A 115,343-nucleotide genomic window follows, 5' to 3' on the forward strand; every position below is an offset into this window, starting at 1 on the left:
ATGATGATTTGACGTCATCCCCACCTTCCTCCGGTTTGTCACCGGCAGTCTTGCTAGAGTGCCCAACTGAATGATGGCAACTAACAATAAGGGTTGCGCTCGTTGCGGGACTTAACCCAACATCTCACGACACGAGCTGACGACAACCATGCACCACCTGTCACTTTGCCCCCGAAGGGGAAGCTCTATCTCTAGAGTGGTCAAAGGATGTCAAGACCTGGTAAGGTTCTTCGCGTTGCTTCGAATTAAACCACATGCTCCACCGCTTGTGCGGGCCCCCGTCAATTCCTTTGAGTTTCAACCTTGCGGTCGTACTCCCCAGGCGGAGTGCTTAATGCGTTAGCTACAGCACTGAAGGGCGGAAACCCTCCAACACTTAGCACTCATCGTTTACGGCGTGGACTACCAGGGTATCTAATCCTGTTTGCTCCCCACGCTTTCGAGCCTCAGCGTCAGTTACAGACCAGAGAGCCGCCTTCGCCACTGGTGTTCCTCCATATATCTACGCATTTCACCGCTACACATGGAATTCCACTCTCCTCTTCTGCACTCAAGTCTCCCAGTTTCCAATGACCCTCCCCGGTTGAGCCGGGGGCTTTCACATCAGACTTAAGAAACCGCCTGCGCTCGCTTTACGCCCAATAAATCCGGACAACGCTTGCCACCTACGTATTACCGCGGCTGCTGGCACGTAGTTAGCCGTGGCTTTCTGGTTAGATACCGTCAAGGGATGAACAGTTACTCTCATCCTTGTTCTTCTCTAACAACAGAGTTTTACGATCCGAAAACCTTCTTCACTCACGCGGCGTTGCTCGGTCAGACTTTCGTCCATTGCCGAAGATTCCCTACTGCTGCCTCCCGTAGGAGTTTGGGCCGTGTCTCAGTCCCAATGTGGCCGATCACCCTCTCAGGTCGGCTATGCATCGTGGCCTTGGTGAGCCGTTACCTCACCAACTAGCTAATGCACCGCGGGTCCATCCATCAGCGACACCCGAAAGCGCCTTTCAAATCAAAACCATGCGGTTTCGATTGTTATACGGTATTAGCACCTGTTTCCAAGTGTTATCCCCTTCTGATGGGCAGGTTACCCACGTGTTACTCACCCGTTCGCCACTCTTCTTTTCCCGGTGGAGCAAGCTCCGGTGGAAAAAGAAGCGTACGACTTGCATGTATTAGGCACGCCGCCAGCGTTCGTCCTGAGCCAGGATCAAACTCTCATAAAAAGTTCGAACAATCTTACGATTGTTAAGCTCAATTTGTTTGCTAGCATATTGCTTGCTTGTTAAAAATGTTTGTTGTCTTGAATTGAATCAAGACGCCCTACACATTTGGTTTGTCTTACTTTGTTCAGTTTTCAAAGGTCTAATCTTTTTGTTTCAACAACTCTTTAATCTTATCAGATTCAGAAGAGAATGTCAACAATTTCTTTGTTTATTTTTTCTAAATGTCTTTATCGCTCATTAGCAGCGACTTGATTATCATACCATTTCGATCGTTATTTGTCAATAACTTTTTTGAAGTTTTTTTCGATAAAATCAAGCTTTATAAGCTTTCTCACCTAAGCGACTTCGTTATTATAACATGATATCAAAAGTGCGTCAACACTATTTTTTATAATTTTTAGCGACACCTTAAAGGAATCATTTAGAACAAATAATAATATAGCAATCTCTTTATAAAATTGCAATAGAAAATTTCCTATTTTTCTTTATTATTTTTAAAGACGAATATTAAAGTGTTTTTATTGTTTTTTGTTCACCTAAAAGCTATTTACGATTTATCAACGAATGTTATTCTATTTTATTGTTCGCTAAATTTCTTATCTGCTTGTATTTGGCTTCTTCTTTCTTAATGTATAATATAAAAAAACAAGCAAAGCACATGCTTTACTTGTCTTCTGTTTTTGCGATAGGAATAAAAATTCTAAAGATAGTCCCTTGCCCAACTACGCTTTCTGCTAAGATACGACCCTTATAGTTTTCAACCAATTGTTTTGCGATAGACAATCCCAGACCATTTCCGCCCTTCGTTCTAGCCCTCGCTTTATCCACACGATAAAAACGATTGAAGATCTTATTAAGGTCTTCTTTGGGTATTCCTTCACCAAAGTCCTGTATAGCAATCTCAAATTCATTCAGAGTAGAAGAAATAGAGATATGGACTTCTTTTCGTGTAGTTGAATATTTTACTGCGTTATCCAATATAATAATGATTAATTGCTCAAAGTGATTACGATAAATTTGCAGGGTCACTTCTTTTGTCAAATCATCATCTAAAGTAATCACATAGTCTGGGTATAATATCTTGAAATTATTATAAACTTGATAGGTGACTTCTTTTCCTTTAGTTGTTTCATTTGCATAATGGACATCTACTTGTTCTGCTCTTGATAAGTCTAGCATCTCTTGAACTAAGCTTTTCATGCGGCTGATTTCTTGCATGCTGGCGCTTAACGATTCTTCCAATATCTCAGGATCATCTTTCCCCCAACGATTTAGCAAACTAAGATGCCCTTCAATGATTGCTACAGGAGTTCTTAATTCATGAGAGACGTCTTCCACGAACTGCTCTTGTTGTTCGATATACAAACGCATGCGGTCAAGCATCTCATTGAATATTTCAGCTAAATCTGCCAATTCATCATTCGTGTCGATTTCAGGCATGTGGATATCTGATTGCGGATCTTTACGTATAGTATCCATTGTATCTCTGAGTACCTTTAGTGGTTTCAAGAAGTAAGAAGATAAAAAGAAACCTAAAATACTACTTAAAATCAAAGAAACGACTTCTAAAACAATAAGAGTCAATAATAGCTTATTTCGGATATCATAGAAAGAAGATAATTCATAGAAGCTTTGCGCATAACCGATCTTTTCTCTTGTACCTTTAGAATATATAGGCTGTATAGATAAAAAACCAGTTTTCCCTTCTAGTGTAACAATCGTTGGCACTTTACGTGTTGTTTGGATCAAGTTTCGACTGTTTTCGTGAGTTTTGAAAATCAAGTTCTCATCTAAATCATACACATAAAGATCCATCGAAGGCTGCCCTAGCTCAGCTATAAAGGAATCAATCTTCATTAAATTTCCTTCGACCAGTGAAGTATGATCTATGACCTCATCTCCGTCATTTGTTGCTTTCGTCAGATTACGATACGTATTCACTAATGTCAGTTCTTCATCCGAGTTAGCCAAACGAGAGGCTACTTCTGAAATCGTACGTTCTACATTGTTTCTTTCTTTTGCAACAATCAGGTTGATAGATGATTTATAGGTAATGACCGCAAAAATTGTAAATACGACGAATATGAAGAAAGAACTCGCAAAGGCCCACTTGATTGTCAAGGAGGGCCCTTTCAGTTCTCTTTTTTCCGATTTTTTCGGCTTTATCACGAGCGCATCACATAACCTGTTCCGCGGACAGTTTGGATATAGCTTTCCTCCCCTGGAACGTCAATTTTATTGCGAAGATAACGAATATATACATCCACTACGTTTGTTTCAACTTCCGTTTCGTATCCCCATACTTTATTTAGCAAAACATCACGTGCTAATACCACGTTCACGTTTTCCATTAAAGTAAGTAGCAATTCGTATTCTCTTTTTGTTAGTTCAATTACTTCGTTTCCGCGACGTACGACACGGTTTTCTTTTTCGATAGTCAAATCACGATAAGTAATAGTGGTTTGTTTTGCCACATTTTTGTCACCTTCAATATCGATTCGACGCAACAATGCTCGAAGGCGTGCTAATAGTTCTTCGATAGCAAATGGTTTGACGATGTAGTCATCTGCTCCATGGTCAAGTCCTGATACACGATCGATTACAGAATCTCTTGCAGTCATCATAATAATTGGTGTATTTTTGACTTGGCGTACGCGTCTGCAGACTTCTAAACCGTTCAATTCTGGAAGCATCAGGTCCAATAATATGGCATCCCACTCATTATTTAATGCCGCATCTAAACCAGTACGACCGTTGTAATGGACTTCTGCGTTATACCCTTCATGCTTCAACTCTAGCTCGACAAATCGAGCTAAGTTCTTTTCATCTTCAATGATTAGAATATTACTCATTTATTATTTTATCCTTTCTATCTACTGGCTTTTTAAAAACTCTATCATTATACCGATAATCTGCTTAAAAATCTATAGTCATTTTATCATGAATAGCAGTTTTAAAAAAGAGCTGAAGTCTACTCATAACAATTGACTTCAGCTCTTTCGTCCTCTTTTTATTTTCTCATTTCCTAACAGCCGAAAGACTATTATTCTTCATGGTACCATGAGTAATGGAAGATTCCTTCTTTGTCGACACGTTCATATGTGTGTGCGCCAAAGTAATCGCGTTGGGCTTGGATTATATTTGCAGGCAGACGTTCTGCTCTGTATGAATCGAAGTAAGCGATGGCTGATGAGAAAGTTGGTACAGGTACGCCAGCTTGGACAGCCAAGGCAACGACGTCTCGGACTGATTGCTGATATTTTTTCGTGATTTCAACGAAATAATCATCTAGCAATAAATTTTCGATCTCAGGATTTTTGTCATAAGCATCCGTGATTTTTTGCAAGAATCGAGCTCGGATGATACATCCAGCACGCCAGATTTTTGCGATTTCGCCAAATGGCAAATCCCAATCAAATTCTTTTGAAGCGACACGTAATTGAGCAAATCCTTGAGCATAACTCATGATTTTACTGAAATACAACGCTTCTCGGATTTTTTCGACCAATTCTTTTTTGTCTCCTGTGAACTCAAAATCGTTCGTACGAGACAAAATTTTACTTGCTTGTACGCGTTCTTCTTTATAAGCAGAAATGTAACGGGCAAATACAGATTCAGTAATCAATGGAAGTGGCACGCCTAAGTCAAGCGCACTTTGGCTTGTCCATTTACCTGTTCCTTTATTTCCAGCTGCATCAAGGATCACATCTACGACTGGTTTACCTGTTCCTTCATCGTCTTTTCGAGTCAGGATGTCAGCTGTGATTTCGATCAGGTAGCTGTCTAATTCGCCTTGATTCCATTCTTTAAAGATATCAGCCATTTCTTCTACTGAAAGGTCTAAAATATTCTTCATCAAGTCATAAGATTCAGCAATCAGCTGCATATCTCCATACTCAATACCGTTGTGTACCATTTTCACATAGTGTCCGGCTCCGTTTGGGCCAATATAGGTAACACATGGTGCTCCGTCTTCTGCTTTTGCAGAAATTTGCTCTAAGATTGGTGCAACTAGCTCATACGCTTCTTTTTGTCCACCAGGCATGATTGAAGGTCCTTTTAAAGCTCCTTCTTCACCACCGGAAACGCCTGTACCGATAAAGTTAATACCAGAGTTGGCTAATTCTTCATTACGACGCATCGTATCTTTAAAGAATGTATTTCCTCCGTCAATCAGAATATCGCCTTTATCAAGGTGAGGAAGCAACTCTTGGATTGTTGCATCTGTTGCCGGTCCTGCTTTGACCATCAGAAGAATCCGACGTGGTTTTTCGATTGATTCTACAAATTCTTCGATTGTGTACGTTGCTTTGAAATTTTTATCTGGGTGTTCTTCTACTACAGCGGTTGTTTTAGCCCCTGTACGGTTGAATAAGGCCACTGAATAGCCGCGGCTTTCTATATTCAAGGCTAGATTTTTACCCATAACGGCCATACCGACAACGCCGATTTGTTGTTTTGACATATGAACTCCTCCTACATACGGGATTTCTCCCTAATCTCTTACATTATAGCTTAACACGGCTACATTGCAAACTAAAGAACAACATATTTTTTATTTATCGCTTATAAAAAAATAAACCTCAAGGCTCCATGGTTAGCCTTGAGGTTTTACATTTTCTAATTAAAATGTATTAAGCTTCTTTTGACATTACGTCCTTACCATCATAGTAACCACAATTTGCACATACGTGATGGCTTTTTTTCATTTCACCACAGTTTGGACATTCGTTTAATCCTTTGATTGTCAACTTGTAGTGTGTACGACGTTTTGCTTTTTTAGCTTTTGATGTTCTTCTAGCTGGTACTGCCATTTTGCTACACCTCCTTGTAAAGTCTTGCACCTATAATAGATACAATATATTCCAATCTTACTTGTTATCTGAACTTTTTGATTCAGAATCAAAAAGTTCAGATAGTTTTGCAAGACGAGGATCAATTTTATTCTCGGCTTCTTCCATTTTTCTGCGTTGGTATTCTTCTTCGGAAACAACTTCCCAATCATTGCCTTTTGGAAGTTCTGTTGCTGCTTCCTCTTCTTTTGTCAATACCCGCATCGGAATCGCCAATAAGATGTTGTCTTCAATTGACTCTGCTAAATTCAATAACGGACCTTCAATCAGCAAAATCTCATCTGCAGACATTTGCTCATTTCTGCTTTGGAATTGTTCTTCTGTCATGAATACTTCGTCTACAGAAAAGTCCATCGGCAGTTCAACAGGTTCTAGCGAACGTGTTGAAGGAACTGTCAAAGTCGTCTGCACAGTGTAATGAACGATATAGCCTTTCTTATCAACTGAGACCAAACCTTCGACTTCCACTGGCGCAACATCAAGTATTAAATTGTCTCGCTTCATGAGAGCGGCTTTCAAGTCGAGCGTCTCATGAAAAGTTAACGGTGTCTCCTGGTATTTTCTCAATTCCAATAAAGACCATTTCATTTTTCATCACTCCTAAGCAACAAAAGCAATTATACAGGGCAAAAACCATGTTGTCAATGAAATTTTCTTGACACCTTGCAGTTCATAAAAAAACAGAAATATCTTTAACAGAAAGCCTCTGTTTGCTATCATCTTCAGAATCATTTACAATAATCATTATTCTATCAAAGGAGCGGATGATCTTTATGAACACGAAAGATATTGAATACTATGTCCAAATCGTCAAACAAAAAAACTTTACGAAAGTTGCTAATTATTTCCGTGTGAGCCAACCTACTATTACATATGCATTACAACGTCTTGAAAAAGAGTTTGACGCCATACTTATCACAAGAGATCGTTCGCATCACGAATTAATCGTCACACCTTCTGGAAAGCAGCTGTTTCTCCATGCACAAACTATTCTCCAAGAGATTTCTACTGCAAGGGCTGAAATCACTCAGTTACAAAAGAAAAAGCTGCGTTTTGGCATGCCGCCTATTATCGGCAATGAGTACTTTCCAAAACTGTCAGGTTACTTTATCAAGCATGAATTGATGAATCAGATTGAAATCACCGATGGAGGCTCTCGGGACTTATATGGAATGATCCGTCAAGGGAGGATCGATTTAGCCGTATTAGGCTCAACACAGCCAATCGTAGATCAATATTTAGAAACAGAATTACTTTTGGATAAACGTTTCATGATCGTCGTTCCGCCTACTCACCCTCTTGCCCAGCAGAAGGCGGTCTCTTTCAAAGATATATCAGATGAACAGTTTGTGTTATTGAACGAACATTATGTCCACCCAGCAGCATTCACTAAACTTTCTAAACAAACACATACTCAACCAAAAGTTGTTTATCAAAGCAATGATTTGACGATTTTAAAGAGTATGATCCGTGAAAATGTTGGTATCGGTTTTTTGGCAGAGATTGCTGTCCATCCTGAAGATCATTTAGTTTGCCTCCCACTTTCAGACGAAGTTCAGCCTCGCTTCTTGATTTCATTGGCAAAACGAACACAACAGCTTGTCACACCGCTTCAAGAACAAGTAGTCCAGGTCATCCATGAATTCGTTTCAGCACAAAAAAACAGCTCTTCATAAATGAAGAGCTGTTTTTATTTTGTATTAAGCTTAAATTAGATAGCTGTTGTTTCGCCACGGTAAACGATGCCGCGACGTGAATCAACAGTAATCAATTCGCCATCAGTAATTGTTGTTGTTGCGCCTTTAGCACCAACGATTACAGGAATATCTTGTGCAATTCCTACAACTGCAGCGTGAGAAGTCAATCCGCCTTCTTCAACGATAACAGCAGCTGCTTTTTCGATTGCAGGCATGTATTCTTTGTCAGTTGATGGTACAACTAGAACCATTCCGTCTTTTGCTTTTTTTACAGCTTCTTCAGCAGATGAAGCAATAACTGCATTTGCAACGACAGATTTTTGTCCAACGCCTTGAGCTTCTAATAATTTAGAACCAATCATTTGAATTTTCATCACGTTAGTTGTTCCGCGTTCGCCAACTGGTACACCAGCAGTGATCAAGATTAAATCGCCTTCTGATGCGAAACCTAATTCAACAGCTTTTTTAGCTGCTAGTTCAAACATTTCATCAGTTGTTGATGGTTTTTCAGCAACTGTTGGGTAAACACCCCAGTTTAACATCAAACCGCGTTTTGTGCGTTCGTCAAAAGTAACAGCCAAGATATCTGCATCTGGGCGATATTTTGAAATCATTTTTGCAGTGTAGCCTGATTCAGTTGCAGCAACGATTGTTTTGACGCCTAGATTTTTTGCAGCACGAGCTACAGATAAACCGATTGTTTCAGTTACATCTGTTTTATCGAATTCGTTCAATTGGAATGTACCTAATTCTGATAATGCATTTTCAGCTTCTTGGTCGATACGTGCCATTGTTGAAACAGCTTCAACTGGGTAGTCTCCGTTTGCAGATTCACCAGATAACATTGTTGCATCTGTTCCGTCAAATACAGCATTGGCAACGTCAGAAGCTTCCGCACGTGTTGGACGTGGGTTTTCTTGCATTGATTCTAACATTTGTGTAGCAGTGATAACTGGGATACCAGCAGCGTTACATTTTTTGATGATACGTTTTTGAACCATTGGTACTAGTTCAGCTGGGATTTCCACACCCATATCTCCACGGGCAATCATAACACCATCAGAAACTTTGATGATTTCGTCAATGTTGTCGATACCTTCTTGAGATTCGATTTTAGGGAAGATTTGAACATGAGTCATGTCTTTTTCTTCTAAAATTTCGCGAATATCTAGAACGTCTTGTGCTTTACGTACAAAACTTGCAGCGATAAAGTCGATATCGTTGTCTAAACCAAAACGAATATCGTCAGCATCTTTTGGAGTAATACCTGGCAAACTGATAGAAACGCCTGGTGCATTTACCCCTTTACGTGATCCTAGCATACCTGCATTTTTAACTTCTACGACTAATTCACGGTTTGCTTCGTCTTTTTCAATGATTTCCATGTCGATCAAGCCATCATCGAATAAAACGTGTCCGCCTACGTGAACATCGTCAAATAATCCTGGGTAAGTAACCGCGATTTTTTCTTTTGAACCTACATGTTCAGGATCCATAGAGATGCGTGTTTGATCTCCTACTTCAAATTTGATGTATCCTGCACGACCAAAATCAGCTTCTGTTGTGCCTTGAACAGTTGTACGGATTTCAGCTCCTTTTGTATCTAAAAGAATACCGACATCTTTTCCTGTCTTTTTAACTGCTTCACGGACCATAGTCATACGTGATAATTGTTCTTCATGGTCACCATGAGAAAAGTTAAAGCGGAAGACATTTGCCCCAGATTCAATCAATTGAGAAATAATTTCTACTGAGTTACTTGCTGGTCCTAATGTACTAACGATTTTGGTTTTTTTCATTTAAAAAACTCTCCCATTCAATTTTGTTTATTTAAAGCTGTACACAGCTTAAATAGCTTGGTTTCTTTCACTCTTAAAATGAAAGTGAATTATTTAGATCATATAATGATAAGTCTGGTTTATGCTTGTTGTTTTCTAGTGTATCAATGATGTCAGCTGCAACGATTTCGTTGTCATGGATACCGACACATAATCCACCTTTTCCTTCTTGAAGCAATTCGACAGCGTAAGCACCGAATTTACTTGCTAAGACGCGGTCGCGTGCGCTTGGTGCTCCACCACGGACAACGTGTCCCAAGATAGATACACGTGTATGATAGTCGCCAAATTCTGAAAGTTTTTCAGCGAATTCATTTCCGCCCATTACACCTTCAGCCAAGATGATCAAGCAATGTTTCTTCCCACGATCACGGCCTTCTTGGATTTTTTTAGCAACTGAAGCCATATCAAAATCATGTTCTGGGATGATGATTTCATCTGCTCCGCCAGCTACACCTGACCATAAAGCGATGTCACCTGCATTGCGTCCCATTACTTCGATAACGAATGTACGAACATGAGAAGTCGCTGTGTCACGAATACGGTCAATTGATTCTAGCACTGTATTGATTGCTGTATCAAAACCGATCGTGAAGTCAGTACCAGGAATATCATTATCGATTGTTCCAGGAATACCTACTGCTGGGAATCCACGTTTTGTCAAAGCCATTGCGCCATGATAAGAACCGTCTCCTCCGATAACCACTAGACCTTCGATCCCGAATTTTTTCAATTGTTCGATTCCTTTTAATTGACCTTCTTCAGTTGCAAATTCTGGATAACGTGCAGAATACAAGAATGTACCACCACGTTGGATCTTGTCACCTACATCTGCCACATCAAGACGACGAATATCTCCAGCAACTAAACCGGCAAACCCATAATTGATCCCGTATACTTCCAGTCCTTCGTAAATACCTTTACGAACAACGGCACGAACAGCTGCATTCATTCCAGGTGCGTCTCCGCCACTGGTCAAAATTCCGATGCGTTTCATAATAAACATTCACCTCATTAAAATACTTTATCCTAAGTATAACTTAGGTTTACAACCATTTTTGCGTTAACCACGACTAACATTCTAACATTATTTTTCTCGCTTGTCTTGATTTACGGATAAAAAAATGAAAAAAAATGAAAGCAAGTAGTATTTTTTACCGTAAGTTATTTGAAAACCACATTATCTTCGCCAAGTAGAGAAACAAGTTGCCCCTTTATACTCTTGCTGTCATCCACCCAATAAGCATCTGACAGAACAACTTTTCGTTGTGTTTTTTCGTGGTACATAATTACTGGAATATATCCTGGGTGTTTCTGAAAAATCCCTTGTAATTGTTTCATTATCTCAGGGTCTTCCCGTTCTTCTGTAATACGCAAATAGCACGTTTGTGAAGGATACTGTGTTTCTAACTGACGAGGATCAGCAAAGCTTTCTCCAATCAATTGTAGTTCCTGGTTATATTTGCTGATTTCGCTACGCCCTTGAACAAAGATCACTTGATCAACTGCAAACAGGTTACGATATTTTCGATAAAGAGTTGGAAAAACCGTGACAGAAATTTCTCCGCTACTATCGGTTCCTTCCACGAAGGCCATCAGTTCGCCTTTTTTTGTCCGAATCTCTCTAACTTCCTTTATCATCAATAGTAAATTGACTGGTTGATTAGGAACGATATCTGTAATCAGCTGAACCTGTTTAGCTAAACGAAGCCGGTCAAACCCTTCTGCAGGATGCCCTGACAAATAAACACCTAAGTATTCCTCTTCCAGCTTCAGTCGTTCTTCTAGTGTATAGTCAGCAACTTCTTCTTCTTTTAATGCCATGATTCCTAGCAAATCTAGACTGCCACCACTGTAAACGATATTTTGGATTTTTCCTTCGAGATCAAGCATCAATTGTTTCCTGTTAGGAGATAATTCATCAAAAACGCCTACTGCTGTCAGTGATTGCAGTAACTCTAATTTCAGCCACCGCTTATCGATCCGTATGAGGAATTGATCTACTGACTTGAACGGGCCATTTTGTTTTCTTTCATTCAATACATCTTCTACAAAATCACGTCGGATGCTTTTTATCGCTGTCAGCCCGAATCTGATTTCTTCCTTATTGACCAACTCAAAACTATAATTGCTTTGATTGATGGATGGTGAAGAAAGTTTGAGTTTATTTTTACGTGCTTCTGCAATATATTCTTTCAATTTCGTTGTGTTATGCCGAACAGAATTCATTAGACTAGTGAAGAAAGCCCCTGGATGATGAGCCTTTAGATATGCCATTTGGAATCCCACGAAGGAATAAGCAAATGCATGCGACCGATTGAATCCATAGTTTGCAAATTTTTCAATATATTCATATACAGTCACTGCTGTTTTTTCCGAATATCCTTGTTGTAATGCTCCTGATACAAAATGCGACTTTTCTTCATCTAATACGTCTTTTTTCTTTTTACTAACTGCCCGCCTCAAAATATCTGACTGTCCTAATGTAAATCCAGCCATAGTCGAGGCGATCTGCATGATTTGTTCCTGATAGACAATCACCCCGTATGTGTTTTTCAAAATCGGGATCAGTGAATCATCGGGGTAGCGAATGGCTTCTTTTCCTTTTTTTCTGGCAATGAAGGTATCGATATTTTGCATAGGACCTGGACGATACAACGCATTGACCGCGGCAATATCTTCGATGTTTTCTGGTTCTAATCTTCGTAAAACGTTTCGAATACCAGCAGATTCAAATTGAAATACTCCTGAAGTTTCGCCTCGTTGAAATAAGAGTAGCGTTTTTGCATCATTTAATGGAATCTCTTTTAATCGGATTTCCTGCCCTTCTACTCGCTTAACAGCCTTTAAAGTAAAATCAATAATCGATAAATTGCGTAGTCCTAGAAAGTCCATTTTCAAAAGACCGATGGCTTCTACCTCATTCATCGTATACTGGGTCAGAAAAGCTTCATCAGAACCGCGTTGGAGCGGTACCAATTCAAGTAGATTCCTATCGCTGATAACTACCCCTGCTGCGTGAGTCGAAACGTGTCTTGGCAATCCTTCTAAAATCACTGCGGTTTTGAATAAAAGTTGGTTTTTTTCGCTTGCCTGAACTAATTCTACTAGTTGACGCGATGTTTTGTAGGCTTGGGTCAATGTGATTTTCAGCTGGTTTGGTATTGCTTTTGACCAGCGGTTTGCTTCACTTTGTGACAGACCAAACACTCTAGCCGCATCTCTAAGAACCATTTTTGCAGCCATTGTACCAAATGTCGCGATTTGCGCCATGTGATATTGTCCATACTTTTCTCGAACATAATTCAATACTTCCTCACGTCGGTTGTCAGGAATATCCAAATCAATATCCGGCATCGTAAAACGTTCAGGATTTAAAAATCGTTCGAATAGCAAGTCATACTCTAATGGATCCACATCTGTGATTTCTAACACATAGGCTACTAATGAACCAGCAGCAGAACCACGGCCTGCACCGGTAACGATTTTATTTCTATGAGCAAAAGCCATTACATCCCATACGATCAGGAAATAATCATCGAATCCCATTTGATGGATGACAGATAACTCATAGTCCAAACGTTCTCGGTACTCCTTTGTATAATCAACGATCCGATGTTCCACTTGCGAGTAGCATAGCTCTCTTAAATATTCTCCAGCTTGTTTTCCTTGAGGGACGGGATAATGCGGGAGTAATTTCTGATGAAACTGAAATTCAAATGAAATCGATTCGGCCAAGCGCTGAGCACCTATTACAGCTTGGGAAAGACCCGCTTCTTCGAATCGTTTGATCATTTCTTGTTCTGAAAGCAGGTAACCATTTGCCGGTGGTAAAGGTGCAGATAAACTTTCTAAAGGCATCTGACTTCCCTCTTTGATATGCTTCATCACTTCAAGCGCAAAAAGGTCTTCTTGCTGTAAACTAGCGATCGGATGCAATGCACAAAGCGGATAATTTTCTTTTGTCACATACTGATACCATTCAGGCAATTGATCAGGCGTGTTTTCTGACAAGCCGATATAAAAATCTTTAGTAAAAACATTTTCAAGCAAAAACTGCCAATGACTGAAAAAATGTTCCTCTTTATTGAAAGCCTCAGAAACAGAATGATTTGCCGGAACGACAAACACTAGATGGTCGGTTTCTATCATATCATCAAGTGCCATTTTTTCTTGGATCATTTTTCGACTGGAAAGTTTCATCAGCTGCTGATAACCTGTCTCATCTTTTGCGTACGCAAGCAAACCATAATTTTTTTCTTCATAAGTATAACTAAGATGTAATCCAATGATTGGCTGTATTCCTTCTTCTACACAAATACGATAGAATTCAGGTGCACCGTATAAGACATCTTTATCCGTTATGGCTAATGAAGTGTAGCCTTGTTTTTTTGCTTCTTGTACATATTCTCGAATACGGATCGTACTTTGTAAAAGAGAATAAGAAGTAATTGTATAAAGTTGTGGGAAAAACATCTTGCATTCCGCCTTTTTTTTCGTTAAAATTCACTAGCGTTAAAAGGTCTGATCCTTTTACTTTCATTAAATAACAAGTGCTGAAGTTCATTGTTCTACTTCATTTGCTTGCTTCTAGTCTGTAGGAATGAGTTCTTTCACAAGCACTCGAATTTTATTGAGATTTAGTCTCGTTTCTTTACATTCAAAGAAAATCTGGTAAAATTAAGATAGAAAAGAGGTGTTCTTTATGCGATATATCGTTACATTATTCTGGGCTGTCGTTCTAGGTCAAGTAGTCGGTTATATTGGTGCTGCATTAACAAGCGGAACATATGATTTTACTTTGACAACAATCATTTCATTAATTGCGGGTGTCATTATCCTTTTGATTGGTGCAGTTGCGCCAAGAAAAGAAACCTCTGCCCATTCGTAAAAAACCAGCCAAGAGCTTGAGATATCTCAAGCTCTTTTTTGTTTCCAATTATCACCACTATTATAATCTACTGCGAAGAACTTTACGAAAATTGAATAGAGAAAGAAGAATATTTGACAGGACGAATAAACTTGTCACAATAAAAACAGCACTGTAATTATAAGCATGCGCAACTGTCGACCCCAGCATGGGTCCTAGAACCTGTCCAAAGTTACTGAACATCTGATTATAGCTATAGATTCGGCTGACCCCTTCTTGTGGCGTGATCTTACTGATCAGTGTATTGACAGAAGGCATCAAAGCACCAGTTGAAAAGCCTAAAATAAAACGAAGTATACCTAATTGGAGTGGTGTCGTGACAAACGCCATGGGCAAATAACAGCAAAATGATAAGATGAGTCCTCCAATTAAAACTTTTTGATTCCCAATCTTATCCCCTAGTTTTCCTAGTTTTGGTGAAGAAAAGACTGCGGAAACACCAGCTATCGACACAATCAAGCCGCTGACAAACAGGATATTTTCTGTACTTCCGCTCAATTCACGAATATATAAGGTCAAAATAGGGCTGATCGTAGTGATCCCTATCTGTAAAATCAAGGTCGTGATGAAGAGACCAATCAAAATAGAGAGATGATCCATTTTTGAAAAAATTTCTTTGGTGCTTATCAGATCTTTTTTCTCGATTGGATGGAAATCTTCTTTGACTAAGAAGATGGTCAGCACCGTTGTGATCATCAACAAAGCCCCTGTGATCAAGAATACATTTTCCATACCAAACCACTGAGCCAATGCACCGCCCATTGAAGGTCCGATCAGATTCCCCGCAATCGCTCCGGTGGATAATGTTCCTAATGCCCATCCGCTCTTTTCTCTAGGCGCTTGTGAAGCGATCATTGCTGTTGCATTTGGAATATACCCAGACAAAATCCCGTTCCAAAAACGCATGATCAAAAGCCAATACGCGTTCGGCACAAAAGCTAAAGAACCCATCGTCAACGTCATCCCAGCTGCTGCACGGATCATCATGAGTTTTCGGCCTTTTCGATCAGCTAGATTTCCCCAGATTGGTGCAACCACGGCAGATGCAAAAGCAGTAACAGAGATTGCTAATCCCGAAAACAATTCGATTTGATCTTTTGGTGTTCCTAATTGCTCAACATAAACTGGTATGAATGGCATAACTAAACTAATACTTGCACCAGTGAAAAAACAGCCAATCCACGCAATCACTAAATTTTTTCTCCAATTAATCTCCATCTATCATCCCTCTTTCGTCTCTTTTATCATACCTATTTTCGAATAAACAAGCAACGATCTCGCTAGTAAAAAGAGAAAAATCCCGCAAAGATCATTTTATATGTAACGTTCTTTTTATGTAAAACAAAAAGAGACCAGAACAAATGCTGTTCCAATCCCTTCTCTTTATTTAAATCGTTGCTAGAATGATGAAGTTGATGATGAATAAAATATCAACAATCCACAAAGCAACAGAAACTTCATTGAATTTTCCTTTGATTACTTTGACAATTGTATAGAAAATAAATCCTGCTGCAATCCCATAGGAAATGCTATAGCACAATCCCATAAAGATCGATGCAAAGAAGGCTGGTAAAGCTTCTTCCATATCTAGCCATTTGATGTCTGCAAAAGAAGCCATCATCATTACTCCGACCAAAATCAGTGCTGGCGCAGTTGCTTGATTTGGTACAATGGCGATCAGCGGGGAGAACAGACTACTTAATGCGAATAGCACTGCCACTACTACTGAAGTCAAACCAGTACGTCCACCGGCTCCGATTCCAGCTGCAGATTCGACATAAGTTGTTGTATTTGATGTACCAAAGATAGCACCTACGGAAGTAGCGATTGCATCGGCAAATAGCGCTTTATCCATTTTTGTTTTGAACCCGCGACCATCTTCCAATGCGATCTCGTCCTCTTTTGAGAAAATACCTGTGCGGCGTCCTGTACCGATAAATGTTCCAATCGTATCAAATGTATCAGATAAACTGAATGCGATGATCGTCATCAATACTTGAGGGATCTTGGAAGAATCACTGAATAAAGATTGCATTCCTTCAGAACCAAATGCTGCACCGAACGTTGTTCCTAATTCTTTAAATGAATTGCCTAACGAATTCGTTTGCCAATCAATGGAACTTAAATCAACAACACCCATAAAAATCCCAAGGACTGTGGTCGCTACGATACCGATAAGAATAGCACCACGGACGTTTTTTACAACTAAAATGGCTGTCAGTACCAGACCAATCACGGCTAACAAGATAGGTGCGTTGTCAAAGTTGGCTAACGCGGGAACGATTCCGCCATTTATCGTAACATTTGTTGCTTTTCCACCTTCAACGACAGAACTCGAAATAGCAGATTGGTCTGCTGAAAAAGATAAGAATCCTGCATTTTTGATCCCAACATACGCAACGAAAATACCGATCCCGCCACCAATCGCATGTTGAAGACTTTCAGGAATCGCCCGAATGATCATCTTTCGGATATTTGTAACAGTAATAAAAATATTGATTAATCCGCAAATAAAAACCATTGCCAAGGCTTGTTGCCAAGAATAGCCAAGCCCGAAAACGACCGTAAAAGTGAAAAATGCGTTCAATCCCATACCAGGTGCCTGAGCATATGGGACATTCGCGAACAATCCCATGACTAGCGTACCAATGATTGATGCAATGATTGTGGCTAGAAATACTGCTTGGAACGGCATACCTGATGCTGATAAAATCGTCGGATTTACGAATAAGATATAACTCATGGCAAAGAATGTCGTTACTCCCGCCATTATTTCAGTTGATACATTTGTATTGTTTTTCTTTAAACCGAAAAACTTTTCCATAAAAAGTTCCACTCCCTGAATTTTTTTCTGATGGAAAACTATAATAATAAAAAATATGCAAAATATGGCAAATCCATCGAACAATTTCAAATTATATAGGCGTTTCATTCGTTTTTCAACGTTTTTTTAACAAAAAAACCGAAAACAATACTTAATGTTCGTGTTTAGCTCGTATTCGTTCATTTACATAGCCATAACTGTATTTTTTGTTAGGAATAACTGATTGCTCTTGTTAATTACCTAAAATATGCTAGACTAAAACAAATGCTAGTTGAGGAAGGAAGGACCTTTATTGAATAAAAAATTAATTGCCATCGATCTGGACGGAACGACCCTCAATCAAGATTCGATGATTACCTCTAAAACAAAAGAGACCCTGAAAAAAGCAATCAATGCTGGTCATCATGTCAGTATCGCTACTGGACGCCCATTTCGAATGAGCCATCAATTTTACCAACAATTAGAGTTAACAACACCAATGGTTAATTTTAACGGCGCATTGGTGCATATCCCTAATCAACATTGGGATGGCGAAAGAGAAACGTTGATTAATCGTGAAATTGCTTTTGAAATCTTATCGCAAAAAAAACAGTTGAATCTAGACTTTATCGCTGCTGAAAATCGGGATACTTTTTTTATCGACAGCTTTGACTTCTTTGATGAAAAAATTTTTGCTTCTTCACGTCCTGGAGAAAAAAACTTGCTTTCTCCTAAAAATCTGACGACAAATCCTACATCTTTGCTTGTCCGAACAGACAAGCGTTTTGCAGAAGCTGTATCTGCTGAATTAACACGTCAATTTGGCAGTTATGTGGATGTTCGTACATGGGGCGGTCCCACGGCGATCTTAGAGATTGTTTCAAAAGGAATCCAAAAAGCAAAAGGTGTGCAAGAGATTGCTAACTACCTATCGATCGATCAACAAGACGTGATTGCTTTTGGTGATGAGCATAACGATTTGGAACTGCTGGATTATGCAGGCTGGGGAGTGGCTATGGCTAATGGTACTGATCAGCTCAAAGGCATCGCAAATGATGTCACTCCTTTGAGTAATCAAGAAGACGGTTTAGCTGTTTATCTGGAAAAATTACTTAAACTACAATAGAGAATTAGATTCCACAAAAAAAGGTTGTGACAATTTTTGTCACAACCTTTTTTGCTGAGTAAACGGTGCTCAATCAGCTGTCCTTCGGTATTAGCTCAAAAACGGCAAAATATGAGAAGCTATTTTTCCGTTTTGTTTCTCTAATACTCAGGTCAGGGCGCTGATTTCACAACCTCTTCCTTAAACGGTGCTCACAAGCCAGTTTCTCGGTATGAAGCCAAATTTAAGCAAAAATGTGAGAAGCTATTTTCACAAAATTTTTCTTCATACTCGAAACTAAGCAGCTTTTTCACGACCTCTTTTTTATTTTGCCATGAACATATCATAATACGCGTCCATTATTTCTTTAGCAATCGTCAAGTTCATGTGGTCTTGTTCATCTAATAAGTTCGGCAAGACGACACTGATCGCGATTTCCGGATTGTCTGTTGGTCCGTATGCCACGATATTACTATTGACTGTCGTAATATCTGGGTGACCTTCCGCAACCGTTTCTGCAGTCCCTGTTTTTGCAGAAAGGTCCATTTTCGCACTGGCTAATGGTTTGGCTGTTGTGTAAGGGTCGGTACCATGAACAACCTGATGGAACCCTTCACGGAGGATTGCCATATTTTCTGCAGATATATTGACCGTATTTTCTACTGTCGTGCCCATTTCTTTTTTCACTTCACCCAAATTCCCATTTTCGTCATTGCCATAGATTGCTTTGACTAGGTGAGGCTGTACTCGTTTCCCGCCATTAGCGACTGTTGAAGCATATTGAGCTAATTGGATCGGTGTATATGTGTCAAACTGTCCAAATGCTAAATCGGTAAAGTTACCTGGAGTATACCATTCTTTGCCATTATCCGCATTGAACTTCTTCATATACTCAACAGAGCGTGAGATCCCAGGAGATTCATTCGGCAAATCGATCCCAGTCGTTGTACCAAGACCAAACTCTTTGAAAGAGTCTCTCAATTGTTGATAAGCTTTAGCTTCTTCATCTAAACTAGGTAGTCCCATTCCAGGAGTATAGTCTAGCCCTAGCATCTTTAATGCCACTTTGATCATATACGTATTGGAAGACAATTCCAATGCTTTGACTGCATCAAGAGCAACTTGTCCGTTTCGGTTAAAGACAGAGCTTTTTTCTGAAGCACCTTGTAGACGAATCGGTTCATCAATCAACACTTGATTCCCGCTGATCGCGTTACTTGCCCAACCTGCTGTCAAAGTACCAGCCTTGACTACAGACCCTGGAGCAAAGGCGCTAGTGATCGTGCCCAAAGCATTCTCGGTGATTTCCTTGGAACCTTGCTCATGACTGAAACCAGTCATTGCTAACACTTCTCCTGTCTGAGGATTCATGGCTACTGCATAAGCACCAGGCGAGTACTGTGCTTTACCGTTGTTGATCAATGTTTGATAATTTCTTTTTAGGATTTCTTCTACTTTTGATTGGAATTCTGCATTCATCGATAACATTAAATTAGAACCTTTTTCCCCAGAGAAGATTTCTTTTTGATTCGAAACATTTCCTTCATTGTCAAGGGAGACTTCATATTGGGTTTTGGTTCCTTGCAGGACATCTTCATATTGTTTTTCCAAATAACTTTGTCCCACACGGTCATTCCGAGAATACCCTTTTGCTAAATACTTCTCTGCTTCATCTGCTGGAAGACCTTGTTTTTCAGTCGTCACACTGCCAAGAATACTTTTTAGTGAACTTGCTGCGTTATATTCGCGTGTCCAGTCTGTGCCTGTCGAAACTCCTGGAAGCTCAGAAGCGCGTTCCGCCACAACAGCTAATTCTTGGTCAGTAACACCAGAGTTCTTGATATAGACCGTGTTTAATTCATAGGCACTGTTCATCCGTTTAAAGATGGTAGCGATCTTTAATTGCTCCTCGTTCAAGTTGATCTCATCATCTGTTACTTTATTGACCATCGCACTGTATTGTTCGCTGTTTCCTAATTGCTTTTCTTTTGCCGAAAGTCTTTTTGTGGCTTCCTTCAAATGTTCCGGATCAGCCAGCCAAAAATCTTTTTTATCTCTATCTGTCAGATTTTCATCTGCCGGCACATCAATCAGCGAGTTCAGCTTCGTTGCGATTTCAAGTAGGTCTTTAGCCGTCACTTGTGTGCCCCTCGTATAAGTGATTGCCTGATTCGCTTTATTTGTGACTAACGCTTTTCCTGTGGAATCGTAGATCATTCCGCGAGGGGTACTTTCTTGGACTGTAATCGTAGAAGTAGATTTCACTCGCGCTTCCATCTCTTCACCATTCACGATCTGCAAATAGCCCAATCTAGCAATCAACGCAACAAATAACGTAAATATAATGAAAAAAAGAAAATTTAAGCGAAAAGGAACATGCGACCGACGAAACGTTTTGTTTTTAGGCTCTTGTGCCCCTTTTCTTATTTTTTCTATCCAAGAAGTATTTACTATTTTTTTCATAAAATCTTTCATCATTTCCTATCCTTCCGCCTATTTACATTCATGCTTCATTGTACCCAAAAACTTCTTAATAAAAAAGAAAAAATGAGCGGAGCAAGAAATTCTTTACCTAATTTCAAGATAAAATCAACTTTTTGTTTCACAGCAATCATCTGAAGTTGCATATCCAACTATTTTTTTCATTAAAAACTAAACTTATTTTTGAAAATTATGCTTTCTAAAGTCGTGAAACACTTCAATAGAACATTTCTTTGTGGAAAACTATAAGTTGTTATTCTAAAAAAACTTGTATCAAAAACAGTAAGGTAAGTTTAGTTTTTTATTTTGAATCCATAAAATAGTCTTGGATTGCTTCTCTTGTTTTTTTCACTTTTTCACTAAGTGATTCGTTTTTAGCCATATAAAAATAAAAAATGATATCAATCGTAGCGAATTGGGCCAAAAGTGAATTGGTTGCCGCACTTCGATTGGTGATTTCTTTTGGTCTTGATGTTTGTACGAGTACATCGGCTATCTTGCTAAGTGGGTTATTTCCAAATTGCGTCAACGCAATGATTTCGATATTCATATTTTTTGCTAGCTCAGCTAATGCAACTACATCTGCGCTTCTCCCTGAGTTCGAAACAAGCCAAAGTACTTTCTTCTTCTCATTGCTGACAAGTTGTGGGAGCAAGACATGGATATCTCTTTCAAAAATGATTGGCTTACCGACACGAGACCATTTTTGCAGAATGTCTTCTACCACTAAAGAAGAGGCACCAACACCATATAAAAAAACAGACTCAGCCGATTCCAAACATTCTACGACTTTTTGGATCGTTTCTTCTTCCAGAATATCTACTGTTTCTTTTATCGCTACTTGCGCATTATTTCCAAGTTTGTTTTTGATAGAATAAAAGGACTCATTTGCTTCGATATCGCTAAATCCTTCATCGATTCCAGTCTGTAGTTCTGTTGAAATCGTGATTTTGAAGTCCGTTAAACTTTGAAACCCGATTTTTTTTGAAAAACGTACAACTGTCGGCGCACTCAAACCTGAAGCTTCCGCTAATTCATTAGCTGTCATTGTGGGAACCTTCTCAATATTTCCAATAATGTAGTTGGCCAACTTTTTTTCTGCTGAAGAATAATCTTCCATCATACTTTCAATACGACTAATTACGCTCATAAGTTCCTCCATCCTTTTAATAATCGTCTATGTAAGTATACCATATCAGTCCCTTGTTAACGGTCGTGTACTGGATAAAAAAACAAAAAAACAATCCGCACAATAGGATATCTTACTCCATCAATCCCACAAATTCTATTGACCATCTGTGGGATTGTGGAATATCTGTTCTCTATTGTTTGGATTGTTTTTTATTTAGTGCTTTTTTATAGGCAGCTTATCTATTTGTTTTCTCTGCTGTAATTTTTGACTTCTGCTTCCATAGCATCAATAAAGATATTCAAATCTTCTACAGCTGTTTCTTTACTTCCGTAACGACGTACATTCACTGTTGCATCTTCCAATTCTTTGTCACCGACAACTAATTGGTAAGGAATTTTTTGTGTTTGAGAGGCACGAATCTTATAGCCCATTTTTTCATTGCGGTCATCGACTTCTACACGTAAACCTTTCATTTGCAAGCGTTCTTTGATTTCATAAGCATAATCGCCATGTGCATCAACAGAAACAGGGATGATTGTCGCTTGTATTGGTGCTAGCCATGTTGGAAAAGCACCTTTGTATACTTCTGTCAAATAGGCGACAAAACGTTCCATCGTAGAAACGATTCCGCGGTGGATAACTACTGGACGATGCGTATTTTCCCCATCTTCTCCAACATATGTCAAATCAAAGCGTTCCGGCAATAAGAAGTCTAATTGTATAGTTGACAATGTTTCTTCTGTCCCAAGAGCTGTTTTGACTTGGACATCTAATTTTGGTCCGTAAAAGGCTGCTTCACCTTCTGCTTCAAAGTAATCTAGCTCTAATTCATCCATAGCAGCTTTCAGCATTGCTTGGGCTTTTTCCCACATTGCATCATCATCAAAATATTTATCTGTATTGTTTGGATCGCGGTAGCTTAAGCGGAAACGATAATCTGTAATATTGAAGTCAGCATATACCGCGACCATCAATTCAAGCGTACGTTTAAATTCATCTTTGATTTGGTCAGGACGAACAAATGTATGACCATCGTTCAACGTCATTTCTCGTACACGTTGTAAACCTGACAAAGCACCTGATTTTTCATAGCGGTGCATCATTCCTAATTCAGCGATACGAATTGGTAATTCACGGTAAGAATGGATGGCGTTTTTGTAGACCATCATGTGATGAGGGCAGTTCATTGGACGAAGAACAAGCATTTCGCCATCTCCCATATCCATTGGCGGGAACATGTCTTCTTGATAATGATCCCAGTGTCCAGATGTTTTGTACAACTCAACATCTCCCATGATCGGTGTATACACATGTTGGTAACCTAGACTAACTTCTTTGTCTACGATATAACGTTCGATCGTGCGTCGGATTGTTGCCCCTTTTGGAAGCCAGAATGGCAAACCAGAACCAACTTCTGGAGAAACCATAAACAAGTCAAGTTCTTTTCCTAGTTTACGATGGTCTCTTTCTTTTGCTTCTTCACGCAGACGGATATATTCTTTCAAAGCTTTTTTATCAAAAAAGGCTGTTCCGTAAACTCGTTGCATCATTTGATTGTTTGAGTTTCCACGCCAGTAAGCACCTGCCACTGATAATAATTTGAATACTTGTATACGACCAGTAGACGGAACATGTGGTCCACGGCACAAATCGATGAATTCACCTTGTTGATAGGCAGTAATCACTTCTTCTTCTGGCAATTCACTAATCAGTTCTACTTTGTATGGGTCACTTGCAAAAATTTCTAATGCTTCTTGTTTTGAAAGAACACGGCGTTCGATTGGCAGATTTTCTTTGACGATTTTCATCATCTCTGCTTCGATTGCGGGAAGATCTTCTGCAGTTACTTGATTTTGTCCATTGTCTGTATCATAGTAAAATCCTGAATCAATAGCTGGTCCAACACCAAAGTGGATATTTGGATAGAGACGGCGCATTGCTTGAGCCATCAAATGAGCTGCTGAATGTCGGACTAATCCAAGTGCATCTTCATGGTCTGGTGTGATGATCTCAATACTTGCATCTTCCTCGATTGGACGAGTCAAATCAACAAGTTTGCCGTTCACTTTACCAGCTAAAGCTTTTTTTGCTAAGCTTTTTGAAATACTTTCAGCGATTGCCAATGTTGTTGTACCAGCCTCAAATTCTTTGACTGCACCATCTGGAAAAGTAATTTTTATCATAATAGTTTCCTCCTTGAAATGTTTTGATTGATCAGATCATCAAGCTGAAAAACAAAAAATCCTAGCATCTCTTGAAAAGAGATACTAGGACGAAAAGTTCGTGGTTCCACCTAATGTTCAAACGCACATGCGTTCCTCAAACGTTGTAACGGTCCGACCGCCCTTGCTTCAACAAGGGTTTCGAAAGTGGTCATCCTTTGGTTTTCTCCTGGAAAAGTTTCAGCCTAGCTTTTCCTCTCTTATCGAAGACTCTCAAATTCAGTTGGCTTTCTCATCAATCAATTATGTGTTTATTTAACCACTAATAAATAGAAAAATCAAGTGTGAAACCAAACTTATTTTTTCCATTCCCCATTTACACCGTATGTTCCTTTTTTCATCTCGTTGATGATGACATGGATGTGTTCTTTTGGTGCTTGCGTGTTTTTATGAACAGCTTCCGTGATATCTTTCATCATATTTTCTAACTGTTCCGGACTGCGACCTTCTACTAATTCGACATGTACGAATGGCATAATGTTTTCTCCTCTTTCTGATCGTTCTTTTTTCAACTCGATTCTATCATACTATGTTTGTCTTGGGTACTGAATCCGGAAAAATGACTGGGTCTTTTTTTGCTCTCAGCGCACTCAGGATAGAGACCGTGTCCACGACTTCTTGCAAAACAGCTCCGAATAACGCAGGAATCAGACCCGTACTTGCTATTAACATCAAAAAAATACAAATAAAGATGCCAATCAGTACAGATTGTTTCGCTATTCTCATCGTATCTTTTGAGATCACTACTGCTTTTGCTACACGCAAAAGATCATCTTTCAAGATGACCGCATCTGCACTTTCACTAGCAGCTGTAGAACCATGAGCGCCCATTGCAATGCCGATATCTGCAGCAGCAAGTGCTGGTGCATCATTCACACCGTCTCCTATCATCGCCACAGGTCGTTGATCTTTAGGGATACGTTCTAAAATAGTCAATTTGTCTTGAGGCAAGCAATGAGCATGTACAGAATCTAATTTGACTTCCTCTGCAATCGCTTGAGCAATGGCTGATCCATCTCCGGTAATCATCATCAAATTTTTCACACCAAGATTTCTTAGCTCTTTGATTGTCTTTGCTGCTTCTGAGCGAATCTGATCCGAAAATAGGATGGTTCCTGCAAAGGATTGATCAATGGCTACATAGATTGCTGTTTCAGAAGTTTCGATTTCTTCCACTGAAACAAAAGAAGCACGTCCAATCTTTACGTCATGATTATTGACTATTGCTTGGATTCCTTGACCTGTCACTTCTTTCAGCTGACTAACAGGATACAGTTGGCTGTTTTTCACGTTGTTCACCAACGAACGAGCTAAGATATGGCTAGATTCCTGTTCTGCACTTGCTGCATACATAAGTAGCTCTTCTTTTTTCATTCCATTGACTGGTTGAATCGCCTCTACTTCTAATATTCCTTTGGTAAGCGTTCCTGTTTTATCAAAAGCAATCGTTTTTGTACGTGCGAGCTTTTCAATTGTTGTTCCAGTTTTAACAACAATCCCGTTTTTACTTGAACGGCTCATCCCGGCAACTAAAGCGATTGGCGCAGCTAAAATCAATGGACAAGGCGATGCTACGACCAATACTTCTGCAAAACGCAAAGGATCTTTTGAGAACCACCAAGAAATACCGCCAATCAAATATGCGATCAATGTAAAGGGAACCGCATAACGATCAGCTAAACGGACGAATCGGGCAGGTTTTTCTTTTGATTCTTCGACTAATTTAATGATCATTTGATATTGGCTGTCTGCGGCACGTTTTTCAGCAATCATTTGGATTGATCCGTCTCCATTTAAAGACCCAGACATGATCTGATCTCCAGGTTTCTTTGTTTCTGGACGAGACTCTCCTGTCAAAGAAGATTCATCGACTGATGATTCTCCTTTGATCACTCGACCGTCAGCAGGTACAAGCTCGCCAGACTTGACTAGCAGCTGATCCTCCACATTTATTTCATCAATTACTATATCCTGCCATCTTCCCTCTTTGAAACGATGGGCGATTCTTGGGGTGTTGTCTAATAAAGATTGCAATTCTTTACCTGCTCGTTTATTCGCGTAATCTTCTAGACTATCTCCACCCGTAAGCATGATCAATATCATCAAACTAGCCCAATATTCTTTGACGGCTAATGTTGCAAGGATTGCGGTAATCGCTAATATATCTACACCATATCTTCCTGAACGCAATGTTTTGATCATTTCCAAAAACATCAAGAAGGCGAGAATCCCTCCAGTAAATGCAACAATCATAAAAGCAAGTCCCGGCTGATGGAAAACAAATTCACTTAACAAAGCTACTCCGCCAATAAATAAAGTAAGTAAAAATTTTTTAAAATGTGTCATAGTTTCTTCTCCTCTTTTTTGTGACTTAGAGGTTAGTCATCCATCTTCAATTGCCTCTCTTTCTCTTAAGCATAGTCCTTGCTTAACACTTTTTAAAACAATAGGCCTTAATTGAAAACAACTATCACTATCAGCGTTTCCAATAGTCGCCAGTCCTACAAACGAATCTATCGAATAAAGAGGACTTTTTTCGATTCATCCGTTAAAAAGTACCTTTTTTCGAAAAACTGTGCTATACTTTTAATTCGTTATTTACGGCGGAAGGAGCAAACATGTGATGAATGAGAAACAACTAGAACAAACGCACGTGGATGAAACGATCGAACTAATCCAGATCGAACAAAATATGCTGGATACAAAACAACGAGAATTGACTCAGGAAATGAATCATTCGACAAAAGACACAGCTAATCACAAGATTCGAGCTGGTTCCAATGAAGCTTTTTATGAATCTGCTGTTGAATATCGCCAACATGAGCAAGAATTGCTTTTAAAATATCATACTCTTGAGGCGCAGCAAAAACGCCTACAAACGTTGTCTGTTATGAAAGACAGTCCTTACTTTGCCCGTATCGATTTTAAAGAAGACCGTGAAACAGAAACATTGTATCTAGGTATCGCTTCTTTAAGAGATCTAGCAGAAGAAACAATCGTTATTGACTGGCGCGCACCAATTGCCAACCTTTATTATGAAGGTGAGATTGGTCCCGCATTTTATGAAACTGAAACAGATAGAATAAATGTCGATCTGCAGTTGAAACGACAATTTAAAATCCAAGAAGGACGTATTTTATCTATGGTAGATACGTCGGAAGTAATCAACGATGACTTTTTGCTAGAGATATTGGATGAAGCATCAAGCAACCATATGAAAAATATTGTCTCTACGATACAAAAAGCACAAAATGCAATCATTCGGGACACAACAAGTAAAGTGATGCTGATTGAAGGAATCGCCGGAAGCGGAAAAACGTCTGCTCTGCTTCAACGTATTGCTTTTCTGTTGTATCATAATCGCAAATGGCTAGAGGCAGAAAACGTGCTTCTATTTTCACCAAACCATTTGTTTTCTGATTATATCTCGACTGTATTGCCTTCATTAGGTGAAAGCGGTGTGCCTACACAAACATTCAAAAATTATATTTCACAGCTGTTGCCAGAGTTTTCTTTATTAGACGAACAGCAACAGGAAAGTGGTTTTTTGCTAGGCGAAAAAGATCCGATACAAGTGATGAAAAGCGGATTGACCTTAGTGGATCAGATTGATCGCTATATCCAAAGCATCACAAGCTACGGTCCCTTGTTCCGTGATATGAAAATAAATGGCCGTACGATCCTATCGAAGGAATCGATTCGCCAATGGTATAAAGAAACAAATGAACAACTTCCCTTGCACCACAGACTCTCTCTGTTACAAACGAAACTACTGAAAAAATTAGGCGGTCTGCAAAAAGATGAAACACGTCAGCAATGGGTCAAAGATCTCGCGGAAGAGCAGCTCCAAGAACTATACGCAACAGATCCTAATCTTGAATATACAGAACAAAAGGAGCGTTCCTTACGTAGAAAACTGGCTAACCAAATCGTACGTAAACGATTCCGTCGAATTCATCGAGGAATCATGAATTATCAATTTGTCAATATAACGAAACAATATCTTCACTTTTTACAAACTGTGCCACTTTCTCTTCTGACACGACATAAAATCAGCGAGACCAGATGGCAAGAACATTTAGCAACTATTCGTACACATTTGCGTCAAAGAGAGTTGCCTCAAGAGGATGCTGTCCTATTCTTTTTACTGATGCGCCGAACGTATCCGGTGACAGTCACACACAAAGCTCGCTATATCTTTATTGATGAAATGCAGGATTTCGCACCATCACAAGTGGCATTGTTGCAAGCCTTGTTCCCAAAAGCAAATTTGACTTTCTGTGGAGATTTAAATCAAAATGTCTTTGGAAATGAAACGATCGTGGGATCATTGGAAAAACTTTTCGTGGACCGTGAAGTTACCCGTTTCCAATTAACAACAAGCTATCGCTCCACAAAAGAAATCACTGATTTTGCTAATCATTTTATTGCAAAAGAACATCAAGTAGAGACTACAGCAAGAAAAGGCGATTTGCCTTTACTCATCCAAGGGACAACTGATGATGTCAAACTGAATTGGTTAGCAGATACCATTCGAACGACTCAGGGAAAAGCCCGGTATTGGCGTACAGCAATCATTGCTAAAACCCAAGAAGAATACGAGGCTCTTTATGCTCAACTGCCAGATGAGTTGAAACAACAAGTCCAGCTGATTTTAAATGAGAGTGACTTTATGAAGCGTTCTATTATTTTACTTCCGGCCTTTTTAGCAAAAGGTCTGGAGTTTGACCGAGTTTTCTTGTGGGATGTAGATGCAGATCATTTTTCTTCTCAGCAAGACAAATTGATCCTTTACACCATGTGTACACGTGCGATGCATGAATTGACACTTTTTACCTCCAATAATCAAAGTCCTTTGTTAAACAATATGGATATTTCATCTTATGAGAAAAAAGTATTGTAACTAAAAAGACAACTGCTATCGTTAATGTTAGCAGTTGTCTTTTTAGTTACAGTAATAATTGCAGAAAAAGTAATTTCATCATTTAAGGTCATTTATTCTATATATAAATCCAAATCTGTTTCAGGATATTTTAATTTGACAAGCGAAATAATCATTTTCAGTTCTTCCATGTTTTCTGGATATTCTGGGTCAAATACCTTGCTATGACGTCCAATACCGCCATTGTCGATCAATCGGTAAATTCGGTTCCATTCAATGAACTGATCGATTGATTGGAAATTGCTGATTGGATAACCCCCACAATCCAAAATCTCTGATACACGAAATGCTAGGTATGCACTATCGACCACTTTATTTTTTTTCGTATCTATCTTCTCATTTCTTTCGATGAGAATTTTTTCAGGATGATGCTTTAAGCTCCACTCCAATAGTAGAAAGAAAGCCTCCATCCGATACTCTTCTTCAAATAACCGAAAGGCTGAATCAGAACGACGAAAAAGCAGCGGAATCAAATATTTTTGTCTATAAATCAGCATTGGTGCGCGGTCCACCATACACTCTAAATAACGGTTCAGATACCCTGTACCGACATAGTTTCCTAATCGATAGCCTTCAACGCCGAATCTTGCGTATTTTTGCGCTAATTTTGAACAATCAGTTACGTTCACTGCTAACTCTTCTACTTTGCGGTAACCGCTTAAGATACGTTCAAAAGGTTCTAAAGTGATTTTTGCTTCCATATTCTTCCCCGTCCATCTTCCACATACTTCATATCATTTCATATGATACTTATGCTCTCATCATACCACAGGTTGAATTAGAATAGAAAATAAATCACACAAAAAAACAAGACAATCTATTAGTGAGATTGTCCTGCTTTTTGAAAAAGACTGAATGCTTTTCGTTAAAACTGATTGCTTAGTCTTCTAATGCCACATTATGGAACACATGCTGTACATCTTCTAGATCTTCTAGCGCATCAATCATTTTTTCAAATGTTTCTTGGTCTTCTGAAGATAATGTAACTTCGGTTTGAGGAATCATTTGGATCTCAGCAATTGAAAAATCAGTGATTCCTTTTTCTTTTAATGCTTCTTGGATACTATGGAAATCCGCTACTTCACCGTAAACGATGATTTGTCCATCTTCTTCCATCACATCACGAACGTCGATGTCTTTTTCCATTAGATATTCAAGGATCTCATCAGCGTCTTCTCCTGCAAATGCAAAGATTGCTGTATTATCAAACATATAAGAAACCGCTCCAGAAACACCCATGTTCCCGCCATTTTTCCCAAATGCTGCTCGTACGTCTGCTGCTGTTCGATTCACATTGTTTGTCAATGTATCAACAATCACCATTGAGCCGCTTGGTCCAAATCCTTCATAACGTAATTCAGAGTATGTTTCATCTCCTGCACCTTTTGCTTTTTCGATTGCTCGGTCAATAATATGTTTTGGTACATTATAAGTTTTAGCGCGATCAATGACGAAACGTAGTTTTTGGTTTGCATGCGGATCAGGATCACCTGATTTTGCTGCCGCGTAGATTTCAATCCCAAATTTTGCATAAATCCGGCTATTATTAGCATCTTTAGCAGTTTTCTTTGCTACGATATTTGCCCATTTACGTCCCATATTTTCACTTCGCTTTCTGATTTGATAGTTTCATAACGCAAAAACGTCCTGTTCCATTATACTTGTGAATCACGATTCTGTGAAGCTTTTTTTCTTTCTTCCTTCATTCTTCTCATTTTCAGTCAAAGGTCTATACTTGGATTGGGATTTGTCCGAAATTCTGTTCTGGAATATTGCCTCCCAATTGATAGATTTGATCACTTCTAACTAACAGTTCCGCTTCTTGTGCCTCTTTTTTTCCGATTCGGGAATAAATAGAAATCTCTTTTTTTTCTTTTAAGAATCTTCTTCCAACATCGGTAAATCCAAGTAGTCGAAGATAGTTTTTATTTTGTTGGCTAGGAATCTCTTGCTTTTTGATATTCAGCAAGACATAACAAGATAATCGTTGGATCCGCGTCCATGTATATCTCTTTGTTTTTACTTTTGACACAAAATCTGCAAAACCGTTAGCTGTTGCTGCTGCTGTCTTCATGCGAGTTTCTATTCCTTCGGTCATCTGATAGATATCTGTCAATTCCATCAAAGTAGAAGATAACAACCGATAACGCAAATACGGCCAATAGGATTCCCAAGTCTGTAACGAACAAGTGGAAAGATCTTCTTCTGTCTGAAATGGCACAAGTCCAGCGATCCTTTTTCCTTCTTCTAACGCATGACGAATGGCTGTTGCACTGGCTATTGTTTGATCTGTGATTCTTTTTTCATGATAGCCTGCACTTTTACGCTGGATCGGATGTAACTCCATAGGGTGGATATACTTAGCATTTTCTTTTGCATAACTTAATCCTAAAATATGATTGGGTGAAGAAAAATCAAGCGCAATATCGGGATACAGACTGCGAAAAACTGCAGTCATTTTTTGCGGATAATTATACGTTTGATCAGACAGTTCTTGAAAAGACTCTTCTATCTTATCTTGATTCTGTTGAACAAATCGGCCGAAACTACTATAGTCAAACAAGGTCTCTTCTTCTGTTCCAAAACACAAACTGTCACAGTCCAATGCTTGCAAGATTTTCACTGCACCTTTAGCGAAATAATCAGCTGACTGAACCGCCCATTCGACAGGAAGCTCTACTACTAAATCCACACCATTTTGCAAAGCTTCATTCGCACGATGCCATTTATCGATGATAGCTGGTTCGCCTCGTTGCAAAAAATTCCCACTCATTACAGCAATGACGACCTCTGCTCCTGTTGTTTTTCGTGCCATTTCAGCATGATAGCGATGTCCATTGTGAAATGGATTGTACTCTACGATAATCCCGCAGCTTTTCATGTACGTCCTCCTTCATAGTTTATCGATAAAAAAACACTAGAGACAAGTAAGGAAAAGTCAAAAATCAGAAAAAATACCCGAACTATATAAACTATTCTCGCAAACACAATACTTCTGCGACGAAAAGCTGCACCGCAAGAGCAATGCCTATATCGTTCGGATATATAATTTATGTTGAAGATTTATTCTTTTCTTGTTAACTCGAGCAGGCAAAATTGCTAGTCTTTGTATGCTACGAAGAACCAGCGCTTTGATTTCTCTGATGCTGCTTCGTCTGTAAAATCAGAAAATGCTTCGACTTTCGAAAACCCACTGTTTTCTAGCATTCTTAAATAACTTTCCAATGGATAGGTACGCTCTTCATGTAGTTCATCTTCACGGATAAATCGCCCAGATCCTTCTGGTTCCTCAACAAAAAAAGTCAGAAAATGTTCGATGCTGTATTTCTCACTTCCTGGATAGCTATCCCACAAAAAAGCAAAATTATCCCCTTGATAATGATAGCTATATTCTGGAAAAACCTCGTCTACTTGATAGGTGGAGTGCACGTCAAATAAAAATCGGCCATTTTCTTCTAACGTTTGATAGACTTCATCAAAAACTTGCTGTACCTCTTGTCTATTTTTCATGTAGCACAACGAATCAGAAAAACAAGTAATTGCTTGATATTGACCGATTTCTGATAAATCGAGCATATTGCCTTCTACAAATTGAATCGATGCGTCTTCTTCATATGCTCGCTGGCTTGCGATCATCAACATCTCTTCTGAAAGGTCTAACCCTGTCACTTCATATCCATCTTTTGCAAAGGCAACCGCTAATGCTCCAGTACCGCACGCCAGTTCCAAAATATTTTTTGTGTCTTCTTGCAAATGACGTTTCGAAAAAGCTAACCACTGCTGGTAAAGCGTTTCGTCCATCACTTCATCGTAAATGAAAGCAAATGTTTCATAAGCCATGTTAATCCAACCATTCATTAAGATCAACTAACGGCGCATCTGACCATAGTTTTTCCAAATTATAGAAGCTTCGTTCTGGCGCATGGAAAACATGTACGATCAAATCTCCAAGGTCGATCAATACCCATTTTCCGCCTTCTTTTCCTTCAATACGTTTTACTTCATATTTGTTTTCTTCTTCTTTATCAATGATTTCTTCTGTAATTGCGTTGATTTGACGTTCACTATTTGCTGAACAGATCATGAAATAATCTGCTAACAAGGAAACATTTCGAACGTCTAAAGCGATAATGTCTTCTGCCCGTTTTGAATCTGCTGCTTTAACCGCAATTTTTAATTGTTCTTTACTATCTATGATGATTTCCTCCTAATATTGAGTGGCTTATTTTTTTGCTACCCAGTAATTATATGTTTCGATTGTTTTTGGATAAATCTGTTGTTCTTGTGCAAGTAAATGGGATAGCGTATGTTTTGTTTCAAATGCTACTGCTTCATCTAGATCAACCCATGCAATTGTCCGTGCATCTTGCACCCCAGGAAAATCCCGACCTGGTTCAATATAGTCTGCTACATAAATGATTTTGTCCAGGAGACTCATTTTAGCAGCGCCAGTCGTATGCACTCGAATCGCGTGAAGAATCTCTGAATCAGTGATTCCTAATTCCCGCTCTACAAACGAAGCACCAACAAGACCATGCCAGATAGCATTATTATAATTCAATAATTCTGGATCAAAACCGTCTCTTACGATCACCATTTTGAACTCCTCATCTGGTCGCTCTTTCGCATAATCGTGTGTCAATGCAGCGATACTAGCTTTTTCAGGAGAAGCACCGTATTTTTTGGCAAGAGCAACAGCTGTTTCTTCTACTCCAAGCACGTGCTTGAAGCGTTGTTCGCTCATTCTCATCTGTATTTTTTGCATCAGGTTTTCTCTAGAATAAGCAGTATATTCATTACTATAGTCCATCTTCATACAACCCTTCATTTTGGATATAATCAATTACTTTATCTGGAACAAGATAGCGGATAGAACAGCCTTCTTTGATCTTTTGACGTATTTTTGTGGAACTGATGTCGATTTCAGGTACATCTACCCAAATCACAGGATATGGCGTATCTGTTGTGTAACCTGGTCGACGTATGCCCACAAAATTGACCATCGAAGTCAACTCATCAATTTTATACCATTTTGGCAAATATTCTACCATATCCCCGCCAATAATAAAGTAATAATCTGTATCCGGATTGTTTTGTGTCAATTCCTTCATCGTATCATAGGTGTAGCTTTTCCCACCACGAGCTAATTCAATCGTTTCAATCTGCAAAAAAGGGTTGTCTTCCACCGCTAATTCCAACATGTTGAGTCGGTGTTTTGCATCAATCGTCTCTTTCTCATCAACATGAGGCGGCTGATAAGAAGGCATTAAAAATACGCGGTCAAGACCTAAATTCCGACCAGCTTGTTCAGCCATCACTAAATGAGCAAGGTGAACGGGATTGAACGTTCCGCCTAGGATCCCTACTTGCTTTTTCTTCTCTAAGAATTGAGGCATTTCTTTAGGAAATAGTTGTGAATGAACAAATGTCTTAGCTTGCGTATTCATCATGGTCACTCCTTATATTGCTTTTACTTCATTTGATAACCTTTGATACTTTTCTTTTGTAGAAGGTTTGTATAATACGATCACTCGTCCAATGATTTGGACGATTTCACAGTCGATTTCTTTTTCTAATACTTGAGCTGCTTCTTCTGCAACCTCATCTGTATTTTGAAGTAGAGATACTTTGATCAGTTCTCTTTTTTCTAAAGCTTCTTCAATTTGAACGATCATTGCTGAATTAATTCCACCTTTACCGATTTGAAAAATCGGCTGAAGATGATGCGCTTTGCTACGTAAAAAACGCTTTTGTTTTCCTCTTAAACTCATAATTTTCCTTCTTCCTTAAATCAATGCTTTGCGTTTCAATACATCTACACCCTTTGGCGCCCAGCCCGCAATTACTGCTGGCGCTGTTACAGTGATCCAGCCTAGACCGGCAAAAACGATGTCTGTTTTTTCTTTCACAGAAAACTCAAAACGAACAAGCTCCGGAAATGCCTCGACTTCATCAGGACGAGGAGGCTGTAATAATCCACCTACATGTTTTTGATAAAATTCGTCTGCTTTTTCCAGTTTCGTTCGATGAATATTTACATCATTTGACACATAAGCAATAAATGAAGCACGATTGCCGCTGATAAAATCAAATCTTGCAAGTCCGCCCAAGAAAAGTGTTTGCCCTTCATTCAGCTGATAAACTTTAGGTTTGATTTCTTTTAACGGGGCAATGATCCGCAAATCTTTTTTACCTAAGTAGTGCGCCATTTGATGACGATGGATGATCCCCGGTGTATCAATCAAAAAATGTCCATCATCTAAAGGAATCTCGATTTTATCCAAGGTCGTTCCGGGAAACTGTGAGGTTGTGATCACATCTTGTACTCCCGCTGTATTTTTGATGATTTGATTGATAAGCGTTGATTTCCCTACGTTTGTTACTCCGACGATATAGACATCCCGTCCATCGCGGTATTCTTCAATTTTTTCTAATAGTTCCGCCATCTCATGAGATTTCTTAGCACTAGTTAGTAATACATCTACTGGACGAATCCCTGCTTCGTGAGCACGTTCCTTCATCCATTGTGTTAGTTTAGGTTTTTTCAATGATTTCGGTAATATATCCACTTTGTTTCCCACTAAAAGTACTGGATTATCACCGACAAAACGGTGTAGTCCTGGAATCAGTGAACCATTGAAGTCAAAAATATCCACCACATTGACAATCAATGCATCTTTTTGCCCTAATTCATTCAGTAAGCGTAAAAAGTCGTCATCCGTCAATGAGACATCTTGGATCTCATTATAATGGCGTAATCTGAAACAACGCTGACAATAGACTTCTCCGGAAGCTAACCCTTTTTCCAAAGCCGTTTGCGGCGTGTATCCTAATTCACCGGGTTTGCTTGTTTGTATAACGGCACCGCAGCCGATACATTGTAATTCTTCTGTCATTCGATTCCACCTCGCCAGCCCATATCAGGGTATTTTGCTAATAGATAGGCCATAATTCTTTTTTCCCAAAAACGATTAAATTGTGTCTTCCAACTATCTGTTGCGATAATGGGTTTTACAAGGATGCTACGTATCCCTGCACGATTGGCTCCACGTATATCAGTCATGATCTGATCGCCTACCATTACTATCTCATCATCTGCTAAATCCAATTGTTTCTTTGCTATGTTGATCCCTCTTGCTAAAGGTTTCATTGCTCGTGCAACATACAAAAGATCAAATTTTTCAATCGCTCGCGCGACACGTTTTGAATTATTGTTTGAAACAACAACAACAGGGATTCCTGCATTTTTCATTTCTAAAATCCAAGTAAGCAACTCTTCTGTTCCATCTGGATTATTCCATGCAATCAACGTATTGTCTAAATCTGTCAATACTGCTTTGATGCCTAGATTCTTTAATTGGGCAGGTGTAATCTGATAGATGGCTTCTACCATCCATGTTGGTTTGTAATTTGAAAACATGTTGTCTCCTCATCTGCAAAAAATGAAGGAGCACATAAAGTACTCCTCAACCCCGTATTATACTGCATATCAGCAAAAAAAACTACCTCTATACTCGTTCCTCTTTCAGAAAAAGCATTTCTTTACAAAATGACCAAAAATAAAGATTGATCACAGAAAAATTTAGAAACAAAAAACAACTAAGCGAGCAAGAATCATTCTTTACTCTTTGCTTAGTTGTTAAACACCTAATATTGTCGGAACCTCTTGTATCGTTTTTCCAGTAGTTCATGCTGGTCGAATCGAACAAGTTCCGTCAATTTTTCAATCAACGCTTTTTTCATGATGTGAGCGACTTTTTGCCGTGGCAACTGCTCGCCGTTGAACGTTTCAGGAATCACTCGATCCACGATCCCTAGCTCACGTAGTTCTGGTGCAGTAATTTTCATCAACTCGGCTGCTTCTGCAGCGCGACTGCCGTCTTTCCACAAAATCGAAGCAAACCCTTCTGGGGAAAGCACAGCATAGATCGTTTCTTCTAACATCCAGACTTCATCCGCTAAACCTAGAGCAAGGGCACCGCCACTTCCACCTTCACCAATGATAACGGCGATGATTGGTACTTTTAAATCAGACATTTCGAGCAGATTTTTGGCAATTGCTTCTCCCTCGCCACGCTCTTCTGCTCCTATACCGCAATAGGCACCTGCTGTATTGATCAATGTAATCACCGGTCTATTAAACTTTTCAGCTTGCTTCATCAGTCGTAAAGCTTTGCGATAGCCTTCAGGATGAGGAGAACCAAAATTTCTGCGGATATTTTCCTGCAGATCCCTTCCTTTTTGAATACCTATCACTGTTACCGGTTTGCCATCTAATCGAGCGATGCCACCAACAATCGCTTCGTCATCTGCAAATAAACGGTCACCATGGCATTCCTCAAAAGAATCGAAGATCTCTTCAAAAAAGTCCAAGCTAGTCCATCGTTCTTTAGCTCTTGCTAACTGAACGACATCATGTGCTGTTTTATCCACGATCTATCCATCCTTTCTGTGTATGCAATTCAAGAAGCGTATGGATTTTCTGCTTCAATTCCATGCGGGGAACAATCTGATCGACGAAACCATGAGACAATAAGAATTCGGCCTTTTGGAAATCTTCTGGAAGTTCCTGCTTGATCGTCTGTTCGATGACACGTCTTCCAGCAAAACCAATCAAGCTTTGGGGTTCTGCTAAAATGATATCACCTTCCATTGCAAAACTGGCAGTTACTCCTCCGGTCGTCGGGTCTGTCAAAACAGTTAGATAAAAAAGACCTTCATTACTGTGCCGTTTGACAGCAGCAGAGATTTTCGCCATCTGCATCAGAGAAAAGATGCCTTCTTGCATCCGAGCGCCTCCTGAAGCCGTGAACAAAACGACTGGAAGTTTTTCCTTTGTTGCTCGTTCGAATAACCTAGTGATTTTTTCTCCAACAATCGTGCCCATACTTCCCATGATAAAATTGGGATCCATCACTCCAATAATGAAGGGGATTCCCTGAATGGTTGCTTTACCAGTGAGGACTGCTTCATGAAGCCCCGTTTTATCTTGCATTTTTTTTATTTTTTCCGTATATTCGGGAAATGCTAGCGGATCTTCGGTTACAAGATCCGTATCCCATTCTTCAAAACTTTTTTCATCAATGATCAAAGCTAGACGCTGCCATGCACCGATACGAAAAGCGTATCCGCAATGGGGGCATACTTTTTCTTCACCGATGTCTTTCGTATAAAGGATATGTTTGCAATTTGGACACTTCGCCCACATGTTATCGGGAACAGATGGCGAGTTAGCAGGTTTGCTCTCTCTATTAGGATTGATCCGAATATATTTCTTTTTCTTAAACAGAGCCATCTATGCGCCTCCTATCTCCGTTTCTGGTGTCCAATTCGGTAAAAATTCTTCTTGTAAAAATGCTGTGCTGTAATCACCTGCTATTACTGCTGGATGACTAATCAAATCCATCTGAAATTCTGCGTTCGTAATGATCCCTTCTGTGATAAATTCACTTAAGGCTCGCTGCATCTTCATCAATGCTTCAAAACGTGTATTTCCATGGACAATAATTTTCGCAATCATTGAATCATAATATGGCGGGATCGTATAGCCTGGATAAACCGCACTGTCTACCCGCAACCCCATCCCACCTGCTGGAAGTAGCAAGTTTTGGATTTTCCCTGGTGAAGGAGCAAAATGAAAAGCGGGATTTTCTGCATTGATTCGGCACTCAATGGCGTGTCCTTGGAATACTACTTCTTCTTGACGCACATTCAAAGGCTCACCGGCTGCTATCTCCACCTGTTTTTTTACTAAATCGATCCCTGTGACCATTTCTGTTACGGGATGTTCCACTTGGATTCGAGTATTCATCTCCATGAAATAAAAATCGCCTTCTTCATCCATCAGAAACTCGATTGTTCCGGCATTTTCATAATTGACTGCTTTAGCTGCTCGAACAGCAGCGTCTCCTAGTGCTTCTCTTTTTGATTGTGAAATCACTACAGAAGGAGATTCTTCCAGTACTTTTTGATTATTACGTTGCAAAGAACAATCTCGTTCTCCTAAATGAATGACATTGCCAAAATGATCACCTAAAATCTGAACTTCTATATGGCGAGCAGGATAAATGATTTTTTCCAAATACATATCATCATTTCCAAATGCCGCTGCTGCTTCTTGCTGAGCTGAAGAAAAATGCTGTGGAAGTTCTTCTTTTGATTGAACTTTTCGAATGCCTTTCCCGCCACCGCCTGCAGCTGCTTTCAGCATCACTGGATAGCCGATCCTGTCTGCTATTTCCAATGCTTCTTCTACAGTAGATAATACACCAGTACTTCCTGGGATGACCGGGACATTTGCTTCTTGCATCAATTGACGCGCATTGATTTTATTCCCCATTGCATCAATTGTTGCGCTTTTAGGACCAATAAATGTGATATTGCACTCTTCACACATGGAGGCAAACCGGCTATTTTCAGATAAAAATCCAAAACCTGGATGAATTGCTTCAGCTTTTGTTACGATTGCAGCGCTCAGTACTTCTTGAACATTCAGATATGAATCAACCGCTTTTGCCGGACCAATACAGATTGCTTCATCTGCTAGCTGTGTATGAAGTGCTTCGGCATCTGCCTCTGAATATATCGCTACGGTTTGGATCCCTAATTCGCGGCATGCACGAATGATACGTACAGCGATTTCGCCACGGTTAGCTATCAAGACTTTAGAAAACATATTTCACCTATCCAATCATAAAGGTTAATTCCGCTTCGGCTACTTTTTTACCGTCAACCTTAGCGATTCCTTTGCCTATTCCGGCTGAGGCTTTCACTTTCAATATCTCAACTTCAAGATATAAGGTATCGCCCGGTGTAACTTTCTTACGGAATTTTGCTTTGTCCAATCCGCCGAAGTAAGCCGTTTTACCCTTGAACTGTTCAAGAGAAAGTAATGCGACTGCTCCTGCTTGCGCCATTGCTTCAACAATCAGTACCCCTGGCATAACAGGCTCTTCTGGAAAATGTCCTTGAAAAAAGGGCTCGTTGATCGTTACATTTTTCTTAGCAATGATCCGTTCTCCTTCAACCATCTCTTCCACTCGATCAATCAAAAGCATTGGATAACGATGCGGAATAATTTCTTTGATTTCTTGTATGTTCATTTATTTCCCTCTTTCCTGCTTTGCTTATTTTGGCTGGATCCTAAAGAGTGGCTGCCCATATTCAACAACTGACTCGTTCTCTACAAGGATTTCTGTGATTACTCCGTCGGCCTCACTAGTTATCTCATTCATTAGTTTCATCGCTTCAATAATGCAGATAACTTCTCCTTTGGCAACTTGATCACCTACTTTTTTGAAAGCTGGTTTGTCTGGTGCCGGTTGCAAATAAACGATTCCCACGATTGGCGAAACAACCTCGATTCCATCAAATACTACCGATTCTTTTTCCTTCGTTGGTTCTGGAACAGTTGTTGCTTGTTCAGGCATGGCGTTAACCGGCTCCGAAACTGGCACCGTTTCGTTTGTTTGAACCATATTCATGCCTCGGCTTGTTTTATTTTTATTCATGTACAATTCAAATTGACCTTCACGCAAGTCAAATTCCGTTAGCGAAGATTGATCAAATTGACTAACTAATTCTCTAATTTCATTGATATCCAAAATTATTCCTCCCAGCGTTTCATACAAAGAACCGCATTATGTCCGCCAAACCCTAATGAATTGCTCATTGCATAAGTAAAGCTTGCAGGTTTGCTTTCGTTTTTGACAACTGTCAAATCAATCTCAGGATCTTGTTTTTCTACATTGATCGTAGGTGGGATAAATTGATGTTCCAATGCCATCAGAGTGGCCAATGCTTCGATCCCGCCGGCTGCTCCCAATAAATGTCCAGTCATTGATTTCGTACTGCTGACATAAGTATCTCTGAAATTTTCACCTAGTGCGAGTTGGATTGCTTTTGCTTCTGCCTGGTCATTAGCTGGCGTACTCGTTCCGTGCGCATTGATATATCCAACTTGCTCCGGCTGTATACCAGCTTCTTCCATCGCAAGCTTCATTGCTTTAGACGCACCAGAACCATCTGGAGTAGGGGCTGTCATATGGTAAGCATCACAATTTGCACCGTATCCAACGATTTCTCCATAGATTTTGGCACCGCGAGCTTGTGCATGCTCTAAAGATTCAAGAACTAGAACACCTGCTCCTTCACCCATCACAAAACCATTTCGATTTTCATCAAACGGGATCGAACCACGATTAGGATCAGTTGATTCCGAAAGTGCAGTTAAAGCTGCAAATCCAGCAATCCCCATCTCACAGATTGTTGCTTCTGTTCCTCCAGCAAGAATGACATCTGAATAGCCATGTTTGATGTTACGGAATGCTTCACCGATTGAATTCGTTCCGCTAGCACAAGCTGTTACGATAGCTGTACAGATACCTTTTGCGCCTACTCGCAAAGCAATATTTCCAGCTGCCATGTTGGCAATCGCCATTGGCACGAACATTGGAGAAACTCGTTTTGCGCCTTTTTCATGCAGACGGATAACTTGATTTTCGATTGTCGGAAGACCACCGATTCCTGATCCGATAATGACACCAAATCGGTCTTGATTCATTTTTTCTTTATCTAAACCGCTTATCTCCATTGCTTCTAAAGCAGCGTAGATCCCATAGATCGAAAACATATCCATTCGTTTGCTATCTTTTTTAATAAAATATTTATCGTAAGGGAAATCTTTGACTTCACCCGCTAAGGTGATCCCTGTTTCTGAAGCATCAAATTTAGTGATCGGTGCGATGCCATTCGTACCTTCTTTCAAGCTATTCAAAAAGCTGTCTGCGTCATTTCCAATAGGTGAAGTGACTCCATAGCCAGTAATTACCACTCGATTCATTTATTTGCTCTCCTTTTCTTATCCGTGCATGACCAATCCGCCATCGACATTGATGACTTGGCCGGTGATATATGGATTTTGTGCTAAGAAAACTGCTGTTTGTGCAACATCTTCTACTTGTCCGAAACGTTGCATTGGAATTTGCTTTTCCGCTTGCTCCTTGACTTTATCTGCTAAAACTTCCGTCATATCAGTTGTGATGAATCCTGGTGCAATGGCGTTGCATGTGATACCTCTAGTCGCAGCTTCTCGTGCAACCGATTTTGTCAATCCTACGACACCAGCTTTGCTAGCTGCATAATTTGCTTGTCCGATATTTCCAATCAATCCAGATACACTAGAGAGATTGATGATGGCCCCTTCTCGCTGCTTCATCATTTTTTTCAAAACGTGTTGCGTCATATTGAAGGTACCGATCAAATTGATATCCAGACATTTTTTGAAATCTTCTGCATCCATCCGCATCACAAGTTTGTCATTTGTGATTCCGGCATTGTTTACTAAGATATGGATCGATCCAAGCTTTTCTTCTGCTTCTTTGATCATTTGTCCTGCTTTCTCATAATCAGAGATATCGCCGGAAACTCCTACGCATTTTACACCGAATGCTTCAATTTCTTCTATCTTTTCTTTTGGAATCTCTCCGCGCCCATTCAAAATAATATTTGCTCCAGCTTTTGCAAAAGCTAATGCCATCGCTTTGCCAATTCCTCTTGTACTACCTGTAATAAATACATTTTTCCCTTTTACATCCATAACCTTCCTCCTTATAATTTTGCTATTGTTTCATCAAATGTCTGCTTATTCTCAACACGCAGAACTGGTATCGTTTTATCAATTTTTTTCATAAATCCGCTTAATACTTTTCCGGGACCGACTTCAATGACTCGCTCGATGCCGATTGTTTTTAATTTATGGATACTCTCGTAGAAACGAACAGGTTGCATGACTTGCTGTTCAAGTAGTCCCGCTATCGTCTCTTTCTTCATTATTTCCGTTGTTGTGTTGCTGATGACTGGAAAAGAAGGGTCAGAAAATTGAATATGACTTAGATCCTTCGCCAGTTTTTTTGATGCTGGTGCTAAAATAGCTGTATGGAAAGGTCCACTGACATTTAGTGGGATCATCCTTTTGATTCCTTTTTCTTTTAAGAGCAAAACAGCTTCATCTACGGCTTTTTCTTCGCCACCGATCACGATCTGCTGAGGTGTATTGTAATTAGCAGGAGACACGATGCCGTACTTGCTTGCTTCATGACAGCTTTCCTCAATCGTCTCAATCGGTGCATTCATTACTGCGACCATTTTTCCGCTTCCAGCTGGGGCAGCTTCCGTCATATAAGCGCCTCTCTTCGCTACTAGTGCAACGGCTTCAGTGAAGGATAACGCATCACTGGCTACTAATGCCGAATATTCTCCTAAACTCAGTCCTAAAGCTGCAGCTGGGACGATTCCATGCTCCTTCAATAAGCGATAATACGCAATGCTGACTGTTAGAATAGCTGGCTGTGTATATTGTGTCTGATCCAAACGTTCATTTTCTGAAAAGCAGAGGTCGGCCATATCGTAGCCGAGAATCTCACTTGCTTCATCAAATGTCTGCTTTACAATGGTTTCTTCATATAAATCTTTTCCCATACCTTGATATTGTGCACCTTGGCCACTAAATAAGAATGCTGTTTTCATGTTTTTCTCCAATATATCCAGAATATATGTTTGATTCTTCTTATTCAAAAAGGCCGAGACATCCCTATTTCAGGAAATGTCCCAGCCCCCAACCTAATTTTAATGATTATGCAGTTTGTTTTTCTACGTAAGTCACTAAATCTTGAACCGTTTTGATTCCGTCTTCTGTTTCGATTTTTACATCAAATTCATCTTCAATTTCATTGATGATTTGGAATAAATCCAAGCTGTCAGCTTCTAAGTCTTCTTGGATGTCAGTAGTCAATTTGATTTCTTCAGTTTCTTTTCCTAATTCTTCTGCAATGATTTCTTGAATTTTTTCGAATACCATAATAATATATTCCTCCGATATTGTTTGCTTTTTTATTTTTATAATTTAACAGTTTACAGCTCCATGAGAATACTTCCCCACGTTAAACCTCCGCCATAGCCTGTAAATATTACTTTCTGTTGTTTTCCCAAGGTGATCTTTCCGCTAGAAACTGCTTCATCCAATAAAATAGGGATACTTGCAGCAGAGGTATTCCCGTACTTATCCATATTGGTCAGGAATTTTTCTTGCGGCATCTTTACTTTTCGGGCGATTTTCTCAATGATCCTGAGATTTGCCTGATGCAAAAGCAGATAATCAACTGGCATGTCTTTCATGACTTCTTGGATATTGTTTGCAACATCTCGAACGGCGAAATCAAAAATATCTCTGCCGGTCATTCGCAAATAATACGAACCTTCTGAATCTTCTGAATAGAACGGGTTTTTATTTTGCTGGTAGCCAGCAGTCAGTGAGGTACTTCTGGTACCATCAGTTGCTAATTTTTCTTTCAGCAATTTTTTTTGTGGGTTTGCTTCTAAGAGAACCCCACCTGCTCCATCACCAAATAATACAGCAGTCGTGCGATCAGACCAATCGATTAGTTTAGACAGTGTTTCACCGCCAATTACCAATCCTTTAGTCGAACCGCAGCGGATCATTTTGTCAGCCATGCTTAACGCATAAACAAATCCTGAACATGCCGCGCTGATATCGAAAGCAATAGCATTAGCTGCTCCCAATTTCCCTTGTACTTGTGCTGCTACAGATGGTGTCGTGTAATCGGGCGACATTGTTGCTACTAAGATAAAATCCAAATCTTCAGGGTTCAGATTTTTTTGTTTCATCAATTTTTCCGCCACTAAGAGGCATAAATCAGATGTCTCCTGATTTGTTACACATCTTCGTTCACGAATACCCGTTCTTGACGAAATCCATTCATCCGAGGTGTCCATCATCTTGGAAAGATCATTATTCGTAATGATCTTTTCAGGAAGGACGCTGGCTGTTGCAGTAATCATTCCAAATTGTTCCATTAAATATCCTCACTTATAGTCTTGCAAGAAGTCATGCAAGTTTTTCAGTGCATCCAGCAAGGCATGCTGTTCTTCCGTAGCCATTCCTTCTAAGATGTTCTTGACCATTTCACGATGAAAATGCTGATGGACCCGAAACAGTAACTTTCCTTTTTTCGTTAGTCCCAACTTTACAACACGACGGTCATCTTCACTGCGGATACGTTCGACATAGCCTTTTTTTACTAACTTGTTAATAGCAGTGGTCAAGGTCCCAACAGTAATTGATAGTTCTTTGGCTACTTCTGAAGTTGTTTTTTTCTTGTACATCCCGATTGCCTCGATCGTGTGCATCTCTGTGATTGACAGATCTTTGAATTGAGATTTTTTCAACTCAGACTCTTCGATTGTCAAAATATCATTGAAGACACTAACAAGATAATCATTTACTGTTTTTAAATCTGGTTCCATGTTCCACCGTCCACTAATTAGTTTGATTATCAAATCTTTTGATGTTCAAACTATATCTTAACTTTTTTCAAAATGCAACCGTAAAAGTTCATTTTTTTGCTATATGAGTTTATTTTAAGATTTTACTCATTTAAAAAAACTGATAAATCAGCATTTTTTATTTATTTTATTAGAAAAACTATTGCACTGACATATTTTGATTATCAAAGTATTTCTTGTTGATAGAATGATCCAATTCCCTAAAACTTGTCCATTATTTCAAAATTTGTTATAGTCTTTTTATTCAAAGCGTGAAAGGAGACCCTATGTTAAAAGAAAAAATAAAAAATCTCCCCATGCTGCCGGGTGTCTATCTTATGAAAAACCAAGAAGGGATGGTCATCTATGTTGGTAAAGCAAAACGGCTCAAAAATAGAGTAAGCAGCTATTTTCATCAGAATAAGCAGCATTCAAAAAAAGTATTACGTATGATTCATCATATAACAGATTTTGATTTCGTCGTAGTAGATACAGAATTAGATGCTTTGTTGCTTGAGTGTCAACTAATCCAACATTACCGTCCTTTTTATAACCGACAAATGAATTATTTCAGTAACTACAATTATGTACATATTTCCAATAAGGGATTTGTATTAACAGATACTCCTACGGCTCGAACATACGGTCCGTTTCGTCTCTATAAAAAAATGCCGTCTATTTTGCGTATAATGGAAGAAACGTATCAAATGCCTTGGCTGTCTGAAATCAGCTTATTAGCTTTGCGAGTCCAGCTTCCTGACTTACAGGAAATGACTTTTGAACAGAAAAAGAAGGAGATCCAAGGATTGTTTCAGGGACGCAATAAAAAGCTACTGACTTACTTGAAAAAGAGACAACAACATTTCATCTATCAACTGAATTTCGAAAAAGCTGGAATGCTTCAAAAAGATATCGAATTAGTTACTTATTTCATCAGACGGATCCAAGAACAAAAGCAGTTTTTAAGAACACCATCCCTCACATTCAGTATGCCACTGGCAGCGGATGAAAGTCAGAAAAAGCACTACCTTATTTGTTACGGACAGCTTGCAGAAACAATAATTGCTTCTGGGGACAATCCACCTGACTTTTATTATGAAAAAAAAGAAGCTCATTTATCTTTGAAACGCCAATTATCAAAAGAAGAAATCGATCCTGTACAAATTCTGATTAGTTACCGCAAAAAATTAGAAAAGGAACAGATCGAAATGGAACAATTAAACAAAAAAGAAGCTGAAAAGCAACTAAATTAGCTGCTTCTCGGCTTCTTTTAGGCATCTTCAACTTCAAATGTCAATTATCCTAAAATTTATTGGATTAAGTCATAGATTTCCATCGCTACGATATCGATATTATCGAATTCGTATTGCTGATGAGTATCTGTTTCAGTTAATTCAAACGTATCGGTCGCTTTATCATAAGTTACTGTACACTTTTCTACGCCTTCTTTTTCAAAACGGCGAACTTGCAGTTCATTATCTGCTGACTCGACCATAGCCTCCAGTCGTTTTATGATTGCGACTAATTGTGAATGTGTCATCGGAGGTCCTCCTTTTCTTATTTCTGTTATATTGTATCAAAAGCATAGCCTACTTGCATTGATTTTCTCTAAAAAAACTCGTTTTTTATGATTTTTTTTCTGGTATTTTCCCTTCAGGCCACCAAAGTTTGATCAAAGCTTGTGTTCCGTCATTCTCAAAACCTTTATCTGCCAACTCTTCGTATAGTTTCAACGCTTGGATGGTTGCTGGCAAGACAAGGTTCATTTTTTCTGCTTCTTCTAATGCAATCTTTAAATCTTTGATAAAATGTTTGACAAAAAAACCAGGCGTGTAATCTTCTTTCAAGATACGTGGGGAATAATTACTTAAAGACCAGTTAGCTGCACTTCCTCCTGAAAGTGTCTCAATCACTTTCTCTAAATCGAGACCGTTTTTTTGTGCGTAGACAAGCATTTCCGTCATTCCTGTCATCGTGCCTGCAATCATGATTTGATTGGCCATTTTCGTATGCTGACCTTTCCCAGCAGAGCCATGCAATGTAAATGTCGTACCAAATTCCTTGAATAAAGGAAGTACTTGATCATAGACCGATTCTTCTCCGCCCACCATGATCGTCAGTGTGCCATTCTTTGCTCCTAAGTCACCGCCTGACACCGGTGCATCTAATGCATCTGCACCTTTTTCTTTTGCTGTTTTTGCAATTTTTTCTGCCAGAGTTGGTGTACTTGTAGTCAAATCAACTAAAATACGTCCTGAGACATCTGCAGAAAAAATCCCCGATCCTCCATAGTAGATTTCTTCTACATCTTTAGGATAACCTACCATTGTAAACAGAATATTGCTTTGTTCTGCTACAGCCTTTGGTGTATCCGCCCAGACAGCTCCTTCTGTTACTAAAGAATCAGCTTTTGCTTTTGTCCGATTATAAACAGCGACTTCGTGACCTGCTTCTAGTAGATGGCGTACAACAGCACTTCCCATGACGCCTGTTCCGATAAAACCCAGTTTCATTCTTTCGACCTCCTAAAAATCAAAAATCCTTGCTTCTATGCTAGTATACGCTAGAAACAAGGATTTTTTTATAAAAAATGTTTGAATTTTATCTTTTAAATGAATTTAATTTGATTTTGATTCGTTCAATCGAATCTTCTTCTTCTTTTCTTCGCATCTCTTCTTCATGGTAAACAACCATATCTTGATAAAATTCGATCATGGCTTCGCCGAAATGAGTAGACGAAATATCATAAAGTTTGGCTTCTAAAACCTTTGGATCTCTAGGGACTTCACTGGAAATATAATCAATAAGTGCGGGTGCAAAGTCTTCGTCGGTTTCAAAAGTTTTCCCTAATGAAGGATGATCGAACAATCGGTTCAAATAAGCATTTCCTTCTACGACACAAGGCGTGCCAGCTGCCATCGCTTCGGTATAAGTAAGCCCTTGTGTCTCTGAAGTAGAAGCACTGACAAAATAATCTGCCGCTTTATAATAAAGGGCTACATCATTATTATCCACTTCTCCTGTAAACTGCACAAATTCTTCTAACTGCAGTTCGGAAATCAATTCCTCTAACTCTTCTACATAAGGACCTTTTCCTACAATAACTAATCTGGCATTAGGGTAAGCCGAGATAACCTGAGGAAATCCGTTAACCAATGCTTGGATATTTTTCTCATAAGAAATCCTGCTTAAAGAAAGAATCATCAGATGATTTTCCTGAAGTCCTAATGACTCCCTTAACTTGTTGATATCCTCCTGAGTGATATCAGAACGTTTGAATTTCTCAATGTCGATACCAGTAGGAATCACACGAAGCGGTGCTACTACGCCATAGCTACGTAATGTATCAATAACACGTTCACTTGGACAGACTACACCTGTCGTATGATTGGCAAATAATCTGGATAAGTATTTTACATGGGATTGCCTGATCACTTTTCCTTTACCGATATAATGAAGGTAATCCTCATACATCGTATGGTAAGTATGGATCAGGGGTATTTTCAACTTCTTAGCTACCATCTTCCCTAGTATTCCTGCTCCGAATTCTGTATGGGTATGGATCAGATCTAATTCTAGTTCTTTGGCAACCAAATAAGCATACCACATGCCTCTAACAACAACTCTTCGATCCTTGAAAGAAATAAACGGTACACTTGGCATTCGAATCACATCTTTTTCCAACTTGTCCGCATTAGGATCGGTTGTCGTAAAGATATAGACTTCATGCCCATGTTTTTCTAATTCTTGTTTTAATGTTTTGATCGATGTAGCCACTCCGCTGACTTGCGGAAAGTAGGTATCGGTAAAAAAGCCGATTTTCATGTTTTTCGCCTCCAAACTAGTCCTTTGTCTGATGTACTTTTTTTAATTTGCTAGAGACTTTTTCATTCAGCACACTTTCATATACGTTTTTAAGTTCTTCACCGATTTTATTGATACTTCGTTCTTTTGCTGTTTGATAACCGGCTTGTGTCAAACTCGGTAGCTCTTCATTGGTAATCTGTTGAATCAGTTGGATAAACGCTTCGTTTGTCTTCCCCATATAGCAGTTCTTGCTATCTTCTAACCAGCCATTATACACTGGAATATCTCGAACAAGTACATTTTGCTTGCTTGCTAAAGCTTCTAAAACAACGATTCCTTCCGTCTCTTCATAAGAAGGAAAAAAGAATAGATCTGCACCTGAATATGCTCCTTCGATGATTTCCCCTCGTATATATCCAGGAAACAGAACATTCTCAGGATGGTCTTCTTTTACAATTTTCCGGATGTTTCGAGGAATCGAGTACATCGGAACATGACCAAACCAAATGAATGTATAGTCGGGCATCTTCTTAGCAATTTCTACGAAATCAATGATTCCTTTACGTTCGAAAAACAAACCGACACAAATGATTACTTTTTGATCCGGAGATAGTTTGAAATACTCTCTGAACTTTTGTTCTTTCATTGGATCAGGGCGATATTTCTCTAGGTCGATCCCATTGGAAATAGCTTGAATCGGTACACGGATACCATAGCTTTCCAACAACTGTTTTGAATAAGGTGTTGGTGTGATCAAATAGTCCGCTTTTTGGTACAATCCTACCAGATATTTTTTTACAATAGGAGAAAGCTGGTTCGATCCGATAAAGGAATTTCGGAAATCTTCCTCTGTTGAATGCGCATGATAGACAACTTTTTTACCTTCTCTTCTGGCTTTATTGACCATATTATGACTATTGATTCCGTATGTATTGATGTGCAGGATGTCATAATCATCTTTGTCGTCTAGTGTATAAGAGATACCGACTTCCGTCAGAGCACGTTTTTGATGATCAAGCGCACGTCCGATTCCAGATTTTGCAAGCATCTTTTCACTTTCAAAATATAATAATACCTTCACCTTACGTCCCCCTTCATTTATATAGTATAACATAGCCTCCAAACTGTCACTCAAACTTAAGCCCTATTTTTGTCTAATCTTGCTGACAAAAACGTTTTCTTAAAAAAGAACAGAAAACAAAAAAGCTGGCGTAGCTCTTTTACAAGCTACACCAGTTTTTGATACGTTGTTTATTTTACATATTCATGAACAAGTTCAACGACTTCTTCCATCGTATCGCATTCTTTCAATGCACGATCAGCAAGTTCAGCCATTTTCGCTGTGTCCAAGCGTTTCATTAAACTACGTGTTTTAAGAATAGATGTCGCGCTCATTGAGAACTCATCTAGACCCATACCTACTAGCAACGGAACAGCGGTTTGATCTCCAGCCATTTCTCCACACATACCTGCCCATTTTCCTTCAGCGTGTGCTGCATCAATTACATTTTTGATTAAACGTAAGATTGATGGGTTATATGGTTGGTACAAGTAAGAAACACGTTCATTCATACGGTCTGCTGCCATTGTGTATTGAATCAAATCGTTCGTACCTACGGAGAAGAAATCCACTTCTTTTGCAAACTTGTCTGCTAAGACTGCTGCTGCTGGAATCTCAATCATGATGCCGACTTGGATTGTATCAGATACTTCCTTGCCTTCACTAATCAATTTTTGTTTTTCTTCTTCAAAGATCGCTTTTGCTGCGCGGAATTCTTTGAGCGTAGCTACCATAGGGAACATGATACGTAAGTTACCATGAACAGATGCACGAAGTAATGCACGCATTTGTGTGCGGAACATTTCGTCGCCTTGTTCAGATAGACTGATACGTAATGCACGATATCCTAAGAATGGATTCATTTCATGAGGTAATTGCAGATATGGTAGTTCTTTATCCCCGCCGATGTCCATTGTACGAACAACAACTGGTTTTCCTTCCATACCTTCTAATACAGCTTTGTAAGCTTCGTATTGGTCATCTTCTGTTGGGAAGTCCGGAGAATCCATATATAGGAATTCAGTACGGTACAGACCAACTGCTTCTCCACCATTGTTATGAACACCAACTAGATCTTTTGGTGTTCCGATGTTTGCAGCTAATTCAAAATGCTTGCCGTCAGCTGTGACAGTTTCTGCATTTTTTAGTTTTTCCCATTCTGCTTTTTGTGCTGCGTAATCCGCACCTGCTTTTTCAAATTCAGCTTTTTGTTCCTCTGTAGGATCGATGATCACATCGCCTTCGATCCCGTTAACAGCCAACATATCGCCTTCTTTGACTTTAGCAGTGATTTCTTTTGTCCCAACGATCGCTGGGATTTCTAAAGAACGTGCCATGATAGCAGAATGTGAAGTACGTCCACCAATGTCTGTTACAAACGCTTTTACAAAATTGCGATCTAATTGTGCTGTATCACTTGGAGTCAAGTCATGTGCAACAACGACCACTTCTTCGTTGATCATTGATGGATTTGGTAAAGTAACGCCTAATAAGTGTGCTAAAATACGTTTAGCAACGTCACGAATATCTGCAGCACGCTCTTGCATGTAAGCATTGTCTTCCATTGCTTCGAACATACCGATATACATATCCGTTACTTCTTTTAGCGCTGATTCAGCATTTACGCTGTTGTCTTTAATATTTTGCTTGATTTGACCTACCATTTCTGGATCTGAAAGAACCATCAAATGGGCATCAAATACTTGCGCTTCTGCTTCACCTAAGCTTTGCGCTGCTTTTTCACGAATTTGCTGCAATTCTTCAGTAGATTTAGCTAATGCAGCATCCAAACGAGCTTCTTCAGCCGCAGTATCTTCTACTGTTGCCTTACTGAATGTTAAATCCGGTTGAACTAGCAGGTAAGCTTTTGCAACGGCTACACCGTCACTAGCGGCAATCCCTTTTAGCATTTCAACCATTATTCAGATAAGCCTTCTTTCTTCATTGTTTCAACGATTGCTGCCATTGCGTCAGCTTCGTCAGCACCTTCTGCAGTGATAGTAACATCAGAACCTTGACCTACACCTAAAGACATAACGCCCATGATTGATTTCAAGTTTACTGATTTACCTTTATACTCTAAGTTTACATCAGAGTTAAATTTGCTTGCTGTTTGTACTAATAATGTAGCTGGACGTGCGTGGATCCCAGTTTCTGCTACTACGTGAAATTCTTTCTTTTCCATATTAATCGGTCTCCTTTAAGTGAGTGTTGTTTTTATGTGAGGGTTTTCTTTTTTAGTAATTCAGAGAATCCTAACAAGTGTCACCCTTTCATCTGTAAAGATTAACATTTTTTTTCGTTAGATACAACAGTTTTCATTCAATTTCAGATAAAAGTATTCAAATTATTCCGGATTCTTTTTCATCCTTTTCTTCACATTTTATAACAAACGTGTTTATTTTCTCTTTCTTGTCGCTATCTCTTCTCCTAACGTTTATCATTCTTTCCTTTGACCTTGTTTGTTTTTATATGAAACGAATTACTTGCTTCCCTTTCGATTTTTAGTATAATAAGAATCAAAGGTCAGTAATGGTCAATAGACATTTTACCTTTACTACCTCATAAATCCCTAAAAAATAGGGGTTATTCTTTTACCTCATGAAAAACGAGATGTAAAATATGGATGTACCCATTTTTGTGAAAGGACGTGAATGATTCATGCTTTGTCAAAACTGCGGCAAGAATGAGGCAACGATTCACTTATATGCCACTGTCAATGGTCAGCGGACACAACTTGATTATTGTCAGAGCTGTTATCAAAAAATCAAAAATCAGCAAAATGGAGGTCTAACTAATATGGCCCAAAACGATCCATTTGGATTTGGCAGTTTGGACGATCTTTTCCGTTCCATGTCTCGCCAAATGCAACAGCAAGGAAACTATGAGCAAACACCGCCAACACAATTTGGTGGAAACAACAACTTCAATGGTGGACAACCACCTCAAGGAAATACGGAAGGTTTACTAGGAGAATACGGAATCAACATCACTGAACAAGCTCGACAAGGGGATATCGACCCTGTGATCGGTCGTGATGATGAAATCAAACGTGTCATCGAAATTTTAAATCGCCGAACTAAGAATAACCCTGTCTTGATTGGTGAACCTGGTGTTGGTAAAACAGCAGTTGTTGAAGGGTTAGCACAAAAAATCGTAGATGGCGATGTCCCACAAAAATTAATGGACAAAGAAGTCATTCGTTTAGATGTCGTATCCTTAGTCCAAGGTACTGGTATACGAGGTCAATTCGAAGAACGTATGCAAAAATTGATTGAAGAAATTCGTCAAGCAGAAAATGTGATCCTGTTTATAGATGAAGTGCATGAAATCGTCGGCGCTGGTTCCGCAGGCGATGGAAACATGGATGCTGGTAATATTTTAAAACCTGCTTTAGCTCGAGGAGAATTGCAGATGGTTGGTGCTACTACCTTAAACGAGTACCGCATCATCGAAAAAGATGCTGCCTTAGAGCGTCGTATGCAACCTGTACGAGTAGATGAACCAACTGTCGAAGAAACAATCAGTATCTTGAAAGGACTGCAAAAACGTTATGAAGACTATCATCATGTAAAATATACTGATGAAGCCATCGAAGCAGCCGCAACTTTATCCAATCGTTACGTCCAAGATCGCTTCTTGCCGGATAAAGCCATCGATTTGCTAGATGAAACAGGTTCTAAGAAAAACTTAACGATCCAAATCGTTGATCCTAAAACGATCGAGAAAAAACTGCAAGAAGCGGAAGAACAAAAAGTTCTTGCTTCTCGAGAAGAAGATTTCGAAAAAGCGGCTTATTACCGTGATCAGATCAACAAACTTCAAAAAATGAAAGAACGCCAGCTCACAGAAGAAGAAACACCTGTCATCACCGAAAAAGATATGGAAAAAATCGTTGAACAACGAACAGGTATTCCAGTGGGCGAATTAAAAGAAAAAGAACAGACACAATTGAAAAACTTAGCAGATGACTTGAAGGCTCATGTCATTGGTCAAGATAACGCTGTAGACCGTGTAGCGAAAGCGATTCGCCGAAATCGTGTTGGTTTGAACAAACAGAATCGTCCAATTGGCTCCTTCTTATTTGTCGGACCAACCGGTGTAGGTAAAACAGAACTTGCCAAACAGCTTGCCTATGAATTATTCGGTTCACAAGATTCAATGATTCGTTTCGATATGTCTGAATATATGGAAAAACACAGTGTCTCTAAATTGATTGGTTCTCCTCCAGGTTATGTTGGATACGAAGAAGCTGGTCAATTAACAGAAAAAGTTCGAAGAAATCCTTACAGTCTTGTCTTATTAGATGAAGTCGAAAAAGCTCATCCAGATGTTTTGCACATGTTCTTGCAAATCTTAGATGATGGCCGATTGACGGACGCACAAGGAAGAACCGTCAGCTTTAAAGATACGATCATCATTATGACAAGTAATGCCGGTACTGGTAAAGTAGAAGCAAATGTTGGCTTTGGTGCGGCACGTGAAGGTGTTACTCGTTCGGTATTGAATCAATTGAATAATTACTTTACACCAGAGTTTCTAAATCGTTTTGACGGAATCATCGAATTCAGTGCTTTGTCAAAAGAAAACTTGATGACCATCGTTACACTGATGCTAGACGATGTCAATCAAATGCTTGCAGCACAGCAACTTCATATCGAAGTTCCTACGAATGTCAAAGAAAAATTAGTTGACTTAGGTTATGATCCATCCATGGGTGCTCGCCCCCTTCGACGAACAATCCAAGAACAAATCGAAGATGGCATCGCTGAATTTTACCTTGACCACCCTTCTATTCATGAGCTGAAAGCAAAATTGGATAAGGATGGAAAAATCATCGTGACTTCTAAACCAGAACGTTTAGCAAAAGAAACAACCGAAGAAACGGCTGAGTAAACCTAGTATGTATATAGAGGCTGGGACAGAAGCGTTTAACTCCAAGAAATAAGAAGGAATTCACGAAAATTGCTTTTCAAATTTTTGTGAATTTCAGCTTATTTCCGAAGGAGTTGCTTCTGCTTCCGCCGTTTATACGTGTTTAGAGCGTGAGACAAAAGTGTTCTTTACTTTTGTCCCACGCTCTCTTTTTTCAGAAAAGTCAAAATACTGTTCATTTTATAAAAAAGAAATTATAATAAGAGAAACAAGCAATTAAAAATACATAAAAGAGGTGAGCGCCATGAAATTGGTAAATGTAACAAACAGCCATTCCCGTCTTGTATTGAACCAGCTTGAAAACACTGATGCCCATCTGGTCAAAGTCTACACAGCCGGAAATACCACTATTGTCTACACTGAAGCCCCTGAACATAATGAAATTCTGTTAATCAATGATAAACGTAAAATCCAGCCGAAAGAAATCGAAGAAGCTAAAAATTATTTCTTGGATAAAATCAAAGATGCTGTTTACCACGAGGATGAAATCAAAGTAATCGAATTGGCCGGGCTTGTTGAAATCTCTATTCCAAAACATGAATTAGGCGCGACGTTAGCCGTTTAATCAACTTTTGAACATAATTAAAGAAGCAAATGAGACGATTCACGCCTCATTTGCTTCTTTTGCTTTCTGGATCTTTATTTTTTTTACGCTTCTTTTGTGTCTTTCTCTTTTCATTTTTGGAACTACTCGTATCTTTATTTTTTACTTTTTCTTCTTTCTGGATGATTGATCTCACTTCTTGTGCGATCTGCTCGTTTTTGTCCCAGTCTTTTACATCCAACAATCGACATAATCGCAACATTTCTGCTTTTTTCTGTTTTTTTCTTTGACGCCTTTGCCATTCTGTTTCCATTTCACAAACTCTCCTCTCTTTAATAGTATGTACGCAAAGTAATTTTTATATTTTTTTAGATTAGACATTTTTTATAGTTTTAAATGATAAAAAGAACCGTAACGGAAAATCCGTCACGGCTATCAACAAAGTATAAGAATGTATTTTCAAAATTTTTATTTGCACTTGAAACTGAGTGGCAGACTTATGGTTTCTTGGTAAACGGTATTCAACCAAATCAAAAACAGGAGAAACTGTTTTTGTTTGGCTTTTTTTATTACTTGATACAGCGTATTTTTTTACAGCCTCTTTACATCAAACTTTTTAATTTTACATTAGGATATTTATCCGCAAACCACCGTTCTGCAAATTGGTTTTCAAATAAGAACAACGGCTGATCAAAACGATCACGCGCTAAGATATTACGGCTTGAACTCATCTTCTCATCCAAATCTTCCGGATCAATCCAGCGAGCAATTTTGTGTCCCATCGGAGACATGATGACTTCTGCATTGTACTCATTTAACATACGATATTGGAATACTTCGAATTGCAGCTGACCAACAGCCCCAATGATATATTCTTCCGTTAGATATGTTTTATAAAGCTGAATTGCTCCTTCTTGAACCAATTGATAGATTCCTTTATGGAAGGATTTTTGTTTCATAACATTTTTAGCAGTCACTTTCATGAACAGCTCTGGAGTAAATGAAGGAAGTTCTTCATAAGCAACTTTTAGTTTACCTTCGAACAACGTATCCCCAATCTGATAATTACCAGTATCATATACACCGATAATATCACCTGCTACTGCCTTTTCGACATTCTCTCTCGAATCTGCCATAAATTGCGTAACATTGCTTAATTTCAATTTTTTATTTGTACGTTCTAACCAGACATCCATTCCTCGCTCGAATGTTCCAGAACAGATTCGGACAAAAGCGATTCGGTCACGATGGGCTGGGTTCATATTTGCTTGTATCTTGAATACGAAACCTGAAAATTCTTCTTCATAAGGACTTACCATCTGATCATCTTGTGTTTTATGCCCATAAGGAGCTGGTGCTAATTCAACGAAAGTTTCTAAAAAAGTCTGTACACCGAAATTAGTTAATGCAGAACCAAAAAATACTGGTGTTTGATCGCCACGAGCAATTTTTTCTTGATTAAATGCATCTCCAGCTTCTTTGAGTAGTTCTACTTCTTCTAAGACTTGTTCATACAAGAAATTTTCAGTTAAAGGATGATTATCAGGAAGCAGACCATCTTCATCCAATTCTACTAAACGTTCTCCTTGATAATTTTCCGGACGATAAAACTCTACACGATTATGGTAAATATCATAAAGACCTTCTAAACCTTTTCCCATACCAATTGGCCAATTCATCGGATAAGACTCGATGTCTAATAACTCTTCTAATTCTTCTAACAGTTCTAATGGTTCGCGACCATCACGATCTAGTTTGTTGATAAAAGTAAAAATCGGGATGCCACGTTTTTTAACCACTTGAAACAATTTCTTTGTCTGTGCTTCGATCCCTTTGGCACTGTCGATTACCATGACCGCACTATCCACGGCCATCAAAGTACGGTAAGTATCTTCAGAAAAATCTTCATGTCCTGGAGTGTCCAAGATATTTACTCGTTTTCCTTGATAATCAAACTGCATAACAGAACTAGTGACAGATATTCCACGCTGTTTCTCGATTTCCATCCAATCCGATTTGGCAAAATTACCTGTTTTCTTTCCTTTTACAGTTCCGGCTTGACGGATAGCTCCACCAAACAATAGTAGTTGTTCTGTAATCGTTGTTTTCCCCGCATCCGGATGGGAAATGATCGCAAACGTTCTGCGATTGTCCACTTGCTGCTTTAATTCTGGATTATTCATAACCTAACTCCATTTCTTCCATTCAATTATTTATATTTTTCTAGACAAATTGTCTATTCTCTTAAGGAAAGACAATTTCATATAGGGCTGTGACAAAAGCCGTGTCGCCGTCCCTTTTCCGAGTAAACAGTGTTTAAAAGCTTGCATCTGTGGTCACAAGCCCCACCAAACCAAAAACAGGAAAAGCTGTTTTTGCTTGGCAGTTCTTATTACTTGATACAGGACAGCTTTTTCACAACCTCTGTTAACTACTACAACTGAATCAGTATAGCATGGATTCTGCGAATGAAAAAGCCACCAAATCATAAGAGTCAAATATTTTTGTCAGCTGACTAAAGAAAAGACGAGAGTGGGACAATAATCAGAAAAAAATCTGACTGTCGCCCCACTCTATTATAAAAATAATATATCTCTTCTTACAACTCAAAGTCCTGACCAAGCCTTAGGCGTTTTTATGATTGCCATTAATTTTAGCAGAACTTCAGGAACACGAAAATGATTTCTTCTAGAAAACCCACTGACATATCGCGATAATTCTCTCTTATAATCATAAAAAACTTTGCCTTTTAAAGCTTCTTTTTTTATCTCAATCAACAAATAAGTTAGCTGTTGATCACTTCTAATCTCAGCATCATTCAACGCCAAATCAGTCAGTTTAAGAATAGTATTCACTTCATCACTTTTTTTAGACATAATAACTCCTAACTACAAAAAATTATGCACCTGCCAAACCAGAAGCCCAACCACTAATCACAATTCCAGCGATTTGTTGATTTGCTTCATTCCAGTTCACCCAGCATTTATCATCATTACAATAAACACCATTACCATATGAACGTGTAGCTGCATCAACTTTTGTACCAAAACCTGTCACTACTAACCCAAACATTCCGATAAGAGCTAAACTAAATAATTTTCTTTTCATAAATTAATGCCTCCTCTTTCTGAAACAACTATACATAATTTTCAGAAAAATTTGATAATTATATCATAAAAAGTTAATTTGAGAGCATAATTGCAGTCTATTAAATAAATTGATGAGAGTTTTGCCCCCACTTATTGTATTCAAAATATAAAAGAAAATTTATTACCTATATTCTAGAGAATTCATTACGTTATGAACAAATTTCTATAACTAGACTAACCATTTTACACACAAACTCTTCTGAAAAAGATAAATATATAGTTTTGTTTAAAGCGTACTCTTAATATATCTTACAGAAATGCTTAAGCAGCTGCCTACTAAAAAATAGTGAAAGTATCTGTAGTATCTCTATGTAGCAAAAAAATATCCAGAATTTCACTTCCTCAAAATTGATAGAAATTGCAGTTTTAATTTTTAAACAAAAATGAGAGTGGGCCAATAGTCAGAAAAAAATCTGATTATTGCCCTACTATTTTTGATTTCAAGGTACACAAAAAGCACTCATCCCTGTAAGATTAAAGTGACCAAATCCAACAGATACAAAAAACTTTAAAACCGTTTTTAGACAGCTTTTTGGAACAACACAACGAATTACCCGAGTATATTGTAGCGGATGCCGGCTATGGAAGTGAAGAAAATTATATGTATAACAACGATATCTTGCATAAAACGCCATTAATTATCTATGCTAGTTATCATAAAGAAAATAAAAAGACCTATAGAGGCTGCCCTGTTCGTAGTCAATGTACGAAAGCAAAAAGTGAGTGAAACCGACAAATTTTAGTGAATAATACATGGCGTTATTTCAAAGCAGAATGTAAAAAGAAGCTTTTAGAGGAAAAAACAGGTTCGATCTATCGGAAACGGAAAATCGATGTCGAACCAGTGTTTGGACATCTAAAGGATTATTTGGCGTTCCAACGTTTCCACTTACGAGGGAAACAAGGAGCCAAGATTGACATTGGCTTGGCACTCATGGCATTAAATTTAAGAAAATTAGGGAAATACATGGAAAGGAAGAGACGCAAAGAAGAAAAAACAAGTCCGATTTTGAAATTAACCATCAAAATCGGACTTGTTTTCTTTTGGAGAAAGGACTATTGTCCCACTCTCGTCTTCTCTTTTATAACCAAGTTTCTAATTATCTTCTTGGTTCGTCATCTTCGAATTCTTTTCTGAAGTATCTGCGTTCTTCTTCAGGTTCTGCTTCTGTTTCTTCCGGATCATGAAAAATGACACGGATTTTAAGGATTCGAGAACCTTCCATTTCTTCAGAAACCAGCGTAATATTATCGACATCAAACGATAACTTTTCGCCTTCATCCGGAATCATGCCTAACGCTGTAATCAAATAACCAGCCATCGTGTCTACATCACTCATATGCAAATCACTGTCAAAAGCTTCATTGAATTCATCAATCAGCATTCGTCCTTGGATAATATATTCGTGTTCATCGATTTTTTCATAAAGATTCTCAACTTCATCTGATTCATCATCGATTTCTCCGACGATTTCTTCTAAAAGATCTTCTAATGTTGCTAAACCAACGACACCGCCATATTCATCCAATAAAATAGCCATTTGATTCTGTGTCTTTTTCATTTCATATAATAGATCATCAATAAAGACCGTTTCAGGAACGAATAAAGGCTCCTGCATGATTTTTTTGATATCTAAATGATCAAAGCCAAATTTATGGGCTGCTTTTAGTAAATTCTTTGTATGAAGGATTCCAACTACCTTATCTTTGTCTTCATTATAGACAGGAATTCTTGAATAGTTTTCAGATAAAACTTCATTCACATTTTCTTCCACAGTGTCATTGATATCAATCATAAATGCATCCGTTCGTGGGACCATTACTTCTCGGGCAACTTTCGTATCAAGAGAAAAAACCCCTTGGAGCATTTCCAATTCTTCGTTGTTCAATACACCTTCGTTTTCAAGCATATAACGCATTTCATCTCTGGTCATTTTTGAATCTTCATCATCAAAGGTCATCGGTGTGATACGTGCCAACAAACTTGTGGAAGCAGAAAGCAACCAGACAAAGGGCTTAGCTACTACGCCGATCAAGCGTATCAGCCCTGAAGTGAACTTTGCGACTTCTTCTGATTTATTTAAAGCAATACGTTTAGGGTACAATTCTCCAAAAACAATCGATACATAGGTCAAAATAGCCAGCACAATGATATTTGCAATATTTTTTGCCGCTGTACCGCCACCTAATACCGGAGCTAACCGTTCCGATAAAGTATTCGCTAGTGACGCACCAGACAAAATGTTGACCAAAGTGATTCCTACTTGGATTGTCGATAGGAAATTATTTGGATTCTGCAATATTTTTAAAAGCTTTTGAGATTTCACATCTCCTTCATCAGCTTTTTGCTCGATTCGATTCTTATTGATCGAAACAACAGCAATTTCGGAAGCTGCTAAAAAAGCATTGATCAATGTCAAAACGATCAATAATAAAATCTGCGCTAACAGCGACTGACTCTCAGGGTCAGCATTCATAATCGCATTCTCTCCTTATAAAATTAATTTTTAGTTTACGATAGAAAAAAACGTGGCACTATAGCCACGTTAAAATGGTATCACAAAGCAATTTTCTTTGCAATAAAAACAAGTGTACTAAAACTATCTACGAGGTCGTAGCAATTTTTTTCTTGTTTTCATTTTGTTTATCTTCCTTGATGATTTTGATTATATAGGAAATGATCGTCTTGCAAATTGCGTAAAAAGGAACACCTAAGAAGATACCAAGCAATCCGGCAATGTTTCCTGCTACTAGAAGGACGATAATGATCGTTAGTGGATGGATCTTCAGTGATTTCCCAATTACATTCGGATAAATGATGTTTCCATCTAACTGTTGGACGATTAGTACAACTAAACAACAAAGCAATGCTTTTATCGGATCGTTGAAGATCGTCACTAAAAATGCAGGTGCTAGCCCTAGATAAGGTCCTAAATATGGTATCAGGTTCGTCAACCCTGCAATGACCCCAAACAAGAAAGCATAATCTACACCGATGATCATATATCCTAAAAATGTAAAAGTGCCGACGAATAGACATTCAATTGCTTGTCCACTAATATAATTAGCTAATGTTTTATTCAGCTGTCCCAATAATTCCACAATTTGATTTCTTCTTTTCTCCGGGAAAAACTGTTGGATGTTTGGCACTAGTTTTTCACCATCTTTCAACATATAGAACAAGATGAAGGGTGCCGTAATAATCACTACGGTTGCCGAAGCAATCGTTCCAACGATCGAACCTAAACTGTTGGAAACGCCACTAAGGAATTGTTGAATGATCGTCCCGTAAGAAATATCTAATTGTTCAAAATATTTATTGATATCAACTTCCTTGAACACAGGCAATTCGGCTACCTCTTTTAACCAACTTTCGACCTGTTTGATAAAATCAGGCATATTGGATGCCAATGAGGAAATTTGCTGTACTAGACTTGGAATGACACTGAGTAAAATCCAAATAATTGCTGCAACTAAAAGGAGCAGCACAATTGCGACAGCCCATATTCTTTTGATTTTTGCTTTCATCAGCAGCTTGACGATAGGATTCAGCAAATAGTAAAGAAAGCCTGCAATCAGTACAGGTGCAAATAACGTGGAAAAAAATGTCCCGATCGGTTCAAAAATAAAATTTATTTCTGATGAAATCATGATCAGTGCAGCTATGATCAATAATTCAAGCGACCAAAACATTAGTTTAGACTGTCTAAGTTTTTCAAACAATAGATTTCCTCCTTTCTTTCTTCCTAGTATATATTATATTCGCTAAAAATTCTTTTATTCTTTTTTATTTTTGAAAACTTTCCATACTTTTTATTTATTTTATTTTCCAGTATACTATACGAAAGGAAGGTGGCTAGACCATGAAAGTTGTACAAACAAAAGATACAATGAGCAATATTTACTTAGATTCTGTAAGAATCAGACATCAAGTCTTTGTAGTCGAACAAGGTGTCCCTCTGGCTCGAGAAATAGATAAAGATGAAGCACATTGCATCCATTTCGTCTTGTACTCAGAAAAAAAAGAACCGCAAGGAACTGTACGTCTTTTGCCTTTAGAAAACGGAAAAATGAAATTACAGCGAATGGCGATTCTTTCTGAATACAGACACCAAGGCTTAGGTAAACTATTGATTGAAGAAGCAGAAACCTTTGCTAAGAATCAAGGCTATAATACGATTTTATTAGGAGCGCAGTCTACAGCGGAAGCTTTTTACGAAAAGCTTGGTTACATAGCTTACGGTGAGCCTTTTGAAGACGCTGGCATGCCTCACATTTATATGAAAAAGACTTTATAAAAAATTTTTCGAAAAAAAAAAACAAAAAAACAGCAAGCTTTTGAGAAAGATTTCTCACTGGCTTACTGTTCTTTTTTGCGTTTACTTACGCGACAATTGCTTGTAACGGTCATACCAAATATCAATATAGCCTTCTGAGAACGGGCCATCTCCATTATTGATCCAGTCAACCAGAATCTTCACATTTTCTTTTAGGATGAAGTCAATATCGTTCGGGTAATTCATCATTTTGCTGTGCATCTCGTACTCATCGACATCCAATAGTCGTTTCTCGCCGTCAGGAAACACCTTGATATCCAAGTCATAGTCGATATATTTCAAGGCCTCATCGTCCAGCAAAAAAGGTGAAGCTAGATTACAATAATAGGAAACCCCCTTTTCTCTGATCATTGCTATTACATTGAACCAGTATTTTTTATGAAAATACACAATCGCTGGTTCGCGCGTTACCCATCGGCGTCCGTCAGATTCAGTGACTAATGTGTGATCATTCACGCCGATCATAGAGTGTTCGCTTGTTTTCAATACCATGGTATCTCGCCACGTTCGATGCAATCTGCCGTCGTGCTTGTAACTTTGGATCGTCACAAACTCTCCTTCTTTTGGAACTCCCATAGCAACCCTTCCTTAAGCAGCATTTTGTGCTTTGTGTTTGGGTGTTCATTACACCGACATCATAATTATTATATCAATAAAAATGAGCTTTGCCTAGAAAGGATTCCTATTGTTTCGATTTTTCTCCAACTGTTCCACTAGTTTCATTTGTACCTTAGGAAAAACGACCGAATCAAATGCAGTAGGCTTCAACCACTTCGAAGTTTTGTTCTCGGTAAATTCCTGTTCTGCTTCCTCGGTTGCCCGTCCGTAAAAAAGGAGGACATGCCATTTCAGATGACTAAAGACATGAGTAACTTCTCCTAAATGACGTGTCTGCCAAATAAAAAGTTCCTGCTTTTCGAAGGGAAGCTCTTTTCCGTCTTCTGCTACTAGATCATCAAACAGATCGACTTCCTGTTTTGCTTCCCATCCTTTTTTCAATCGCTCGTACTCCTCTTGTGTCACTTCCATCATTGGAAATGTCCACATATTTGCTAGCAGTTTTTGGCTATCTCTTTCTTCAAAATAATACGCTCCAGAATGATTTTGAAGAGCCGCACTGATATAATAAACGTCTTTTGGCTTTGCTTTTTTTGTTTTTACAGGAAAGCTCGTTTGGATTCCTCGTTTGTTGGCTAAACAAAAGGCTTGGATCGGACAAGCTTCACACTTTGGAGAAGTTGGTGTACAGATAGCTGAGCCTAGATCCATCATTGCTTGGTTGAATTCACCTGGATAAGTTTCATCAATGATTTTCCGCATCGCTTCATCAAAGATTTTCCTGCTGGAAGCTTTGGCGATATCTGCTTCAATGCAAAACAATCTGCTGACTACTCGCATCACGTTACCGTCAACTGCAGGTTCTGGAAGTCCAAATGCTATACTTGCTATCGCTCCTGTCGTATAGGGGCCTATTCCTTTCAATGAGCTGATTTCTTCAGGCGTTTGCGGCATTTTTCCGTCAAATTCAGACATGATCTGTTTAGCAGCTGCTTGGATGTTTCGGGCTCTTGAGTAATAGCCAAGCCCCTCCCAAGCTTTTAAAAGCTTTTCTTCTGGAGCAGTTGCCAATTCTTCAATTGTAGGAAACCATTCCATGAAGCGATAAAAATAATCGATCACTGTATCTACTCTGGTCTGCTGGAGCATGATCTCAGAGATCCAGATACGATAAGGATCCCGGTTGTAGCGCCATGGCAGGTTTCTTTTTTCTTGTTCATACCATCGAATGAACTGATCTTGAAATTCTTTTGTTTCTTCGTCTGTCCATTTTTCCCATTCTTTATTCACTTTCCTCTTCCTTTTCCGTAATGAATCGCTGGATCATATCCAAATCAAATCCTTTTTGATATAAGCTTTGTTTTACTTTTAGGTTTCTTTTTTTAGGTTCAAATCTTGAATTTCTTCGCCATAGTTTATCCCCTTGTTTGACTAAATAATCATATTCTGTTTCCTGGTCTACTTCTTGCGGAAGATCAGCCATCGCTTGTTGGATCACTTCTTGAGAAAAACCTTTTGTCATCAGAGTTTGTTGGATTTTCCGCAATAATTCTTTTTGGCTTTTCCCATGATTTTTTCCAAATGTTTTTTCAGCCGTTTGACGTGCATTTTGAACTTGGTCTTCAACTGTATACTGGGCGAGCGCCTGTTCAATAATCTCTGGTTTTAATCCTTTTTGCTGCATTTGCTGTGACAATTTTTTTGGACCTTTGTCACTTAAGCGCATATTCGTGCGCACATAACTTTCCCCATAGACCAAATCATTGACAAGATCCAATTCTTTTAAGCGGGCTACGATTTTATTTCGATCTTCTTGAAGGATTTCCTTTTCTTTTAAGTATGTTCGGATTTCTTTTTCCGACCGTAATTGATAGCTTAAGTAATTCATTGCTAGCTGAAATCCGAAATCAGCTCCACTGCTCTTCTTGATCTCTTGGATAGTTTCTTCGTCTAATTCCCGTCCTTTTAACAAACGATAGCGTACTAATACATCTTCAGATACTTGTAAAGCTTTTCCTTCAGATAAATCTACGCGATAGAAAGGGCCTTTGCCTTTACTGATTCTCGTAACGGTTAACATAAACATCCTCCTCGAACATATATTCTCTATCATACCATAGAAAATCCCCGTAATCAGGTATTATATGTTAGAATAAACCACAGAAAAAAGAAAAAGGGAGATACTTATGGCAGAAACAATTGTCAAAAATGGACAAACGGTTCCTTTGAAAATCAAGCGTTTAGGCATAAATGGCGAAGGAATTGGTTATTTCAAACGATTGATTATATTTGTTCCGTATGCACTACCAAAAGAAGAAGTACTAGTCAAAATCACGAAAGCAACTCCTCGTTATGCAGAAGGAGAATTAATAAAAGTCAAAAAGCCAAGCAAAGATCGCGTAGTGGCGCCATGTCCTGTTTATTATGAATGCGGTGGCTGTCAATTACAACACTTAGCCTATCAAGCACAATTGGATTTTAAAAAGGATCTACTCTTGCAAGCATTGGAAAAATTCAAACCAGCAGGCTTTCGATCCTACCAGTTGTTACCGACGATTGGGATGGATGATCCATGGCATTATAGAAACAAAGCACAATTTCAATTACGAAAAAATAAACAAACGCAAAAGGCCGAAGCGGGTTTATATGAAGCAAACTCGCATCAGTTAGTTCCTATAACAGACTGTTTGGTACAAGAACCCCGAACACAAAAAGTGATGAATACTGTTGTTCAACTATTGAATAAATTTGATGCACCCATCTATGATGAACGGACAAACAGTGGTATTTTCCGCACGATCATGGTCAGAATCGGTGTCAAAACTGGAGAGCTGCAAGTCGTTTTTATTACTCGCAGTAAAAAATTCCCACAAAAAAACGCAATGATTCGTGAGATCAATGAACGCTTGCCCGAAGTTGTTTCGATCATGCAAAATGTCCAAGCACAAAAAACATCTCTCGTGATGGGGGATGAAACGATCCACGTATGGGGAAAAGAAGCCATTGAAGAACAAATCAATGAAGTGACTTTCGATCTTTCTCCTCGCGCCTTCTTTCAGTTGAATCCTCAGCAGACCGAACTGCTTTATGGTGAAGGAATCAAAGCATTAGATGCCCAGCCTGATGAAACAATCGTAGATGCTTATTGCGGTGTTGGTACGATTGGTTTAAGTGTAGCAAAAAAGGTCAAAGAAGTCCGAGGAATGGATACCGTTCCTCAAGCAATCGCTGATGCAAAAAGAAATGCGGAAAGATTAGGGTATCACAATACTCGATATGAAGTCGGTACAGCCGAACAAGTTCTACCTAAATGGTTGAATGAAGGTTTTCAGCCAGATGGTATCATCGTAGATCCGCCACGTACGGGTTTGGATAACGCATTGATTCAATCGTTACTGAAATTTCCGCCAAAAAAACTTGTTTATATCTCCTGTAACGTTTCTACACTTGCCAGAGATCTGGTCCATTTAAGTAAAAAGTTCAATGTTGAATATTTACAGTCTGTTGATATGTTTCCTCAGACTGCACGTTGTGAAGTCGTCGTGAAGATGACGAGACTTGCTGATTAAATGAGAGAAGGCGTGAGCCTGCCATTAGTTCCGAGTCATAAGGAACAATTTCAAAAAACAGCTTCTCATGTTTGATGACTATTGTCACTTGTGACCGAGGAGTTGGCAGGCGAACACTGCTTATTCAAAAAAAGGGTTGTGACACGTTTTTTGTCACAGCCCTTTTGATTATTATTGGATATTCACGTCAATCACTTGATAGAATGCATTTGTCGTATCACTGATATTCCATACTGCTAAAATCACATTGTATCCTTTGCGGTCTTGAGGAAGTGTAATTGTTTGGTTGACTGTTTTTGGTGGTACGGTTGCTTTGTCGTCTATTTTTGTGATCAATTCAAAATCGCTAAATTTCAAAGGTTGATCAGGGTTCCAATTTGGCTTGGTAATGTAGTAATCCCAAGTACTTGTCCGATGTTGTGCTGTTAAATTCCAAGTAATATTCAATGTTCCTGGATTGACCATATTTTTATGCCATCTGTTAGATGTTTGTTCGTCTAAAGGTTCAAATCCGCTGACTCCTGCACTGGCGATTTTTCCATCAATGAATGTATTTTTGGTAGCTTCGATACTTTGCGGTTCCCATTGTGCTCTTCCGACATTTTGGTTTAGATTCCCTGCTGCTGATGTTCCTAGGTATGCACGGCTTCCAGGAGAAGTAATATAACCGTGTGCGAAACCTGGAATGCTGAAACCGAACAACCCTAAACTAACTAACCCGATAAACAATAACGTACTAATCTTTTTCATGTAGAAACCTCCTTCATTTGATAAACATATTGTAAACGCTTTATTATATTAGCGCAAACATTATGCTTTTATAATTTTATATTAAAATAAAAAGAAACAGGAGCTAAATAAAACTCCTGTTTACATTTTTTATTTTATTTTTCATATATATCTATGAATCAAGAAATCTGTCTCCAAGGTCCCCATTCTCCAGATTCACTTGGATTATTGTTTTGAGTCCAGTACTTAGCTTCATAGATGATGCCTTCGTATACAACACGATCGCCAGCCGCATAAACTTTTTCAGGATCCCATACTGGATATTCACTTTCATTGTCCGCTAATGTTGTAAACGTCAATGTTGTTTTATCCGAAATATTACCAGAACGGTCTTCTGCTGTAAGTTCCACTGTATAAGTTGTATTCGCTTTTAAATCCTCAAAAGTATAATTGATATCTATTGTGCTTCTTTCAACTATTTCTTCGTTTCCAATCAATCGAAGGTTATACTTTCCAATAGAATCATTATCTGTCGCAGGTGACCAACTTAGCGCAGCACGCCTAGATGTCACCAATTCTGCTTTAAAATTCTCTGGAATAGTTGGTTTTTCTTTGTCCTCTGGAAGAGGTGTGTCATCTGTAAAACGTTGTGCCACATTTAAAAATTCATACCGGTTATTGACTTGTCCTTGTCCTCCATCGACCTTTGAATCTCGATTCATTGACCAGTAGGAAACCATCCCAATATTTCGTTCTTTTGCATGCTGAACGACTCGATTCAACATCGTTGCTGTAAAGTATGGATGAGCTTCACTTTCAAATCCGATTGATGGAGTGGTTCCTAATTTAGCATATGCTTGTTCTGTCGTCAAAGTCGTTCCCATAAATCTTTGATAATACTCTTTTAACTGCACCATTGTATTATCCACAGCATCAAGCGATCCTTGGGCATAATCTGGTACACTGCTTCCGTAGCACATCGTCATTAGATTGATATTTGCCAAATCTACGCCTGCCTCCAGATAAGCTTGTAACACTGCTAATCCGGTCGAAATCAGGCCAGTATCCATGACTGGCAAGGTCAACGCTACTTCTACACCAGTTGCTTCTTGAACTTTCTTTACCGCTTTTGCATTTGCCAAATTCGCTTCATATCCCATCGCAGCGGCTTCGACATCATAGTCTACACGTGTCAATCCATAGCCTTGAATAACTTCCATATAGGCATCATATAAAAGTTCTTGATTTTGAGTGACCTCCCAAAATGCTCCTGAATTCAGTCCGCCAAACGAAACAGCTACATCTCCGCCATTTTGACGTAATTCCCGGATAGATTTTTTGATTCCTTCATACTGCCATTCGTCATTATCAATCTCACTTAGACCATTAAAACCACCCCAAGCCCAATCAATTCGACCATTTCTAATACCTCTCGCCTGTAAAAAACCTAATTTAAAAAATTTCTGTCCTGTTTGTTGAGCAACAGCTGCTAAGTTCAATGCACCATTATTAGATAGTTCTTCATCAGAAGAATAAGCAGTTATATCCACATAAGGAGCAACTACTTGTTTTGGCCACTCAATTCCTTGTCCTACTCCAAAATCGGGATTAGTCGCTACTGCTTGTTCGATTGCAGATGATTCTTGTACTTGGATCAGCAATGCAGGAGAAAAAAGCATCGTGCTGAGTGCCGCCCCAGTAAGTATTTTACGTAAACCTCTTTTCATATTTATCAACCTTCCTATGTATAATTTTTTACTTCTAACAAGCTTTTATGTAATCGATTACAATGTAGATTGTAACAGAAAAACACAAGGAAATAACGAATTTTAAAAAAACATGAGAATTATTTAATACGATCTTTTTCAAATTCATGATTCATATAAACAAATTTTTAACTTTTTTAAATAACAATATTACTCCATTATTCTTACTTCACAAACTAAATAGAGGTATTGCTGTGATTCTTCATGTAAAATATTATTATAGAAAGGAGTTAATAGAATGAAGATGATAAAAGATATTCGTTTTTGGGTTTGTGTTATAGGAATTGTCATATTAGGCTTTTTATCAGGATTGCTTAGCGGAAATCCTGGAGAATATTACTATTCTTTACAACTTCCGCCATTTGCACCACCTAGTTGGATATTTGGACCAATGTGGACCTTGTTGTATATTTTGATGGGGATTTCTCTTTATTTGTTGCTTAATCACAACAACAAAAAACAGCGAAACAACCTTGTAGGTCTTTTTGTGATTCAGTTCATTTTTAATTTCATATGGACTGCTCTATTTTTTAATTTAAGAAATATCTTCGTTGCAGCAATCGATATTACACTTTTGGTTATTTTCTTGTCAGTGCTTATGTATCAATTATGGTTGCATCATCGCCTAGTCATGTGGCTCATGATTCCATATTATTTATGGGTTCTATTCGCAACTCTACTGAATTATTCGATTTATTTTTTAAACTAAGTGCTAATAAGTGAAAACTTGTTAAAAAGTATATTTAACACATAGAAAGAGTGCCACCTAAGTTAGATTGTTTTGTCTAATTTAGGTGGCACTCTTTATTAACCAAACTATTTTTTTCTAGTACCCACTTGTTGTTCCATACTCATTATTCTGGTCATAACCATAACCATTTTGTTCCTGTCCAGCATAAGGATCATAACTTTGAGTATCTTGACTTGGTGTATAGTACTGACTTGTATCTTCTGTTTGCTGATAATAGGTATTCGGATCTTGGTACTGATCATAGGTGTTTTCTGAATAGGAAGAATAATCAGTGTATCCTTCACTATTCGATCCATCACCGGTTGTCGAATCGGCATCTTCCGAATCATCAAAGAACATCATTGAAGCATTCTCATTTTTCAAATTAGGTAATGTGTCGCTTGTTTTGATATTTAATTGTTTCTTCAGTTCATTTTGAATCGAAAGAAGATCGTTTTGTCCTAAAATCTGATAGTAGACTTCATTGATCATTTGACCTTCACCTTGCAACTGGTCTTGTTTGATCGTTTCGAATGCTGCCGTGTAATTTGTTGCTACATCAAGCATGTCATCCCAATCCAAATCCGTTGTCACATTGTTTTCGACTGCTTTTAAAATTTTTCTATAATTGCTTACGCCATCTAAACTTAAAACTTTATTGACGATTTTCGTCACTACTTCCCGCTGACGACGTTGCCGCCCGATATCTCCTTCTGGATCTTCGTGCCGCATTCGGGAATAGGCTAATCCTTTTTCTCCATCCAATGTTTGTTCACCTACTGGTACATGGACACCATCCAACGTAAAGTCGATTTTATTATTCACTTTGATGCCGCCGACCGCATTGATCAAATCTTCCATACCGTCCAAATTGATGGTTACATAATGATCAATAGGAATATCAAGCAGTTGTTCAATTGAATCCATGGCCATTTCGACGCCACCAAATGCATAGGCATGATTTAATTTATCTACCGTTCCATACCCTACGATATTCGTATAAATATCTCGGTCCAAACTGATAATCGTTGATTTTTTTTGTTTCGGATTAACTGTTACTACCATCATCGTATCAGAACGCCCTTGTTCTGTTCTTCCTAATCCACCGGTATCTAAACCTAATAGCAAAACCGAAAACGGTTCTTTGTCATCAATACTTACTTTCTCAGAACGTTTGGAAGATATTCGATTAGAGTTTTTAGATATTTTGTTTACTGTTTGGCTCGCTTCTCCCATAAATCTGATACCGTATGCTGATAATCCGGCTATCAGCAAAACGAGTATACCTAATAAGGTTAATAGAACTTTTTGCCATCGCTTCATAGTACACCTCTGTCTCACATTTTCTAAAATATTGTCTCATACAACTGTTCAATCAGCAAATTCACTTTTTAATCATAAGAAAACTTTAAAAAATAATTCTTGTATAATAACCGTTCTTTTAAAAATTTTCTCAAAATTCTTAACTATCATACCACACCACGAAAAAGTTCGAAAGCCCGAATATACGCAGTTTACAACCGTTTTATCTTTTTTTATGCATTTTTTGCTAGAAAAATTGAACAACCAAGTATTTCACAAAAATAGGAGTGTGACATCGACCTGCCACACTCCTTTCCCGTAATTTTAACGATTCCTCTCCACTCTGTTCAGACTAACATGGCGTTTCCCTAATACCTTCTATAAAGTCTGACTTTTCATATTATGCTTGTTTCCGATCTGACGCACATATTTGCCGATTTCATGAAAATCACTTCCAGTAACTGATCCTTTTGCTAAAACTAAACTGTCTTCTATTAGTTTTGTTTCCAGATCAGTGCATAATTCCTGAAGTGAATCGAACCATTGAAGCCGATCGTCTGTTTTCTGTCCTTCTTCAAAAAGCAATTTAAAATGTTCCCCATAACCATAAATATGCGTGGCAGCCGATTGGTTTAACTCCTCTTGTACAAAGCGGTGGATCTGTTTTGTTGAATCGCCTAAATCAGCGATTTGTCCAAGTATCAAGACTTTATTTCCTTTATAAAATGGTTGTATCCCATCAAAGTAATTGATTGCATTTTTCATGGAAGGCAATGAAGCGTTATGCGTATCATCAATAAAGGTGAAGTCTGTCCCTGTTTCTGATGTATAAATCGTACGTTCCAATATCTTAGGTAGTGGTTTGAATGTCTCAAATTTTTTTATATATGGAGAAATATCTTTTTTCAGTTCTTTTGCTACAATCAACGCAGCCAATGAATTAGCGATCATCCCTTCTGAAGAAACTGCAAGTTTCAATAAAATATCATCTCCGAAAAAAGAAACTAGGACTTCGCAATATTCTCTTTTTTGTGAGATTTGTTTCACAAAAACATCTCTTGAAGCATCATGTAATGAATAGACCACTATTTTGCTGGTTCTTTTCTCAGCAGCGCTTACTAAAATTGAAAATTCTTCTTTTCCTATATCTCCATTGATGATGGCGATTCCATCTTGTTTCAGGCCTTCGAAAATTTTTGCTTTATGCACTGCTACTCCTTTTGTATCTTTTAAAGAACTAAGATGTGCTTCTCCAATTGAAGTCACAATAGCAATATCTGGTTGTATCAAATTAGACATCGACCCTGTATCATATGAATTCAAAGCATTGACAGAAACTTCAAGATTCAAGACATCAGGATTAGAAAGTAATTTACTCATGTATAAAGGAACAGCAAACCGAACGTTGTGGTTTCCCCTGTTTTCCAAAACTTTATCTTCTTGAAGCAAATGAGTGATCATCATTCGCGTAGAAGTCTTCCCTGCTGACCCGGTAATCGCAACAACCGGATTTACAAAACAGGACCGCAATTTCGCGGATAATTCCAATAAAAATTTCCAACTATCTTCTACGATGAACTGTGGTGTCGTCACTGACGGATCCATGATTGGTTTTTCAGTGACGATCACACCAAACCAATTTTCTTTTCCGATGATTTGTTCATTTCCATCTCGCCATCTCACGACCTTTCGATTGACGTAACTCCTTCTTTCTGGCGAAACACAAACAAACATCGTATCAGAATAATCCACGTTTCGTTTTAAGTGGCCTGAGAAATATTCAACATCTTGGATATTTCTATCTAAATCTCCATATTTCTTTAAATAATGGCCATCCATATCAACTAATAATGAATGTATAGAAGTCATAACTCTCCTCCTGTTTTTCTTGTTTTTTCTATATGGCTTACCACCTGCCTCTTCTTGGCCTTGCTTGGTTTACATATCTGGAGGCATTCGTTTCGATCCTTTTCGGAGAATCATCTTGATCCACTTCCCAAGGATACAACCCTTCTTCATTTTTCTTATATTGACTTAAATCTGATTCTTTCAGATTATTTTTTTGATCATTTTTCCGACGTATTTTAAGACCTAAATAGAAAACACCAAATGCAGCTAATGCAGCAAAGCGAATGAATCCAACCATTCTTCTCACTCCTTCTTTTGATCATACATTCGATAGTTAATCAATCCTGATAAAAAGTGCTCTGCATCATCGATCCTCATACGAAAACGATCATGACGTGCAAAAAAGCCATATTTTATTGTTTCTGGTTCTTTGAAGAATTGAGCAAATTCAGGGAACATGACCCCTGTAGTGATTTCATGTCTCACCCTTTTTTTCATTACTGTATTTATTCTTTCTTTTACCTTATAGAAGTCAGTTTCTTCAGCAAAGATCGTTTTTCTCCACGTGCTGAACTCCAATTTTCTCATCATTTTTGAAGCAGCGACAAGCAATTCCAGCATCGTAGGATAAGCAGTATCTCTTTTATCAATAAAGTCGATATTATCTAACGCATTTTTTATACCGAAGCGATAATATTCTTCTGTCTGGCTATGTTTCAGCATTTCATTGGTCGCATAACTTAACCAATGATCATGATATTTTTGATAGTCGTTCGCTACGAACTGGTCCATCAAACCTTGACATATAGCAAAAACTTCTTTATTGCCTAAAATCTCATATGCTCGAAGCAAAGAGAATAAAATTTCACCATCATAATAAATGATCCGAAATTTTTCTTTCGTTTCTAGTTGTGCATTAAGTACATGAATCGTTCGATGCTCATTTGTTAAAAATTTAGCGGAAACAGTTTCTATCAGACGATTTAGGATTGGAACGTATTGTTCATCACCTGTTTGTTCGATGTATTTTGAAAAAGCTAAGATTGCTGTAGCCTGTGCTCCTAGCTTATATTCAATCTCTGTGTTTAAATAATCCTTGATTAAAAAATAACCGTCAGTCTCCGAAGTCAGATTTTCAATCCCCCAATCTAAACCCTTTTCAACCTCTGAGAGCATTTTTTCATCTGAAAAGTATTCTGCTGCTTCGGCTAGCGCATATAAAGACGAAAAGTGTCTCACGGAATTGTAACCTTTAAGCAGTTGATTATAACAAGGATAATATCCGTAAATAAATTTTCCTGTAGCAGTTAGCTGGTTTTGTAGATATATACTTCCTTTTTCGATCACTAGATCTGTTATTTCTGATAAATTTTCATATGAAACTTCCCGTAAGCAATTTCCATTACCGTAATCTTGCAAAGGATAAATATGACCGTCTTCAAAATAAAAAGATTTTGTTTTAAAGTAATAGAACGCAGAACGCTCCAAGTAACTGAGATCTGTCTCTTCACGACCATACTTGCGTTTCACATAACTGCGGTAATTTTGAGCGTCGATTCTTAAATCAGGAAGATTCTTCCCAACTTTATGTGTTTTACTAGGTTTGATGATCGCATTTGCTACCAGTTCTTCTTTTAAGAAACTTCTTTTTCTTAGCCCATCAATTCTTACATTGAAATCAATGTAATTATTTCTTCTGATTTTTTTTAAGTGCTGTATAAACTGCTCATAGTTGGTTTTTTCTTCTTCAATAGCAATGTCGATTCTTAAATAAGTCGCCTGATCCAGCTTATTGACATGGTAAGCTGTCAAAAAATTCCGCCAAATCATATCAAAATTACTGCCGTAGAATTCAAAGATCTTTCCTCTATTCGTAAAATCTCCTGTAGAGACGATCATCAATTGTTTTGATACATTTGTTTCAATTGGTTCTATCATTTCTTTGATTGCTGGCAAATAGCTTTCTTTTGTCTTAACTAGCACTCAATCACCTCATATTAAAAAGAAGTTGCGGCAAACAAAATCTGAACATCCGTTTTTATCAAAAAATCATAGATACGGAACTGCTTGCCGCAACGGCTTCTTTCTTAATTATTCATTGTTATCTGTTTTTTTATTTTTTTTGATTTTCCAAATTCCTAAACCAGATAGTGTAGACAGAGCTGCTCCTAACCAAGAAAGTGAACTATGAAGTGTCTCAGCAGTTTTTGGCAAGGATTTCGGTGTAGAACCACCTGTAGTACTTGGTTTTGGTGTATTTGAATGACCATGTCTTATTGGCATCTGCCCTGGATCTTGATCATGAGAATGCATGTCTCCCATTGGATGATTATCATCGGCATCGGCATCTGCGTCTGCGTCGGCATCAGCGTCAGCATCAGCATCAGCATCCGCGTCAGCATCGGCGTCAGCGTCAGCATCGGCGTCGGCATCGGCATCGGCATCGGCATCGGCGTCGGCATCAGCGTCAGCATCTGCGTCAGCATCTGCATCGGCGTCGGCATCAGCATCGGCATCCGCATCCGCGTCGGCATCAGCATCAGCATCAGCGTCGGCATCAGCGTCGGCGTCGGCATCCGCGTCGGCATCAGCATCCGCGTCGGCATCAGCATCCGCGTCGGCGTCGGCATCAGCGTCAGCATCCGCGTCGGCATCGGCATCGGCGTCCGCATCTGCATCGGCATCGGCATCAGCGTCAGCATCGGCGTCGGCATCAGCGTCAGCGTCGGCATCGGCATCGGCATCCGCATCAGCGTCCGCGTCCGCATCTGCATCGGCGTCGGCGTCAGCGTCGGCATCGGCGTCCGCATCTGCATCGGCATCCGCATCTGCATCCGCATCCGCATCTGCATCTGCATCCGCATCGGCGTCAGCATCCGCGTCAGCGTCGGCATCCGCATCGGCGTCGGCGTCCGCATCGGCATCGGCATCTGCATCGGCGTCGGCATCTGCATCTGCATCAGCGTCAGCATCCGCATCCGCATCCGCGTCAGCATCGGCGTCAGCGTCAGCATCGGCGTCGGCGTCAGCATCAGCATCTGCATCGGCGTCAGCATCCGCATCTGCATCAGCATCTGCGTCGGCATCCGCGTCAGCATCCGCGTCGGCATCCGCGTCAGCATCAGCATCAGCATCCGCGTCGGCATCAGCGTCGGCATCCGCATCCGCGTCGGCATCTGCGTCAGCATCCGCATCCGCGTCGGCATCCGCATCGGCGTCAGCATCGGCATCAGCATCAGCATCAGCATCTGCGTCCGCATCGGCATCTGCATCGGCATCTGCATCAGCGTCCGCATCGGCGTCGGCATCCGCATCGGCATCGGCGTCGGCATCCGCATCTGCGTCGGCATCCGCGTCAGCATCTGCGTCGGCATCAGCATCTGCGTCGGCATCCGCGTCAGCATCAGCATCGGCGTCAGCATCGGCATCGGCGTCAGCGTCAGCGTCGGCGTCGGCATCCGCATCAGCATCAGCATCCGCGTCAGCATCGGCATCCGCGTCAGCATCAGCGTCGGCATCCGCATCGGCGTCGGCGTCGGCATCGGCATCTGCGTCAGCGTCAGCATCCCCTTCATCATCATCTGGAATAATTGCTGCTGTTGGCGCACTTGCTACACCATTTTCATCATAAGCAATCAATTGGATCTGTTCTAAAGGCACAACGTCTTCTGCCGAGACTGGAATAGCAAAATTGCCATTTTCATCTGCTTGTCCCTCTGCAATCATATTTCCTTCGTCATCATAAATACGAACTGTGGCATTTGGATCTGCCATCCCAGTCACCTCATAACCATCAGTAGAATTACCTGTAACTTCTACGTTATAAGGAGCAGTGACTTCTTCAGCTGCATAAAACACTGGAGAATAGCCATCAACATTCGAAGCAATAGAGATCGATAGAATGTCTGATTTAAGAATGGTACCGATAAATCCTGCTTCATAAGGAACAGTCATGTCGACACCTGCATTTGTTAAGTCTGCATAAGTAGGATCTTGGATCGTTGTCGGTATAGTAACAGTCGTTTCACCCAAAATACTTGCATCAGCAAGATTACCAAGGAAAGAAGAACCGACATTCACCAATGCCAAAGCGGTATTAAACGTAAGATTGAACGCTGGTTTGACTGTAACTGCTAAAGCAGTATTGATTGTTCCGGCCGCTACATCTCCAAGCAGCCCTCCGGTTGAAGTTGCCTCGATTGCTTGAACTGCATTATTGATTCCGTTCAATATATTACTTAAATTTTCTCGTATCACGGTTTCCAATGCACCGTCTAGCTCTCCGTAGATGTATTCATCCCCTTGCATTTGAAGCTGCAATTCTACTTCAGCAGAAGTCAGTGTACTTAGATTATTCAATAAAGCAAGTTGTTCATAAACTTCCGAAAGATTCACTGTAGCTAAAGGATTCAAATTAATCAAACCTTCTACTGCTCCTACCAAAGTAGTCACCGCTCCATCTACAATATTTAATAGAGGTGCTAAACTATTTCCTGGAAGCAAGATATCTGTGTAGAAAGTACCAGTTCCATTCGGAGTGACCAATCCTTGCATTTCTTCTGGAATAGCTAAGACAGCACGACGCGTTCCATTAATCACGCTAACATCAAGACCACTATTCGCTGATATAACAAAATCAACATCCCGACTCGCCCCCTGAAGAGGAAATGGGGCAGCAGCTGTAGTCTCACTGGTATTTTCCGTACTTAGATTGTTAAACAGTTGCCCACTGATTACATCTGCATGTACTTGTTGGGAACCAATAGTAAATAATGGCGTAGCCATTGAGATTGGTGTGATCCCTAACATCACACCAGCTGCAATGGATGTACCGGCAAGCAAGATTTTTTTCGATCTACTTTTTGCCCGTGCCTTCTGGTTCATACTTTTTTTATAATCCTTTTTCATTTTGTCCTCCTGTCACCCTTCTATCGTTCATCCCCAAATTTTTGATCGTTATAAAAAAGAAAAGATTACAACACCCCTTAGCTATCATTTTTTAATCAAAAAGATATCTTTTTGTGCAGATTTTGTTTTCAACTTAAGTCAGAGGAAGTTTAACAACATCTCAATGATAAATCTATTATTAAGTTTTAATCTTTTTTTAAATAACCATCCAGTTTTCACGAAAATAAAGTACAAAATAATCGATTTTCTATTTTTAGTATAAAATTATGCTTTTTTTATGAGATGAATTATAATGAAATTAAGCAAAAAAGAATAAAAAATATTTTTATCTTTTTTTGAAGTAAATTTATTCAAAAATAAATAAAATAACGCGAAAATTAATCTTTTGTTTATCAAACTAAAGGTATAGCTTTTCATATAACAAATTTTTTTTATTATAAATTGTTTTTTCTGCATACATTTTTTGATAAAAATAACATTATTTTTTAATATCAAGATAACTTAAATACTAATTATTGATTGGAGGAACTAAAATTCATGGATTTTTATTCATTATTGGAAAAGACCACACGTTTACAGATTACTATTCTTGATACCATCTATCATTCCAATAAAATTTGGTCTATCGAACAATTAGCTGAATTCACTGCTTGTGACAAACGTTCTGTACAAAATTATTGTGAACAAGTACGCACCCTCTCCATTAGCGATCAGTTCAGAAAGGAAGGGCGTAATTATTTATTTTTAGGTACCAATTCGGATTTTCAAGAATTGATTCTGTCCATTTTGAAGCGCTCGCCTATTTTTCATCTATTGAAAAATTTATGCCTTGACTCGAAAGTAACGATTGCGGAATTCTCTGAGGATAATAACATCAGTGAATCCATCCTTCGACGGCACATTACTCGCATCAATCAGATACTAAAAAAATATCAACTGCAGATCAAAACAAAAAAAGGCGAGATGTATTTCAAAGGAAGTGAGATACAAATTCGTTATTTGATTTATTTGATACTATGGCCATCCTATCGCAGTGTTGAATGGCCTTTTGCTTCAATAGAGTTCCATCAATTATTTTCAGAAGTAGAGGATTCTTTTGCTATCGTTCATCAAAAACCAAATAAGATAAAAATGATCGAATGGTCCTTTATACTAGCTGTTACTTATCTTCGTTCTCAACAAGGACACGTTATCCCCACAAAAGAATTGCCTGATTTTTCACTTGACCTTTGGAATGGCTTTGAAAAAATGGCTGAAGACTTAACAACGAATTATAAACGTATGCGTTTCAATCTGACAGATAGCATGTTCTTGTTTCTTTGGATGCAATCTCGGGCTGCTTTTTATTTGAAAGAGGACTATCTGCAAACTGCTTTACGTATCCATACAAAAATTGCGACCCCTGTAAAACAACTGCAGACTAGTTTTTATTCTTATATTTACTCCAATCGATTCAAGTCTGCCCAAATCCATTCAAAAAAGTCGCTGTTGAACAGTACACTGCTCGCAAATGGGATGCATGGATTGCTATTTCCTCAATTTTCGATCGTCAAACATGAAATTACCTCTTTTATCGAGATGAGTTATCCGGCATTCCACCGAGAAATCAATCGATTAACGGAACAATTAAAAAACGAATCTGAGGAACTGGATTGGTTGCATTCTTGGAATTTAGCAGAAGCGTTCATGTTGATCATTTCTCCTACTTACTTTAATAAAGAAATCAAAATCAAATTTGAGAGTGACCTTCCGATTGGTTTGGAGTTAGCATATATGGAAATTCTTCAAGAACAGCTGAGTATGTATTTAAATGTTGTGTTTACTAATGACCTTTTATTCAAGCCGGAATTGATCATCCGAACAACTGATACTTCTTTAAAAACCGTTACTTATGAAGAAGATGTACCTTGCTTGACAATTAGTTATGAAATGTCTAGTGAACAAATCTATTTACTTAGTCAAGAAATCAAAAAACTACTTGAATAGACAAAAAGACACGACTCCCTAAGAAGTCGTGTCTTTATCCAACAAATTATTATAATTTAGTCACTTCAGCAGCTTGAGGACCGCGCGCACCTTCAACAATCGTAAATTCTACTTCTTGGCCTTCTTCTAGGCTCTTGAAGCCGTCTCCTTGAATTGCTGAGAAATGAACAAATACGTCATCTCCGCCATCTACTGTAATAAACCCAAATCCTTTTTCATTGTTGAACCATTTAACTGTTCCGTGTTCCATAAATGTATAGCCTCCAAAAAAGTTCTTGCAAGTAACCTTGCAAGAACATTATACCCAATTTAGAAAACGCTCGCAAGCTTTCGCTCGTTTATTTTCCAAATTATTTTTAAGACTGATATGATGGAGAAAATAGTTATTTTGCTGCTTCGAAACGTTTGTTTACTTCGTCCCAATTAATAACATTCCAGAATGCTGCAATGTAGTCTGGACGTACATTTTTATATTTCAAATAGTAAGCATGTTCCCAAACATCTAAACCTAGAATTGGTGTCTTACCTTCCATCAATGGAGAATCTTGATTTGCAGTAGAGGTAATAGCTAATTTCCCATTTTCCAGTACAAGCCAAGCCCAACCAGAACCAAAACGTCCAGCTGCTGCTTTTTTGAATTCTTCTTTAAAAGAAGAAAAATCGCCAAAAGCTTCATTAATTGCTTCTTTTATTGCCCCAGTAGGTTCGCCACCCGCATTCGGTGCCATGATTTCCCAGAAAAATGAGTGGTTAGCATGTCCACCACCATTGTTGCGTACAGCTGTTTTGATATCTGTTGGAACAGCATCCATATCAGATAATAATTCTTCTACTGTTTTTTCGCCTAATTCTGGATATTTTTCGATTGCTGCATTTAAATTCGTTACGTAAGTATTGTGATGCTTGTCATGATGCAGGTGCATCGTTTCTTCATCAATGTAAGGTTCCAATGCGTCATATGCATAAGGTAAATCTGGTAATGTGTAAGTCATAAAAAAATTCCTCCTCAATGTTTTCTTTATAATGTCTACATTACAAAGAGTAACAAAGAGAAGGAAATTCTTCAATAGTTATGCCTAGTCGTCTTTTTCTCCTTGGCCTACTTCTTCTTCAAAAACCTCAGTTTCTTTGAAAATGAACAACTTGCTGAAAATGTAATTAGCTAGGATAACAATAATTTGAGTGATAATTTTTGCCACATATTCATTGCTGTTCATGACATTGATTAATAACACCATTGCTCCCATGTCCAACCCGTAAGAAAGGATGCGGTAAAAGAAGAACTTACCACATTCAATAAGTGCATGTGTAAAATTCGGTGATTTTGAATGGAATACCCAAAGTTTGTTCGTCACAAAAGCAAACAATACAGAACAAAACCATGAAATAGAATTGGACAGAGCCATACTTAAATCAAAATATTGGCGTGCGAGGGCAAAACTAACAAAGTTCACAATCGTAGCCAAACCACCAAAAAAGAGATAAACCAGTATCTCCCAATATCCCTTTGCTTCTAAATATCCTTTTATTTGTCGATACTGCTTCATGAGCCAACCTACCTTATTAGAAATTCTTATTTATCATACTCTATTTTTCAGTAACTTTCATCTTTATTTAAAAAAATTAATTTTTTTTGGTCTTTTACATGTGTCTCTGCTTGGATCGTTACATGTGTAATCCCATACTTTAATTTTAATAAAGAAGTTATACGCGGATATGCCTTTTCAATCTCGCTTAGCAGCTGATCTTCAAAATCAATATGTCCGTCGAAAATAATAATCTTTTCGCTATACTGCCAAATATGGACATGATGAACATCTTTTACCCCTTCGATTGCTTTGATTTCTTGCTCCATTTTTTCATAGTCGATTGTAGGCGCACTTTGTATCAAAATAGCCGCAGCTTTTTTAATCACTATTATCGCTTCTAACAATATATATATCGAAATGACCAATGTAATAACTGGATCAATCCAATAGATACCGAAAAATCGAATCAAAACTGCTCCGATAATCACACTTATCGAAGACAGTGTATCGCTTAACAAATGCAGATAACTAGATTTTATATTCAAACTTTCGTCTGCTTCTTGTCTCAACAATAACGTCGAAAACAAATTCGCGAGCAATCCGATAACTGCTACTATCAGCATCAAATGACTATTTATCTTTTCAGGGGAATTGAACCGTTTGAATGCTTCAGCAGCTAAAAACAAGGATAATATGATCAGTATGAATGAGTTGATGAAAGCACTCAATATTTCTAAACGCTGGTAGCCATACGTATGCTTTTCATTTGCTTCTTTTTGTGCCATTTTTTGTGCTCCATAAGAAAAAATGATTGCTAATGTATCACTAAGGTTATGAAAAGCATCTGAAACAAGAGACAAACTTCCCGACGCAATCCCTCCAATAAATTCTGATAAAGTGATCACCGCATTCAGCACCACTACCCCAAATAGCTTTTTTGATGATCTCTGTGGCTGTGTATGCACGATTCGTTCCTCCATTTTATTTGTATTGGATAATCTTAAATCAAGAATAACATTTTTTTGATATTTCACCAATCATTCAGATGTTTCCTTAAAGCACTTGTATTTCACTTGATACTTCGCTAGAATTGCAAGTGATGACACTACTAGATGAGGAGTACTTATGACAACAAAACAATTAATTATCAGTTCCTTTATACGATTCAAAGACCTTAAGGAGGCGAGAAACGTTCCATTTTGGAAAGCTATTGTCTATCTTCTGGTTTTGAGTGTAATTATGGCTCTGCCAATCTCTTTTCAAGTTTTTCAAGTCTTAAATAACATTCAATTGGACGGACAAAAGATTGCTACCCGCATTCCTGATTTTACAATCCAAAGCGGACAGCTTCAAACAAAAGAAAAAGAAGGTTTCATTTACCAAACAAACTCCATTATCTTTACATTTGATCCAGAGGGAAAACGTACAGAACAAGACATCTCTACTGATTTGATGGGAAATTTCGTTAGTGTCGGGATGTTAAAAGACAAACTTGTCATTGCTCTTCCCAATACAGGCACTACCTCTGCTTTATTGAACAATAATCAGTTAGAACTTCCCTACACCAATGAATCTTTAAAAAATTTAACAGGTAAGCAGCTTCGATCCTTCTTAAGTGAAGCATCTATACCGATTTGGGTAAAAGCTCTGACCTTTCTATTTTCGATTTATCCTAGTTTCTTGAATCTGCTGATCACTTTACTATTTGCCAATATCGCTGCTTTTCTCTATGCACGCTTTCGACTAACAAAAGCTACTTTCCTTGATTGCTTGAAGACATTGATCTATTCAATCTCGTTGCCGACTATCATTGCAACATTCTTGATGATCTTTCTCCCTTCTTTTGACACTAGTGCATTTATTGCTTTTGCAGGTATCTTTATTTTTGCTCAAGCTGTCAAAGGATGGTCAAAAATATCGATCAGTTAGAAATACAGACAACTTATTATTTCAACTTCAATAAACTCTTTTAGAGATTGTGATAGAAGTGCTTAGCTTCAAAAAATTTCGGCTTATTTCCGAAGAAGCTACTTCTGGAACATCGTGAATCAGAGGTTGTGACACATCTTTTGTCACAACTCTTTTTTATTTATACAATATTAATTTCTAAAAAAGCATGGCACTTCAAAGTTCTTCTTATATGCGCTACACTTAAAGTAAAGAAAGGCGGGTAATTAACTATGTCAGAAAGAATCATTTACGCAGATCGTCCATTTCGTGACGAATTTATCGAAGAAATCCATACTATAGCGCCTGGTTATGTCTTCAAGACAGAATTACAACCAGAGGAGCTACCAAATGTAGAGATCAGTTTGGGTTGGAACTCAAACTATCAAGAAAAACTATTAGCCTCTTCTAATTTGAAATGGGTACAGTCTATCTCAGCGGGAGTTGATCAACTCCCCCTTGAAGCATTTTCAAAAAAACATATCTTACTTTCAAATGGAAGTGGTATCCACAGTGAATCGATTACCGAGCACGTATTAGGAATCATTCTAGGTTATTCTCGTGGTCTTTTCCAAGCGCAAAGGGCACAGAGTGAAATGAAATGGTTAGGTTCCTCAATCCATTACCAACCTATCCATGGGAAAAAAATATTGATCATTGGAACTGGCCATATTGGAAAAATGATTGCAAAGAAAGTCAAAGCATTGGATATGATCTGCTATGGAATCAATACATCCGGTCATCCAGCAGAAGGAATGGAAAAAACTTTTTCTTTAAAGCAACTTCAGGAAGTCCTTCCAGAAGTAGATTTCGTCGTCAATATCTTACCTCTAACGGAGGAAACAACTGGTCTCTTTGATCAACACCTATTTGAACACTTTGATTCAAAAGCTGTATTTATCAATGTCGGTCGTGGCGCTTCTGTTAAAACGCAAGATTTGATACAAGCATTAAACAAGCAGCAACTTTCCTTTGCGGCATTAGACGTTTTTGAGGAGGAGCCTCTCCCACAAGATCACCCTCTTTGGAAAATGGACAATGTACTGATCACGTCCCATATTGCAGGTTTGACACCTGATTTTCAAAAGAAATTAATGTCTATTTTTTTAACTAATCTAAAAAGCTACCTTGCTACTCATGACCTTCAAACCAATCAAGTCAAATTGTCTGCAGGATATTGATAGCTGAATCAGCCTGCTTTAAACAAGAGGGTGTGACAAGTTGTCACACCCTCTTGCTTCTATTGTTTTTTAAAGTGATAGGTTGGTTCTTCTAGTTTTGGATCATAATCTACAAGCAAATCATATCCTTTAAAAAACCATTCATCTGCATCCTCAATAAAAAACAGTGTCCCATCTATTTCCACTTTCTTGACAGGATGTTCAGGCTGTTCCACTGACATCCCAATCGAAAAACCATCATGAACTTCTGTTTTGCCGTAGACTTTTCCAAAAAAACGTATTCCGTAAGTTTCTGGCAGATCGATTTCTGATTCAAACCATTTTTGTGCTTTTGGCGTTACTGTTAATTCCATCCTAACAACCTGCTTTCTATTGATTCATCTTATCGTCTAAAATATCCACATCGCCTGTCTCACCAATCACTAGCAGATTATCGTTTTCACGAACATATTCATCTGCTGCAGGTGAAGCGATCACCGTTTGATCTACTCTGCGAATTGCAACTACTGTTAAGTCAAAACGTTGTCTGAAATTTAATTCAGATAATGTTTTATTGAAAAATTTAGGATTGGATACTCGTATTTCTGCTAAAGAATATTTATCTGACAACTCTAGGTAATCTAAAATATTCTTTGACACTAAATTATGCGCAATCCGTATTCCCATGTCTCGCTCAGGATGGACGACGCGATCAGCTCCGATCTTTTCAAGTACTCTGGCATGATACTCATTTTGGGCTTTTGCTAAAATATTTGGTACGCCCATTTCCTTTACCATCAGAGTAACTAAGATACTGGCTTGAATATCTTCCCCAATAGCGACAATTACATGATCGAAATTTCTTATGCCTAATGATCGAAGTGTCATTTCATCCTGTGCATTTGCCACAACAGCATGAGTGGCTATATTCATATATTCATTGACTCGGTCTTCATTACTATCAATAGCCAGTACTTCTTGACCAGCTTCGATCAGTGTTCGGCAGATACTTCCGCCAAATCGTCCAAGACCTACAATTGCAAAATTTTGTTTCACCGTTTTCCTCCTTTAGTATCTTCTTTTCTCAGTATAACAAAGCCTTTACAAAAACAAAAGCAAGCATTCTTTTGCGGAAAAAGAGGTTGTAAAAGAGACGTTCAACATTGAGCAACGACAAAATCGCGCCTTATTACCGATAGCAGTCTCTTGAATACTGTTTATTCGGAAAAAGGGACTGCGACACGACTTTTGTCACAGTCCCAAACTTTCCCCACTATCTTTCTTGTATAGTTTGTTTCACTATAAATTTTCGCCAGTCACACTCTCTACAATTCCTTTGGCGATCATATCGATATTATTTCGGATATTTGCTACATCATTTGTATTCGTTATGAAGCCTAACTCAGCTAAACGGTAAGGTATCCCTCTTGATTGTAATACATTCATGTTTAGTAAGTCAGCTCGCAGATTGATCCCTCCTGTGTTTTGTACCGATCCCCAAAGACCTACATAATTTCGTATGACATTGGCGATTGCATAATTTTGTGCAGTCAATGAGTTCCCATTACGATGAGCGATTACATGACCGCCAGTGCTAACCCCAATGACGCCACTGTCTAAATGAAATTCTGATACAGAAGAAAATGAACTGCTAATCGTATATGCGCCTTGCATACGTTGAGAATCTTGATACATATCTGCAGCTGTATTATAAAAAGTGATCCGATTCCTCGTTAAGCGAGCAGCCCATCTTTGTAAATGAGGCATCAATTCTCCTCTAGTAAAATCACGCTCATTGACACCATTATAAGAAGCACCAGGATCATTGACTCCATGTCCCATCACAAATAGATGGTTAATAGAAGTCTGGTAAGGATTCGTCGTTGGTCCAGGGGCTGCTGCACCTTTTTTGACAATTATGACCTGGATTGCTTCCATTGGTAAATTCAATCTAGATGTTCCAGCATATTGATCATTTTTTGCCCAATCTAACCAGCCAAGACGTGCTGAATGGACTCGGTAATAAATGTCATAGAAACGATTTAATTGTCCAGTCAAACGTATTCGAACTGCCTCTGTATGAAGAGCTCTTCCAGTTGTTCCCGAAATCTCGTTATTTCTACTATAATTTTGCCAACCTATATTTTGTACATGACTTGTATACTCCACTGCACCAGGAAGTGGCGTGTTTGCTACATTGATTCTTAAAGCTTCTATCCTAGCGCTTTGCCCTGTCAGCCCCGCATTGTTTCCATTACTTTGAACAGATTGCCAGCCAATATTTCGTAAATGTGCTTGGTAGTTTATGGTTGGATTTTGTAAAGTATTTTTATCGTAAAAAGCCGTTCCTGTACCCGGAGCTACTTGTCCTTTCGGTACTAATTGGACTTCAACAGCTTCAACTTGATAAACAAATCCCGCAGTTCCTGCATTCTCCCCATTTCTTGCCCATCCTAACCAGCCAAAATTCGCCGAGTGGACACGATAATAGACATTATAATATTGACTCAGCTGACCTGTTAATCGTACTCTCATCGCTTCAATTTGAGCATATCGATCCGTGGTTCCTGCAATCTCATTATTTTTGACATAATTTTGCCAGCCAATATTTTTAACATGCGCACTGTATTCAATATCTCCAGTTAGTGTTGTATCTGAAATTTGCATTCTCATTGCTTCGATCCATAAGTTCTGTCCAGTCGTTCCAGATGTTGCTCCATTCATTTGATTACCCTGCCAGCCTTGATCTTTAACAAAAGACTGGTAGGAAATTACGGGGTTATTTTTCCCTTTTTCAATAAATGCATTGCCTGTAACTGGTCCAGTAGCCTCTTTTCTGACAAGTTGCACTTGGATTGCTTCCATTTGATATACATATCCTGCTGTACCGGCATTTTCACCATTTTTTGCCCATCCTAACCAGCCAAAATTTGCTGAATGAACACGGTAATAAATATCATATGTCTGAGCTAGCTGTTCAGTTAACCGAATTTTTATTGCTTCCATTTGCAAGACTCTTCCAGTCGTTCCCGAAGTTTCTCCGTTTTTCACATAGTCTTGCCAACCTATATTTTTAATGTGACTACTATACTCGATATCTCCAGTAACACCTGTACCAGAAGTAGATAGTTTAATCGCTTCAATCCACAAATTTCTTCCCGTGGTTCCAGCAGTCGCTCCATTCGTTTGAGTTTCCTGCCAGCCAATATTTTTGACATGTGTTTGATAGGTGACCGTAGGAGTCGCAGCTAACGCACTTCGTCTATAAATTGGTGAACGATCTGTGGTTTCGTCAGAAGTTTGTGCTGTTTCTTTTGTCTGAGATTCATTTTTTTCAGCTTCTACAATGACCGTGAATTCACCGAGGACTTTTTCAGCGTTCTTCAACTCTACCTTGGCTTCCCCAGCTTCTTTTGCTGTTACTTTACCGTTCTCATCTACTTCTACTACTGATGGGTTAGAAGATTCCCATAACGGATCCGATATAATACTTCCATCGGGGACATTCGTGTACGCAAGTTGTTTTGTTTCTCCTTTCTTCAATACTATAGATGATGAATCAGGTACGATAGAATCAGCCTCTTTTTGTTCTGGTTCCATATATTCGATCATCACTTTTACTGTCAATGTTTTTTCTGCTGCCTCTTCTAATACTGCGTCGTCTGAAAAATCTACTTCATAAATATAGCTTAATGGAGTCTGTTCGCTTGAATAAAAGTGACTTCCATCATACTGCCATTTTTCTGTTTCTAAAATCGTTTGTTCTTTCTCTGGTTTCAGCGTGTCATCATTTATTTCCCATTTATTATCCATTTTATTTGCAATACTTGTAACCGTTTGATTTTCTCCCTTAAAATACGTTAATTCGCTATTTTGGGAAAGATCAATTTTTGAAAGTTGGTTAGATGAAACATCTAAATACGCTAATTTCTTTAACTCGTGTACATCTAACTCTTTCAGCTCATTGTTTTGTACTTCGATCTTCGTTAAATGTTTAAAGAAATTGACTCCCTCTAGTGTCTGTATCTGTAACCCTTCCAAGTTTAACTGTGTTACTTCCAATAATTCATTTGATAAGTAACCATCTTTATCTGTATCAATCATTTCCAACAACCAATTTCGAAAATGATCATCAGGAAAATTGCTTTTATTGATTTCTATTTTTTCTGTTATTTCATTATTTTCTGAATATTCTCCAGAATCTTCTTCCTTGGCTGAGTCCTGTGGCAAGGAGTCGTCTGTACTTTCATGGGTTGTCGACTCACTCATTGGTTGTGTGGAAGTCTCTGTTGTATGTTCCGTTTTTATCTCATCAGAAGTGCTGCTTTGAGTAACAGCATAAGCATTTGGCGCAATTGATCCTGTCAATAACAACAGGCTTAAGAATAGTCCTATCCACTTTTTCTTCATAATTTTCTCCCTCGTTCTTTCGCTTTTCGGATAAAGTTTTCTCCTATTACTATTAAACTATAAAAAAAGAAAAATGAACAGTTGGTGAACAGAAAAAGAGATTAAAAACAGGATGAATCCTTTATTTTATGTAAAAAAAGAGGGTAGATTAGCTAAATCTTTCCCTCAAAAAATCATTATTTCACCAAACCATGTTTGAATGCATAGATAGCGGCTTGTGTACGGTCTTCCACTTCTAGCTTAGCCAATATATTGGAAACATGTGTTTTTACTGTTTTCAGTGTAATAAACAATTCGTCCGCTATTTCCTGATTACTTTTCCCTTCAGAAATCAGCATTAAAATTTCATTTTCCCGATTCGTTAGTTCTTCATGTAATACAGGCTCATTTCGCCGACTCATTTTTTCCATCATTTTTGTTGTCACTTCTGGTTCTAGTACTCGCTCGCCGCGTTGCGTTGCCCTTATAGCATCAGCAATTTCATGTGCGGTAGAAGTCTTCAACAAATACCCTGCTGCGCCTGCTTCAATGGCAGGATAAACTTTTTCGTCATCAATAAAACTGGTTACGATAATGATTTTAGCTTCTGGCCAATCTTTTAAGATTGCTTTTGTTGATTCGATACCATCCATTTCTTCCATGACTAAGTCCATTAAAATGACGTCCGGTCGAAGTGTCATCGCCTTCTCATAGCCTTGTCGTCCATTTTCAGCTTCTCCAATTACTTCAATGTCTTCTTGGATAGATAAATAAGAAGAGACGCCTAAGCGCACCATTTCATGGTCATCTACTAATAAAACTTTTATCATCCTTATCTATGCCTCCTTCATCAAAGGGACCTTGATTTCTACACTTGTACCTTGCCCTTTAAAACTAATGATTTTTACTGTTCCACCAATACCAGCTACTCGTTCTTTGATATTGTTCAATCCATAACTTCCCGTTTTCGTTTCATTCATATTAAACCCTGTTCCGTCGTCAATAATACGTAATAAAAGATTATTGTCTATTTTATGCAAATATACCTCTAATTCATTGGCTTTGGCATGTCTTAATGTATTTGATAACAATTCTTGAACGATTCGGAACAAGTGATCCTCAATGGAACTAGATAGTTTTACATCTTCTACATCCCATTTCAGCGAAATCTGGATTTTATTTTGCAATTCCTTCAATAACTGCTCGATACCTTGCTTTAAACTTTTCTCTTCTAAATTGACTGGACGCAGATGAAGAAGCAGCGCACGCATCTCAGACTGGGAAGCGTTGATGATCTCTGCTACCATTTTCAACTGCTTGCGGAACATTTCTGGTGTCTCGCTTTTTTCTGCTTGCTCCGTCAATGCCGACATCATCATCATTGCTGCAAACAATTGTTGCGAAACTGAATCATGCAGCTCACGGGCTAATCGATGTCTTTCTAATTCTAAAATTTCTTCTTTGGTTTGTCCATCTACATATTGGGGTCGGCTAGTTACAATTTGTAATTCACTAGATACTTCAATCATTTTTTCTTTTATTTTAGTGATTTCCATATCAATATCTTTGATGTATAAATCGTCCGATGCACTTGGGATCGGAAGAAGCAACAATTTGGATTCATAATTGCCAGAAGAGAGTGCACGCAGCTTTTCTTCAATTTTTCCGTATTTTGTCTTTTGAATAAGTGATAATAATAGAAAGACGATTAATCCTACACCTAAGGAAATGGCTAACAAATGGAAGATAAGCGGAACATATAATAAACGTGCACGCAGTAATTCTCCCCACCAATGACTTTGATTACTGGCATAAAAATAAGTGAAAAGTGAAAATAGAATAATAAGGAAAGCCGCAATCCCCGAATAAACAGCTAGCATCGCTCTGGATATTTTACCCATCATATTCGTATCACCTCGACATCTCCAATCAAGGTATTGGTAATAATCTTCAATCTACGAGGGTTTTCATCATAATCACTGCTGTAGATTTTGATTTGTTCATTTTTCAAAGAAAATTGCTCTTCTTCAAACAAGACATTTCCTACTAATGTCGCATGCTCTAATCGGATGGCTACGCCCAAAGGTACTAAGATCCGTGTTCTGCCTATCCCTTTTCTTACAATCACAATATTATCATCTTTTGGCAAAAGCGTATTGCCCAAATCTATGATAGTATCACCAGAAATGACGGCGATGTTGATATCGTCCCATTCATAGACGTCGTTTCCAATACGTTGGTTACCGAATAATTGCTGTCTTTTCCGCTCATTATTATGTGTTTTTAATTGCTCTGTTTGGACCATCATGATCTGTTTCTTTCGCCAAAAAGCATTTTTGGTTAAATCTATCCCTGAAATCTCTACACCTTTTATTCCAATAAATAAAACGGCAAATACAGCCATCATCCATAAAGCAGGACTGTTGACTAAGCTAAAAAAAATGACCAAACTTCCTAATATCAATTGAAAATTTTGAAATTTAGTACGAGGATGTTTGCGCATAGCTAGATATATATTAAAAATACCGAATATCACTAAAAGCAAAAGTCCAGTATTGTTTACGATTTGCCAAACAGCAAATAACAGCAGTAGTGCTTCAACTACCACAAAAAAACGCCAAGAACTATTCATCGCTCTTTCTCCCTCCTGACACATTCTCATTTCATCATACCTATTTTTTTAACTGTTGGCTATAGGACTTTAGATGTAAGATCGTTTGTTGAAATCTGAAATATACAAAGAGAAAAAGATCTAGAGTGTATCATCAGTAAGATGAACTCTCTAGATCTTTCAGTCAGACTACGCTTGTTCTACTTTGACGATTTTAACTAACATATCGCCACCTGGAGTAGCAATAGTTACTTCATCATTTTTACGTTTGCCAATCAATGCTTGCGCAATAGGAGAATCATTGGAAATTTTGCCAGAAAACGGATCTGCTTCAGCACTTCCGACAATCGTGTACTCTTCTTCTTCTCCATCTGGTAGTTCGATAAATGTAACTGTTTTACCAATTGATACCTCATCTGCATCTACACCGTCGTTATCGATGATTTGAGCAAAACGAATCATATTTTCAATTGTTGTGATTCTTCCTTCAACAAATGCTTGTTCATCTTTCGCTGATTCATATTCAGAGTTTTCGGAAAGATCTCCGAAACCGCGGGCAATTTTGATTCGTTCAATGATTTCTCCGCGTTTAACTGTTTTTAGTTCTTCTAATTCTTTTTCTAATTTTTCTTTACCTTCTAGAGTCATTGGATAAACTTTCTCTACCATGTGTAACGTCTCCTTTTTTCGATAAAATACCGCAAAAGGTAATCTTTTGAGGAATATAGTCCAAAAAAGATTACCACGCTTTTCTTCAAATGTAAATGTTTTTCTAAAAATGATCAATGTCTAGAGCCTGTTTTTCTAAGAATTATTTACATATTTTTCCACTAATTCCATATGTTCTTCATATGTTTTAGCGAAATAAACATTTCCAGTGCTCGTATCTGCTACGAAATAATAATAGTCATTTTCTGCTGGTTCTAATACTGCCTTGATTGCCTCTTCGCTTGGATTGTCAAAAGGTCCAGGTCCATAGCCGGTATTGGTATACAAATTATATGGTGAATCTACAGCTGTATCTTCATATGTCACTAATTCTTTGTGTTCACCTAATGCGTATAAAACAGAGATATCTGACTGAAGTGGCATATTTGCCTTGATTCGGTTAAAGAAGACTTGTGCAATGTTTTTACGATCGTTTTCTTTTACGCCTTCTTTTTCAACTAGAGAAGCTAGAGTTAAAACTTCTTGTACAGTCAAATTTTTCTGCTTGATAGCTGAATAATAGTTTTGCATGACCGTATTCGTCTTGTTCACCATTTCAATCACTAGATCCTTAAGCGAAGTACTCGTGTAATAATCATATGTGGCTGGGAATAAGTAACCTTCCAAACGGTATTTTGTGTTCTCAGCTTTAGATGCACTTTCCAACAGTTCTGGGAATTTTTGGTGCAACTCGTTAAAGAAAGTCTCATCATTCACTAAATCTAAAAATTCTTTCTTGTCTTTACCAGTTACCTTCGCTACCCGTTCAGCAATCTGATCGATATCGTAACCTTCTGGAATGGCAATTTTCCCATCTGCAACTTTTGTTGGCTCAGAAGTGCCGCCTTCTTGCAGCTGTTTGCCAATCTCGTCAAGAGTCATATTAGGCGCTAACTGATAATAGCCAGCTTGAAAGCCAGTTAAATTTTTAAATTTTGTATAATAATTGAAAACAATCCCGCTTTTAATAATATTGTCCTTCTCCAAAATCTCACCAATCTGCTTGTTAGAAGAGCCACTCGGGATTTCCACTTGGACTAATTGGTCATCTGATTTATCTAAAGGCTTCAACCCGCTATCTACATAGCGATACACGGTAAATCCAAGAAATCCGCCAATAATCAATAATGTAAGAGCAATCACTAAAATGATCTTTCTCACAATCTTATCTTCTTTTTTACGCAGATTTCTCCGCTTGTCGATTATATCTGCTGTAGCTGCCTTACTGGCTTCTTTTTTATCTTTACTTGGGTGTTGTTTGTTTCCTGACAAAACAACTCCTCCTTACTATCATCTTCGTAACTCTGTTTATTATACATGAAATTTCTACTGCCGTGAATTATTTTACCAAATATTATGTCAAAATTGTAAGTGGCAAATACTCTTTTTGAGGATTACAATGAAAAATAGTTAAAAATGGATAGAAAGGAATTAACATGTCAAAAGGAAAACATCGAAAAAAACAAAAAATTTCTATTTCTTTTCTTGTAATTTTATTATTGTCTGTCAGCTTCTTTTCAACAGGCATCATTATAGGAGGTCAATTAACAAAAACACCTCAGTCCCAAACTTATGAAACGGAGCCAGCACAACTTACTTCCAATTTAACGCCCGATGAGCAGATGCTTGCTAGCAAAATTGATCAATTACTACAAAAATCAGATTATATCGGTTCGATTTATGTACGCAAAAATAATCGCGTACTATTAGAAAAAGGATATGGATACGCAAATCTGCGCGTAAAAGAACCGAATTCACCTTCCATTTACTATCAAATCGGTTCGATTCAAAAAGCAATGACTGCTTTACTGATACTAAAACAAATCCAAACTGGCAAGTTAACTTTTGACACAAAGTTAGCTGAATTTTATCCTCAGATTCCTGGGAGTCAGCAAATCACAATCAAAAATATGCTTTATATGCGCTCTGGTCTTCATCGAACTGCTTCTCCCGACAAACCTATGTCGGATAGTGAAATCATTCAGTTCGCCCTTCATCATTTGAAACTTACTGATTATGATACGTATCATTATGAACCATTGAATTATACATTGCTTACAGGGATATTGATCAAACTAACGAATCAGCCTTATGAAACTCTTCTAAAGAAAGAAATCATTCGTCCTCTCCATCTAGAACATACAGATTTTTATGACAATGTAAAAAATTCGCCTCAACATGCTGTATCTTACCAGATGTCTGCAACTGACGATTATTCAAAAGCATTGATCGAACCTGAAACCGACATCCGAAATGAATTAGGCACAGGAAACATAAGTATGTCTGTTTATGACTTGAACAAATTCTTTACCAGTGTTCTTTCTGGCGGTATCATACCAAAAGAACTACTTTTCTCCTTGTGGCAAAATAATGGTGATAAACATCCTTACAGCGGCGGTGTTTACAGTGGAAATGATTATATCCTTGCTCAGGGAAATATCAATCGATTCCATGCAGTAGTAGCGATGAAAAAAGACACTAAAGATGCAATCGTCATGGAAAGTAATATCCAATCGGATAAGAACATCAAATTGCCGGCCACTGATTTAAGAAATCAGATTTATGAACTGATGGAAGGTGTTAATTTAAAAAGCTAAGTCGAAACAAAAAAACCAGCATCTTGCTGGTTTTTGTTTTAGTTGATTTCTGACTTTAAATACCGTTCCATTCCGCTCAATATATCAAATTTAGGCTGATAGCCTAAAGAACGAATTTTTGAAATATCTGCTAAAGAATCACGAATATCCCCTGAACGCTCCGCTTCATATTTAAGCGCTAGCTCAGTTCCTAAGATTTGATCAATTGAATGAATCAATTCAAGTAGCGTAGTGCTTTTTCCTGTACCGACATTGAATTGCTGTCCTAAAGCTTTTTCTTCCTTGGCAACAAGTAAAAGTGCTTGTATAACATCTTCTATATAAACGAAGTCTCTAGATTGGCTCCCATCACCAAATAAAGTAAATTCTGCTTTTTCTCCTACCAATTGTTTTTTGTATCGGTCCACTAGAATCGAAATGACTCCGCTATATGGAGAGTTCGGATTTTGATTTGGACCATAAACGTTAAAAAATCGGACAGCACTTGTTGGAACATCATACAAATGATGATAATCTAAAAAATACTGCTCTGCTGCAAATTTATCGATAGCATATGGTGTTAAAGGACGGATGACTGATTCTTCTTTTTTTGGCAGTGTTGGTTCATCACCATAAACTGCAGCTGATGAACTAAATACTAATCGTTTTAAATCAGATTGATATTTCCGTGCTAATTCAAGCAATAAAAGCGCACTGTCAAAATTTACACGATGTGTTTCTACAGGCCGTTCTACAGAATCTGCCACACTAGCTACAGCAGCTAGATGAAAAATATAGGCAAACTGATATTCTTTCATGATTCTTTCCATCAATTGAGGATCTGATACATCCCCCTCAATGAAAGTCACTTGTTTATCCATATCCAAGTTTTCTTTTTTTCCCATTGATAAATCGTCGACTACTACGATTTTGTTTTCTTTTCCCAAATAATTCGCTAGCGTTGAACCGATAAAACCAGCTCCGCCAGTAATCAATATAGTATCCACAAGTTTCACTCCAATTATGCATTCTCATACTTAATACAGTTAGTTTATCATTTTTAGCCAAGAAAAACTATATAAAGAATACACAGTCTAAATAGACTGATAGCCGAATTCTACAAATTAATCGCTTCAAAAATATAAAAACAGCAGAGCAAATTCTAGCCGAACCTACTCTGCATTATTTTATATTTCAATATAGCTTAACGTTCTTTTAATAACAAGCGAAATTCGCCAAAGCTAGCAAGGAAGCTGCGATGTACATATAGCAAATAAATCACATAAATCAAGCTATAGATACCTAGACTAATAAAGTCACCGCCAAACCAGATGTTACTAAAAATAAAAGCAATCGTCAGAATCGTTTCTACCAACTGTCTGTATCCAACAGGTAATTTCATTCCACGACAAAGAAAATATTCTGCTAAATTACAGCGAAACGCTAGACTCAACAATATCAAGCCTACTGCTAAATTCAAGTTACCTATCACAAATATAATGACTAATGAAGCCACTAACGAAAAGGATAGCGTCATCACGTTGACCATTAATATCGTTTTTTCTTTACGCAAGGTCTTTAAATACGTATTGATAAGCAAAGACATTCTTCCTTCATAAATAACGATTGGAAACAAGATTCCCATAAAATTCAGACTTTCCGTATATTCAGGTAGCCACATGGTCAAAACTATTTTTGCTGGAACGTAAAATAACAACAAACCGTATGTTAATGGAACAAATAGATCACGTAAAACACGGAATAATTCAGGCAGCCTTTGCTGATTTGTCCTTCTTAGTAATGGAAACATAACAATTCCTACTGCATTAACAAATGTTAGGAACATATTTGAAATACTCAGCGTAAAGGACAGTTTACCGAAAGTTTCGATTGACCATCGTTGTTGAACAAAGAACCGAATAGTTCCAATAATGAGCATGCTAGCAATACTGCTCAACATTAACTTACTACCGATGTTGATATTATCAAAAATTTCAGGGACAAGTTCTTTTAGCCCCATCATATTGACTTGCAACATATCTTTGACTCGAGTCATTCCCCAAAGCGTCACGATCAATTTAGAAGCAATATCCATAATGATCAGCCAATAAAAATCTCTGCCGCCTAAAGCAAAGTAAACAGCAATAAATAAGACATAAAGATATCGATCATTCCGAGAAAGCTGCGCATATTCTTTTATTCGATTCGTCGATTGGAAAATATAAAGAATAAAAGTTTTGACAATCGTAATCACTGAAACGACAGCTGTCAATATTAAAATGAGTGATTGGGAACTGTTTGGCATAAAGAAATAAGCCCAAACAACTATAGCTATTGAAACAAAGAACTCAAAAATCGTTAGATACCAAAATTGCGAACCTAATGAACGCTTATCGATATCTTTATACTCTTCCCCGCCTATTTTTAAGTAAATACCGTCGATCCATCCAAAATGCAAAAATCCTACGTACGAAGAATAAAATACATATAGTTGCCAATAACTATATTCAGTTACTCCTAATAATTTTGGCACGAATAAATTTAATAGGATCGAGATACCTAATGTAGCAAAATTTGCGGCTACTGTATAATATAAATTTTTCACTACTGATTTTGCTTTTTCATTCATACTCATGACCTCTTACTTTTATTCAATTTTAAGACATGATATAAATCAGCAGCATAATTAAATTTATTTTTATAGCGAAATGCATTTGCGAAAACAGAACTCAATTTTTTCTTTGTTAAAATATTGATTCGCATTAGATTTTCTTTCTTCATCTTATCTATAATCATTTCTTTTTGTTCTATATTTTCAATAGATTCCTGCTTCTTCATAAACATTTTTGCTGAATCTAGACGAACATTGAATCTTTTTAATGTATTAATCCTACCATCATAGATTCCATTTTGTTTTCTTGCAGTAGATACTTCTTTTTGAAATGAACTATCCCCATGTCTTCTAAATTTAATTGTAGGTATGGGCAAATAGTATAATTGATCAAAAATCAAAGCTGCACCCCACATTGCTAAATCATGAGCTGATTTTTCGGCTATGGTATAGTATTCTTGTACTTTTGGAACAAATTCTTTTTTTACGGCAAATACACACCCTGGTCTTTTCAATAAAATATTTTCTGAGCGAAAGACTATTTTTGATGCACCATCTTCGTCGATAGTCTTAAGTTTTCTTAATTTAGCAGAACTACCTGTCTCTTCAATTATTTCAGTATAATCAGAAACTAAAACTGAGATATTTTTATTTTTCTCAAATGGTGCGCACATTTTTTCGATTTTATCGGGTAACCATATATCATCTTGATCACAAGTAAATATAATTTCCTTGGTAGCTGCAGAAAGAAGTTCCATGAAGTTATCTCGCCATCCGCGATTTTTCTCATTTACTTTGAATATCCAGTTGTCCAGCTTATTTTTTTCAATAAACTTCCGAATTAAATCTGCTGTTTTGTCTTGAGAACCATCATCATAAATCAAAATTTCATCAATTAATTTCGTCTGGTCACGAAGTGATTCTAATTGCTCTATGATGTACTTTTCACCATTATAAGTAGCCATTACCACAGAAGTTGTTAATTTTTCATTCATTATATAAACCTCGTATTCATCTTCTTAATCCTTAAAATAAAAATCGTATGGATGATGTGTGACTCTTTCTTCTTCAGGCGGTAATTTCATATAGTTATCATATCTAAGAGTCAAGAATTTATCTCTTTCTTTAATAGCCATAAAAGTATGTCCTTCAAATTCTACATCTTCATATTCTTTGAACCAGTCAGTTGGAAAAACACCCCAATAGATGTTGATGAATTCCATATATCCACAGAATTCTGCTTCTTCAAACGGATATTTTGTTACTAGAGATTCATATTTATTTTTCCAGTAGTTATAATCCCCTTGGCGAAGTAATTTACGATATTTTGGATAGTATAAAATTCTTTTAGCTTTAGCTTTCAGCCAAGAACGTGAAATAGCATAAGAGTGATTCAAAGAAAAAACCATATTCGCTCGATATAATTCGCAAAGTTCACCAAATTTTTTACGTTCATTCAAATCTGTTGGGAACCCATCAATAGGGAAAATATCGACATAAACGCCAAGATTTTCATCCTCACTATTATAATATTGCTTGCTTACCGCTTTTGTATGCTTATCAACTAATTTGGCAAACGCATAACGATAATTCTCAGTGTTTTCCGGACTTAAAAGAAGATAGTCTTCTTGTTTTTTGAGCAACTCAAGTAGTCGTTCATAGTTGGGCCTTGTTAAGACGATGTCTAAATCATCATCCCACGGAATATACCCCTTATGTCGTTCAACACCAATCAGACTCCCGTAAAAGATAGAATAATCAATATTGTGTTCTCTACATAATTTGTCAATATATACTAAGATATCTACGCTTATACGCTGGATATCTTCATTCGTTAGTTTTTTCATTTTATTATTCACTCACCTTTTACTTTAGTGTATTCAAATGCAGAAATTCCGCCTAAATACAACCAGAAAATAAAACTTCCTATTTTATTTACTAAAACGAGTTCTGTTAAAAACATAGCTGAAATCAAAATTGCAAGTACTGCCATGGTATTTAATACATACGAATCGTAGTCTTTTATAGTACGCATAAATAGTTGTCGCAATGTATTCCAAATCTTAATTCCAAGAAATACAAGTAGCGGTATAGTCCCTAACAGACCTGTTGTTGCTAATAAATAGAAGATAAAATTATGGGAAGTTTGTTTTTTTGTTGCAATGAACGTATTCGGTAATTCTTTTTGAGCATAATTAACCAAATTACGAGGTGAACTCCCGACAAGCGGACTACTTTGAAAAATCTCAAACGAACTTTTCCATAAAGCAAAACGATTATTAGACACATCGTCCTTATTTACAACATCATCCCGTTTTAAACTGATAGAATTCTGATTTTTATCCGGATTTTCAGACTTTCTAGGAACATATCTTGCTGTTATATTGATCAATTTAGGGGCAGCATATTTCCCTGCTTCAGCAATTCCTAAAACAGCTCCAGTTCCAATAATCCCACAGATTACTGCCAATAATAATTTAGAAGCAATCGTCTTCCCAAATCGGTTATAGACAATAAAGAAGATAGCAAAATAAGCACACAATACCAAAGCAATCTCTGCTGTTCTTGATCCAGACAAAATGATGTAAGCAAATTGAAGAAGGATCGTAACTATGCTATAAATTTTTGCCATTTTGTTTTTATTCGTCATTAATAGCTTTACAGCAAGAAAAATAACTGCTACAGAAGTTGCACCGGCAAAATTAGGGTCAGAAAAAACACCATACAAACGGTTCTCGACAAATCCTGCTCTAAACCCATTATAGAATTTATCTAACTCCTGTACGTAGGAATAATTTAACGCAAACATTCCTAAAGAGATAAGAGCTAAGAGATTCCAACAAGCAAGCAATATTTTTTCAAACATAGGAATGATTTGTTTGAAATGGTCCTCCCTACCTATTCGAAAAACGACAAAGAGATAAATAAACTGCCAAATTACTAACTTGATATTATCGACGATTCCGGATGGACCGTTTAAAAATGTGGATAATAGTATGGCTAGTATGAAAGCTAGAAGCAGGTAATCTGCTTTTTTCAAGCTAAAATTCTTAGTAAATATATCTACTGCAGTGATTAATGCTGCCCATACCGTAATCAGTGTAAACAGCAAGGTATCATATTTTGAGGGAATCAGACTGTAGTAATTGATGATACGAATAATCAGTGCTATCCCAAATATTAAAATAAACCCTTTTTTACTATATTCTGAGTATTTATGAAACTTAACAGAATCCATTTTTTACACACTCACCTAACTATTTTTACTTTTGTATTTCTCATCTTCCAAAATTGCAAGTTTCTTATACAATCTCACATTCAACTGCAATACAGTTGCAGCTATTTTTCTGTTTCTAGTGAAATATGGACTACGTAGTATAAAAGTATAGTTTTTCCTTAAAAAATTAACAATTTGTTTCGTAACAGTACTTTTTTTCTCAGCATGACTAATCATTATTTTATCTAAGACAATGAAATATGCCCAACAAACTCTAGTATGTGCAATATCTGAATATTCAGGATAATTCGTTGCAATATACTTCTCATTCATTTCCCAAGCTTCTATTGTACTCAGATCTTTTTCGGAATAAGGAGAAGTCGTAATACTATTCGTTCTATGGTAATAATAGTATTTAGGTGTCATATCTACGACAACTTTTTCTACATTTTCTAACAAATGGAACATTACTGCCCCATCTTCTGTAATTTTTCCAATTGGATATCTTATATGATTAAATAATTCTTTTTTATATAATTTATTTACCGGATGGACAGATATCACTTTTGCTTCCAATATCATTTTAACAGTTTCGTTTTTTGTTAATACGTAATGACCAGGTGTCTTTGCCTGAGGTTCTTTACCTTCATAAACATCGTAGATTCCGCAGATAGATAAATCCGCTTTTTCTTCAAGCAAGTTATTATATAGAAATTCATACATGTCAGATTCAATATAATCATCACTATCAACAAAACCGATAAATTTTCCTTGTGCATTTTCTAAACCAGTATTTCTGGCTGAGCTGACACCACTATTTGGTTGATGTATTACTTTTATGCGCTTGTCTCTTTGCTGATATTCATCGCATATTTCCCCCGAACGGTCAGAGGACCCGTCATCTACAAGAATTAACTCAAAGTCAGCAAATGTTTGTAACAAAACAGAATCAATTGCTTTAGCTAAATACTTTTCTACATTAAAAACCGTCATGATAATACTAATCTCACACATTTTGCTTCTCACCTTTAACTAATTCTACTGTGTGTATCAATGATTCTTTCAATTCAAATATTGGATACCAACCATTTTCTTTGATTTTCTTGTTATCAAGTATCGCTGTGCTAGCTTTTGAAAAACCTTTTTGTTCAATCTCATCCGGCAATTCAAAAATTACTTGTTTGCCGCTGATATCAGCTAGCTGTTGTGCTAATTCTTTTAGTCGTAAATCAAAGTTTTCTGAAGAAACATTGTACGCCTCTCCTTTTTCTCCTTCAAGCAGTAAATGAAGAATAGCAGAAACAGCATCTCCAACATAAACATACGAAAAATATTGATTTCCTTCACTTTTTAAAACAATATCCTTTTGTTCGACTGCATTTAAAATAAATTGTGAGGATGCTTTCGTATCAGATAAAAGCATTGTCGGACCAAACGTACGGCAGAGCCTTGGAATCACGATGTCGAGGTCGTGTTTTGCGATGTAGGCTTGGCATAATGATTCACTGACTCTTTTTCCTTCAGGGTAGCCTGCTCTCAGTGTATTACAATCGATATACCCGCAGTAATCTTCTGTGAATTTTTCTATATCGCCTCGATTTTCGCCATAGATTTCTACCGTTGATAAAAATAATACTCTCTCAGGCTGGGTTGCTACTGCATGTTTCAATACTTGCTCTGTACCTGCAAGATTAGTCATGATCGTACCGATTGGATCAGTTGCGTAAGCCTTAGGATGTGTGTTACTTGCACCGTGTATCAAATAGTCAGCTTGAATTTCTTTTGGTAAGGGTTCTGTGACGTCACCTTCAACAATTTCGAAAGTATCTAAGGAAAGATAACTGGCAAACCTTTTTTCAAGCTTCTGACGGTTTCTGCCCATAGCATATACTTTGATTTTGATGTCTAGTTGTTCATTAGCAGCCATCAACGTATCAATCAAAAAAGAGCCGATCATTCCCGAAGCGCCAATCATCAGAACGGATTTGCCATGTAGCTGTTTTATTTTTGGTGTATGATTGATCACTTTTGCCAAATCTTCTTGGTACATTGGTTGTTTAATCAACGTCATCATCTTTCTCCTAGTCTTTCATTTTTAAATATGCTTTGAACAATTCTAGATCATCTGTTGTTGTCAATTTGATATTTTTATCAGAACCAGCAGCAAAATATAAAGTTTCTCCTAAATCTACCATCATGGTATTCGTATAAGAAGAATCAGTCATACCAATGTCTTCTTTCACTGCTCGGTCATATGCTGCCCGTAGTTTTCCGTATTGATAAGCTTGTGGAGTTGAGACACGCCGCAATGTGTTACGATCGACATACTGTTCCGTCGTTTCTTCTGTTTTCTTGATAAAAATTTGTTCATTGTAAGGTAGAGAGGTTACGCCATTACCAAATTCTTTACATTTAACGATTACATCTGACAATACTAGTTCGTCTACTAGTGGACGGATACCATCATGGATGATGATCGTATCATCGTCTTCAGAGTAATCTTTCAAAAACTGGACACCATTATTGATCGACTCTTGTCCTTTTGATCCCCCTGTAATGACCCATTGGACCTTGCTAATGTTGAATTCTTTGATATACGCCCACATCGTTTCTTCCCAGCCAGATTTACAAACGACTAAAATCCGATCGACCTGTGGATGTTTTTGAAATGATTCTAACGTATAGATAATAATAGGTTTACCTTCAATTGTAATGAACTGTTTTGGGATATCTTGTCCCATACGTTTACCGACACCGCCGGCAATAATAATAGCTGTAATCATTTTTTTTCTGCTCCTTTAGTTAAATAATATTTTCCTTTGTACATTTTGTATGAATGTTCTGGGTCAATATAAACTGCTTCATGGTGAGAAACCTGATCTTTTTCAGGTGGAAGCTGCATATAGTCGCCAAAAACTTGACTTAAATAATGATCATAGCCAATTGGTACTGGCATCTCTGTATCTTCGAATGGTACCCACACAGCAGATTCAAAGTCTTTTGCAGGATAAACATTTCCCATATATCGTGGACCGACACAAAGTTCTGTAACGAAATTCGTCGGGTTATCATTGTATTTGGTCATCTGCTTTTCAGCATATCTCCATATTTTATACTTCGTTTTTGCGGGTACGCTATTTAACAATAACTTTCCAGCTAATTCCATTGCTTTCCCATGGTTTTGGGGTACTTGCTGACTTCGATAAATCGCATAGATCATTGCCCATATCTTTTGCTTTTTCCGTTCTGCTTGCTTTTCAGGTGCAGTATCTAACGGAAAAATATCTAATTGGATACCATGAGGGATATCTAAATCTTCCTGGTACGTTTTGATAAAGGTCGTTTGGACGTTACGGATAGTTGTAAAGGAGTTCCGATCGTGATTCGTCAGAGTTGGTCTTAATAAAACAAATTTATCTTTTTGTGGGCCGGTTTCCCATAATTCAGCTAAGCGATCATAATCCCTTCTAGGCATGAAAAAATCTAAATCATCATCCCAGGGGATAAAACCTTTATGTCGAATTGCTCCGATTGCGCCGCCACCACAAAAATAACACAACAAATCGTGACTTTTACAAAAATCTACAAAGTATTGTGCCATTTCGAGATTTACTTTTTGAATTTTTTTTAATTCAGGATCTGTACTGTACATTATAGTTGCCTCAACCATTCTTTTATTAATCTTCCCTATTTTCTCATAAATAGAGGCGGTTTTCAATCTTATGCAAGTGGTTCTTTCTTTACTGACTGAAAACGGATAGATAAACAGCTATTTTTTGTTTTTAAAAGGGTTGTGACAAAAGACAGTCACAACCCCTTATTCCGACTTTTTTAATAAACTCTCTTCAACAATGCCATGATGCTTGGCATTTTCACTTCCACAAAGCTGCCGGCTTTCACCGCAGATAATAAGAGAGGAGCTGGCAAATTATACAGCCATTTTGTTACTTTTTTCGCGCTGGAATCAGTCAATGCAACCTTTTTAGCTTCTTGGATGGCTGGATCATTCAAGATATGCATAGCTTCTTCTCTTTTTTCTTTGGCAGTTCGCTCAGAATTCTCATAAATAGAAAAAATGACAGAGGTTGTTCCTTTTAAAAGAAGAGAAGCCATACCTGGTTTGTCTTTATCACTTGTCACGACATTTGCTAATTCATAAAATTCTTTAAAGGTTTCAAATTTATTCGGTTTGTATTGGTTGGTTATCCCTTTTCCACCTTCAAAATGATAGATATACTCGATTCTTGGATTCAATATTACTTGCTGACAATGTTCATAATAGTTCAAATTGAAGATACGGTCTTCACAACTGCTGTAATTTTTGAATAGAATCTGTTTTTCCATCAAGAGTTCCCTCTTGTAACATTTGTTCCAAACCACATACATCAGTTGCTGATTCATCAGATGATACATATCATCCACGAACTGTTCATGATTTGTATATTGGTATTCTGGAACAAGATAGTCCTTTTCCGAAATGATTTCTTCCCCGCTTAGCGTGCGGAATGTAAAAGAACTGATAAGCAAATCTGCTTCAGGATACTGTTCAAACAACTGCTGATAATCTGCCAAAATTTCCTTGACTGGCTCATCGTCTGCATCGAAAAATAATACATATTTCCCTGTAGATTGCTTGATGCCTTCATTTCGAGCAAGTCCAGGTCCTTGATTTTCGGTTGTAAAAAGTTGAAAATGACTATCTCCTTGGATAGCTGACTGAATCAGCTGCTCTGTTTTGTCAGTTGACCCGTCATTGACCAAAATCACTTCATATTCTTCAAATGCCAGATTTTTTAAAACTTCTATTGTATGAACGATCGTGTCTTCGGCATTATAAACTGGAACAATTATACTAAATATCGGATGGCTCATTTCATTTCTTTCCTCCAGCTTAGCGATAAATTTTCTCTTGTGAAAAGTCGATTTCTGCTAATGAACTGATATTTTCATCTTCATCTAGTCCTTGTGAGGACATCTTATCAAATAAGATTTTGATTGTTTGAAGTAAAATCTTCAAATCTAATAGTAAGGAATACTTTTTGATATACAACAAATCAAAACGTAGTTTACTATTATAATCTGATACATATTTTCCGTATACTTGTGCATATCCGGTAATCCCTGCACGTACATTGTGTCTTAAATAATAATAAGGATTTTCTTCATTGAACTGATCAACGAAAAATGGTCTTTCTGGACGTGGTCCGACGATCGACATATCGCCTTTCAATACATTAAAGATTTGAGGTAATTCGTCAAAACGTACGGCACGGATAAATTTGCCTACTGGTGTCACACGGGCATCATTGCTCTTTGCCAAGACTGGTCCTGATTTTGCTTCAGCTGTTGCACTCATGGAACGAAATTTATAGATTGAAAATTCCTTTTGATTTTTCGTAATACGTACTTGTTTATAAATAATTGGTCCAGGTGAAGTTGTTTTTACCAAAATCGCTGTGATTAGCATAAAGGGTGAAGCGAGAATCAGTAAAATAAGCGAAACGATGATATCAAAGAGACGTTTGAATAATTCATATTCCGGCTGAATTTTGAAACCGGAAGCTTCAATGATACTTTCATCTTCGAAATTCATAATGTTCGGATTGATCATCGTTAAATTTTCAAAAGTTGTATTTAAAAACAGCTTCTTCTCTTTTTTAGTCACTAATTGATAAATATTGATTTTTTCATCTTCTGGGATTTTTGAAGCCAAGTAGACAATATCGATGTCATCAATCAATTTTTTCGTGTTTTCGTAATACTTGTCGATGACTACTGCTTCAACCTTATGTTTGTTGTTTTTCTTAGATTGAAAGTTTTGGATCGCTGGTGCGACATCTTTCTCCAAACCTACGATAAGTACTTTCTTATCACGACTGACTCTTAAGTATAGTTTGTAAACGACTATCCGATAAACGCTAAGTAATATCGTGCCAAGTATAAACGAGAGCACGATGACGCCACGCGGAAATGCAAACCAACGTCCAGCAAAAGTAACCACCATGATCCCCAATGCTATCAGCACCTGTCCAATAACAGTAATGAAGACGATATCACTGATCATTCGGTTATAGAATACATAAGCTCCTAACAAAATATTCAACGCAATAAAGATAATGGAAATAAAAACTGCTGAATGCTGAAAGGTCTCTAAGTTTCTTGCTGGGACTTCTCCTTGGAACTTCAGCAAAAAGCTAAGATAGATCGACACATTCAATACAAGTACATCCATGATGATAATGAATATCCTGCGTGCCGCATTCCACTCCCCATTTTTATTCATATATACACTCCTAACCATAAAATAATGCCTCTATCATCTTACCATAGCAAAGTTTAAAAACCTAGTGAATAACCAAATTGTAAAGGAAATTAAAAGAAACTAGAAAAGGCAACTATTGTAGGCTTATATGTGTATTTCTGCCTAACAGAGAGTTGTACAAAAACCGTATCCCACGCTTCCTACTGAATGGGTGTTCTTCCTATCATCTCTTCGGTCACAAGTTACAATATTCATATAATTAAATTAAAAGAACTGTATTTTCATCAATAAAAATGAAAATACAGTTCTTTGATCAATCAGGTCTCAACGAAAAATCGCCGATTCCTTCTTTAGTTAGATTATCGTTATAAAATGGGTCATGAGCAATATAAGAAGGCCACTTATCTTGCATTTTTTTGATTTCCCCAGCAAAACGTCTTTGTTTTTCTGGTGTATCTTCATAACCTCTTGATTTAGATTCGAAATGGTACAATTCTGCTTGATGTGCATAGACATTGTAACGACCCAGTTCATAAACTTTCAAGCACAAATCAACATCGTTGAATGCTACTTCTAATGTTTCATCAAATCCATTGACAGCATTGAAGTCAGCTGCCTTGACCATCATACAAGCTGCAGTGACTGCTAAGTAATTGACGTCAATGACCAATCGGCCGAAATAACCACAATGTGTTCGATCATAGTTATTCAATGCATGCCCTGCAACACCACCGATTCCTAATAATACTCCTGCATGCTGCGTTGTATCATCTGGATAAAACAGTTTTGCTCCTACACAGCCGATTCGATCAAACTGTGCATAAGAAACCATCGCCGTCATCCAATCTGGCTCAATCACTTCTGTATCGTTATTCAAGAATAAAAAGTATTTGCCGTTTGCTTTTTCTGCTGCTAAATTGTTGATTCGAGAATAATTGAATGGAATGTCAATCAATTCTACGATAAAGCGATCTTTCAGCTGATGCTTGTATTCTGCAAATAATTCTTGCATTTTTGGATCTGTACTTCCATTATCCGCAATAATGATTTCATAATTTGAATAAGACGTTTTTTCGATGATCGAATCCACACAAGTTTTTAAATCTTCATAGCCATTCTTCGTTGGAATGATCACACTGACCAAATCCTCTTGCAAGACGTCATAAGTAATCTCATAAAATCCAGAAATTCTGCCAGGACGTACGCTTCCTTTGATGTTCCTTCTAAACAGGGCATCTGTCAATGCTTTCACTCCGGAATCATAGATATAACTTTTGGCTTCGCCATTACTTGCAGTTGATCCTGGGATCGTCCGCCAATGATACAAGACTCGGTCAATGTGGTAAATATGATCTTCAGGGATTTGTTCTGTCACACGAAGGACCAAATCATAATCTTGAGAACCTTCATAGCCTTTACGGAAACCGCCAAGTTCTTTAACAATGCTTGTTCGATATACGCCTAAGTGAGAGATATAATTATTTCCCATCAATGTATCAGGAGACCAGTCTGCTTTGAAGTGCGGATCAAAGCGATTGCCATCTGCATCGATTTTATCTTCGTCACTGTAGATCAAATCCAGTTCTGGATGTACGTTTAGCACTTTTGCCACTTCATATAATGCAAATGGCGGTAATTCATCATCATTATCTAAGAGTGCTATAAACTCTCCTTCTGCCATTTCCAATGCAGAATTAGTTGCCAGACTGATGTGTCCATTTTCTTTTCGGAAAACGACTTTGATTCTATCATCTTTTGCTTGATAGGATTCCAGGCACTTTCGGATAGCTGGATCAGTAGAAGCATCATCACTGATACATAGTTCCCAATGATCATACGTTTGATCCAGTACCGAATCAATGCATTTTTCGAGCCATTTGATTTCAACGTTATAGACAGGCATAAGTATGGAAATCAATGGACGGTACGCAAATCCTTGTGCTTCTTTCCTTTGCTCTTTCAGATCTGGTTTCTCATGACGACTGATCCATTCTGCATAGTCGATCGATCCTGGCTTCAATTCCAGTTTGACTCGGCGGATCGCTTTTTTTACGCCATGAGTCCTTGCATAATTTATCCCTTTTTTCAGTAATCTTTTTTTTCTTTCCCATGAAGATTCAATGCCGTCATCATAAGGGTATTTACCGTTTAATTTCACAGCTATGCCATTTTGATGTCTCGCTGTTTGGAAGTCTAAGATTGCTTTTCCTCTCATTTTCCCCGATAAACGTACCTTAAAACCGCTTTGGGTCTTAACATCAAGATTATATAAATGATTGATATCCAATCTTACGACATGTGTTGCTTCAGCAATCACATTTTCTTTTTCTACCTTTATCGTAGGGATTTCTTTGGTCACTTCATCAATTGCCCAGCCCACAATAAGCAAATCGCCAGTGGCCCGTTCACGAGTGATTTGATCGATAAATACGGCAATTTCTTTTTTTTGCACGATTCGTTTACTCCTTATCTTTATAAGTTAATCATTATTTACATTTCAATGATCCATGATTGACCATTTTGAGCCACTGCTTCCACTAAGAATGAACGTTCTTGCTCGCAAAGGATTCGTAATTCAAATCCCGCTTCTGTTCCTTTTGCGAGCTGTTCTGCTTGATTGACTTCTTCTCGTGAAACAGGAATTGCTTCGAAAAATGGCGATTGGTCAGCTGATAACTTATAGGACAATGGCTGGCGATCCGAATTAGCGATTCCCCATCCGATAATTTTTAATATTTTTGTTTCTGCATCCCAGATTTTCTCGTCAATACATATAGAAAGCTCTTTTTCTTGGATTTTTTTCGATGTTTCTTTCTTACGTCGTCCTAGTCTATGTTTGATTGTCCATTCATCACTTTCCAACAATGTGCAATAGCGATTTGTGGTTGTTTTTAACGTATGGACTAGTCTTGTATTTTCCTCAAGAAGATGATGATTTTCTCTTTCTAATTCATCATTTTTCTCAGAAAGCTGCTTTGTGACTTCAGCCATGGGACGAATCGTTTCCAACAATTCTTTCATTGTTGGTGTCAATTCCCCGATAAAGCGATAGTGACAATGGATCGTCACTTCTTTTCCAGAAATATCCGTTAGAACGAACTCTGGTAATTCTTTCCCATCAAACAAATAACAATCATTTACTGTTTTGACTACAGCATTTGAATCAATAAATGTGAGTTTTTCTCCAGCAGCTTCTGCGCTGAATTCGATAAAGCTAGGTTGTTGCGCGAAGCGAAATACCATTCTTTCCGTTGTTTCTGATACGGGGAAACTTAGTGTCTCATTTTCCCCTGTGAAATTATTGAATGGTATTTGTTGGATTGTTTCATCTTGTTTCGTTTGCTGGGTTACTTCTAACACTTTTACATAATTAGAATTTTGTGGCTGTGCAATGGAACTTTGTGCTACTGGATGTTTCATCAATGAGAAAAAGTATTGGTAGACTTCACCAAATGGTCGCATTTTGAAATCATAGCGTACAGCTTCCGGCAATTCTTCATAAGTTGATTTTAATTCTGTATCACCTACAGCTAAGTACAAGTAATCTTCAATATTAATGAATAATCCCGCTTTTTCAAAAACTTTTTGGAAGCCATCATGAGTATAAAAAGAATTATGGGTTTCATCTAGAAGACCATAAGAAGCCCACGGCAATTGGTTATTGAACAAATCGATCATGACAGAATTATGCGCCAGGTTAGGGAATGTAATCAGGATCTCTCCTTCTTCATTCAAAAATTCTCTGACTTTCTTCAATGTTTTTCCAGGATCTACCAAATGTTCTAAAACATCCGCAAACAAGACATAATCAAATGTCTGTCCAGCATAATAGTTTGCCCACTCAAAACTTTCGATATCACCATAAAATCCATCTTGAGCAAATTCGCTGACAAAATCGAACAATTCCTTATCTAACTCAACAATGCTCACTTCACATTGTTTTGCTCCGATTAAATGTTTCGTTAATCGGCCGTTTCCGGGACCAAACTCTAAAACTTTACTTCCTGGTTTGATCTGTGCGGCAATTTTTCCCACACTGCTTTGTTCATCTAGGTCCATTTCAAAATCATATTTCATTGCTATGAGTCCCTTCTTCCCATTTATGGTCTAAGACCACGATGCCTTCTCCGATATAAGAACCGCTGACAAACAAGTTCATGTACTTTGTCTTATATACCAAAGGAACCGTTGCATTTTCTTCAAAGACCGCAACGTCAAAATAATATTCACCAGCTAACAAACCTAACTTTTCATACTCCAGATAAAAGATATTCTCTCCTTTTTTCCAAGGAATCTTGATACCATCTAGTAGAGTATTAAGTCCGCACACATAAAAATTGTCGACTGTTCGTAGCGCAATTCCTAAAACCGGATTTTTGATTGTATCATCTTTTACTTCATAAGTTACTTTAACGTATAGTTTTTCTCCTTGTTCCAGCATATCCACCGGATTTTTGTCTTTATCCAACAATTCCGCTTTCGTCACGTCGACGATATCTGGAGCGGCGAACCGTTCTACTTGGTTTTTATTCCGATCCACTGTTTTAACTGATTTTTTCTTTAAAAAGTTTTCATAATTCGTCGTTACTTCCATCGTATCGCCATATTCGACGACTTCTCCGTTTTTCAACCAATAGGAACGATCACAAAAACGGCGAATCGAACTGATATCATGAGAAACGAATAAAATCGTCTTTCCCGAGTTCTTGATTTCTGTAAATTTTTCCATACATTTTAGTTGAAATTCAAGGTCTCCTACTGCCAATGCTTCATCAACAATCAAAATATCAGGATTCACATTGATTGCTACAGCAAAAGCTAGACGAACGAACATCCCGCTTGAATAAGTTTTTACAGGTTGATAAATATGGTCGCCGATGTCAGCAAATTCAATGATATCATCGACCATTTCATCGACTTCTTCTCTTGAAAAGCCTAGTACCATTCCATTTAAATAGATATTTTCATAGCCAGAATACTCAGGATTGAATCCTGAACCTAGTTCTAGCAAAGCAGAGATTTTCCCTTCGATTTCCATCGTACCGGATGTTGGTGTCAGTACCCCTGTAATGATTTTCAACATCGTAGATTTTCCGGATCCATTTTCTCCAACGAAACCGATCATCTCACCTTTTTTTATTTCTACATTCACGTTTTTCAACGCATAAAACACATCATGATAGGATTTCTTAAAAGGATTAAGTGCTTCACGAAATCGATCCGACGGTTTTGCGTACATATTATAAGATTTTGTGATATCTTTTAGTCTAATTGCATATTCTGTCATAGCTATTCTCCTTACAGCACATCTGAAAAATGTGGTTTCAATCTACGGAACACTGCAGAGCCGATTACGAACATTACTAATGTGAACACCCAGAAATACAAAGTATATGTTCCATGCTCCCAGAACCAAGCTTCACTTAAAAACGACTCACGATAGCCTTGAACAACATAGTACAGCGGATTTAATTTCAATATGCTTACAAGACCTGAGTCAAACTGGTTCGGGCTCCATAATATCGGCAATGTCCACATAATCAACTGCAGGACGATCGTAATCAATTGCATGATGTCTGGTAAAAATGGTTGGATGGATGCTGTCAGCCAAGTCAATCCTGTCAAGAAAGCACACATGCAAAATAGATAGTAAATCAGCTGTAAAGACATGGCTGAAGGATATATACCATTTATAAGCGCAACAGCTATGCCAATCAGAATGAAGAATAAATGGGTGTACAGATTGGATAGGATTTTCGTCGTGGGCAAGATACGAATATTGAATACGACTTTCTTTACTAAATAAGTATATTCCCGAAAAACAACCGTAGTTGATGCAAAAGCATCAGAGAAGAAGAACCAAGGAATCATCCCGGTAACTAAATATACGATAAATGGGTATTTTGCATCGATCATTTGTGCTTTCAGTCCAACGCCAAATACTAACCAATAAATCAATACAGTAAATAACGGATTGATAAACGCCCATAAGATCCCTAAAAACGATCCTGCATATCTTGATTTGAAGTCATTGATCGAAAACTGTAGCAGTAATTTTCTGTTCTGATAAATGTCCTTCATAAATAAATACAAATCTTTAAACATTTGTGTTCCTCCAAGCGATTTCAGTGAATTACAGTCAAGTGCCATTTTACCATATTTTTGGTACCGAGCTGCGTTCTTATTTATTTCTTAATTTTCTATGATACAAGATTTTCTCTAACGTTTCTATTTTACAGAAGATGCTAGACAATTGCAATAAACCAAAAAAGGCTGCGACGGTTGTCACAGCCTCTCTCGTATTTTGCGCCTATCAATGATAGCGTTGGATCCTGGAAGAATGAGCGCTATCTGGTTGTTCCTCATAACTTGGATCCCCAGCATTCATGTCGTCATATGGCTCTTCTATGTCATAGTATTCTTCCACAACTTTCGTTTCGTCATAGCGATGAACGGACATAGCCAACAGGATATAAATAATCGGAACCCATGGGTATGAAGTCAATGTATCCTCCATAAATGACTGCATCATCACCGCAAAAAAGGCCCAGATAAAAGTCATCTGCCCGTTGGATAAATCTGCTTTCATCGTTAAGCGACCAATAAAAAGGATAAGCAGCAAAGCAGCAACTCCAAACCCTATTAACCCATAGATATTCAAAATAGAATTATAACTATTGTGATTTCCTAAAAATTGGTTTCCTCGTTGGAAGATGAATGTTTTCATCCCTAGTAAAACTTGCTCAGATTTTTCTCCTAGCGTCTGATAGAATTTATGCCAAATATCTTCTCGACCGGTAAACAAATTGACTTTTTCGGAAACAGCGGCTAGATAAGAAATCGGTAAAGCCAAAAGAATCGTAGCCGTATAGGCAATAAACGGTGCACGAATGACACGCATCAATGATTTAGGTAAAAGATCCAATATTGCAAAAACAATCAATGCAACTAATGCGCCTCTTGATTGGCAGACCCAAATACCTAAAAAGGCTGCAACGACTGCTATCGCACCGATGATTCGAACATACCATCGTTCAAAAGAACTGGCAAATCCGCTGATCAATAAAGCAAGAGTCATCAAAGAACTTCCGATTGTATTCGTATTGATCCAAATATCAGAAAGCGAATTTCCTGGAGCCCAGATGCTTTGTCCTTCTGGTACTTGGATCTCTGTAAATACACGATATAACGTGATTCCGAGGAAGACCGTAAAGACAAGCAGATAAATCCCGCGATCCCATTTTGTCCACTCAATCCATTTAATTACTAAACAAAATAAAATAATCAAAGGAAACAGTAAATCTCCAAATAAAGACTCATTTCTTAATTCCCGAAAGTAAGAAAAGAAAATGAAAAGTGCAAGCGCAACACCTAGATAAAGAAAATCGACGCCTTTTGCTTTATAAACATTTAAAATGAGCAAAATAGCCACACTAAAAGTGATAAGTAGCGAACTGTTGTTATATATAAACAAAGTGGCTGGGAAGCTTAAACCTGCTGTCCAAACAAAAAAGACCAGCGTCAGCAGCAAAAGCAAG

Annotated in this window: 100 protein-coding genes, 1 rRNA gene and 1 pseudogene (2 of these 102 running past the window's edge); 15 read left to right on the forward strand and 87 right to left on the reverse strand. The window is 38.0% G+C overall.

What is annotated here, in order from left to right; genetic code table 11:
• The 6 genes from IGJ53_RS09605 to IGJ53_RS09630 form a co-directional block, all read right to left on the reverse strand.
• A 16S ribosomal RNA gene (locus IGJ53_RS09605) occupies window positions 1-1,223 on the reverse strand (it extends 338 nt beyond the left edge of the window).
• A 663-nt stretch (window positions 1,224-1,886) separates the two neighbouring features.
• Window positions 1,887-3,392: a HAMP domain-containing sensor histidine kinase gene (locus tag IGJ53_RS09610; RefSeq protein ID WP_002310397.1), complete on the reverse strand. Its 1,506-nt coding sequence runs from the start codon at window positions 3,390-3,392 to the stop codon at window positions 1,887-1,889.
• Window positions 3,389-4,075 carry a response regulator transcription factor gene (locus tag IGJ53_RS09615; protein ID WP_002290973.1) on the reverse strand — a complete coding sequence of 229 codons (687 nt, stop codon included), beginning with the start codon at window positions 4,073-4,075 and terminating at the stop codon, window positions 3,389-3,391. The genes IGJ53_RS09610 and IGJ53_RS09615 overlap by 4 nt, the downstream gene beginning before the upstream one ends.
• Window positions 4,076-4,266: 191 nt before the next feature.
• Entirely contained in the window at window positions 4,267-5,688 is a 1,422-nt protein-coding gene (gene gndA / locus IGJ53_RS09620; protein WP_002290971.1) for an NADP-dependent phosphogluconate dehydrogenase, read from the reverse strand.
• 169 nt (window positions 5,689-5,857) lie between these two features.
• Window positions 5,858-6,037, reverse strand: coding sequence for a 50S ribosomal protein L32 (rpmF, locus tag IGJ53_RS09625; RefSeq protein WP_002290970.1), 180 nt, complete (start codon window positions 6,035-6,037; stop codon window positions 5,858-5,860).
• 57 nt (window positions 6,038-6,094) lie between these two features.
• Complete coding sequence (locus IGJ53_RS09630) at window positions 6,095-6,664, reverse strand: YceD family protein (protein WP_259742016.1); 570 nt, start codon at window positions 6,662-6,664, stop codon at window positions 6,095-6,097.
• Window positions 6,665-6,849: 185 nt separating this feature from the next.
• Here IGJ53_RS09630 and IGJ53_RS09635 point away from each other — a divergent pair, with 185 nt between their 5' ends.
• Complete coding sequence (locus IGJ53_RS09635) at window positions 6,850-7,752, forward strand: LysR substrate-binding domain-containing protein (protein ID WP_010733444.1); 903 nt, start codon at window positions 6,850-6,852, stop codon at window positions 7,750-7,752.
• A gap of 35 nt (window positions 7,753-7,787) precedes the next feature.
• Here the strand turns inward: IGJ53_RS09635 and pyk are convergent, their stop codons facing one another.
• The 3 genes from pyk to dnaE all read right to left on the reverse strand — a co-directional run bounded on the left by pyk (window position 7,788) and on the right by dnaE (window position 14,087).
• Window positions 7,788-9,572, reverse strand: coding sequence for a pyruvate kinase (gene pyk, locus IGJ53_RS09640; protein WP_002290965.1), 1,785 nt, complete (start codon window positions 9,570-9,572; stop codon window positions 7,788-7,790).
• Window positions 9,573-9,645: 73 nt separating this feature from the next.
• Window positions 9,646-10,608: a 6-phosphofructokinase gene (gene pfkA, locus IGJ53_RS09645; RefSeq protein WP_002310395.1), complete on the reverse strand. Its 963-nt coding sequence runs from the start codon at window positions 10,606-10,608 to the stop codon at window positions 9,646-9,648.
• Between the two features lie 167 nt (window positions 10,609-10,775).
• Window positions 10,776-14,087: a DNA polymerase III subunit alpha gene (dnaE, locus tag IGJ53_RS09650; RefSeq protein WP_259742015.1), complete on the reverse strand. Its 3,312-nt coding sequence runs from the start codon at window positions 14,085-14,087 to the stop codon at window positions 10,776-10,778.
• A 229-nt stretch (window positions 14,088-14,316) separates the two neighbouring features.
• On the opposite strand from dnaE, the gene IGJ53_RS09655 reads away from it, so the two are divergent.
• Window positions 14,317-14,502 (forward strand): YjzD family protein, encoded by a 186-nt coding sequence (locus tag IGJ53_RS09655; RefSeq protein ID WP_002290959.1) that lies wholly within the window; start codon window positions 14,317-14,319, stop codon window positions 14,500-14,502.
• A 60-nt stretch (window positions 14,503-14,562) separates the two neighbouring features.
• On the opposite strand, the gene IGJ53_RS09660 is transcribed toward IGJ53_RS09655, so the two are convergent.
• Both IGJ53_RS09660 and IGJ53_RS09665 read right to left on the reverse strand, forming a co-directional pair.
• Entirely contained in the window at window positions 14,563-15,759 is a 1,197-nt protein-coding gene (locus tag IGJ53_RS09660) for a multidrug efflux MFS transporter (RefSeq protein WP_002290958.1), read from the reverse strand.
• 169 nt (window positions 15,760-15,928) lie between these two features.
• Window positions 15,929-17,365, reverse strand: a complete 1,437-nt coding sequence (locus IGJ53_RS09665; protein ID WP_002310391.1) for an NCS2 family permease — start codon at window positions 17,363-17,365, stop codon at window positions 15,929-15,931.
• A 292-nt stretch (window positions 17,366-17,657) separates the two neighbouring features.
• On the opposite strand from IGJ53_RS09665, the gene IGJ53_RS09670 reads away from it, so the two are divergent.
• Entirely contained in the window at window positions 17,658-18,470 is an 813-nt protein-coding gene (locus IGJ53_RS09670) for a Cof-type HAD-IIB family hydrolase (protein ID WP_002314169.1), read from the forward strand.
• 303 nt (window positions 18,471-18,773) lie between these two features.
• Here the strand turns inward: IGJ53_RS09670 and IGJ53_RS09675 are convergent, their stop codons facing one another.
• The 5 genes from IGJ53_RS09675 to IGJ53_RS09695 form a co-directional block, all read right to left on the reverse strand.
• Window positions 18,774-20,927, reverse strand: coding sequence for a peptidoglycan D,D-transpeptidase FtsI family protein (locus IGJ53_RS09675; RefSeq protein WP_010733442.1), 2,154 nt, complete (start codon window positions 20,925-20,927; stop codon window positions 18,774-18,776).
• A gap of 304 nt (window positions 20,928-21,231) precedes the next feature.
• On the reverse strand, window positions 21,232-22,080 hold the full coding sequence (locus tag IGJ53_RS09680; protein ID WP_010733441.1) for a MurR/RpiR family transcriptional regulator: 849 nt from the start codon (window positions 22,078-22,080) through the stop codon (window positions 21,232-21,234).
• 221 nt (window positions 22,081-22,301) lie between these two features.
• Window positions 22,302-24,245, reverse strand: coding sequence for a threonine--tRNA ligase (gene thrS, locus IGJ53_RS09685; RefSeq protein WP_002373474.1), 1,944 nt, complete (start codon window positions 24,243-24,245; stop codon window positions 22,302-22,304).
• A 335-nt stretch (window positions 24,246-24,580) separates the two neighbouring features.
• The gene (locus IGJ53_RS09690; RefSeq protein ID WP_002287649.1) at window positions 24,581-24,760 is read right to left on the reverse strand and encodes a 2-hydroxymuconate tautomerase; all 180 of its coding nucleotides are present in this window, start codon (window positions 24,758-24,760) and stop codon (window positions 24,581-24,583) included.
• 46 nt (window positions 24,761-24,806) lie between these two features.
• Window positions 24,807-26,630, reverse strand: a complete 1,824-nt coding sequence (locus tag IGJ53_RS09695; protein WP_259742012.1) for a heavy metal translocating P-type ATPase — start codon at window positions 26,628-26,630, stop codon at window positions 24,807-24,809.
• 277 nt (window positions 26,631-26,907) lie between these two features.
• On the opposite strand from IGJ53_RS09695, the gene helD reads away from it, so the two are divergent.
• The gene (gene helD, locus IGJ53_RS09700) at window positions 26,908-29,187 is read left to right on the forward strand and encodes an RNA polymerase recycling motor HelD (protein ID WP_438750143.1); all 2,280 of its coding nucleotides are present in this window, start codon (window positions 26,908-26,910) and stop codon (window positions 29,185-29,187) included.
• Window positions 29,188-29,279: 92 nt separating this feature from the next.
• Here the strand turns inward: helD and IGJ53_RS09705 are convergent, their stop codons facing one another.
• The 21 genes from IGJ53_RS09705 to fabT all read right to left on the reverse strand — a co-directional run bounded on the left by IGJ53_RS09705 (window position 29,280) and on the right by fabT (window position 45,549).
• A complete protein-coding gene (locus tag IGJ53_RS09705) occupies window positions 29,280-29,927 on the reverse strand; it encodes a hypothetical protein (RefSeq protein WP_002290861.1) in 648 nt (215 codons plus the stop codon).
• A gap of 178 nt (window positions 29,928-30,105) precedes the next feature.
• Window positions 30,106-30,825 carry a YebC/PmpR family DNA-binding transcriptional regulator gene (locus IGJ53_RS09710; RefSeq protein WP_002290860.1) on the reverse strand — a complete coding sequence of 240 codons (720 nt, stop codon included), beginning with the start codon at window positions 30,823-30,825 and terminating at the stop codon, window positions 30,106-30,108.
• Window positions 30,826-30,955: 130 nt separating this feature from the next.
• Entirely contained in the window at window positions 30,956-32,107 is a 1,152-nt protein-coding gene (locus tag IGJ53_RS09715) for a nucleotidyltransferase (RefSeq protein WP_010733437.1), read from the reverse strand.
• Between the two features lie 218 nt (window positions 32,108-32,325).
• Entirely contained in the window at window positions 32,326-33,066 is a 741-nt protein-coding gene (locus tag IGJ53_RS09720) for a class I SAM-dependent DNA methyltransferase (RefSeq protein WP_010733436.1), read from the reverse strand.
• 1 nt (window position 33,067) lies between these two features.
• A complete protein-coding gene (rsfS, locus tag IGJ53_RS09725) occupies window positions 33,068-33,427 on the reverse strand; it encodes a ribosome silencing factor (protein ID WP_079997869.1) in 360 nt (119 codons plus the stop codon).
• A 21-nt stretch (window positions 33,428-33,448) separates the two neighbouring features.
• Complete coding sequence (yqeK, locus tag IGJ53_RS09730; protein WP_002314176.1) at window positions 33,449-34,042, reverse strand: bis(5'-nucleosyl)-tetraphosphatase (symmetrical) YqeK; 594 nt, start codon at window positions 34,040-34,042, stop codon at window positions 33,449-33,451.
• Window positions 34,026-34,676, reverse strand: a complete 651-nt coding sequence (locus IGJ53_RS09735) for a nicotinate-nucleotide adenylyltransferase (RefSeq protein ID WP_002316969.1) — start codon at window positions 34,674-34,676, stop codon at window positions 34,026-34,028. The genes yqeK and IGJ53_RS09735 overlap by 17 nt, the downstream gene beginning before the upstream one ends.
• Before the next feature lie 9 nt (window positions 34,677-34,685).
• Window positions 34,686-34,997, reverse strand: coding sequence for a ribosome assembly RNA-binding protein YhbY (gene yhbY / locus IGJ53_RS09740; RefSeq protein WP_002315279.1), 312 nt, complete (start codon window positions 34,995-34,997; stop codon window positions 34,686-34,688).
• Between the two features lie 15 nt (window positions 34,998-35,012).
• A complete protein-coding gene (gene yqeH / locus IGJ53_RS09745) occupies window positions 35,013-36,122 on the reverse strand; it encodes a ribosome biogenesis GTPase YqeH (protein WP_010733435.1) in 1,110 nt (369 codons plus the stop codon).
• On the reverse strand, window positions 36,119-36,646 hold the full coding sequence (locus IGJ53_RS09750; protein ID WP_002310373.1) for a YqeG family HAD IIIA-type phosphatase: 528 nt from the start codon (window positions 36,644-36,646) through the stop codon (window positions 36,119-36,121). Before IGJ53_RS09750 ends, yqeH begins: the two co-directional genes overlap by 4 nt.
• Window positions 36,647-36,873: 227 nt before the next feature.
• On the reverse strand, window positions 36,874-37,659 hold the full coding sequence (locus IGJ53_RS09755) for an acetyl-CoA carboxylase carboxyl transferase subunit alpha (protein ID WP_002310372.1): 786 nt from the start codon (window positions 37,657-37,659) through the stop codon (window positions 36,874-36,876).
• On the reverse strand, window positions 37,652-38,521 hold the full coding sequence (gene accD / locus IGJ53_RS09760) for an acetyl-CoA carboxylase, carboxyltransferase subunit beta (protein ID WP_002310370.1): 870 nt from the start codon (window positions 38,519-38,521) through the stop codon (window positions 37,652-37,654). Before accD ends, IGJ53_RS09755 begins: the two co-directional genes overlap by 8 nt.
• A complete protein-coding gene (locus IGJ53_RS09765) occupies window positions 38,522-39,901 on the reverse strand; it encodes an acetyl-CoA carboxylase biotin carboxylase subunit (RefSeq protein WP_002310368.1) in 1,380 nt (459 codons plus the stop codon).
• A gap of 7 nt (window positions 39,902-39,908) precedes the next feature.
• The gene (fabZ, locus tag IGJ53_RS09770; RefSeq protein ID WP_002310367.1) at window positions 39,909-40,328 is read right to left on the reverse strand and encodes a 3-hydroxyacyl-ACP dehydratase FabZ; all 420 of its coding nucleotides are present in this window, start codon (window positions 40,326-40,328) and stop codon (window positions 39,909-39,911) included.
• A gap of 24 nt (window positions 40,329-40,352) precedes the next feature.
• Window positions 40,353-40,829 carry an acetyl-CoA carboxylase biotin carboxyl carrier protein gene (gene accB / locus IGJ53_RS09775; protein ID WP_010733434.1) on the reverse strand — a complete coding sequence of 159 codons (477 nt, stop codon included), beginning with the start codon at window positions 40,827-40,829 and terminating at the stop codon, window positions 40,353-40,355.
• A gap of 2 nt (window positions 40,830-40,831) precedes the next feature.
• Entirely contained in the window at window positions 40,832-42,067 is a 1,236-nt protein-coding gene (gene fabF / locus IGJ53_RS09780; RefSeq protein ID WP_002290843.1) for a beta-ketoacyl-ACP synthase II, read from the reverse strand.
• Between the two features lie 18 nt (window positions 42,068-42,085).
• On the reverse strand, window positions 42,086-42,823 hold the full coding sequence (gene fabG, locus IGJ53_RS09785; RefSeq protein WP_002341276.1) for a 3-oxoacyl-[acyl-carrier-protein] reductase: 738 nt from the start codon (window positions 42,821-42,823) through the stop codon (window positions 42,086-42,088).
• 11 nt (window positions 42,824-42,834) lie between these two features.
• Complete coding sequence (gene fabD, locus IGJ53_RS09790) at window positions 42,835-43,752, reverse strand: ACP S-malonyltransferase (RefSeq protein WP_010733433.1); 918 nt, start codon at window positions 43,750-43,752, stop codon at window positions 42,835-42,837.
• Window positions 43,753-43,858: 106 nt separating this feature from the next.
• A complete protein-coding gene (locus IGJ53_RS09795) occupies window positions 43,859-44,083 on the reverse strand; it encodes an acyl carrier protein (RefSeq protein ID WP_002287614.1) in 225 nt (74 codons plus the stop codon).
• 53 nt (window positions 44,084-44,136) lie between these two features.
• Entirely contained in the window at window positions 44,137-45,099 is a 963-nt protein-coding gene (locus IGJ53_RS09800; RefSeq protein ID WP_002373495.1) for a beta-ketoacyl-ACP synthase III, read from the reverse strand.
• A gap of 9 nt (window positions 45,100-45,108) precedes the next feature.
• Entirely contained in the window at window positions 45,109-45,549 is a 441-nt protein-coding gene (fabT, locus tag IGJ53_RS09805; RefSeq protein ID WP_002310362.1) for a fatty acid biosynthesis transcriptional regulator FabT, read from the reverse strand.
• Window positions 45,550-45,854: 305 nt separating this feature from the next.
• Between fabT and IGJ53_RS09810 the strand changes: the two genes are divergently transcribed.
• Entirely contained in the window at window positions 45,855-46,820 is a 966-nt protein-coding gene (locus tag IGJ53_RS09810; protein WP_010733432.1) for a GIY-YIG nuclease family protein, read from the forward strand.
• A 56-nt stretch (window positions 46,821-46,876) separates the two neighbouring features.
• Here IGJ53_RS09810 and IGJ53_RS09815 read toward each other — a convergent pair whose 3' ends face one another.
• The 6 genes from IGJ53_RS09815 to IGJ53_RS09840 form a co-directional block, all read right to left on the reverse strand.
• The gene (locus tag IGJ53_RS09815) at window positions 46,877-47,107 is read right to left on the reverse strand and encodes a YkuJ family protein (protein WP_002287607.1); all 231 of its coding nucleotides are present in this window, start codon (window positions 47,105-47,107) and stop codon (window positions 46,877-46,879) included.
• An 85-nt stretch (window positions 47,108-47,192) separates the two neighbouring features.
• On the reverse strand, window positions 47,193-48,080 hold the full coding sequence (locus tag IGJ53_RS09820) for an NAD(P)-dependent oxidoreductase (protein ID WP_010733431.1): 888 nt from the start codon (window positions 48,078-48,080) through the stop codon (window positions 47,193-47,195).
• An 88-nt stretch (window positions 48,081-48,168) separates the two neighbouring features.
• Window positions 48,169-49,392 carry a glycosyltransferase family 4 protein gene (locus tag IGJ53_RS09825; RefSeq protein WP_010733430.1) on the reverse strand — a complete coding sequence of 408 codons (1,224 nt, stop codon included), beginning with the start codon at window positions 49,390-49,392 and terminating at the stop codon, window positions 48,169-48,171.
• A gap of 16 nt (window positions 49,393-49,408) precedes the next feature.
• Window positions 49,409-50,455 carry a glycosyltransferase family 4 protein gene (locus tag IGJ53_RS09830; RefSeq protein WP_002315289.1) on the reverse strand — a complete coding sequence of 349 codons (1,047 nt, stop codon included), beginning with the start codon at window positions 50,453-50,455 and terminating at the stop codon, window positions 49,409-49,411.
• Between the two features lie 170 nt (window positions 50,456-50,625).
• On the reverse strand, window positions 50,626-52,353 hold the full coding sequence (ptsP, locus tag IGJ53_RS09835; protein ID WP_002341270.1) for a phosphoenolpyruvate--protein phosphotransferase: 1,728 nt from the start codon (window positions 52,351-52,353) through the stop codon (window positions 50,626-50,628).
• Window positions 52,353-52,619, reverse strand: coding sequence for a phosphocarrier protein HPr (locus tag IGJ53_RS09840; protein WP_002287602.1), 267 nt, complete (start codon window positions 52,617-52,619; stop codon window positions 52,353-52,355). Before IGJ53_RS09840 ends, ptsP begins: the two co-directional genes overlap by 1 nt.
• A 476-nt stretch (window positions 52,620-53,095) precedes the next feature.
• On the opposite strand from IGJ53_RS09840, the gene IGJ53_RS09845 reads away from it, so the two are divergent.
• Together IGJ53_RS09845 and IGJ53_RS09850 are read left to right on the forward strand one after the other, a co-directional pair.
• Complete coding sequence (locus IGJ53_RS09845; RefSeq protein WP_038398805.1) at window positions 53,096-55,330, forward strand: ATP-dependent Clp protease ATP-binding subunit; 2,235 nt, start codon at window positions 53,096-53,098, stop codon at window positions 55,328-55,330.
• Between the two features lie 283 nt (window positions 55,331-55,613).
• Window positions 55,614-55,934, forward strand: coding sequence for a DUF1827 family protein (locus IGJ53_RS09850; RefSeq protein WP_002315292.1), 321 nt, complete (start codon window positions 55,614-55,616; stop codon window positions 55,932-55,934).
• A 46-nt stretch (window positions 55,935-55,980) separates the two neighbouring features.
• Here the strand turns inward: IGJ53_RS09850 and IGJ53_RS09855 are convergent, their stop codons facing one another.
• The 4 genes from IGJ53_RS09855 to IGJ53_RS09870 form a co-directional block, all read right to left on the reverse strand.
• Window positions 55,981-56,226, reverse strand: coding sequence for a hypothetical protein (locus IGJ53_RS09855; RefSeq protein WP_010733428.1), 246 nt, complete (start codon window positions 56,224-56,226; stop codon window positions 55,981-55,983).
• Window positions 56,227-56,515: 289 nt separating this feature from the next.
• On the reverse strand, window positions 56,516-58,096 hold the full coding sequence (locus IGJ53_RS09860; protein ID WP_438750153.1) for a peptide chain release factor 3: 1,581 nt from the start codon (window positions 58,094-58,096) through the stop codon (window positions 56,516-56,518).
• Between the two features lie 423 nt (window positions 58,097-58,519).
• A complete protein-coding gene (locus tag IGJ53_RS09865) occupies window positions 58,520-58,789 on the reverse strand; it encodes a bacteriocin immunity protein (RefSeq protein ID WP_010733427.1) in 270 nt (89 codons plus the stop codon).
• 22 nt (window positions 58,790-58,811) lie between these two features.
• Window positions 58,812-59,021 (reverse strand): class II bacteriocin, encoded by a 210-nt coding sequence (locus IGJ53_RS09870; protein ID WP_010733426.1) that lies wholly within the window; start codon window positions 59,019-59,021, stop codon window positions 58,812-58,814.
• Between the two features lie 524 nt (window positions 59,022-59,545).
• On the opposite strand from IGJ53_RS09870, the pseudogene IGJ53_RS09875 reads away from it, so the two are divergent.
• A pseudogene (locus IGJ53_RS09875) lies at window positions 59,546-60,200 on the forward strand (transposase); the annotation flags it as partial.
• Here the strand turns inward: IGJ53_RS09875 and IGJ53_RS09880 are convergent.
• A complete protein-coding gene (locus IGJ53_RS09880) occupies window positions 60,163-61,539 on the reverse strand; it encodes a hemolysin family protein (RefSeq protein WP_002315296.1) in 1,377 nt (458 codons plus the stop codon). The pseudogene IGJ53_RS09875 and the gene IGJ53_RS09880 sit on opposite strands and share 38 nt — an antisense overlap.
• Window positions 61,540-61,666: 127 nt before the next feature.
• Window positions 61,667-62,785, reverse strand: coding sequence for an AI-2E family transporter (locus IGJ53_RS09885; protein ID WP_010733425.1), 1,119 nt, complete (start codon window positions 62,783-62,785; stop codon window positions 61,667-61,669).
• Window positions 62,786-62,925: 140 nt separating this feature from the next.
• Between IGJ53_RS09885 and IGJ53_RS09890 the strand changes: the two genes are divergently transcribed.
• A complete protein-coding gene (locus tag IGJ53_RS09890; protein ID WP_010733424.1) occupies window positions 62,926-63,360 on the forward strand; it encodes a GNAT family N-acetyltransferase in 435 nt (144 codons plus the stop codon).
• A gap of 81 nt (window positions 63,361-63,441) precedes the next feature.
• Here the strand turns inward: IGJ53_RS09890 and ntdP are convergent, their stop codons facing one another.
• The 3 genes from ntdP to recX form a co-directional block, all read right to left on the reverse strand.
• Complete coding sequence (gene ntdP, locus IGJ53_RS09895) at window positions 63,442-63,975, reverse strand: nucleoside tri-diphosphate phosphatase (RefSeq protein WP_002310342.1); 534 nt, start codon at window positions 63,973-63,975, stop codon at window positions 63,442-63,444.
• Between the two features lie 93 nt (window positions 63,976-64,068).
• Window positions 64,069-65,247, reverse strand: coding sequence for an A/G-specific adenine glycosylase (gene mutY, locus IGJ53_RS09900; RefSeq protein ID WP_010733423.1), 1,179 nt, complete (start codon window positions 65,245-65,247; stop codon window positions 64,069-64,071).
• Window positions 65,240-66,037 carry a recombination regulator RecX gene (gene recX / locus IGJ53_RS09905; protein ID WP_010733422.1) on the reverse strand — a complete coding sequence of 266 codons (798 nt, stop codon included), beginning with the start codon at window positions 66,035-66,037 and terminating at the stop codon, window positions 65,240-65,242. Before recX ends, mutY begins: the two co-directional genes overlap by 8 nt.
• 106 nt (window positions 66,038-66,143) lie before the next feature.
• On the opposite strand from recX, the gene rlmD reads away from it, so the two are divergent.
• Window positions 66,144-67,526, forward strand: coding sequence for a 23S rRNA (uracil(1939)-C(5))-methyltransferase RlmD (gene rlmD, locus IGJ53_RS09910; RefSeq protein WP_002343015.1), 1,383 nt, complete (start codon window positions 66,144-66,146; stop codon window positions 67,524-67,526).
• A gap of 171 nt (window positions 67,527-67,697) precedes the next feature.
• Here the strand turns inward: rlmD and IGJ53_RS09915 are convergent, their stop codons facing one another.
• Window positions 67,698-68,276 carry a lytic polysaccharide monooxygenase auxiliary activity family 9 protein gene (locus IGJ53_RS09915; RefSeq protein WP_002315302.1) on the reverse strand — a complete coding sequence of 193 codons (579 nt, stop codon included), beginning with the start codon at window positions 68,274-68,276 and terminating at the stop codon, window positions 67,698-67,700.
• A gap of 158 nt (window positions 68,277-68,434) precedes the next feature.
• Window positions 68,435-69,982 carry a carbohydrate-binding protein gene (locus IGJ53_RS09920; RefSeq protein WP_010733421.1) on the reverse strand — a complete coding sequence of 516 codons (1,548 nt, stop codon included), beginning with the start codon at window positions 69,980-69,982 and terminating at the stop codon, window positions 68,435-68,437.
• 277 nt (window positions 69,983-70,259) lie between these two features.
• Between IGJ53_RS09920 and IGJ53_RS09925 the strand changes: the two genes are divergently transcribed.
• Window positions 70,260-70,730, forward strand: a complete 471-nt coding sequence (locus IGJ53_RS09925) for a TspO/MBR family protein (RefSeq protein ID WP_002310332.1) — start codon at window positions 70,260-70,262, stop codon at window positions 70,728-70,730.
• Window positions 70,731-70,847: 117 nt separating this feature from the next.
• On the opposite strand, the gene IGJ53_RS09930 is transcribed toward IGJ53_RS09925, so the two are convergent.
• The 5 genes from IGJ53_RS09930 to IGJ53_RS09950 form a co-directional block, all read right to left on the reverse strand.
• Window positions 70,848-72,074, reverse strand: coding sequence for an LCP family glycopolymer transferase (locus IGJ53_RS09930; protein WP_010733420.1), 1,227 nt, complete (start codon window positions 72,072-72,074; stop codon window positions 70,848-70,850).
• A gap of 357 nt (window positions 72,075-72,431) precedes the next feature.
• The gene (locus tag IGJ53_RS09935) at window positions 72,432-73,922 is read right to left on the reverse strand and encodes a Mur ligase family protein (protein ID WP_010733419.1); all 1,491 of its coding nucleotides are present in this window, start codon (window positions 73,920-73,922) and stop codon (window positions 72,432-72,434) included.
• 37 nt (window positions 73,923-73,959) lie between these two features.
• On the reverse strand, window positions 73,960-74,199 hold the full coding sequence (locus IGJ53_RS09940) for a hypothetical protein (protein ID WP_010733418.1): 240 nt from the start codon (window positions 74,197-74,199) through the stop codon (window positions 73,960-73,962).
• A 5-nt stretch (window positions 74,200-74,204) separates the two neighbouring features.
• Window positions 74,205-75,884 carry a hypothetical protein gene (locus IGJ53_RS09945; RefSeq protein ID WP_010733417.1) on the reverse strand — a complete coding sequence of 560 codons (1,680 nt, stop codon included), beginning with the start codon at window positions 75,882-75,884 and terminating at the stop codon, window positions 74,205-74,207.
• Window positions 75,885-75,992: 108 nt separating this feature from the next.
• Window positions 75,993-78,809, reverse strand: coding sequence for an adhesive domain-containing protein (locus IGJ53_RS09950; protein ID WP_259741525.1), 2,817 nt, complete (start codon window positions 78,807-78,809; stop codon window positions 75,993-75,995).
• Between the two features lie 537 nt (window positions 78,810-79,346).
• On the opposite strand from IGJ53_RS09950, the gene IGJ53_RS09955 reads away from it, so the two are divergent.
• Entirely contained in the window at window positions 79,347-80,795 is a 1,449-nt protein-coding gene (locus IGJ53_RS09955) for a helix-turn-helix domain-containing protein (protein ID WP_010733415.1), read from the forward strand.
• Window positions 80,796-80,844: 49 nt separating this feature from the next.
• Here IGJ53_RS09955 and IGJ53_RS09960 read toward each other — a convergent pair whose 3' ends face one another.
• The 4 genes from IGJ53_RS09960 to IGJ53_RS09975 all read right to left on the reverse strand — a co-directional run bounded on the left by IGJ53_RS09960 (window position 80,845) and on the right by IGJ53_RS09975 (window position 83,304).
• Window positions 80,845-81,045 carry a cold-shock protein gene (locus IGJ53_RS09960; protein ID WP_002292860.1) on the reverse strand — a complete coding sequence of 67 codons (201 nt, stop codon included), beginning with the start codon at window positions 81,043-81,045 and terminating at the stop codon, window positions 80,845-80,847.
• Window positions 81,046-81,178: 133 nt separating this feature from the next.
• Window positions 81,179-81,787, reverse strand: a complete 609-nt coding sequence (locus tag IGJ53_RS09965; protein ID WP_010733414.1) for a superoxide dismutase — start codon at window positions 81,785-81,787, stop codon at window positions 81,179-81,181.
• A gap of 84 nt (window positions 81,788-81,871) precedes the next feature.
• Window positions 81,872-82,342 (reverse strand): GtrA family protein, encoded by a 471-nt coding sequence (locus tag IGJ53_RS09970; protein ID WP_002310319.1) that lies wholly within the window; start codon window positions 82,340-82,342, stop codon window positions 81,872-81,874.
• 47 nt (window positions 82,343-82,389) lie between these two features.
• Window positions 82,390-83,304, reverse strand: coding sequence for a cation diffusion facilitator family transporter (locus tag IGJ53_RS09975; protein ID WP_038399215.1), 915 nt, complete (start codon window positions 83,302-83,304; stop codon window positions 82,390-82,392).
• 145 nt (window positions 83,305-83,449) lie between these two features.
• Between IGJ53_RS09975 and IGJ53_RS09980 the strand changes: the two genes are divergently transcribed.
• Both IGJ53_RS09980 and IGJ53_RS09985 read left to right on the forward strand, forming a co-directional pair.
• Window positions 83,450-84,253, forward strand: a complete 804-nt coding sequence (locus IGJ53_RS09980; protein WP_010733412.1) for a DUF1189 domain-containing protein — start codon at window positions 83,450-83,452, stop codon at window positions 84,251-84,253.
• A 251-nt stretch (window positions 84,254-84,504) separates the two neighbouring features.
• Window positions 84,505-85,452 carry a phosphoglycerate dehydrogenase gene (locus tag IGJ53_RS09985; RefSeq protein ID WP_259741524.1) on the forward strand — a complete coding sequence of 316 codons (948 nt, stop codon included), beginning with the start codon at window positions 84,505-84,507 and terminating at the stop codon, window positions 85,450-85,452.
• Between the two features lie 59 nt (window positions 85,453-85,511).
• Here the strand turns inward: IGJ53_RS09985 and IGJ53_RS09990 are convergent, their stop codons facing one another.
• The 8 genes from IGJ53_RS09990 to mltG all read right to left on the reverse strand — a co-directional run bounded on the left by IGJ53_RS09990 (window position 85,512) and on the right by mltG (window position 94,411).
• Window positions 85,512-85,805: a HesB/YadR/YfhF family protein gene (locus IGJ53_RS09990; protein ID WP_002292868.1), complete on the reverse strand. Its 294-nt coding sequence runs from the start codon at window positions 85,803-85,805 to the stop codon at window positions 85,512-85,514.
• Window positions 85,806-85,821: 16 nt separating this feature from the next.
• Window positions 85,822-86,487 (reverse strand): potassium channel family protein, encoded by a 666-nt coding sequence (locus IGJ53_RS09995; protein WP_002292869.1) that lies wholly within the window; start codon window positions 86,485-86,487, stop codon window positions 85,822-85,824.
• Window positions 86,488-86,730: 243 nt separating this feature from the next.
• Entirely contained in the window at window positions 86,731-89,841 is a 3,111-nt protein-coding gene (locus IGJ53_RS10000) for an N-acetylmuramoyl-L-alanine amidase (RefSeq protein WP_010733410.1), read from the reverse strand.
• Between the two features lie 176 nt (window positions 89,842-90,017).
• The gene (locus IGJ53_RS10005) at window positions 90,018-90,650 is read right to left on the reverse strand and encodes a response regulator transcription factor (protein ID WP_002289153.1); all 633 of its coding nucleotides are present in this window, start codon (window positions 90,648-90,650) and stop codon (window positions 90,018-90,020) included.
• Window positions 90,651-90,656: 6 nt separating this feature from the next.
• Window positions 90,657-91,724, reverse strand: coding sequence for a two-component system sensor histidine kinase LiaS (gene liaS, locus IGJ53_RS10010; protein ID WP_010733409.1), 1,068 nt, complete (start codon window positions 91,722-91,724; stop codon window positions 90,657-90,659).
• Window positions 91,721-92,452 (reverse strand): cell wall-active antibiotics response protein LiaF, encoded by a 732-nt coding sequence (gene liaF, locus IGJ53_RS10015; protein WP_259741522.1) that lies wholly within the window; start codon window positions 92,450-92,452, stop codon window positions 91,721-91,723. Before liaF ends, liaS begins: the two co-directional genes overlap by 4 nt.
• Window positions 92,453-92,620: 168 nt before the next feature.
• A complete protein-coding gene (gene greA, locus IGJ53_RS10020; RefSeq protein ID WP_002289156.1) occupies window positions 92,621-93,100 on the reverse strand; it encodes a transcription elongation factor GreA in 480 nt (159 codons plus the stop codon).
• 135 nt (window positions 93,101-93,235) lie between these two features.
• Window positions 93,236-94,411: an endolytic transglycosylase MltG gene (gene mltG / locus IGJ53_RS10025; RefSeq protein ID WP_002289159.1), complete on the reverse strand. Its 1,176-nt coding sequence runs from the start codon at window positions 94,409-94,411 to the stop codon at window positions 93,236-93,238.
• A 164-nt stretch (window positions 94,412-94,575) separates the two neighbouring features.
• On the opposite strand from mltG, the gene IGJ53_RS10030 reads away from it, so the two are divergent.
• Complete coding sequence (locus IGJ53_RS10030; RefSeq protein WP_010733407.1) at window positions 94,576-95,736, forward strand: serine hydrolase domain-containing protein; 1,161 nt, start codon at window positions 94,576-94,578, stop codon at window positions 95,734-95,736.
• A gap of 38 nt (window positions 95,737-95,774) precedes the next feature.
• Here IGJ53_RS10030 and IGJ53_RS10035 read toward each other — a convergent pair whose 3' ends face one another.
• The 16 genes from IGJ53_RS10035 to IGJ53_RS10110 all read right to left on the reverse strand — a co-directional run.
• Window positions 95,775-96,722: an NAD-dependent epimerase/dehydratase family protein gene (locus tag IGJ53_RS10035; protein ID WP_010733406.1), complete on the reverse strand. Its 948-nt coding sequence runs from the start codon at window positions 96,720-96,722 to the stop codon at window positions 95,775-95,777.
• Window positions 96,723-96,919: 197 nt separating this feature from the next.
• Window positions 96,920-98,344: a lipopolysaccharide biosynthesis protein gene (locus IGJ53_RS10040; protein ID WP_010733405.1), complete on the reverse strand. Its 1,425-nt coding sequence runs from the start codon at window positions 98,342-98,344 to the stop codon at window positions 96,920-96,922.
• A gap of 2 nt (window positions 98,345-98,346) precedes the next feature.
• Entirely contained in the window at window positions 98,347-99,321 is a 975-nt protein-coding gene (locus IGJ53_RS10045; RefSeq protein WP_438750167.1) for a glycosyltransferase, read from the reverse strand.
• 24 nt (window positions 99,322-99,345) lie between these two features.
• On the reverse strand, window positions 99,346-100,173 hold the full coding sequence (locus IGJ53_RS10050) for a LicD family protein (RefSeq protein WP_010733403.1): 828 nt from the start codon (window positions 100,171-100,173) through the stop codon (window positions 99,346-99,348).
• 8 nt (window positions 100,174-100,181) lie between these two features.
• Window positions 100,182-101,564 carry an O-antigen ligase family protein gene (locus tag IGJ53_RS10055; protein ID WP_010733402.1) on the reverse strand — a complete coding sequence of 461 codons (1,383 nt, stop codon included), beginning with the start codon at window positions 101,562-101,564 and terminating at the stop codon, window positions 100,182-100,184.
• 15 nt (window positions 101,565-101,579) lie between these two features.
• On the reverse strand, window positions 101,580-102,557 hold the full coding sequence (locus IGJ53_RS10060; protein ID WP_010733401.1) for a glycosyltransferase family 2 protein: 978 nt from the start codon (window positions 102,555-102,557) through the stop codon (window positions 101,580-101,582).
• Window positions 102,550-103,617, reverse strand: a complete 1,068-nt coding sequence (locus tag IGJ53_RS10065; RefSeq protein WP_080114461.1) for an NAD-dependent epimerase/dehydratase family protein — start codon at window positions 103,615-103,617, stop codon at window positions 102,550-102,552. Before IGJ53_RS10065 ends, IGJ53_RS10060 begins: the two co-directional genes overlap by 8 nt.
• A 7-nt stretch (window positions 103,618-103,624) precedes the next feature.
• Window positions 103,625-104,326 (reverse strand): IspD/TarI family cytidylyltransferase, encoded by a 702-nt coding sequence (locus tag IGJ53_RS10070; protein WP_002310302.1) that lies wholly within the window; start codon window positions 104,324-104,326, stop codon window positions 103,625-103,627.
• Complete coding sequence (locus tag IGJ53_RS10075) at window positions 104,323-105,195, reverse strand: LicD family protein (RefSeq protein WP_010733399.1); 873 nt, start codon at window positions 105,193-105,195, stop codon at window positions 104,323-104,325. The genes IGJ53_RS10070 and IGJ53_RS10075 overlap by 4 nt, the downstream gene beginning before the upstream one ends.
• Before the next feature lie 179 nt (window positions 105,196-105,374).
• On the reverse strand, window positions 105,375-106,415 hold the full coding sequence (locus IGJ53_RS10080; protein WP_010733398.1) for a glycosyltransferase family 2 protein: 1,041 nt from the start codon (window positions 106,413-106,415) through the stop codon (window positions 105,375-105,377).
• 19 nt (window positions 106,416-106,434) lie between these two features.
• Window positions 106,435-107,826 carry a sugar transferase gene (locus tag IGJ53_RS10085; RefSeq protein WP_010733397.1) on the reverse strand — a complete coding sequence of 464 codons (1,392 nt, stop codon included), beginning with the start codon at window positions 107,824-107,826 and terminating at the stop codon, window positions 106,435-106,437.
• 292 nt (window positions 107,827-108,118) lie between these two features.
• Window positions 108,119-110,257 (reverse strand): glycosyltransferase family 2 protein, encoded by a 2,139-nt coding sequence (locus tag IGJ53_RS10090; protein WP_010733396.1) that lies wholly within the window; start codon window positions 110,255-110,257, stop codon window positions 108,119-108,121.
• A gap of 38 nt (window positions 110,258-110,295) precedes the next feature.
• Entirely contained in the window at window positions 110,296-111,882 is a 1,587-nt protein-coding gene (locus IGJ53_RS10095; protein ID WP_002375224.1) for a class I SAM-dependent methyltransferase, read from the reverse strand.
• Entirely contained in the window at window positions 111,872-113,092 is a 1,221-nt protein-coding gene (locus IGJ53_RS10100) for an ABC transporter ATP-binding protein (protein ID WP_002289079.1), read from the reverse strand. The genes IGJ53_RS10095 and IGJ53_RS10100 overlap by 11 nt, the downstream gene beginning before the upstream one ends.
• Window positions 113,093-113,103: 11 nt before the next feature.
• Window positions 113,104-113,910 carry an ABC transporter permease gene (locus IGJ53_RS10105; RefSeq protein ID WP_002289081.1) on the reverse strand — a complete coding sequence of 269 codons (807 nt, stop codon included), beginning with the start codon at window positions 113,908-113,910 and terminating at the stop codon, window positions 113,104-113,106.
• 208 nt (window positions 113,911-114,118) lie between these two features.
• A protein-coding gene (locus IGJ53_RS10110; protein ID WP_042957048.1) for an EpaQ family protein crosses the window boundary here: on the reverse strand, window positions 114,119-115,343 show its 3' portion. It continues 56 nt past the right edge of the window; only the last 1,225 of its 1,281 coding nucleotides appear in the window; the start codon falls outside the window, past its right edge; the stop codon is at window positions 114,119-114,121.

It is taken from the genome of Enterococcus sp. DIV1283b (genome assembly GCF_051710965.1).
GTDB lineage: Bacteria > Bacillota > Bacilli > Lactobacillales > Enterococcaceae > Enterococcus_B > Enterococcus_B lactis.

Coding starts and splice junctions, on each gene's coding strand:
- IGJ53_RS10030 (WP_010733407.1), top strand. CDS start 94,576: ATGTCAAAAGGAAAACATCGAAAAAAACAAAAAATTTCTATTTCTTTT.
- IGJ53_RS10080 (WP_010733398.1), bottom strand. CDS start 106,415: ATGAGCCATCCGATATTTAGTATAATTGTTCCAGTTTATAATGCCGAA.
- IGJ53_RS09985 (WP_259741524.1), top strand. CDS start 84,505: ATGTCAGAAAGAATCATTTACGCAGATCGTCCATTTCGTGACGAATTT.
- IGJ53_RS10050 (WP_010733403.1), bottom strand. CDS start 100,173: ATGAAAAAACTAACGAATGAAGATATCCAGCGTATAAGCGTAGATATC.
- IGJ53_RS10000 (WP_010733410.1), bottom strand. CDS start 89,841: ATGAAGAAAAAGTGGATAGGACTATTCTTAAGCCTGTTGTTATTGACA.
- fabG (WP_002341276.1), bottom strand. CDS start 42,823: ATGGATGTAAAAGGGAAAAATGTATTTATTACAGGTAGTACAAGAGGA.
- IGJ53_RS10095 (WP_002375224.1), bottom strand. CDS start 111,882: ATGAAATATGATTTTGAAATGGACCTAGATGAACAAAGCAGTGTGGGA.
- IGJ53_RS10100 (WP_002289079.1), bottom strand. CDS start 113,092: ATGACAGAATATGCAATTAGACTAAAAGATATCACAAAATCTTATAAT.
- thrS (WP_002373474.1), bottom strand. CDS start 24,245: ATGATAAAAATTACTTTTCCAGATGGTGCAGTCAAAGAATTTGAGGCT.
- IGJ53_RS09920 (WP_010733421.1), bottom strand. CDS start 69,982: ATGAAAAGAGGTTTACGTAAAATACTTACTGGGGCGGCACTCAGCACG.
- IGJ53_RS09735 (WP_002316969.1), bottom strand. CDS start 34,676: ATGATGAATACGCAAGCTAAGACATTTGTTCATTCACAACTATTTCCT.
- accD (WP_002310370.1), bottom strand. CDS start 38,521: ATGGCTCTGTTTAAGAAAAAGAAATATATTCGGATCAATCCTAATAGA.
- IGJ53_RS10040 (WP_010733405.1), bottom strand. CDS start 98,344: ATGAATGAAAAAGCAAAATCAGTAGTGAAAAATTTATATTATACAGTA.
- IGJ53_RS09865 (WP_010733427.1), bottom strand. CDS start 58,789: ATGTCTAAAAAAAGTGATGAAGTGAATACTATTCTTAAACTGACTGAT.
- IGJ53_RS09855 (WP_010733428.1), bottom strand. CDS start 56,226: ATGGAAACAGAATGGCAAAGGCGTCAAAGAAAAAAACAGAAAAAAGCA.
- IGJ53_RS09840 (WP_002287602.1), bottom strand. CDS start 52,619: ATGGAAAAGAAAGAATTTCACGTAGTAGCAGAAACTGGGATCCACGCA.
- IGJ53_RS09925 (WP_002310332.1), top strand. CDS start 70,260: ATGAAGATGATAAAAGATATTCGTTTTTGGGTTTGTGTTATAGGAATT.
- IGJ53_RS10065 (WP_080114461.1), bottom strand. CDS start 103,617: ATGATGACGTTGATTAAACAACCAATGTACCAAGAAGATTTGGCAAAA.
- IGJ53_RS09915 (WP_002315302.1), bottom strand. CDS start 68,276: ATGAAAAAGATTAGTACGTTATTGTTTATCGGGTTAGTTAGTTTAGGG.
- IGJ53_RS09975 (WP_038399215.1), bottom strand. CDS start 83,304: ATGGAGGAACGAATCGTGCATACACAGCCACAGAGATCATCAAAAAAG.
- IGJ53_RS09810 (WP_010733432.1), top strand. CDS start 45,855: ATGTTAAAAGAAAAAATAAAAAATCTCCCCATGCTGCCGGGTGTCTAT.
- rpmF (WP_002290970.1), bottom strand. CDS start 6,037: ATGGCAGTACCAGCTAGAAGAACATCAAAAGCTAAAAAAGCAAAACGT.
- gndA (WP_002290971.1), bottom strand. CDS start 5,688: ATGTCAAAACAACAAATCGGCGTTGTCGGTATGGCCGTTATGGGTAAA.
- IGJ53_RS09795 (WP_002287614.1), bottom strand. CDS start 44,083: ATGGTATTCGAAAAAATTCAAGAAATCATTGCAGAAGAATTAGGAAAA.
- IGJ53_RS10070 (WP_002310302.1), bottom strand. CDS start 104,326: ATGATTACAGCTATTATTATTGCCGGCGGTGTCGGTAAACGTATGGGA.
- IGJ53_RS09990 (WP_002292868.1), bottom strand. CDS start 85,805: ATGGAATTAACAGTAACGCCAAAAGCACAAAAATGGTTTGAATCAGAA.
- IGJ53_RS09675 (WP_010733442.1), bottom strand. CDS start 20,927: ATGATGAAAGATTTTATGAAAAAAATAGTAAATACTTCTTGGATAGAA.
- IGJ53_RS09850 (WP_002315292.1), top strand. CDS start 55,614: ATGAAATTGGTAAATGTAACAAACAGCCATTCCCGTCTTGTATTGAAC.
- IGJ53_RS09960 (WP_002292860.1), bottom strand. CDS start 81,045: ATGGAACACGGAACAGTTAAATGGTTCAACAATGAAAAAGGATTTGGG.
- IGJ53_RS09690 (WP_002287649.1), bottom strand. CDS start 24,760: ATGCCATTCGTACATGTCGAATTAGTAGAAGGTCGCAGTCCGGAACAG.
- IGJ53_RS09630 (WP_259742016.1), bottom strand. CDS start 6,664: ATGAAATGGTCTTTATTGGAATTGAGAAAATACCAGGAGACACCGTTA.
- IGJ53_RS09845 (WP_038398805.1), top strand. CDS start 53,096: ATGCTTTGTCAAAACTGCGGCAAGAATGAGGCAACGATTCACTTATAT.
- IGJ53_RS09680 (WP_010733441.1), bottom strand. CDS start 22,080: ATGAGCGTAATTAGTCGTATTGAAAGTATGATGGAAGATTATTCTTCA.
- liaS (WP_010733409.1), bottom strand. CDS start 91,724: ATGATGGGTAAAATATCCAGAGCGATGCTAGCTGTTTATTCGGGGATT.
- greA (WP_002289156.1), bottom strand. CDS start 93,100: ATGGTAGAGAAAGTTTATCCAATGACTCTAGAAGGTAAAGAAAAATTA.
- IGJ53_RS09750 (WP_002310373.1), bottom strand. CDS start 36,646: ATGTTTTCAAATTACAAACCAACATGGATGGTAGAAGCCATCTATCAG.
- ptsP (WP_002341270.1), bottom strand. CDS start 52,353: ATGGTTGAAATGCTAAAAGGGATTGCCGCTAGTGACGGTGTAGCCGTT.
- IGJ53_RS09880 (WP_002315296.1), bottom strand. CDS start 61,539: ATGAATGCTGACCCTGAGAGTCAGTCGCTGTTAGCGCAGATTTTATTA.
- IGJ53_RS09930 (WP_010733420.1), bottom strand. CDS start 72,074: ATGAAGCGATGGCAAAAAGTTCTATTAACCTTATTAGGTATACTCGTT.
- IGJ53_RS10005 (WP_002289153.1), bottom strand. CDS start 90,650: ATGATAAAAGTTTTATTAGTAGATGACCATGAAATGGTGCGCTTAGGC.
- IGJ53_RS09890 (WP_010733424.1), top strand. CDS start 62,926: ATGAAAGTTGTACAAACAAAAGATACAATGAGCAATATTTACTTAGAT.
- IGJ53_RS10075 (WP_010733399.1), bottom strand. CDS start 105,195: ATGTACAGTACAGATCCTGAATTAAAAAAAATTCAAAAAGTAAATCTC.
- IGJ53_RS09710 (WP_002290860.1), bottom strand. CDS start 30,825: ATGGGACGTAAATGGGCAAATATCGTAGCAAAGAAAACTGCTAAAGAT.
- IGJ53_RS09970 (WP_002310319.1), bottom strand. CDS start 82,342: ATGAAGCAGTATCGACAAATAAAAGGATATTTAGAAGCAAAGGGATAT.
- IGJ53_RS09615 (WP_002290973.1), bottom strand. CDS start 4,075: ATGAGTAATATTCTAATCATTGAAGATGAAAAGAACTTAGCTCGATTT.
- IGJ53_RS09715 (WP_010733437.1), bottom strand. CDS start 32,107: ATGAAAAGCTGCGGGATTATCGTAGAGTACAATCCATTTCACAATGGA.
- yhbY (WP_002315279.1), bottom strand. CDS start 34,997: ATGAGTTTAAGAGGAAAACAAAAGCGTTTTTTACGTAGCAAAGCGCAT.
- IGJ53_RS09655 (WP_002290959.1), top strand. CDS start 14,317: ATGCGATATATCGTTACATTATTCTGGGCTGTCGTTCTAGGTCAAGTA.
- IGJ53_RS09860 (WP_438750153.1), bottom strand. CDS start 58,096: ATGAATAATCCAGAATTAAAGCAGCAAGTGGACAATCGCAGAACGTTT.
- yqeK (WP_002314176.1), bottom strand. CDS start 34,042: ATGAAGATGGACTATAGTAATGAATATACTGCTTATTCTAGAGAAAAC.
- helD (WP_438750143.1), top strand. CDS start 26,908: ATGAATGAGAAACAACTAGAACAAACGCACGTGGATGAAACGATCGAA.
- dnaE (WP_259742015.1), bottom strand. CDS start 14,087: ATGTTTTTCCCACAACTTTATACAATTACTTCTTATTCTCTTTTACAA.
- IGJ53_RS10085 (WP_010733397.1), bottom strand. CDS start 107,826: ATGAATAAAAATGGGGAGTGGAATGCGGCACGCAGGATATTCATTATC.
- fabF (WP_002290843.1), bottom strand. CDS start 42,067: ATGAATCGAGTGGTAATTACTGGCTATGGAGTCACTTCACCTATTGGA.
- IGJ53_RS10105 (WP_002289081.1), bottom strand. CDS start 113,910: ATGTTTAAAGATTTGTATTTATTTATGAAGGACATTTATCAGAACAGA.
- fabZ (WP_002310367.1), bottom strand. CDS start 40,328: ATGAACATACAAGAAATCAAAGAAATTATTCCGCATCGTTATCCAATG.
- liaF (WP_259741522.1), bottom strand. CDS start 92,452: ATGAATAGTTCTTGGCGTTTTTTTGTGGTAGTTGAAGCACTACTGCTG.
- rlmD (WP_002343015.1), top strand. CDS start 66,144: ATGGCAGAAACAATTGTCAAAAATGGACAAACGGTTCCTTTGAAAATC.
- IGJ53_RS09980 (WP_010733412.1), top strand. CDS start 83,450: ATGACAACAAAACAATTAATTATCAGTTCCTTTATACGATTCAAAGAC.
- IGJ53_RS09950 (WP_259741525.1), bottom strand. CDS start 78,809: ATGAAAAAGGATTATAAAAAAAGTATGAACCAGAAGGCACGGGCAAAA.
- yqeH (WP_010733435.1), bottom strand. CDS start 36,122: ATGACAGAAGAATTACAATGTATCGGCTGCGGTGCCGTTATACAAACA.
- IGJ53_RS09665 (WP_002310391.1), bottom strand. CDS start 17,365: ATGGAAAAGTTTTTCGGTTTAAAGAAAAACAATACAAATGTATCAACT.
- IGJ53_RS09720 (WP_010733436.1), bottom strand. CDS start 33,066: ATGGCTTATGAAACATTTGCTTTCATTTACGATGAAGTGATGGACGAA.
- IGJ53_RS09955 (WP_010733415.1), top strand. CDS start 79,347: ATGGATTTTTATTCATTATTGGAAAAGACCACACGTTTACAGATTACT.
- IGJ53_RS10045 (WP_438750167.1), bottom strand. CDS start 99,321: ATGAATGAAAAATTAACAACTTCTGTGGTAATGGCTACTTATAATGGT.
- ntdP (WP_002310342.1), bottom strand. CDS start 63,975: ATGGGAGTTCCAAAAGAAGGAGAGTTTGTGACGATCCAAAGTTACAAG.
- IGJ53_RS09660 (WP_002290958.1), bottom strand. CDS start 15,759: ATGGAGATTAATTGGAGAAAAAATTTAGTGATTGCGTGGATTGGCTGT.
- fabT (WP_002310362.1), bottom strand. CDS start 45,549: ATGGAACCAGATTTAAAAACAGTAAATGATTATCTTGTTAGTGTCTTC.
- IGJ53_RS09800 (WP_002373495.1), bottom strand. CDS start 45,099: ATGGAACAATTTGGAATGATTACTGCAACAGCCAGCGTCCTTCCTGAA.
- IGJ53_RS10055 (WP_010733402.1), bottom strand. CDS start 101,564: ATGGATTCTGTTAAGTTTCATAAATACTCAGAATATAGTAAAAAAGGG.
- IGJ53_RS09825 (WP_010733430.1), bottom strand. CDS start 49,392: ATGAAAATCGGCTTTTTTACCGATACCTACTTTCCGCAAGTCAGCGGA.
- recX (WP_010733422.1), bottom strand. CDS start 66,037: ATGTTAACCGTTACGAGAATCAGTAAAGGCAAAGGCCCTTTCTATCGC.
- pyk (WP_002290965.1), bottom strand. CDS start 9,572: ATGAAAAAAACCAAAATCGTTAGTACATTAGGACCAGCAAGTAACTCA.
- IGJ53_RS09705 (WP_002290861.1), bottom strand. CDS start 29,927: ATGGAAGCAAAAATCACTTTAGAACCTTTTGAACGTATCTTAAGCGGT.
- IGJ53_RS09940 (WP_010733418.1), bottom strand. CDS start 74,199: ATGGTTGGATTCATTCGCTTTGCTGCATTAGCTGCATTTGGTGTTTTC.
- IGJ53_RS09965 (WP_010733414.1), bottom strand. CDS start 81,787: ATGACTTACACATTACCAGATTTACCTTATGCATATGACGCATTGGAA.
- IGJ53_RS09870 (WP_010733426.1), bottom strand. CDS start 59,021: ATGAAAAGAAAATTATTTAGTTTAGCTCTTATCGGAATGTTTGGGTTA.
- fabD (WP_010733433.1), bottom strand. CDS start 43,752: ATGAAAACAGCATTCTTATTTAGTGGCCAAGGTGCACAATATCAAGGT.
- IGJ53_RS09695 (WP_259742012.1), bottom strand. CDS start 26,630: ATGACACATTTTAAAAAATTTTTACTTACTTTATTTATTGGCGGAGTA.
- IGJ53_RS09820 (WP_010733431.1), bottom strand. CDS start 48,080: ATGAAACTGGGTTTTATCGGAACAGGCGTCATGGGAAGTGCTGTTGTA.
- IGJ53_RS09635 (WP_010733444.1), top strand. CDS start 6,850: ATGAACACGAAAGATATTGAATACTATGTCCAAATCGTCAAACAAAAA.
- IGJ53_RS09815 (WP_002287607.1), bottom strand. CDS start 47,107: ATGACACATTCACAATTAGTCGCAATCATAAAACGACTGGAGGCTATG.
- IGJ53_RS09935 (WP_010733419.1), bottom strand. CDS start 73,922: ATGACTTCTATACATTCATTATTAGTTGATATGGATGGCCATTATTTA.
- pfkA (WP_002310395.1), bottom strand. CDS start 10,608: ATGAAACGCATCGGAATTTTGACCAGTGGCGGAGACGCACCTGGAATG.
- IGJ53_RS09765 (WP_002310368.1), bottom strand. CDS start 39,901: ATGTTTTCTAAAGTCTTGATAGCTAACCGTGGCGAAATCGCTGTACGT.
- IGJ53_RS10060 (WP_010733401.1), bottom strand. CDS start 102,557: ATGTGTGAGATTAGTATTATCATGACGGTTTTTAATGTAGAAAAGTAT.